At 43.7% G+C, this 112,057-nt stretch carries 142 protein-coding genes, 2 pseudogenes and 1 riboswitch (2 of these 145 cut by a window edge); of the genes and pseudogenes, 125 read left to right on the top strand and 19 right to left on the bottom strand.

Annotation, left to right across the window (positions count from 1 at the left end; translation table 11 throughout):
- The 3 genes from speD to MKY85_RS07610 all read right to left on the bottom strand — a co-directional run.
- Positions 1-729 carry the 5' portion of an adenosylmethionine decarboxylase gene (speD, locus tag MKY85_RS07600; RefSeq protein WP_253432081.1) on the bottom strand. The gene continues 87 nt to the left of window position 1, outside the view, so 729 of the gene's 816 nt are visible here — the first part of the coding sequence; its start codon is at positions 727-729; its stop codon lies off the left edge, out of view.
- A gap of 167 nt (positions 730-896) precedes the next feature.
- Entirely contained in the window at positions 897-1,475 is a 579-nt protein-coding gene (locus MKY85_RS07605) for a DUF1273 domain-containing protein (RefSeq protein ID WP_342573300.1), read from the bottom strand.
- Positions 1,476-1,554: 79 nt separating this feature from the next.
- Positions 1,555-2,703 carry an RluA family pseudouridine synthase gene (locus MKY85_RS07610; RefSeq protein ID WP_342572246.1) on the bottom strand — a complete coding sequence of 383 codons (1,149 nt, stop codon included), beginning with the start codon at positions 2,701-2,703 and terminating at the stop codon, positions 1,555-1,557.
- Between the two features lie 188 nt (positions 2,704-2,891).
- Here MKY85_RS07610 and MKY85_RS07615 point away from each other — a divergent pair, with 188 nt between their 5' ends.
- Positions 2,892-3,299 carry a hypothetical protein gene (locus MKY85_RS07615; protein ID WP_339240503.1) on the top strand — a complete coding sequence of 136 codons (408 nt, stop codon included), beginning with the start codon at positions 2,892-2,894 and terminating at the stop codon, positions 3,297-3,299.
- 225 nt (positions 3,300-3,524) lie between these two features.
- Here MKY85_RS07615 and MKY85_RS07620 read toward each other — a convergent pair whose 3' ends face one another.
- Entirely contained in the window at positions 3,525-4,235 is a 711-nt protein-coding gene (locus MKY85_RS07620) for a GT-D fold domain-containing glycosyltransferase (RefSeq protein ID WP_342572247.1), read from the bottom strand.
- A gap of 327 nt (positions 4,236-4,562) precedes the next feature.
- Here MKY85_RS07620 and MKY85_RS07625 point away from each other — a divergent pair, with 327 nt between their 5' ends.
- From MKY85_RS07625 to MKY85_RS07645, 5 genes are all read left to right on the top strand, one after another.
- Positions 4,563-5,252: a glycosyltransferase gene (locus MKY85_RS07625; protein WP_339240507.1), complete on the top strand. Its 690-nt coding sequence runs from the start codon at positions 4,563-4,565 to the stop codon at positions 5,250-5,252.
- Positions 5,253-5,269: 17 nt separating this feature from the next.
- Complete coding sequence (locus MKY85_RS07630; RefSeq protein WP_124113486.1) at positions 5,270-6,259, top strand: polysaccharide biosynthesis protein; 990 nt, start codon at positions 5,270-5,272, stop codon at positions 6,257-6,259.
- A gap of 63 nt (positions 6,260-6,322) precedes the next feature.
- Positions 6,323-7,849 carry a nucleotide sugar dehydrogenase gene (locus MKY85_RS07635; protein ID WP_342572248.1) on the top strand — a complete coding sequence of 509 codons (1,527 nt, stop codon included), beginning with the start codon at positions 6,323-6,325 and terminating at the stop codon, positions 7,847-7,849.
- Complete coding sequence (locus tag MKY85_RS07640) at positions 7,836-8,582, top strand: methyltransferase domain-containing protein (protein ID WP_342572249.1); 747 nt, start codon at positions 7,836-7,838, stop codon at positions 8,580-8,582. The genes MKY85_RS07635 and MKY85_RS07640 overlap by 14 nt, the downstream gene beginning before the upstream one ends.
- A gap of 468 nt (positions 8,583-9,050) precedes the next feature.
- The gene (locus tag MKY85_RS07645) at positions 9,051-10,181 is read left to right on the top strand and encodes a glycosyltransferase family 2 protein (RefSeq protein WP_342572250.1); all 1,131 of its coding nucleotides are present in this window, start codon (positions 9,051-9,053) and stop codon (positions 10,179-10,181) included.
- A gap of 319 nt (positions 10,182-10,500) precedes the next feature.
- Here MKY85_RS07645 and MKY85_RS07650 read toward each other — a convergent pair whose 3' ends face one another.
- Positions 10,501-11,025 (bottom strand): DUF5412 family protein, encoded by a 525-nt coding sequence (locus MKY85_RS07650; RefSeq protein ID WP_342572251.1) that lies wholly within the window; start codon positions 11,023-11,025, stop codon positions 10,501-10,503.
- Positions 11,026-11,360: 335 nt separating this feature from the next.
- On the opposite strand from MKY85_RS07650, the gene recQ reads away from it, so the two are divergent.
- The 18 genes and pseudogenes from recQ (at position 11,361) to MKY85_RS07740 (ending at position 27,509) form a co-directional block, all read left to right on the top strand.
- Positions 11,361-13,241 carry a DNA helicase RecQ gene (gene recQ / locus MKY85_RS07655; RefSeq protein WP_339259716.1) on the top strand — a complete coding sequence of 627 codons (1,881 nt, stop codon included), beginning with the start codon at positions 11,361-11,363 and terminating at the stop codon, positions 13,239-13,241.
- A gap of 522 nt (positions 13,242-13,763) precedes the next feature.
- Positions 13,764-15,806: a B12-binding domain-containing radical SAM protein gene (locus MKY85_RS07660; RefSeq protein ID WP_342572252.1), complete on the top strand. Its 2,043-nt coding sequence runs from the start codon at positions 13,764-13,766 to the stop codon at positions 15,804-15,806.
- Between the two features lie 482 nt (positions 15,807-16,288).
- Positions 16,289-16,372, top strand: a pseudogene (locus MKY85_RS07665) (hypothetical protein); the annotation flags it as partial.
- A gap of 120 nt (positions 16,373-16,492) precedes the next feature.
- On the top strand, positions 16,493-17,029 hold the full coding sequence (locus MKY85_RS07670) for a tyrosine-type recombinase/integrase (protein WP_342573303.1): 537 nt from the start codon (positions 16,493-16,495) through the stop codon (positions 17,027-17,029).
- Positions 17,030-17,211: 182 nt separating this feature from the next.
- Positions 17,212-17,613 carry a hypothetical protein gene (locus tag MKY85_RS07675; RefSeq protein WP_342572253.1) on the top strand — a complete coding sequence of 134 codons (402 nt, stop codon included), beginning with the start codon at positions 17,212-17,214 and terminating at the stop codon, positions 17,611-17,613.
- A gap of 281 nt (positions 17,614-17,894) precedes the next feature.
- Positions 17,895-18,491, top strand: a complete 597-nt coding sequence (locus MKY85_RS07680) for a GNAT family protein (protein WP_342572254.1) — start codon at positions 17,895-17,897, stop codon at positions 18,489-18,491.
- 216 nt (positions 18,492-18,707) lie between these two features.
- Positions 18,708-19,313 (top strand): hypothetical protein, encoded by a 606-nt coding sequence (locus MKY85_RS07685; protein ID WP_342572255.1) that lies wholly within the window; start codon positions 18,708-18,710, stop codon positions 19,311-19,313.
- A gap of 366 nt (positions 19,314-19,679) precedes the next feature.
- Positions 19,680-20,111, top strand: a complete 432-nt coding sequence (locus tag MKY85_RS07690; protein ID WP_342572256.1) for a hypothetical protein — start codon at positions 19,680-19,682, stop codon at positions 20,109-20,111.
- Positions 20,112-20,404: 293 nt separating this feature from the next.
- Positions 20,405-20,647 (top strand): hypothetical protein, encoded by a 243-nt coding sequence (locus MKY85_RS07695; RefSeq protein WP_342573305.1) that lies wholly within the window; start codon positions 20,405-20,407, stop codon positions 20,645-20,647.
- Positions 20,648-21,025, top strand: a complete 378-nt coding sequence (locus tag MKY85_RS07700) for a retropepsin-like aspartic protease (protein WP_342572257.1) — start codon at positions 20,648-20,650, stop codon at positions 21,023-21,025. It abuts the gene before it with no gap.
- Between the two features lie 265 nt (positions 21,026-21,290).
- Positions 21,291-22,415: a GntR family transcriptional regulator gene (locus MKY85_RS07705; RefSeq protein ID WP_342572258.1), complete on the top strand. Its 1,125-nt coding sequence runs from the start codon at positions 21,291-21,293 to the stop codon at positions 22,413-22,415.
- 530 nt (positions 22,416-22,945) lie between these two features.
- Positions 22,946-24,247 (top strand): ABC transporter substrate-binding protein, encoded by a 1,302-nt coding sequence (locus MKY85_RS07710; RefSeq protein WP_339259722.1) that lies wholly within the window; start codon positions 22,946-22,948, stop codon positions 24,245-24,247.
- Positions 24,248-24,321: 74 nt separating this feature from the next.
- Positions 24,322-25,257 carry a sugar ABC transporter permease gene (locus tag MKY85_RS07715; RefSeq protein WP_339259724.1) on the top strand — a complete coding sequence of 312 codons (936 nt, stop codon included), beginning with the start codon at positions 24,322-24,324 and terminating at the stop codon, positions 25,255-25,257.
- A 17-nt stretch (positions 25,258-25,274) separates the two neighbouring features.
- The gene (locus MKY85_RS07720) at positions 25,275-26,111 is read left to right on the top strand and encodes a carbohydrate ABC transporter permease (RefSeq protein WP_091015157.1); all 837 of its coding nucleotides are present in this window, start codon (positions 25,275-25,277) and stop codon (positions 26,109-26,111) included.
- Positions 26,108-26,254 (top strand): hypothetical protein, encoded by a 147-nt coding sequence (locus MKY85_RS07725; RefSeq protein WP_342572259.1) that lies wholly within the window; start codon positions 26,108-26,110, stop codon positions 26,252-26,254. Before MKY85_RS07720 ends, MKY85_RS07725 begins: the two co-directional genes overlap by 4 nt.
- Before the next feature lie 479 nt (positions 26,255-26,733).
- A pseudogene (locus MKY85_RS07730) lies at positions 26,734-26,829 on the top strand (DUF3024 domain-containing protein); the annotation flags it as partial.
- A gap of 48 nt (positions 26,830-26,877) precedes the next feature.
- Entirely contained in the window at positions 26,878-27,360 is a 483-nt protein-coding gene (locus MKY85_RS07735; RefSeq protein ID WP_342572260.1) for a hypothetical protein, read from the top strand.
- On the top strand, positions 27,342-27,509 hold the full coding sequence (locus MKY85_RS07740; RefSeq protein WP_342572261.1) for a DUF3885 domain-containing protein: 168 nt from the start codon (positions 27,342-27,344) through the stop codon (positions 27,507-27,509). The genes MKY85_RS07735 and MKY85_RS07740 overlap by 19 nt, the downstream gene beginning before the upstream one ends.
- Positions 27,510-27,777: 268 nt before the next feature.
- Here MKY85_RS07740 and MKY85_RS07745 read toward each other — a convergent pair whose 3' ends face one another.
- Complete coding sequence (locus MKY85_RS07745) at positions 27,778-28,308, bottom strand: hypothetical protein (RefSeq protein WP_342572262.1); 531 nt, start codon at positions 28,306-28,308, stop codon at positions 27,778-27,780.
- A gap of 234 nt (positions 28,309-28,542) precedes the next feature.
- Here MKY85_RS07745 and MKY85_RS07750 point away from each other — a divergent pair, with 234 nt between their 5' ends.
- Complete coding sequence (locus MKY85_RS07750; RefSeq protein ID WP_342572263.1) at positions 28,543-29,022, top strand: hypothetical protein; 480 nt, start codon at positions 28,543-28,545, stop codon at positions 29,020-29,022.
- 53 nt (positions 29,023-29,075) lie between these two features.
- Here MKY85_RS07750 and MKY85_RS07755 read toward each other — a convergent pair whose 3' ends face one another.
- Positions 29,076-29,678: a hypothetical protein gene (locus MKY85_RS07755; protein WP_342572264.1), complete on the bottom strand. Its 603-nt coding sequence runs from the start codon at positions 29,676-29,678 to the stop codon at positions 29,076-29,078.
- A gap of 287 nt (positions 29,679-29,965) precedes the next feature.
- Here MKY85_RS07755 and MKY85_RS07760 point away from each other — a divergent pair, with 287 nt between their 5' ends.
- Entirely contained in the window at positions 29,966-30,550 is a 585-nt protein-coding gene (locus tag MKY85_RS07760; protein ID WP_342572265.1) for an AAA family ATPase, read from the top strand.
- Positions 30,551-30,592: 42 nt separating this feature from the next.
- On the opposite strand, the gene MKY85_RS07765 is transcribed toward MKY85_RS07760, so the two are convergent.
- On the bottom strand, positions 30,593-30,964 hold the full coding sequence (locus MKY85_RS07765; protein ID WP_342572266.1) for a hypothetical protein: 372 nt from the start codon (positions 30,962-30,964) through the stop codon (positions 30,593-30,595).
- Between the two features lie 161 nt (positions 30,965-31,125).
- On the opposite strand from MKY85_RS07765, the gene MKY85_RS07770 reads away from it, so the two are divergent.
- The 13 genes from MKY85_RS07770 (at position 31,126) to MKY85_RS07830 (ending at position 41,432) form a co-directional block, all read left to right on the top strand.
- Complete coding sequence (locus MKY85_RS07770; RefSeq protein ID WP_342572267.1) at positions 31,126-31,419, top strand: hypothetical protein; 294 nt, start codon at positions 31,126-31,128, stop codon at positions 31,417-31,419.
- Between the two features lie 136 nt (positions 31,420-31,555).
- Positions 31,556-32,596, top strand: coding sequence for an iron-siderophore ABC transporter substrate-binding protein (locus tag MKY85_RS07775; RefSeq protein ID WP_342572268.1), 1,041 nt, complete (start codon positions 31,556-31,558; stop codon positions 32,594-32,596).
- A 1-nt stretch (position 32,597) separates the two neighbouring features.
- Entirely contained in the window at positions 32,598-33,374 is a 777-nt protein-coding gene (locus MKY85_RS07780) for an IucA/IucC family C-terminal-domain containing protein (protein ID WP_342572269.1), read from the top strand.
- Between the two features lie 44 nt (positions 33,375-33,418).
- On the top strand, positions 33,419-35,140 hold the full coding sequence (locus MKY85_RS07785) for a helix-turn-helix domain-containing protein (RefSeq protein ID WP_342572270.1): 1,722 nt from the start codon (positions 33,419-33,421) through the stop codon (positions 35,138-35,140).
- 231 nt (positions 35,141-35,371) lie between these two features.
- A complete protein-coding gene (locus MKY85_RS07790) occupies positions 35,372-35,623 on the top strand; it encodes a hypothetical protein (protein WP_342572271.1) in 252 nt (83 codons plus the stop codon).
- Between the two features lie 82 nt (positions 35,624-35,705).
- Positions 35,706-35,852 carry a hypothetical protein gene (locus tag MKY85_RS07795; protein WP_342573307.1) on the top strand — a complete coding sequence of 49 codons (147 nt, stop codon included), beginning with the start codon at positions 35,706-35,708 and terminating at the stop codon, positions 35,850-35,852.
- Positions 35,853-36,035: 183 nt separating this feature from the next.
- Positions 36,036-36,446, top strand: a complete 411-nt coding sequence (locus MKY85_RS07800; protein WP_342572272.1) for a hypothetical protein — start codon at positions 36,036-36,038, stop codon at positions 36,444-36,446.
- A gap of 84 nt (positions 36,447-36,530) precedes the next feature.
- Positions 36,531-36,839, top strand: a complete 309-nt coding sequence (locus MKY85_RS07805; protein ID WP_342572273.1) for a hypothetical protein — start codon at positions 36,531-36,533, stop codon at positions 36,837-36,839.
- Between the two features lie 514 nt (positions 36,840-37,353).
- Complete coding sequence (locus MKY85_RS07810; RefSeq protein WP_342572274.1) at positions 37,354-37,755, top strand: DUF4279 domain-containing protein; 402 nt, start codon at positions 37,354-37,356, stop codon at positions 37,753-37,755.
- A gap of 171 nt (positions 37,756-37,926) precedes the next feature.
- On the top strand, positions 37,927-38,157 hold the full coding sequence (locus MKY85_RS07815) for a hypothetical protein (RefSeq protein WP_342572275.1): 231 nt from the start codon (positions 37,927-37,929) through the stop codon (positions 38,155-38,157).
- Positions 38,158-38,245: 88 nt separating this feature from the next.
- Positions 38,246-38,881, top strand: coding sequence for an AAA family ATPase (locus MKY85_RS07820; RefSeq protein WP_342572276.1), 636 nt, complete (start codon positions 38,246-38,248; stop codon positions 38,879-38,881).
- Between the two features lie 569 nt (positions 38,882-39,450).
- Positions 39,451-39,936: a hypothetical protein gene (locus MKY85_RS07825; RefSeq protein ID WP_342572277.1), complete on the top strand. Its 486-nt coding sequence runs from the start codon at positions 39,451-39,453 to the stop codon at positions 39,934-39,936.
- A 701-nt stretch (positions 39,937-40,637) separates the two neighbouring features.
- Entirely contained in the window at positions 40,638-41,432 is a 795-nt protein-coding gene (locus MKY85_RS07830) for a hypothetical protein (RefSeq protein WP_342572278.1), read from the top strand.
- 389 nt (positions 41,433-41,821) lie between these two features.
- Here MKY85_RS07830 and MKY85_RS07835 read toward each other — a convergent pair whose 3' ends face one another.
- Complete coding sequence (locus tag MKY85_RS07835) at positions 41,822-42,073, bottom strand: helix-turn-helix transcriptional regulator (protein ID WP_342572279.1); 252 nt, start codon at positions 42,071-42,073, stop codon at positions 41,822-41,824.
- Between the two features lie 164 nt (positions 42,074-42,237).
- Between MKY85_RS07835 and MKY85_RS07840 the strand changes: the two genes are divergently transcribed.
- A complete protein-coding gene (locus tag MKY85_RS07840; protein ID WP_342572280.1) occupies positions 42,238-42,423 on the top strand; it encodes an aspartyl-phosphate phosphatase Spo0E family protein in 186 nt (61 codons plus the stop codon).
- 36 nt (positions 42,424-42,459) lie between these two features.
- Positions 42,460-42,762 carry a hypothetical protein gene (locus MKY85_RS07845; protein ID WP_342572281.1) on the top strand — a complete coding sequence of 101 codons (303 nt, stop codon included), beginning with the start codon at positions 42,460-42,462 and terminating at the stop codon, positions 42,760-42,762.
- 125 nt (positions 42,763-42,887) lie between these two features.
- Here MKY85_RS07845 and MKY85_RS07850 read toward each other — a convergent pair whose 3' ends face one another.
- The 3 genes from MKY85_RS07850 to MKY85_RS07860 all read right to left on the bottom strand — a co-directional run bounded on the left by MKY85_RS07850 (position 42,888) and on the right by MKY85_RS07860 (position 48,360).
- Entirely contained in the window at positions 42,888-44,567 is a 1,680-nt protein-coding gene (locus MKY85_RS07850) for an ABC transporter substrate-binding protein (protein ID WP_100529643.1), read from the bottom strand.
- Between the two features lie 145 nt (positions 44,568-44,712).
- Positions 44,713-46,323 carry a response regulator gene (locus tag MKY85_RS07855; protein ID WP_342572282.1) on the bottom strand — a complete coding sequence of 537 codons (1,611 nt, stop codon included), beginning with the start codon at positions 46,321-46,323 and terminating at the stop codon, positions 44,713-44,715.
- Between the two features lie 231 nt (positions 46,324-46,554).
- On the bottom strand, positions 46,555-48,360 hold the full coding sequence (locus MKY85_RS07860; protein WP_342572283.1) for a histidine kinase: 1,806 nt from the start codon (positions 48,358-48,360) through the stop codon (positions 46,555-46,557).
- 274 nt (positions 48,361-48,634) lie between these two features.
- On the opposite strand from MKY85_RS07860, the gene MKY85_RS07865 reads away from it, so the two are divergent.
- The 5 genes from MKY85_RS07865 (at position 48,635) to MKY85_RS07885 (ending at position 52,774) form a co-directional block, all read left to right on the top strand.
- Positions 48,635-49,492, top strand: a complete 858-nt coding sequence (locus MKY85_RS07865) for an ABC transporter permease subunit (RefSeq protein WP_179086446.1) — start codon at positions 48,635-48,637, stop codon at positions 49,490-49,492.
- 16 nt (positions 49,493-49,508) lie between these two features.
- The gene (locus MKY85_RS07870; protein ID WP_253432288.1) at positions 49,509-50,381 is read left to right on the top strand and encodes a carbohydrate ABC transporter permease; all 873 of its coding nucleotides are present in this window, start codon (positions 49,509-49,511) and stop codon (positions 50,379-50,381) included.
- Between the two features lie 198 nt (positions 50,382-50,579).
- Positions 50,580-51,131: a stalk domain-containing protein gene (locus MKY85_RS07875; RefSeq protein ID WP_342572284.1), complete on the top strand. Its 552-nt coding sequence runs from the start codon at positions 50,580-50,582 to the stop codon at positions 51,129-51,131.
- Positions 51,132-51,224: 93 nt separating this feature from the next.
- On the top strand, positions 51,225-51,845 hold the full coding sequence (locus tag MKY85_RS07880) for a zinc dependent phospholipase C family protein (protein ID WP_342572285.1): 621 nt from the start codon (positions 51,225-51,227) through the stop codon (positions 51,843-51,845).
- Positions 51,846-52,132: 287 nt separating this feature from the next.
- Positions 52,133-52,774, top strand: coding sequence for a FusB/FusC family EF-G-binding protein (locus MKY85_RS07885; RefSeq protein ID WP_342572286.1), 642 nt, complete (start codon positions 52,133-52,135; stop codon positions 52,772-52,774).
- Positions 52,775-52,962: 188 nt separating this feature from the next.
- On the opposite strand, the gene MKY85_RS07890 is transcribed toward MKY85_RS07885, so the two are convergent.
- Complete coding sequence (locus MKY85_RS07890) at positions 52,963-53,550, bottom strand: NAD(P)H oxidoreductase (protein ID WP_342573310.1); 588 nt, start codon at positions 53,548-53,550, stop codon at positions 52,963-52,965.
- A 247-nt stretch (positions 53,551-53,797) separates the two neighbouring features.
- Between MKY85_RS07890 and MKY85_RS07895 the strand changes: the two genes are divergently transcribed.
- The 9 genes from MKY85_RS07895 (at position 53,798) to MKY85_RS07935 (ending at position 59,661) form a co-directional block, all read left to right on the top strand.
- Positions 53,798-54,196 carry a helix-turn-helix domain-containing protein gene (locus tag MKY85_RS07895; RefSeq protein WP_091015098.1) on the top strand — a complete coding sequence of 133 codons (399 nt, stop codon included), beginning with the start codon at positions 53,798-53,800 and terminating at the stop codon, positions 54,194-54,196.
- Positions 54,193-54,687 carry an NUDIX domain-containing protein gene (locus MKY85_RS07900; RefSeq protein WP_342572287.1) on the top strand — a complete coding sequence of 165 codons (495 nt, stop codon included), beginning with the start codon at positions 54,193-54,195 and terminating at the stop codon, positions 54,685-54,687. Before MKY85_RS07895 ends, MKY85_RS07900 begins: the two co-directional genes overlap by 4 nt.
- Before the next feature lie 509 nt (positions 54,688-55,196).
- Complete coding sequence (locus tag MKY85_RS07905) at positions 55,197-55,712, top strand: hypothetical protein (protein WP_342572288.1); 516 nt, start codon at positions 55,197-55,199, stop codon at positions 55,710-55,712.
- A gap of 28 nt (positions 55,713-55,740) precedes the next feature.
- A complete protein-coding gene (locus tag MKY85_RS07910; RefSeq protein WP_342572289.1) occupies positions 55,741-56,604 on the top strand; it encodes a DUF4085 family protein in 864 nt (287 codons plus the stop codon).
- A 33-nt stretch (positions 56,605-56,637) separates the two neighbouring features.
- Positions 56,638-57,078 carry an oxidoreductase gene (locus MKY85_RS07915; protein WP_342573312.1) on the top strand — a complete coding sequence of 147 codons (441 nt, stop codon included), beginning with the start codon at positions 56,638-56,640 and terminating at the stop codon, positions 57,076-57,078.
- A gap of 26 nt (positions 57,079-57,104) precedes the next feature.
- A complete protein-coding gene (locus MKY85_RS07920) occupies positions 57,105-57,377 on the top strand; it encodes a hypothetical protein (RefSeq protein WP_342572290.1) in 273 nt (90 codons plus the stop codon).
- A gap of 298 nt (positions 57,378-57,675) precedes the next feature.
- Positions 57,676-58,224: an HAD-IIIA family hydrolase gene (locus tag MKY85_RS07925; protein ID WP_342572291.1), complete on the top strand. Its 549-nt coding sequence runs from the start codon at positions 57,676-57,678 to the stop codon at positions 58,222-58,224.
- Between the two features lie 21 nt (positions 58,225-58,245).
- A complete protein-coding gene (locus MKY85_RS07930) occupies positions 58,246-58,719 on the top strand; it encodes an NUDIX domain-containing protein (RefSeq protein WP_342572292.1) in 474 nt (157 codons plus the stop codon).
- 78 nt (positions 58,720-58,797) lie between these two features.
- A complete protein-coding gene (locus MKY85_RS07935; protein ID WP_342572293.1) occupies positions 58,798-59,661 on the top strand; it encodes a phosphotransferase in 864 nt (287 codons plus the stop codon).
- Between the two features lie 44 nt (positions 59,662-59,705).
- Here the strand turns inward: MKY85_RS07935 and MKY85_RS07940 are convergent, their stop codons facing one another.
- The gene (locus tag MKY85_RS07940; RefSeq protein WP_339240598.1) at positions 59,706-59,837 is read right to left on the bottom strand and encodes a hypothetical protein; all 132 of its coding nucleotides are present in this window, start codon (positions 59,835-59,837) and stop codon (positions 59,706-59,708) included.
- Between the two features lie 243 nt (positions 59,838-60,080).
- On the opposite strand from MKY85_RS07940, the gene MKY85_RS07945 reads away from it, so the two are divergent.
- Together MKY85_RS07945 and MKY85_RS07950 are read left to right on the top strand one after the other, a co-directional pair.
- Entirely contained in the window at positions 60,081-60,497 is a 417-nt protein-coding gene (locus MKY85_RS07945) for a MerR family transcriptional regulator (protein WP_342572294.1), read from the top strand.
- 30 nt (positions 60,498-60,527) lie between these two features.
- Complete coding sequence (locus MKY85_RS07950; RefSeq protein ID WP_342572295.1) at positions 60,528-61,499, top strand: aldo/keto reductase; 972 nt, start codon at positions 60,528-60,530, stop codon at positions 61,497-61,499.
- Positions 61,500-61,745: 246 nt separating this feature from the next.
- Here the strand turns inward: MKY85_RS07950 and MKY85_RS07955 are convergent, their stop codons facing one another.
- Positions 61,746-62,174, bottom strand: coding sequence for a hypothetical protein (locus MKY85_RS07955; RefSeq protein WP_253432325.1), 429 nt, complete (start codon positions 62,172-62,174; stop codon positions 61,746-61,748).
- A gap of 354 nt (positions 62,175-62,528) precedes the next feature.
- Entirely contained in the window at positions 62,529-63,512 is a 984-nt protein-coding gene (locus MKY85_RS07960) for a cation diffusion facilitator family transporter (RefSeq protein ID WP_342572296.1), read from the bottom strand.
- Between the two features lie 290 nt (positions 63,513-63,802).
- On the opposite strand from MKY85_RS07960, the gene MKY85_RS07965 reads away from it, so the two are divergent.
- The 9 genes from MKY85_RS07965 to MKY85_RS08005 all read left to right on the top strand — a co-directional run bounded on the left by MKY85_RS07965 (position 63,803) and on the right by MKY85_RS08005 (position 70,999).
- Positions 63,803-64,480, top strand: coding sequence for a response regulator transcription factor (locus tag MKY85_RS07965; RefSeq protein WP_339259797.1), 678 nt, complete (start codon positions 63,803-63,805; stop codon positions 64,478-64,480).
- The gene (locus MKY85_RS07970) at positions 64,477-65,853 is read left to right on the top strand and encodes a HAMP domain-containing sensor histidine kinase (protein ID WP_342572297.1); all 1,377 of its coding nucleotides are present in this window, start codon (positions 64,477-64,479) and stop codon (positions 65,851-65,853) included. Before MKY85_RS07965 ends, MKY85_RS07970 begins: the two co-directional genes overlap by 4 nt.
- Before the next feature lie 67 nt (positions 65,854-65,920).
- Positions 65,921-67,051, top strand: a complete 1,131-nt coding sequence (locus tag MKY85_RS07975; protein WP_342572298.1) for an ABC transporter permease — start codon at positions 65,921-65,923, stop codon at positions 67,049-67,051.
- Complete coding sequence (locus MKY85_RS07980; protein WP_342572299.1) at positions 67,048-67,725, top strand: ABC transporter ATP-binding protein; 678 nt, start codon at positions 67,048-67,050, stop codon at positions 67,723-67,725. The genes MKY85_RS07975 and MKY85_RS07980 overlap by 4 nt, the downstream gene beginning before the upstream one ends.
- A 163-nt stretch (positions 67,726-67,888) precedes the next feature.
- Positions 67,889-68,425, top strand: a complete 537-nt coding sequence (locus MKY85_RS07985) for an NUDIX domain-containing protein (protein ID WP_342572300.1) — start codon at positions 67,889-67,891, stop codon at positions 68,423-68,425.
- 46 nt (positions 68,426-68,471) lie between these two features.
- Positions 68,472-68,984, top strand: coding sequence for a DUF4275 family protein (locus tag MKY85_RS07990; RefSeq protein WP_342572301.1), 513 nt, complete (start codon positions 68,472-68,474; stop codon positions 68,982-68,984).
- Positions 68,985-69,045: 61 nt separating this feature from the next.
- The gene (locus tag MKY85_RS07995) at positions 69,046-69,639 is read left to right on the top strand and encodes a DUF4304 domain-containing protein (RefSeq protein WP_342572302.1); all 594 of its coding nucleotides are present in this window, start codon (positions 69,046-69,048) and stop codon (positions 69,637-69,639) included.
- Between the two features lie 40 nt (positions 69,640-69,679).
- Positions 69,680-70,687, top strand: coding sequence for a phosphotransferase (locus tag MKY85_RS08000; RefSeq protein ID WP_342572303.1), 1,008 nt, complete (start codon positions 69,680-69,682; stop codon positions 70,685-70,687).
- An 18-nt stretch (positions 70,688-70,705) separates the two neighbouring features.
- Positions 70,706-70,999: an RNA polymerase alpha subunit C-terminal domain-containing protein gene (locus MKY85_RS08005; protein WP_339259815.1), complete on the top strand. Its 294-nt coding sequence runs from the start codon at positions 70,706-70,708 to the stop codon at positions 70,997-70,999.
- Between the two features lie 18 nt (positions 71,000-71,017).
- Here the strand turns inward: MKY85_RS08005 and MKY85_RS08010 are convergent, their stop codons facing one another.
- Positions 71,018-71,962, bottom strand: a complete 945-nt coding sequence (locus tag MKY85_RS08010; RefSeq protein ID WP_339259817.1) for a hypothetical protein — start codon at positions 71,960-71,962, stop codon at positions 71,018-71,020.
- A gap of 333 nt (positions 71,963-72,295) precedes the next feature.
- Between MKY85_RS08010 and MKY85_RS08015 the strand changes: the two genes are divergently transcribed.
- From MKY85_RS08015 to MKY85_RS08245, 47 genes are all read left to right on the top strand, one after another.
- Positions 72,296-72,802, top strand: coding sequence for a DUF2569 domain-containing protein (locus MKY85_RS08015; RefSeq protein WP_179198456.1), 507 nt, complete (start codon positions 72,296-72,298; stop codon positions 72,800-72,802).
- A gap of 142 nt (positions 72,803-72,944) precedes the next feature.
- Entirely contained in the window at positions 72,945-73,559 is a 615-nt protein-coding gene (locus MKY85_RS08020; protein WP_339259818.1) for a histidine phosphatase family protein, read from the top strand.
- A 104-nt stretch (positions 73,560-73,663) separates the two neighbouring features.
- Positions 73,664-74,320 carry a pyridoxal 5'-phosphate synthase gene (locus MKY85_RS08025; protein ID WP_339259820.1) on the top strand — a complete coding sequence of 219 codons (657 nt, stop codon included), beginning with the start codon at positions 73,664-73,666 and terminating at the stop codon, positions 74,318-74,320.
- A gap of 78 nt (positions 74,321-74,398) precedes the next feature.
- Positions 74,399-74,977, top strand: a complete 579-nt coding sequence (locus tag MKY85_RS08030; RefSeq protein ID WP_339259821.1) for a GNAT family protein — start codon at positions 74,399-74,401, stop codon at positions 74,975-74,977.
- A 191-nt stretch (positions 74,978-75,168) separates the two neighbouring features.
- Entirely contained in the window at positions 75,169-76,125 is a 957-nt protein-coding gene (locus MKY85_RS08035) for a radical SAM protein (protein WP_342572304.1), read from the top strand.
- Between the two features lie 297 nt (positions 76,126-76,422).
- Positions 76,423-77,436, top strand: a complete 1,014-nt coding sequence (locus MKY85_RS08040; RefSeq protein ID WP_339259825.1) for a phosphodiester glycosidase family protein — start codon at positions 76,423-76,425, stop codon at positions 77,434-77,436.
- A complete protein-coding gene (locus MKY85_RS08045) occupies positions 77,433-78,446 on the top strand; it encodes a bifunctional glycosyltransferase family 2/GtrA family protein (protein WP_342572305.1) in 1,014 nt (337 codons plus the stop codon). Before MKY85_RS08040 ends, MKY85_RS08045 begins: the two co-directional genes overlap by 4 nt.
- A 148-nt stretch (positions 78,447-78,594) precedes the next feature.
- On the top strand, positions 78,595-79,305 hold the full coding sequence (locus MKY85_RS08050; protein WP_342572306.1) for an AAA family ATPase: 711 nt from the start codon (positions 78,595-78,597) through the stop codon (positions 79,303-79,305).
- Between the two features lie 73 nt (positions 79,306-79,378).
- Complete coding sequence (locus tag MKY85_RS08055) at positions 79,379-79,873, top strand: isochorismatase family cysteine hydrolase (protein WP_342572307.1); 495 nt, start codon at positions 79,379-79,381, stop codon at positions 79,871-79,873.
- A 441-nt stretch (positions 79,874-80,314) separates the two neighbouring features.
- The gene (locus MKY85_RS08060; protein ID WP_342572308.1) at positions 80,315-80,842 is read left to right on the top strand and encodes a GNAT family N-acetyltransferase; all 528 of its coding nucleotides are present in this window, start codon (positions 80,315-80,317) and stop codon (positions 80,840-80,842) included.
- A 162-nt stretch (positions 80,843-81,004) separates the two neighbouring features.
- Complete coding sequence (locus MKY85_RS08065) at positions 81,005-81,487, top strand: hypothetical protein (RefSeq protein ID WP_342572309.1); 483 nt, start codon at positions 81,005-81,007, stop codon at positions 81,485-81,487.
- A 71-nt stretch (positions 81,488-81,558) separates the two neighbouring features.
- Positions 81,559-81,960, top strand: a complete 402-nt coding sequence (locus tag MKY85_RS08070; RefSeq protein WP_342572310.1) for an NUDIX domain-containing protein — start codon at positions 81,559-81,561, stop codon at positions 81,958-81,960.
- 111 nt (positions 81,961-82,071) lie between these two features.
- Complete coding sequence (locus MKY85_RS08075; RefSeq protein WP_342572311.1) at positions 82,072-82,707, top strand: hypothetical protein; 636 nt, start codon at positions 82,072-82,074, stop codon at positions 82,705-82,707.
- A 17-nt stretch (positions 82,708-82,724) separates the two neighbouring features.
- Complete coding sequence (locus MKY85_RS08080; RefSeq protein WP_342572312.1) at positions 82,725-83,003, top strand: hypothetical protein; 279 nt, start codon at positions 82,725-82,727, stop codon at positions 83,001-83,003.
- A 488-nt stretch (positions 83,004-83,491) separates the two neighbouring features.
- Complete coding sequence (locus MKY85_RS08085) at positions 83,492-83,995, top strand: DUF4188 domain-containing protein (RefSeq protein WP_342572313.1); 504 nt, start codon at positions 83,492-83,494, stop codon at positions 83,993-83,995.
- 25 nt (positions 83,996-84,020) lie between these two features.
- Positions 84,021-84,521, top strand: coding sequence for a hypothetical protein (locus MKY85_RS08090; protein ID WP_339240642.1), 501 nt, complete (start codon positions 84,021-84,023; stop codon positions 84,519-84,521).
- Between the two features lie 209 nt (positions 84,522-84,730).
- Complete coding sequence (locus MKY85_RS08095) at positions 84,731-85,177, top strand: LytTR family DNA-binding domain-containing protein (protein WP_342572314.1); 447 nt, start codon at positions 84,731-84,733, stop codon at positions 85,175-85,177.
- Positions 85,174-85,584: a hypothetical protein gene (locus MKY85_RS08100; protein ID WP_339240644.1), complete on the top strand. Its 411-nt coding sequence runs from the start codon at positions 85,174-85,176 to the stop codon at positions 85,582-85,584. Before MKY85_RS08095 ends, MKY85_RS08100 begins: the two co-directional genes overlap by 4 nt.
- Before the next feature lie 15 nt (positions 85,585-85,599).
- Entirely contained in the window at positions 85,600-85,998 is a 399-nt protein-coding gene (locus MKY85_RS08105) for a hypothetical protein (RefSeq protein ID WP_342572315.1), read from the top strand.
- A 41-nt stretch (positions 85,999-86,039) separates the two neighbouring features.
- Entirely contained in the window at positions 86,040-86,447 is a 408-nt protein-coding gene (locus tag MKY85_RS08110) for a hypothetical protein (protein WP_342572316.1), read from the top strand.
- Complete coding sequence (locus MKY85_RS08115) at positions 86,437-86,784, top strand: hypothetical protein (protein ID WP_342572317.1); 348 nt, start codon at positions 86,437-86,439, stop codon at positions 86,782-86,784. The genes MKY85_RS08110 and MKY85_RS08115 overlap by 11 nt, the downstream gene beginning before the upstream one ends.
- A 239-nt stretch (positions 86,785-87,023) precedes the next feature.
- Complete coding sequence (locus MKY85_RS08120) at positions 87,024-87,533, top strand: hypothetical protein (protein WP_342572318.1); 510 nt, start codon at positions 87,024-87,026, stop codon at positions 87,531-87,533.
- Positions 87,534-87,598: 65 nt separating this feature from the next.
- A complete protein-coding gene (locus MKY85_RS08125) occupies positions 87,599-87,946 on the top strand; it encodes an adenylyl-sulfate kinase (RefSeq protein ID WP_342572319.1) in 348 nt (115 codons plus the stop codon).
- Positions 87,947-87,953: 7 nt separating this feature from the next.
- Positions 87,954-88,433, top strand: a complete 480-nt coding sequence (locus MKY85_RS08130; RefSeq protein ID WP_342572320.1) for a hypothetical protein — start codon at positions 87,954-87,956, stop codon at positions 88,431-88,433.
- Positions 88,434-88,475: 42 nt separating this feature from the next.
- Positions 88,476-88,727: a hypothetical protein gene (locus MKY85_RS08135; RefSeq protein ID WP_342572321.1), complete on the top strand. Its 252-nt coding sequence runs from the start codon at positions 88,476-88,478 to the stop codon at positions 88,725-88,727.
- Positions 88,728-89,099: 372 nt separating this feature from the next.
- Positions 89,100-89,285 carry a hypothetical protein gene (locus tag MKY85_RS08140; protein ID WP_342572322.1) on the top strand — a complete coding sequence of 62 codons (186 nt, stop codon included), beginning with the start codon at positions 89,100-89,102 and terminating at the stop codon, positions 89,283-89,285.
- A gap of 53 nt (positions 89,286-89,338) precedes the next feature.
- Positions 89,339-89,905: a phosphoglycerate mutase family protein gene (locus MKY85_RS08145; RefSeq protein ID WP_342572323.1), complete on the top strand. Its 567-nt coding sequence runs from the start codon at positions 89,339-89,341 to the stop codon at positions 89,903-89,905.
- A 21-nt stretch (positions 89,906-89,926) separates the two neighbouring features.
- Positions 89,927-90,451 (top strand): GNAT family N-acetyltransferase, encoded by a 525-nt coding sequence (locus MKY85_RS08150; RefSeq protein WP_342572324.1) that lies wholly within the window; start codon positions 89,927-89,929, stop codon positions 90,449-90,451.
- Positions 90,452-90,467: 16 nt separating this feature from the next.
- Positions 90,468-90,629 carry a hypothetical protein gene (locus tag MKY85_RS08155; RefSeq protein ID WP_342572325.1) on the top strand — a complete coding sequence of 54 codons (162 nt, stop codon included), beginning with the start codon at positions 90,468-90,470 and terminating at the stop codon, positions 90,627-90,629.
- A 36-nt stretch (positions 90,630-90,665) separates the two neighbouring features.
- Positions 90,666-90,842 (top strand): hypothetical protein, encoded by a 177-nt coding sequence (locus MKY85_RS08160; RefSeq protein WP_342572326.1) that lies wholly within the window; start codon positions 90,666-90,668, stop codon positions 90,840-90,842.
- A 41-nt stretch (positions 90,843-90,883) separates the two neighbouring features.
- Positions 90,884-91,426, top strand: coding sequence for a GNAT family N-acetyltransferase (locus tag MKY85_RS08165; protein WP_342572327.1), 543 nt, complete (start codon positions 90,884-90,886; stop codon positions 91,424-91,426).
- 20 nt (positions 91,427-91,446) lie between these two features.
- Positions 91,447-92,112 carry a Type 1 glutamine amidotransferase-like domain-containing protein gene (locus MKY85_RS08170; protein ID WP_342572328.1) on the top strand — a complete coding sequence of 222 codons (666 nt, stop codon included), beginning with the start codon at positions 91,447-91,449 and terminating at the stop codon, positions 92,110-92,112.
- The gene (locus MKY85_RS08175) at positions 92,105-92,998 is read left to right on the top strand and encodes a PhzF family phenazine biosynthesis protein (RefSeq protein ID WP_342572329.1); all 894 of its coding nucleotides are present in this window, start codon (positions 92,105-92,107) and stop codon (positions 92,996-92,998) included. Before MKY85_RS08170 ends, MKY85_RS08175 begins: the two co-directional genes overlap by 8 nt.
- Before the next feature lie 24 nt (positions 92,999-93,022).
- Entirely contained in the window at positions 93,023-93,613 is a 591-nt protein-coding gene (locus tag MKY85_RS08180) for an HD domain-containing protein (protein WP_342572330.1), read from the top strand.
- 39 nt (positions 93,614-93,652) lie between these two features.
- Positions 93,653-93,985 carry an HIT domain-containing protein gene (locus MKY85_RS08185; protein ID WP_342572331.1) on the top strand — a complete coding sequence of 111 codons (333 nt, stop codon included), beginning with the start codon at positions 93,653-93,655 and terminating at the stop codon, positions 93,983-93,985.
- Positions 93,986-94,163: 178 nt separating this feature from the next.
- Complete coding sequence (locus tag MKY85_RS08190; protein ID WP_342572332.1) at positions 94,164-94,307, top strand: hypothetical protein; 144 nt, start codon at positions 94,164-94,166, stop codon at positions 94,305-94,307.
- Positions 94,308-94,414: 107 nt separating this feature from the next.
- Positions 94,415-95,194: a hypothetical protein gene (locus MKY85_RS08195; RefSeq protein ID WP_342572333.1), complete on the top strand. Its 780-nt coding sequence runs from the start codon at positions 94,415-94,417 to the stop codon at positions 95,192-95,194.
- A gap of 130 nt (positions 95,195-95,324) precedes the next feature.
- The gene (locus MKY85_RS08200) at positions 95,325-95,999 is read left to right on the top strand and encodes a zinc dependent phospholipase C family protein (protein ID WP_342572334.1); all 675 of its coding nucleotides are present in this window, start codon (positions 95,325-95,327) and stop codon (positions 95,997-95,999) included.
- 93 nt (positions 96,000-96,092) lie between these two features.
- Entirely contained in the window at positions 96,093-96,515 is a 423-nt protein-coding gene (locus MKY85_RS08205) for a hypothetical protein (protein ID WP_342572335.1), read from the top strand.
- 27 nt (positions 96,516-96,542) lie between these two features.
- Positions 96,543-97,121, top strand: coding sequence for a GNAT family N-acetyltransferase (locus MKY85_RS08210; protein WP_342572336.1), 579 nt, complete (start codon positions 96,543-96,545; stop codon positions 97,119-97,121).
- Positions 97,122-97,263: 142 nt separating this feature from the next.
- Positions 97,264-97,761: a PH domain-containing protein gene (locus MKY85_RS08215; RefSeq protein WP_342572337.1), complete on the top strand. Its 498-nt coding sequence runs from the start codon at positions 97,264-97,266 to the stop codon at positions 97,759-97,761.
- Complete coding sequence (locus MKY85_RS08220) at positions 97,758-99,326, top strand: PH domain-containing protein (RefSeq protein ID WP_342572338.1); 1,569 nt, start codon at positions 97,758-97,760, stop codon at positions 99,324-99,326. Before MKY85_RS08215 ends, MKY85_RS08220 begins: the two co-directional genes overlap by 4 nt.
- 75 nt (positions 99,327-99,401) lie before the next feature.
- Positions 99,402-100,178, top strand: coding sequence for a Cof-type HAD-IIB family hydrolase (locus MKY85_RS08225; RefSeq protein WP_342572339.1), 777 nt, complete (start codon positions 99,402-99,404; stop codon positions 100,176-100,178).
- Positions 100,179-100,289: 111 nt separating this feature from the next.
- Positions 100,290-100,460 carry a YHYH domain-containing protein gene (locus MKY85_RS08230; protein ID WP_339240672.1) on the top strand — a complete coding sequence of 57 codons (171 nt, stop codon included), beginning with the start codon at positions 100,290-100,292 and terminating at the stop codon, positions 100,458-100,460.
- A gap of 35 nt (positions 100,461-100,495) precedes the next feature.
- Positions 100,496-101,158: an HAD family hydrolase gene (locus MKY85_RS08235; RefSeq protein ID WP_339240674.1), complete on the top strand. Its 663-nt coding sequence runs from the start codon at positions 100,496-100,498 to the stop codon at positions 101,156-101,158.
- Between the two features lie 68 nt (positions 101,159-101,226).
- On the top strand, positions 101,227-101,751 hold the full coding sequence (locus tag MKY85_RS08240) for an NUDIX domain-containing protein (protein WP_342572340.1): 525 nt from the start codon (positions 101,227-101,229) through the stop codon (positions 101,749-101,751).
- 169 nt (positions 101,752-101,920) lie between these two features.
- The gene (locus MKY85_RS08245) at positions 101,921-102,409 is read left to right on the top strand and encodes a DUF3298 domain-containing protein (RefSeq protein WP_342572341.1); all 489 of its coding nucleotides are present in this window, start codon (positions 101,921-101,923) and stop codon (positions 102,407-102,409) included.
- 111 nt (positions 102,410-102,520) lie between these two features.
- On the opposite strand, the gene MKY85_RS08250 is transcribed toward MKY85_RS08245, so the two are convergent.
- On the bottom strand, positions 102,521-103,681 hold the full coding sequence (locus MKY85_RS08250; RefSeq protein WP_342572342.1) for a glycosyltransferase family 1 protein: 1,161 nt from the start codon (positions 103,679-103,681) through the stop codon (positions 102,521-102,523).
- 428 nt (positions 103,682-104,109) lie between these two features.
- Here MKY85_RS08250 and MKY85_RS08255 point away from each other — a divergent pair, with 428 nt between their 5' ends.
- Positions 104,110-104,679 carry a hypothetical protein gene (locus tag MKY85_RS08255; RefSeq protein WP_342572343.1) on the top strand — a complete coding sequence of 190 codons (570 nt, stop codon included), beginning with the start codon at positions 104,110-104,112 and terminating at the stop codon, positions 104,677-104,679.
- 28 nt (positions 104,680-104,707) lie between these two features.
- Positions 104,708-104,992, top strand: a complete 285-nt coding sequence (locus MKY85_RS08260; protein WP_342572344.1) for a hypothetical protein — start codon at positions 104,708-104,710, stop codon at positions 104,990-104,992.
- A gap of 154 nt (positions 104,993-105,146) precedes the next feature.
- Here MKY85_RS08260 and MKY85_RS08265 read toward each other — a convergent pair whose 3' ends face one another.
- On the bottom strand, positions 105,147-105,920 hold the full coding sequence (locus MKY85_RS08265) for a sporulation protein (RefSeq protein WP_339240684.1): 774 nt from the start codon (positions 105,918-105,920) through the stop codon (positions 105,147-105,149).
- Positions 105,921-106,104: 184 nt separating this feature from the next.
- Here MKY85_RS08265 and MKY85_RS08270 point away from each other — a divergent pair, with 184 nt between their 5' ends.
- From MKY85_RS08270 to MKY85_RS08315, 10 genes are all read left to right on the top strand, one after another.
- Positions 106,105-106,545 carry a cupin domain-containing protein gene (locus MKY85_RS08270; RefSeq protein WP_339240685.1) on the top strand — a complete coding sequence of 147 codons (441 nt, stop codon included), beginning with the start codon at positions 106,105-106,107 and terminating at the stop codon, positions 106,543-106,545.
- Positions 106,546-106,564: 19 nt separating this feature from the next.
- Complete coding sequence (locus tag MKY85_RS08275) at positions 106,565-107,113, top strand: hypothetical protein (RefSeq protein WP_339240686.1); 549 nt, start codon at positions 106,565-106,567, stop codon at positions 107,111-107,113.
- Positions 107,113-107,652 (top strand): GNAT family N-acetyltransferase, encoded by a 540-nt coding sequence (locus tag MKY85_RS08280; protein WP_339259905.1) that lies wholly within the window; start codon positions 107,113-107,115, stop codon positions 107,650-107,652. The genes MKY85_RS08275 and MKY85_RS08280 overlap by 1 nt, the downstream gene beginning before the upstream one ends.
- Before the next feature lie 45 nt (positions 107,653-107,697).
- Positions 107,698-108,222: a YfiT family bacillithiol transferase gene (locus tag MKY85_RS08285; protein WP_339259907.1), complete on the top strand. Its 525-nt coding sequence runs from the start codon at positions 107,698-107,700 to the stop codon at positions 108,220-108,222.
- Between the two features lie 34 nt (positions 108,223-108,256).
- On the top strand, positions 108,257-108,772 hold the full coding sequence (locus MKY85_RS08290) for a GNAT family N-acetyltransferase (RefSeq protein WP_339240689.1): 516 nt from the start codon (positions 108,257-108,259) through the stop codon (positions 108,770-108,772).
- A 29-nt stretch (positions 108,773-108,801) separates the two neighbouring features.
- Positions 108,802-108,883: riboswitch (ZMP/ZTP riboswitch) on the top strand.
- Between the two features lie 153 nt (positions 108,884-109,036).
- Entirely contained in the window at positions 109,037-109,510 is a 474-nt protein-coding gene (locus tag MKY85_RS08295) for a GNAT family N-acetyltransferase (protein ID WP_342572345.1), read from the top strand.
- 133 nt (positions 109,511-109,643) lie between these two features.
- Positions 109,644-110,027 carry a VOC family protein gene (locus tag MKY85_RS08300; RefSeq protein WP_342572346.1) on the top strand — a complete coding sequence of 128 codons (384 nt, stop codon included), beginning with the start codon at positions 109,644-109,646 and terminating at the stop codon, positions 110,025-110,027.
- 219 nt (positions 110,028-110,246) lie between these two features.
- Positions 110,247-110,966, top strand: a complete 720-nt coding sequence (locus MKY85_RS08305) for a class I SAM-dependent methyltransferase (RefSeq protein WP_342572347.1) — start codon at positions 110,247-110,249, stop codon at positions 110,964-110,966.
- Positions 110,967-111,035: 69 nt separating this feature from the next.
- Positions 111,036-111,761, top strand: a complete 726-nt coding sequence (locus tag MKY85_RS08310) for an SDR family NAD(P)-dependent oxidoreductase (RefSeq protein WP_342572348.1) — start codon at positions 111,036-111,038, stop codon at positions 111,759-111,761.
- 25 nt (positions 111,762-111,786) lie between these two features.
- Positions 111,787-112,057 carry the 5' portion of a response regulator transcription factor gene (locus MKY85_RS08315; protein ID WP_342572349.1) on the top strand. The gene runs 419 nt beyond the window's last position, so 271 of the gene's 690 nt are visible here — the first part of the coding sequence; it begins with the start codon at positions 111,787-111,789; its stop codon lies beyond the right edge, outside the window.

Here is a 112,057-nt window from a genome sequence, read left to right on the forward strand (position 1 = left end):
GCTGAGCTTATCCTTGGTGTACCCAAACAGATAATTATCGAGGTCGAATTCCTTCAGCTTACATTTGGTGTGGAAAATATTCTCCTGATAGACGTTCACGTCAATCATGTCAAAGCTGTTCTTGATCTCGTCGGGAATATAATTCTGAATCGAGCCGATCTCATGGTCAATGAACAGCTTGCGTCCACTGGTGTCCCGCGTGAAGCCACGTACCCGGTAATCCATCGTCATAATGTCTGTATCAAACGAGTGGATCAGATAATTAAGCGCCTTGAGCGGTGAAATCTCACCGCAGGTGGAGACGTCGATGTCGGCACGAAAGGTACTGATGCCTTCACTAGGGTGAAACTCTGGGTAGGTGTGCACCGTGATATGACTTTTGTCCAGTTGCATAACGACGTTATCGGGCAGAGGGCCGGGAGATTCATCGAGTGATTCTTCGGGGATCTCCACAATAGGACCTTCCGAGACAAGGATCGTCACACTGGCACCTTGAGGCACATAATCCTGCTTAGCAACATTTAACACGTGGGCCCCGATGATGTCGGAGACGTTGTTCAGAATCTTGCTTAGCCGGTCGGCGTTATATTGTTCATCAATATATTCAATGTAAGCTTCGCGTTCGTCTTTGGTTTTCGTATAACAGATATCGTACATATTGAAGCTCAGCGACTTGGTCAGGTTGTTAAATCCATGCAGTTGAATGCGCTGCTCTGGCGTAATTGTCATGGTTGCAGTTCCCCTTATCCCATACGACATATCATCGCAGTTATAATACTACTTATACCCAACCTGACTCCAAAAAAAACATATGTACGTCATACGGAATGTTAATCTCCTCTGATGATGGATGTGAACGGATGGACCTTGAACGGTCTGCATTGATCGAGCATGATTCAGAAGGAAGAATCGTCGAGGTCTACAATATCGTTCATGCGCTCATCTTCAGCTACCGATTGGATATCCTCTGAAGTGACACTGATGATCGTATAGTCCTCATTCTGCTGTTTCTTCACGGCTTTTTCCTTCACAAAACGGGGACTGCCTTCCCCGGCATCTTCATCATAAACGAGTAGAAGACCGTCGCTTTTACGCAGCAACAGGTCATCCCGGGCAGTGAACTGCCACGGTCCAATATAAGGCTGATTGCTAATCGCACCGTAATAGTCCACACCCGAGAGGATGGAACGGTAATACTCCTGCTTGTCTTCTTTCCATTGTTCCTCGGGGTTCTGAAAGGCAGTAATGATCGATAGTTTCAGATGTGGATACGTCTTCTTCAGATCAATCACGACTTCGCATGCCCACAGATCCACACCGTATTGTCCCGGCGTCAGCACCCATTCCAGACCATCCTCGACAATAGGCGTTAAGCGGGATGAGATAGCCTTTTTGATAAAAGGAATACCTTCATGCTTCTGTCCAAAAATCTGCAATTCATGTGCCCGGTAACCGGTGATCAACAGGTTTTTCAGTGTCCGTTCCTCCTTTCAGGCATGATCAATGGATCAGTGAATTTTCTATATTTTCTATAGACACACACTAAAGATGCAGTTATTTCGCAGGTGGAGCATCTGCACGGAACGGATGCAGGAATGGTTTCGGAATATCCGTTTCAAATGACATCAGCTCATCCGTTGTCGGATGAATAAATGAGAGTATACGTGCATGAAGTCCGAGACGGCCGAGATCTCTTGTGCGTGCGCCATATTTTCGGTCACCGGCAATCGGATGTCCAAGATCTTCCATGTGCACACGAATTTGATTTTTGCGACCTGTTTCCAGACGTACTTCCAGCAGAGAGAAGTCGCGGTTCGACTTCAGACGTTTGTAATGCGTGATCGCATGTTGTCCATCATTCGGACGAGAGCTGGAGTACATTTTCAGTGTTTTGGTTTCCTTCAGCCAGGAAGAGATGGTGCCTTCTTCTTTGGCTACTGCACCTTCAACAAGGGCAACGTAGACACGGTCCTGCACATTTTCTTTCCAGTTGTTTTGCAGTTTCTGCTGTACCTCTTCACTTTTGGCAAACATCATTACACCCGATGTATCCCGATCCAGACGATGGACGACAAAGATCCGGTTCAGCGGATTGGTGCGGCGTACATGCTCTGTCAGTTGGCGATAAGCTGTCAGATCATCCGTCTTGTCAGCGGCAATGGACAACAGTCCGGCTTCCTTGCGGATCACGATGATATCATCGTCTTCATGCAAAATGTTAATACCCGTCAAGGATGGAGCAGCGACTGCACCTTCTTTTCGGATGTAGACAATCTGACCTGGCGTTAGCGCTTCATTAAACTTGGTTACGACTTTCTGATCCACGGACACCTGTCCACGACCCAGAATGGACTTCACCGCGTTCCGTCCCGATTTCAGATGCTGCAACAGGAAGTTCAGCAGTTCGTCCGGTTCGGTGACTTTGTACTGGCGTGGTGGTTCCTGCTTGCGATAATAGGCATTGCCCGGGCGCTTGGAAGCACTGCCATTTTTGGATTTGTTACCTCCGGCTTTCTTCGGTGCGGCTGATGATTTGGCAGCTAGTGGTTTTTTATTCTCCTCCGTATTGCGTGATGCGGAAGCACCTGATGATTTTGCAGATGAGAAGTTAGACTTGCCGGAACGTGCTGTAGATGAACCTGCGTATGATTTTCCCTTGGCCGAGGCCGATGTTTTGCCTGTTGGACGTTTGCGTTTATTCATGAATAGTAATCTCCTTCTGAACAGCCTGTACCGCTTGTGTGCATACGATCCGTTCATTTCGTTATGCAGTCCAATATACCATTAACAGTCGACAAATAAAAATAGGTTCATGAAACTGCTATACATCCAATCCGAAGAGTTGTGAGATTCATAGGATATGGTATCCCATAGCATTGGAGGTGTTACTCATGGGCGTGTTTCTCGATATGAGAACTTCGATGAACTCGGGAACTGTTGGACAGCCCGGTTTGTCGCTGTCAGAATCCCCGACAGCTTTTGGTGCGATTGGTCTGCAGACTCAAGGCGTGGTGAATCCCATTATTACGTTGAACGGAACAGTGGGGGTTACGGGAGAACTTGGAGATACCTTTGTGGTGGAGCTGGTACGGGGATTCGTATATGATCCATTCTATGTCATCTACCGTGCTGAAGGGACGATTGGACAGAACGGCGGTGCCGAATTTCATTCGTTCACAGCTCAGGACCTGTCTGCACCACCCGCACTGGAAAGTGTGTATACTTCGTTCATCTCGGGGGTGTCCACAGCAGTAAGAACCGGGCCGGAGATGTTATACGGTATTGCAGCCACTGGTTAGTTGTGAAGGCGTAATATCAATAAGCAGAGTGCTCGTCATCGCTTATGTTGACGGCAGAGTTCGTTTCATTTCCCAGAAACCAGAAGTAGAAGGTCGTGTCGCAATATATCTCGACTAGCGCTCAGTATGAAACCCCCGGCTTAAGGAGCCGGGGGTTTTTGTCATACAAATGTCTGTACAGTCAAGGCGGCGCACTCATCTGAAGGATGGAGGTGTCCAGGGGGATCAGTTGGCACGCCCTTTCAGAATGATGATGTTGGCTTTGCCGAAGTCGATGGCGACTTTGCCGGCCAGTGCAGCTGTACGCTCAGCAAGAACAACCGCGTTGACACCACAGGAGAAGAGAGCGACATCAAAGGTATCTTGATTCGTCTGAATCCACTCGAGTGTTTCCTGCATGTGATCATAGCTGTCGAAGGGTAGCGCAGTCACGATGTTTAAATGATACGGCTCACGTTCGAGCGTAGCACGCAAGGCTTCGGTCTCACGGGTAACGAGAAGCACACGCTTGCCTGCAAGCATCTGCCAGAAACGCGGATTTTGTGCCAGCTCCCGATTGACACAGGCATGACAAGTCCGTGAGGGAGAGATGCCAAAGTGGGCAAACACCATATCGGTCAGAGGTCGTTTGAGATAATCCGGCGCGTTAATGGTACTGTCACCGCGGGGAAGAACGCCAACGATATCTGCCCGTTGCAAGGAAGCGGCAACTTCATCCCGGAGCTGCGGGTTGGGAAGACGCAATCCCTTTTGTCCTAAATTGGCTTTCTTGGCCCAACGCTCCTGAAGGACCTGTTCCGTGGTCCACACCGTTTCTTGAGACATGACGATATTCTCGCCATCACCGACTCGTACAAGAGAGAGCGGACGCTGTTCAAGAAGCGCCGTTTCAAGCTGCTCAAGCACACCTTCCAGTTCAAGATAGATCGAATCCATTCAGCGATTGCCCCCTTTGAAAATAGAACTGCTCTATTCTATGTTGCGACTGGAGCAACGATATGTACGTTCGACCCGCAGGGCTTCATCTTCAGGCGTATATGAATCTATTTATATGAAAGTCAGTACATCTGTCGGTACCGCTTCTATTAACGTTTCATACGTTATAGAGTGCTGGATTCCAAAGGAGATGTTGCTTGGAAGAGATATGAATGTGATAGATGTGGCTCATTGAGAGACGGCATCCAGAGAGACGACATCAATACTATGAAAACGGTCTGTATGCTGTAAAAGGATCATGCAGTAGCGTTCATGAGGAGGAATGTTATGTCCAGGAAAGTTGTGATTGAGATTAACTTCAACAATTACGGGATGGACCCGCAGCGATTGACGCGGGAGTGGCTGGAACGTCGAATGAGCATCTTCCGCACGTTCACATTGCATTGCCTGAAGGCACAGACGAATCAGGATTTCCTGACCGTGGTGAAGCTGTCCAAGGAATCGGGGGAGTTGATGCAGGAGATTCTGGCAGGTCAAGAGCCGCTCCCTTCCAATATCCGTTTTGGAACAAATATTGAAAGTGTGCGTGCCATTCTGGCTTTTGCTGAAGGAGCAGAGGATATCTATATTGCCCGTCTGGATTCGGATGATCTGTATCATAGAACCTTTGTTCAGCAACTCTACGATATACAGCCACAGCCGCAGACGTTGGCACTGATTAACCAGAACGGCTATCTCTGGGATAGCGTGAACAACGAAATGGCACCAGCGTTTCATCGTTCTCCGCAATTCTATGTCTACCTGTATAAAACAGCGGAGTACGCATCCGGATACCGGGTCAAGCTTCCGGGCAGAGGTACACATGGCAATGTCATAGACTTGCCGCATGAACTGCTTGCTCCGCGCAATTATGTCAACATCGTACATTCAAACAATACTTCAGTGAAAAAAGTACCGCCAAAAGACCGATTAAGCCGGGATGAGATGGCCCAGGTATTACGCGAATTCATGATCTGATCAGGGGGGATTCATCGATGATTCAAGGACAAACGATTCTGATCACCGGAGGAACAGGCTCCTGGGGTCAAAAGCTGACCGAGGTGCTGCTGGAACAGGACCCGGCTGAGATTCGCCTTCTGTCACGCAATGAATACGCCCAGATTGCAATGCAGCGTGAGTTCAACCATGACCCGCGTCTGCGATTCATCATTGGAGATATCCGGGATTATCGGGCAGTGGAAGATGCATGCAGGGGCGTGGATGTGCTTTTCCATTTGGCTGCGCTGAAGCATGTGCCGGTCTGCGAGGACCAGCCGGATGAGGCGTTCAAGACCAATGTGATCGGCACACAGAACATTATTCGGGCTGCGATCCGTATGCAGATTCCCAAAGTTATTGATGTGTCCACGGATAAGGCGGTAGATCCGATTAACGTATATGGCATGACGAAGGCTTTGGGTGAAAAAATGATGATCCGTGCCAATTGGCTGAGTGAAGGGACCCGGTTTGTCTGCATCCGCGGCGGTAATGTGCTTGGAACCAGCGGAAGTGTCGTGCCCTTGTTCCGTCGCCAGATCGATGAAGGCAAGAGCCTGACCATTACAGACAAAGGCATGACCCGCTTTTTCCTTACGCGTACCGAGGCCATACATTTACTGCTTAAGGCCGCTGAGGCAGCCGTGGGCGGGGAGACGTTTGTAATGAAAATGAAAGCTTGCAAGATGACGGATCTGGCTTCCGTCATGTTGGAACAGGCAGGTCGTCCATCCTTCGATTACAAGGTGACCGGAATTCGTCCGGGCGAGAAATTGCATGAAGTGCTGATATCGCCCTTTGAAGCACCGCGCACTCGTCAATACGATGCACAGTATTATGTGATCCTGCCGGAGCACCAGGACAAGGGACTGACGGATCAGTACAGCAGCCTGTCTCATGTGAACTTCACCGAGTATCGTTCGGACAGTGCCATGATGAACAAACCAGCGATTGCCCGTTTTTTGCGTGCAGGCGGTTATATCGATTAGGGTGTGTCTCAAAACGGCTTCAATGGAGTTTTTAGACACGCCCAGCGAAGGGAGGCGGAGCATTTGGAGTTGGAAGGAATGGAAGAGAATCATCAGCATGAGCAGCACGAAGGAAAAGAAGAATTACAGCCACCGACCCCAATACAACCTATTCATGATCGCTCCTTGAAAGCTGTTGTCATCGGTCTCGGTTATGTAGGTTTGCCCATGGCCATCGAGATGGCCCAGGCAGGATATCAGGTTCACGGGATCGATATCGATACCTCCAAGGTAGCCAAGCTGCGTGCCGGACATTCGTATGTCATCGGTATAGATGATGCAGTCCTGCAGTCTCTCATGAAGGCAGGTTTGTTCACGGCCAGCACGGATTATACAGCAGTGGCACAGGCGAATGTCATTGTAATCTGTGTGCCCACTCCGCTGACTGCCGAGCATCAACCGGATATCTCGTATATTGCGTCTGCGGTGGATGGCATGACTCCATACTTGCAGGAGGGCAGTCTTGTTATATTGGAAAGCACGACTTATCCGGGCACGACGGAAGAAGTCGTGAAACAACCGATAGAAGTGGCAAACGGCTGGCAAGCAGGAGAACAATTCTACGTTTGCTATTCTCCCGAACGGGTAGATCCCGGCAGTGTGCATTATGGTGTGAAAAATACGCCAAAGATCATTGGCGGCTCTACGCCTGCCTGTCTGGAGTATGGTAAACAGTTCTACGGCTCGTTCCTCAACGAAGTTGTTCCAGTCAGTTCAACGACGGTAGCGGAGACGGCGAAGCTGTTCGAAAATACATTTCGCAGTGTCAACATTGCACTCGTCAATGAGCTGACTCCGGCCTGTGAACAGATGGGCGTGAACATCTGGGAGGTGCTGGGTGCGGCGGCCACCAAGCCGTTTGGTTACATGCCATTCTATCCCGGTCCAGGCATCGGCGGACACTGTATCCCAATTGATCCGATCTATCTGTCCTGGGCGGCAAGCCGGCAGGGATCGGAGTTGCAATTCATCCAGCTGGCAGATGCAACCAATCGACAGATGCCAGAGAACGTAGTGAAGCGTTCAGCAGAATTGCTGGAGCAAAAGGGGATATCTCTGCGGCGCGCGCGCGTTGTGCTGGCGGGTATGGCTTATAAAAAAGACATCGATGACTTGCGCGAATCACCTGCGCTGGACGTCTTTCGGCTGCTGAGCGCAGCGGGGGCAGAAGTCGTTTTCACCGATCCGATGGTGCCTGTCTTCCGCAAGGATGATGGCACAGTGCTGCACGCTAGTCCGGCGGTGCCGGAATTGTGGGCATGGGCTGACTTGGTGATCATCACAACGGATCATTCGGGATTCGATTATCAGGAGATGGCGGATCATGCGAAGCTGATCTTCGATACACGCAACGCAACGGCCGGATGCCACGGAGGAAATATTGTGTTGTTGGGCCAGCCTGTGCGGCCTGAGGTGAAGGGGGTACGCGAGCAACAGGAGAGTATAGCATCGGTAGGACAAAAAGAAACGGCAGTCGAGGATGGTGCAGCTCACCATGAAGTTGCCATCGGCCCCGACGAGGATCAGGGAGACGCCCATGGCAAATCATGATCGTGTGAGTGAACGTTACTATGGCGAGATTAACTCGGAAGATTCTCATGAAGCAACGAGAACGCGTATCCACTGGATGTGCCGTGAGGCGACAGGCAAACGCATCCTGGATGTCGGGTGCAGTCAGGGCATTACGTCCATTCTGCTGGCACGTGAAGGATTTCGTGTCACTGGCATTGATCTGGAGGAAGAGAGCATTCGGTATGCACAAGAAGAACTTGCCAAAGAATCCAGGCCGGTCAGGAATAATGTGGATTTTCGGATGCTGGATATTACGCAATGGAAGGTCAGAACGACTTTTGACACGGTACTGCTGGGAGAAGTGCTGGAGCATTTTGCTCATCCAGAGACGTTATTGATTCAGATTCATCGGCTGTTGCAAGAAGAGGGGACGCTGGTATTAACCGTGCCATATGGATATCATCCGTTCTATGATCACAAGCAGACCTTCTATGCAGGAAATCTGGCGATGTGTTTAATGCCCTATTTTGAAGTCTTGAAACTGGAAGTTCATCATAAATATCTATGTTGCGTGGCCCGCAGACGGCGGAGAACACAGCTTCATATGTCGCCAACGTTAGATCAACTGATGGAGTGGATGGAGCTAGATCATGCACATTTTGCCGAGGTGGAACAACAGCATCTTCGCGTAATGAAACAACGCAAGAAGGCACTGGACAGTGCGGTGGAGCAGGTGAAACGGTTTCGTCGTCAGGAGAGTGGGGATGGGTAGCAGTAAAGGTGGGAACAGGGCAGGAAAAAGAAAAGAGATACGGCCAGTGGCAAGGCAGGGGGAGAGACAGTGGCAAGGGCAGGGTTAGAGCCTAAGTCAAGGACAAGGACAGTCTATGTTCTAACGAATCTCACACGTCTTATATTGGTGATTTTCGAGAGGTGACAAATCTAACGAATCTAAGCGACGCTATTTCATTAGAAAGCTGTGATAAAAGAGGAATGCATGCCTAAAACGCAAGGATAGCGCGCCTCAGATTCGTTAGTTTTTCCAAGTGGCTGAAATACAACTAATAGCGTTACCTCGGTTCGTTAGCCATAGTGAAAATGATGTCGATGTATTCTTTATTGGACTTTGAGATTTGAGGGAATGAGAGTGCTAGTACTTTGTTTGAAGTAACTAGTCAATGAAAGAGCAAAGCCGTCATGACATTTCGCAATACGCGTCTGACAGGAAGGGGCTCAAAACGTGATCACCATCAGTCTATGCATGATTGTGAAGAACGAGGAACGCATGCTAGCGCGCTGTCTCGACTCGGTTGCTGGCATCGCTGACGAGATCGTCATTGTGGATACCGGTTCATCAGATCGCACGATGGACATTGCTGCGCAGTACACCAACCAGGTCTACACGTATGAATGGAAGGAAGACTTTGCAGCAGCGCGGAATGAGTCATTCGCCAAGGCCACGCAGGAGTATATCCTGTGGCTGGATGCGGACGATGTGCTGCTGCCCGCGGAACGGGCGAAGCTGGAGGTGTTGAAGCAGCAGCTTCCGTCTGAGGGGGAAGCGGCGGCTGTGATCTTGAACTACACGCTGGCCGAGGGGCCGGAGGGGAGTCCGCTTGTGACGGACCGACGCCTTCGCCTGGTCAAGCGGGATGCCGGGTGCCGCTGGCATGGCCGGCTGCACGAGCAGCTTAGCTTCCCGCGGGGCGAGGTCATTACGGCAGATATTGCCGTCACGCATCGCCGCGAAGCGGGACATCATTCGGCGCGAAACGTGCGCATTCTGCGCAAATGGATCGCCGAAGAGGGCGTAGCCCAAGGTCGCCTGCTGTTCTATTATGCAGGCGAATGTTATGACCGCCAGCAGTATGCGGCGGCGGCACGCGGGTACGCGAAGCTGCTGGAACAGCCAAGCGGTTACCGCGAGGATCGCCTGATTGCCTGCGCGAGGCTGGCGGAATGTTATGAACGACTGGGCGAGACGGGCCGCAAGCTTGGGGCATTGCTGCAATCGTTCCAGTATGATCTGCCGCATGCCGATTTCTGTTGCGCCATTGCTGCCTGTTTCCATGAACGGCATGAACCCGTCTCGGCGATCTACTGGTATATGCAGGCAGTCGATGTGAGCAGCCGCGATCCGGGTCTGCGCCCGGTACCTATCGCCTGTCGCACCTGGTTGCCGCATGCCCGGCTCTCCCTTTGTTATGCCCATCTGGGCAACTGGGAGCAGGCATTGATGCATAACACCAAAGCCCGTGAGTATTTGCCCAACGATCCAGGGCTGCTTGCCAATCGGCAGAAACTCGAAGTAGTGGTGCGCAAAGAGATGAAGGAACGGGAAGAACGTGGTGCAGAGTCACCTCGTAAGTAGGGAGATGAATTGGGACTTGATGAGGACAGAAGCGTTTGAAGCGGGGAGAAGGAAATAAGGAAAATAGATTGAAGCATAATTGAAAGAGCAGAAGCAGAATAGATGTGATAGATAAATTATAATGCTGCCATATGTTTTAAGTCCGATAGATACGAATTGTTAATGAACAAAAGAAGCCCCGCTTAACCGAAAGAGTCGGTGAGTGGGGCTTTTTACGCTTCTCGTTCATCGTGGAACTTCTGATGTGGGATGCAGTGAGTATTATGCGTCAAGATGAGAGCCGAGTATCAGGACGTCATTTTAGCTGCTAAGCTATTTTTTACTTTTCCGGTACCAGGCAGTGCACATATTGGTCCTTCATCCGTAAGCTTTTGCACGCCCAGCCCCATCCATCATATATTTCGTCATCGATATTGAGGGTAATGGTCTCATCCGTGTATTCATTCCAGTTTTCAATCCGGAGTGTGTTTTCACTTTCCCATTCAAGATGGTTATTCCCGTGGTGCTCGGCACGATAGATCGTTTTTACCGTGGAGTCCTCAGGGGCATTTGTCTTCTTCACATCGACCCAGATCGTAACGCCGCCTGCCGCACCACCGTAAGGTACACCATAAATCTCGGCAGTATATTCACCGTTCCGTGAAGGCATGGAATAACTCAGATCTCCCAGCTCGGAACGGTCAAATGTGGAGAAGTATGGACGGAGCCAGAAATACAGGAATACGGCAACGAACAGTACAAGAATTAATAATGATAATGTGCTGAATATCGGATGTCTACGTATCCACGACTTTGATGGTGATTTGTTTGAAGAATTAATCACATGAGGATGTTGTTGTTTCATAATAAATTACTCTCCTTTGTAGGGGGGGGTTAGGAACAATTAGTAAATGGAAATGGAAATGTAGATATGCCAAGGTTCTCTCTTTAAGCTATTTGTTAATTGATGGTAACACATTATGTTATTGATTAAAGCAGGTTCGAGCATTTTACAGTAAAACGCGGTTGCTCATTCGGGGCTAGGCCGTTAAACTAAAGGGAGCGGCGTTTGCTTGACGGACAAGTCATGAGAACGCCATTTTGTTGTCAAGGATGCGGTATATGAGCCGCTTTCGGATGTCAGAATCGGATCGGACCAAGCTGGTGGAAGAACACCGGTGATAAGTAAGGAGTCTTTACATGAGTGTGCAAACACCAACTATTGAAGAAGCGCAGGGTCTCCTGCAAAAATATTATGGCTACCCCGACTTCCGTGAGGGACAGAAAAAGATTGTAGCCAGCCTGCTCGAACGTGAAGATACGCTCGGCATTATGCCAACCGGGGGCGGTAAGTCGATCTGTTATCAGATCCCCGCTCTGTTATATTCGGGTCTGACGCTTGTTGTCTCCCCGTTGATCTCATTAATGAAGGACCAGGTCGATGCGTTGACGACCGCCGGAATTGCTGCCGCGTATATTAATAGTACACTTAGCGGCAAAGAAGTGAATGATCGCATCCGCGCGGCGCAGCGCGGTGAGCTGAAGTTGCTCTATGTCGCGCCTGAGCGACTGGAGCTGGATTGGTTCCGCGAGGAGATGGGCTATTTGCCTATCTCGTGCGTTGCTGTGGATGAGGCCCACTGTGTGTCTCAGTGGGGACATGATTTTCGGACAAGCTACCTGGCGGTAGCGCCGTTTGTGGACAGTTTGCCGGAGCGGCCGGTGGTTGCGGCCTTCACGGCAACAGCGACGCCCGAGGTCATGGGCGATATTCTGCGGCTGCTGCGTTTGCAGGACCCGCAGACGTATGTGACCGGACTTGGGCGGGATAATCTGGCGTTTAGCGTGCTTCGCGGCGAGAGCAAGAAGGACTTTGTCCTGAATTATGCGCGCGAGCATGCCAGCGAGCCTGGAATTGTATATGCCGCCACCCGTAAGGACGTGGATGATCTGCATCAGCGTTTGTTGCAGGCGGGATTGCCAGCTGGACGCTACCATGCCGGCATGACGGACGATGAACGGGCCCAGAGCCAGGAAGCTTTTTTGTACGATGATATCCGAGTGATGGTGGCAACGAATGCGTTCGGGATGGGGATTGATAAATCGAACGTGCGTTACGTAATTCATAACAGCATGCCGAAGAACATGGAGGCATATGTACAGGAAGCCGGACGTGCAGGCCGGGACGGAGAGCCCAGTCAGTGTATTCTGCTATTTGGGGCACAGGACATTATCACCCAGAAGTTCCTGATTGAGCAGAATCCGATGGAGGGCGACCGCAAACAGAACGATTACCGGAAGCTGCAACAGATGGTGGATTACTGTTACACGACGCGTTGTCTGCGCAGTGCGCAGCTGGATTATTTCGGTGAGGTGCATGACGATACACCTTGCGGCATTTGCAGTTCCTGTACGGACGACCGCGAGCTGGTAGATATGACGATTGATGCACAGAAAATATTCAGCTGCATTCACCGCATGCGTGAACGGTATGGTGTATCGCTGGTCGCTTCGGTGCTCAAAGGCTCCCGTGCCAAAAAGGTGCTCGATTACGGCTTCGATTCCCTGCCAACCTACGGTGTGATGGGAAATCGCACAGAGCGCGAGATATCGGAGATCATCAACGTGATGGTATCGGAAGGATATCTGATGCTGTCCGAGGGGCAGTATCCGGTCGTTCGTTTGCAACCACTTGCGGTGGAAGTGCTGAAGGGTCAACGTGAGGTGATGCAGCGTGTCGTGCGCAAGACAGCGGCGGCGGCTTCGGGTACAAACTATGGTGGACGTCGTGGACGCGATGCGATGCCATCTGCGGTTAACGAGACGGTATTTGAACAACTTCGTCTGATCCGTCGTGATCTGGCGGCGAAAGAGCATGTGCCGTCGTACATTATCTTCAATGACGCGACCCTGCGCGAGATGAGTGTGGTATGTCCACAGACGGAACGTGACATGCTGGATATCAAAGGGGTCGGTGAAGTCAAGTATCGCAAGTACGGACTGCCGTTCCTGGAGTTTTTCCAGAAGCAATCGGGCGAAGAAGTGGATACGGATGATGATGCATTTTACGAGTTTGAGTAGTATGCGAAGGTATAATCAGATATGAGCAAGTTGGGATGAAGTGTGAATTGTGGTTACATTCGCGCTTTCAGGTCTTTGAGGCTCATGTGCGTAAAGCTTAAAGAATTGTAGAGATGCTATATGTCTATTCAGAGGATATCTTCAAACCTGTCGAAAGCCGGAGCGCAATTAAGTTTGAAATGGAATTGGACTAGAGTGTGTCTCTGTATTGTGGACAAATTAAGGTGAATTGTCTTTCAAAGGGTGGACATTGGCGTTAGGGATGTCTGAAAGTAGCATGTACAATATGTGGTTTTATTTATTTGGTTGCGCACTGTATGTTGTGTTTTTGGTTTGGCGGGGTGTATATGTCTTTTTGAAAAGAGTGTCCACTCTTTGAAAGACAAAAGTAGAAAATGTCCATGAGACATGGAATGGCTAGTTCAAATAGGTTTGCATGAACAGCATCCGGGGCAGGATGGCTGTGCAGCTTTACTTTTACCAAAAAATATGGTCTGGGTGTCCAGGCAAAGGTTGTGAACCATGAAGGTTATTCTTTCTACATTAAATGCAAAGTACATCCATACCTCCTTGGCCTTGCGTTGTCTGAAGGCGTACAGTGAGAAGGATTTTGATATTGACCTGGCGGAGTATACGATCAAAGATCCAGTCATGAACATTGTGTCCGATCTGTACCAGCGCGGCGCGGACGTGATTGGGTTCTCGTGTTACATCTGGAATATCGAAGAGACGATCAAGGTCATTGATAATCTAAAAAAGGTTATGCCTGACGTGAAAATTTTGCTGGGCGGGCCGGAAGTGTCCTACGACACGGAATATTGGATGAACCGAATTCCCAATGTCGATTTCATCGTGATGGGTGAAGGGGAAGAGACGCTGCATCAGCTGTTGACGGAGCTGGAAGGAAGTAAGAAGTTCCACTTTGTGTATGGACTGGCGTATCGCAAAGGGGAAGAGGTCATTCTCATGCCAGGTCGGCCGAAAGCGGATCTGAACGATCTGCCGTCACCGCACCGATTTGAAGAGGATATTCCCGACCTCGGGAAACGTGTGGTTTATTTTGAGACCAGCCGGGGCTGTCCGTTCAGTTGTCAGTTCTGTCTGTCCAGTATTGAGGTCGGCGTGCGGTATTACGATATTGAGCGGACGAAGTCGGATATTCTGTACCTGATTGAGAAGGGTGCGAAGCTGATCAAGTTTGTGGATCGGACGTTTAACATCAAGCGGGATTATGCACTCGAAATGTTCAAATTCCTGATTGAGAATCATCAGGGGACGGTGTTCCAGTTTGAAATTACGGCGGACATTATGCGTCCCGAGGTACTGGATTATCTGGCAGAGAATGCGCCGCCGGGCACATTCCGCTTCGAAATCGGGGTTCAATCCACGAATGATCCGACGAATGAACTGGTGAAACGTCGCCAGAACTTTACCAAGCTGAGCCGGACCGTCAACAAAGTCAAAGCCAGTGGAAAAATCGACCAGCATCTGGATCTCATCGCCGGACTGCCGGAGGAAGATTACAATACGTTCCGCAAGACGTTTAACGATGTATTTGCCCTGGGGCCGGAAGAACTGCAACTTGGATTCTTAAAAATGCTGCGTGGTACGGGCCTGCGTCTGGATGCGGAGAAGTATAACTATACGTATATGGATCACGCGCCGTATGAGATTTTGGGTAGTGATGTGTTGCCGTTTAGCGACATCGTACGCCTGAAGCGGCTGGAGGATGTATTGGAGAAATACTGGAACGCACATCGGATGGACCATACGCTGAAGTATCTGATGGAGCAGGAGTTCAACTCGCCGTTTGATTTCTTCCAGGCGTTCGGGGATTACTGGGAAGGTCAGGGTTGGCAGAAGATTGGGCACCAACTGGAAGATCTGTTTACTCGTCTGCACAGCTTCCTGGAGTCGCGAAACACGCCGCATATGGAAGTCGTGCTTGGCCTGATGAAGCTGGACTATTTCCTTGGCCACAAATATAAACCACGCAAAATCTGGTGGGAAGATCCGCTCCAGAAAGACCAGTGGGCGGGTTATATGAAAACGTTGGCTGAACGTCCGGAAGACGTTCGTCTGCCACGTGTTGCTGGCGCCGCAGGCACGGCATGGCTGGAAAGCAGCGGCACGGGTGCGAGTGCCGCTGTGGGAAGTTCGGCCGCTGCCGGAGAAGACTTTGCCGCAGATGCGGCGGGTGTGATCGGCAGCGATGCCGGGGGTGCAGCGTCGCTCCCTGCGGGCGACGCAACAGGGTCCGCCGCGGATGGAGCGGCGGACGGGGAAGACGGCAACGCTTCGCGTGCGTTGCCGATGACCTCGGCCATGACCGCACAGACGGTCATGGGTGCCCGTGCTTTCGCCGACCTTGGTCTCGGCGAAAAGGAACTGCAGAAGCACACCGTACTGGATGTGCTTCCGTTCCGGCTTGAGCGTGTGCTAGCTGGCGCCAGCCCGCTTACCGCGAAAGGCCGGACGCTGCTGGTCGTTGTGTACCAGCAGCACGAAGGGCAGCAGGCGCAGTATTACACGCTGCCGCTGGGAGAAGAAGCCGCTGCCATGTAGGTTCAGCGACCATATTTCCGAAAGCATCGGAAGATCACTAGATTCCCTTACGGGATGAAGATGATCTTCCTTTTTTATTTTTTTAATTTTATAGAACTCATAAATCCAATTAAGCTGAAGGGAGAGTTTTTATGAAAGATAAAGCAGAAAACACCATCATTTTAACCAAAAGTTCTGATATACGTTGTATGTGCAAATTCCGTATAATACGGTGTATATCCAGCGCATTCGTCAGGTAACAGGAAGAAGGTGGGAGCCTGACACGAAACGTTGGGTCATCCCCTATTCAGACACATCTCTTCAGGAGTTTACAAAGCACTTTGATGCGCGAGATGTAGAGATTTCCCCGGAGCTGTGGGTGGAGAGTGATATATTGAGAAAATGGAAGTTACATGGAGAGAAAACACAATGGAGAAGAGATGAGTTGCAACAAGCTCTAAAATTGAGAGGGTAAAGCATACTGTAATCAGATTGAACGATTTGTGACCAGTCTTCCTCAGATCGATACAGAAATTCATGCATCTCATGTCCAGACATATTGTTTGAGATTGCTTGAGCGAGGAGTCTCCCATTCTAGTGTAAATCAGACGATTAGTGCGATCCGATTCTATTGTAAACATGTGTTACTTCATCCTGCCGAGTTTCAATATATACGTCCTAAAAAACAAAATAAGTTGCCCAATGTCATGTCCGAAAAAGAAGTCACCCAATTGCTGAAAACTGTGACTAATCTCAAACACAAAAAAATTCTTTATCTAACCTATTCGGCAGGGCTTCGTGTCGGCGAAATCGTTCGTCTACGCTGTAGTGATCTGGACATTGAGCGTCAGACCATTATCGTAAGGCAGGGAAAAGGTCAAAAGGATCGAAGAACTCTTCTCTCCCATCTTGCTTGGGAGATTGTACAGAAGTACATCGCCGAATATAAAATCGATCGTTGGTTGTTTCCGGGACAGTCTTCAGATCGACATCTTACGGAGCGCAGTGTACAAAAGGTTTTTGAAGAAGCTAGACAAAGAGCGGGTATTGTAAAAAAATGCAGCATTCATGCTTTGCGGCACTCTTTCGCTACACATTTGCTGGAAAATGGAACAGACCTGCGCTATATTCAGGAGCTTCTTGGTCATACGAGTGCACAAACAACACAACGATATACGCATGTGAGCACGAAAAATATTCAGCGTATTCAGAGTCCACTGGATCGTATGGACATGGGAGATTGAGTATCTCAAATCTCTCCCTTTTTCACCAAATTTTTCTTCGCATATATCGCCTCATAGGTTATCATATACGTAGTTCAGATATTACTTTGGAAGTGTGGTATTTACGAAGTACATAAATTAGATGTTATGGGAAATTCGGGAAAGCCATATAAATTCAATACTGAAGAAGGGAGAGAACCTCAATGCAACACCAATTAATGAATACTGAATTAGGTGTAATTTCAGGTCGTGATGCAATCTTCTTAGATAAGCTAAATTTTACATCTACTTCTGAGGCGGAATTGATCCGAGAAATTAATGCAAGACTTTGTTCACAAGTAAATCATGAAAATTACATTCCATATAAATTCATTGTAAAAGGAATTTACTACTTCAATATGGTGGATCTAGACATAAGTTATTCAAATATATTAAGAGACGTTAATGTCCATTCAAGTTTGATAGAAGTAGTTGATTCAAACCTATTGGCAACAATAAAAGAAGTTAGAGGACTTGATCTTAGACATATAATTATATGTACGTATGATGAGATTTTTGAGATTGCATGTAAAGAACTTGAAATGAAATTCTACAATAATGATTAGAAACTGTAAGTGTCTCAGGAAGTCCCGAACATCCCATAACACCATATTCACGCATCGGGCATACGCCCTCGGTCCGGCAGGAGTTAGGAGTGGATTCGGGGAAGTATCACAGTAGCATAGAAGTCAAGTCAGCCGGACACATCCGCACCGACTAACCGCATCGCGGCCGGACCCTGGCGGGTCCTTAAGTCGGTGGGACGTCGTGAATACAATAACGTTATCGGAAATCATTGCAAACAATATTTGTATTAGGGAAAACGAAAATTGAGGAGGGTCAAACGATGGAGGATAATTCAATGAAAATAGATTATAGTCAATACTTTTGGCAGGATGATAAAGTCAGATTACGTGCAATACATTCAGCAGATTGGAAAGGAGATTATATTAGTAATTTTGATACTCCTGCACGTCGTCTTCTAGAATGTTCGACAGAATTGCCGCCTACTATTGCGGGTTCAAAGAAATTTGCAGAGGAAAATGCTGATTTTTCCTCAACAAATAGAAGAATCATGTTTACCCTTGAGACCTTAGAAGGCGAAAGCATAGGAGGTATCAATCTTAATAGTATTGATGAAAGAAATGGTACGTTCAGTATCGGAATAGTAATCGATAAAGAATATCGTGGTATGAGTTATGGTACAAGAGCGATGAAGATTCTGTTAAGGTACGCATTTCTGGAACGAAGGCTTAATAAATTCAATGACTATGTTCTTGAGGGAAATGAAGCATCTGCAAAGATGATGGAGAATCTCGGATGTATTCAGGAAGGCGTACGGAGACAGGTTGTCTATATCAATGGCAAATTTATGGACTTCATTTTGTATGGATTAACGAAAGACGAATTTGTTGAAAAGCATAGAGAAGAGTTAAACCTCTAGAACTGACTTCCACCGGACAAATGTGAGTTAAAACGAGGAAGGCATTGACATCCGATAACAATATATTCACGCAGCGGCTCCTAACGGAGCCTTGGTCTGCTGGATGCATTTCGAGGAGGGATTCCAGCAGACAACCCCTTCGGGGTTCGTGAATACAGGAACGTTAGCTGAAATTCCTGGAATGAATATTAAGAGATTAAGTAGGAGGAGTTCAGGGTGTCTTATATAAAACCAGTAATCCGAGAACCTTATTACGATAAACCTATATGGATTGAGAATGAAGTGACTCGGAAGGAGTTCACATTTTTATCCTCGAATAGTAGTGAGGCTGAAGTTGAATTGTTTTTATTACATTTATTTGGCTACAACAGGATTGATGTATCGAAGCCTTTTAAAGAATCTTTTAAAGAGCTATTTGAGGAAGATGAAGTAGCGATACTAGGCGGGGTTGCTTTTATACAGGATGATGAGACATTTATCTTGCCTAGCTGCTGTTGTGGGCTAGAAGAAATTCAATCAATAGAACATTCAATTCAAGCTAAACAAAGTCCATGGCTTGGGCATGACCCATCGCCTGGAATTCAGTATTTTGATGATTACGCCTTAGTATGGTCAGATGATCCGGAAATTCTTAAGGAAGAACTATTAAGCATTAAAATTACCAACAATGAACTGGTAGAATGCCTTAAGAAATGCAAAAAGGACTTATTAGGATTTATAGAAGAACCATTATATAAATGGATTAAGGAAAGAGATGTAGAAATAGCGAATCGAATGAAGACAAAGATGCTTCAATGGTTTTTAAAAGACGAGTATTTATGATTGCATTTCAGGAAGACAGGAACTTCAGCTAACATTATATCCACGCTTCGGAGCCTGGCGGCTCCTCGGTCCGCGAGATGTGAATGGCAACGGGAAGATTCAGCGGACACATCCGCGCCGACTAACCGCATTGAGTCCGCCCCTTGCGGGGCTTAAGTCGGTGGGACGTCGTGGATACAGTAACGTTAGCTGAAATTAATGAAGAAACATTATAACCTTTACTAAATTCCAGAAAGGATAAACATGTATAAGTTAATAACTTTATTGATTTTAGTAGTTCTGTTGGGCTGTTCGGATAATACGCGAAGGAGCTCCGAACAAAATGATGTAATAAATGATCGTACTTTGAATGAGGAGCTTAATGAAATGTATTCCTATAAAGCTATTACTGAAGAAGATGAAACATTAGGATCCTCAAAATTTCTGGATATAGGCATTATTGCGGGTGAAGAAAGTGCGAAGTTTAGAGGATCGCTTCTTACTTTGTTTGGTGAACCGTTATATAAGTCAGATAATGCTGAAGATGCTTACTATTATTTAATAGAAGTAAGCGATGATACGAGTAAGTGGTACTTTACTGTTTATGAAGGTCCTTCAGGACCTGCAATTGGTTATGATGAAAAGGAAAATCAAACAAACGCAAGGGAAGCCTGCAAAGCTTTGCTAGAGAAAATTAAAGGAACCACACCTGCTGATTTTAATGAAGTCATATATTACGAAGACTTTGACTCGAAAATTACATATGGATGTAAGAATGGAGAATGTTTTTATAAGGAGGAAAACGAAGAAGGTCGTTAGAACTCGAAGGCATATTTCATGGGAGTCATTAACTCCAGCTAACATAATATTCACGCTTCGGGCCATTCGGCCCTCGTTCCGGCAGAAGATAAATGAGGAATCGAAGAAGAAATTGGCAGCAGCAGAAAAGCGAAATCAGTCGGACACATCCACACCAGCTAACCGCATCGCGGCCGCCTTTCGGGCTTAAGGTAGTGAGACGTCATGAATACAGGAATGTTAGGTGAAATTCCAGTGAGAGTTATAGGCATGAGATGGTATAATATAACCATCAAATTAGAGGAGGGACAATGATGAAATGGCAAGAAGTTCAACAAATCTTTCCGAATCAATTCGTCAAATTCGAAGTTCTTCATTCTGAAGAAACCGACAATCAAGAGATCATTGATGATGTGGCTGTGATTGGCCCGATCAGTGATGAAGAAGCGACTCGTGAATTATTGAACAGTAGAGACAAGACTTTGGTTTATCATACTTCCAAAGATCAAATCGTTCTGAAAGTAAGGAAAAATATAGGATTAAGGAGAAATCTTTAAATGAATATTGAATATAGAGATGGACTGTTATTTACGGAAATAACAGTCCATTTTAATAAGCAAAAGAAAGTGATATCGAACATTGTGATCGATACAGGAGCCAGTCACAGCTTGATTTCACAGGATGAAGTAGATGAGATTGGGATACAAGTGAGTATGGACGATGAAATCATAACCAGCTACGGGATTGGAGGTAAAGAGCATTCCTTCAGTAAGCGAATCGAGGAAATACAGGTAGGGGATTTTATTTTAAAGGATGTATACATAGATTTTACTTCATTTAAATATCACAACATTAACGGACTTTTGGGACTCGATATACTGACGGAAGTAGAATTTGCTATTGATCTAAAGGAATTTAAATTACTTCGTTCATAAGAGATAAAAGACGTATTGAATCTGAATCTATGAGAACTTTTACACTAGAAAGGAAGCCTGTACAATCATCAAGCCTCTAGGAGGCATTCGACCTTCTTCAAGGAAATTCACCACCATCATATCCACAAGATAAACCGGAATGAGCTGTAGACTAAGGGCCTGTTATTCCGTGCTACAGAAGTTCGTCGGTATTCTCAGTAACTTTGCGAATTACTTCTTGTGTAATATACTTAGTATATTAATATTATGATGTCAGGGTGGTTTTGTGGAATTGCATTTATACGAGCAGATATATAGCTATATTGTACAAGAGATTAAAGAAGGTCGTTTAAAAGAAGGTGACCGGGTCTCTTCTGAAAAAGAGTTGGCTGAAAAATTTGGCGTCAGTCGTATTACATCTAAAAAGGCTCTGGAGAAATTGTCAGATTCTGGGGTTATTAAACGAATACAAGGAAAAGGTTCATATGTGGCCGATGGTATCATTGGAGGACAAGAACCGAAGCATTATTCAGAGGTAAGAACAACTTTGGTTCCTGAGGACGATAAGCGGGTGATCGGGTTTATTATACCGAATTTTTCTGACGAGTTTGGCCTGGAACTTCTTAGATCGATGGAAAAGCGGAGTGCTGAGCATAATTATCAACTCGTTATCAAGCGAACTTGCGGAGATCGGGATGAGGAAAAACGTGCGATCGACTTATTTATTGGTTTAGGCATCAAAGGATTAATCGTGACCCCCATTCATGGTCAACACTATAATTCTGAACTGCTCCGACTTGTATTAGATCGGTTTCCAATTGTTTTGGCCGATAGATATCTAAAAGGAATTCCGGTTTGTTCGGTATATACAGACAATAAGAAAGCAGCCATGGATCTTACGCGTCATCTGATTAGCAAAGGTCATAAAAAAATTGCCTTTTTATCTCCGCCGGAAGAGAACACTTCAACATTGGAGGAAAGGCTGCTCGGATATACGTTTGCCTTCACCCAGGAAGGAATGAATTTGAACAAAGATTATGTATTGACGAACTTGAAGGGCACCCTTCCCAAGAACATAAATGGAACAGCGATTGAAAATGATAAAGAAACAGTAAAGCATTTTTTGAAAAAACACCCTGATGTAAAGGCATTTGTCGCATCGGAATTTCTAATAGCTACCATGCTGGCTCAAGTCATCCACTCGATGGGGAAATCTCTGGAGGAATTCGAGATCGTTTGTTTCGACTCCCTGAACGATCACTTGGGTCAACCCATCTTCACTCATATTAAGCAGGATGAGAAGCAGATGGGTGAATTGGCAGTGGACATGTTAATCTCTCAACTGCATGGAACAGCAGTTCCCGAGCTGAACATTATTAACCATCGTATGGTTGTGAAAAATAACGGATAGGGTTTATTCAAGTGCATTTAAACCAAAGCAAGGATATTGTTCAAAGTGTCGAGAAGTCCCGATGGGCTTTTCGGCACTTTTTTTGATATCAGACATATCAAACTTCCAAGCAGGGACCTTCCTGACCTGATATCGCAAGAAAAACCTCGTTTTGACGCAGTCTGTCTTCTATGAAGTATGTGGATAGGCGTTTTTCTTATGGTTAAGCATGTCTCACATTAGGGAATTGGTTAGGGGACCGGAGGTTAACCAACCTTGAAACGTCGCTCTCTACATCTAAATTATAGCCATACATCATGAATAGTGATGTCGTAATATTGCAATTGACATGTTTTATAATGTCATATTAATATACTTAGTATAACTAGTGGGCTCCTATAACAAATTCACGGTGTTCATCATTTTCTGATTTTATAGTTCATATCACCAGAGTTGTTAGCGCTTACATAAGTTGTGGATGATCAGAAAATGAAGTGGATTCTATAGGAATTCAAGTTAAACGAATTCATTTAACTTAAGGGGGACTTTGAATGAGGAGATCCAAAAGATTCGCATTTCCAATTCTTGTTTGCTTTCTGGTTATGTTACTGCTTGTAACGGCTTGTTCAACGAAGGGAGGCTCTGGTGATCAGGCCGGAGAGGGGATTACAACGGTTACGATGTGGCATGGTCTTACCTCCATTGATTTAGATAATATGAATAAAGTCGTGAAGGCATTTGAAGAGAAAAACCCTACGATCAAAATGAATTTGGTTTATACAGAATCTAACGAGGGATCCGACCAGAAGCTGCTGACTGCAGTCGCAGGCGGCAATCCTCCTGACGTTGCACTTTTCGATCGATTTAAGGTCGGTACTTGGGCTGCGCAAGGTTCTCTGACTGACTTATCCTCGATGGCAGCAGAATCCGGAATACGTAAGGAAATGTATTATCCATTTGCATGGGAGGAGTCCAGTTATCAAGGAAAGCTTTATGCAATGCCGATGGATACGGACTCTCGCCTGCTATTTTACAATAAGGATCATTTCACAGAAGTAGGGTTGGATCCCAACAAACCACCACAAACGATCGCCGAGCTTGAAGCGGCCGCCGATAAGTTAACCATCAAGGAAGGTAAACGTTTCAAACGGATCGGGTTCATCCCATGGTATTCGCAAGGCTGGCTGTATACTTGGGGATGGGCATTTGGAGGAGAATTCCAGGACGCTGCCACCGGCAAAATTACCGCAAATGATCCTAAAGTCGTGGAAGCATTACAATGGATGACCGACTTCGGTAAAAAATACAATGTCGAGGATATTGCCGGATTCACAAGTGCAGCGGGTACGGAGGAAATGGATCCGTTCATTTCCGGTCAAGTCAGCATGAAGATAAGTGGAAACTTTACGGTGAAGGGTATCGAAAAATTTAAGCCGGATTTAAACTACGGTGTTGCACCCATACCGACCCCAACAGGTACTAATTTTACGACATGGTCGGGAGGCGGGTCCGCTATTATCCCTAAAGGCGCCAAGAACGTTGCTGCTGCTTGGGAATTCCTCGAATTCTTAGGGAAAGAAGAGGGGCAAACGTTATTAAACGCTGACTCTCAAATTTCCGTTATTGATTCGGTTAACGACAAATACGGTTACAAAGACGATCCGATTATGAAGGAATTTATTAATATTTTGCCCAATTCACACAACCGCCCAGTTATTCCTGAAGGACAACTGCTGTGGAATGAGTTAGCTTCCGCTACGGAAAAGGCTACCCGCGGTAACGGTACTCCGAAAGAGAACCTGGATAGAGTAACAGAGACGGTTAATAAGGCTTTAGAAAAATACGACAAATAGAGTGCTCGGTAGGCAAGGGGAGCGAACTCTCTCTCCTTGCCTATTCATGAATGACAATTGGAAGGAGAATGTACATGGCGAAACTGGCCGATCCAGTTCAAGTAAAAGCAATTCCATCGGCAAGGAAACGAGCACTCCACAGAACTAACGCGATTGGGTGGCTATTTGCTTCACCTTGGGCTATAGGGCTGCTATGCTTTTATGCAATTCCCATGCTAATGTCCATCTACTTCAGCTTCACTACTTACAGCATTCTGCAGCCTGGTGAATTTGTCGGAATGAATAATTATAGAGATCTTTTTCATGATCCTCTGTTTTGGAAATCCATATACAACACGATTTATTTTACGGTATTTTTTGTTCCATTAAGTATATTTTTCGGTGTGGCACTCGCTATGATGTTGAATATGAAGGTTAAGGGTATGGCTGTATTCAGAACGATCTTTTTCTTACCTACTCTCGTGCCACAAGTAGCTCTGGCTGTTCTGTGGATGTGGCTGTTACATCCAAACTTCGGATTGGTGAACGGGATATTAGCGAATATAGGTATCGATGGACCCGCTTGGCTTGGTGGTGAGTCATGGTCCAAGCCCTCTCTCATTCTGATGTCGCTTTGGGGTATTGGGCAAGCGGTCGTTATCTACCTTGCTGGATTAGGAGACATTCCTGAGGAGTACTATGAAGCGGCGCAAATCGATGGAGCTAACTGGTTTCAGAAAACGAGAAAGGTAACCCTGCCTTTGCTCACTCCCGTTATTTTCTACAACCTTGTCATGGGAATGATTGGTGCATTCCAACAGTTTACTCTTCCCTATACGTTGACCAAAGGGCAAGGAACTCCTGCAAATTCCATGACTTTTTACGTCATGTATTTATATGAGAACGGATTCAGGTATTTCAAAATGGGTTATGCCTCCGCAATGGCCTGGATCTTATTTATTATCGTTATGGCATTAACCGGAATTATTTTTATTACTTCTAAACGCTGGGTTCATTATCAGGGGAAATAAGGAGGAGGAAGTAAGGGATGAATCCTACCGCTATCAAAAGAATCAATCGTGCGTTAGCCTATGTATGTCTAATTGTTGCTTCTGCATTTTTCATGATTCCGTTCATTTGGCTGCTTTCGACTTCTCTTAAACCACTCACACAAATCTTTACATTCCCACCAGAGTGGATTCCGCGTCCAATTCTGTGGAGTAATTATTCCCGTGCTGTTGAGTATATCCCTTTCTGGACATATCTGAAAAACACGGCGATTATAACTATCGTTAGTACGCTTGGTGTGATCATATCCTGTCCCTTGGTTGCCTATAGTTTTGCCAAGTTAGAGTACCGTGGGAGAGGTTTACTTTTCTTTGTTACCCTTGCTGTTATGATGATCCCCGGACAGGTGACCATGATTCCTCTATTCCTGTTGTTTACTAAATTAGGTTGGGTAGGGACACCTCTTCCACTGATTGTACCCCAATTTTTTGGAGTACCCATTTACATTTTTCTGTTGCGGCAATTTTTCATGGGACTGCCTGATGCCCTGCGCGAAGCAGCCCGCTTAGACGGTGCTAGTGAGTTCCGCATATATTTACAGATCATGTTTCCACTAGCCAAATCCGCCGTATTAGCCGTGGCATTGTTTCAATTTATGGGGAGCTGGACTGATTTCATGGGCCCCTTGCTCTATTTAACCAATGAACCATCTTACACGGTTTCGCTCGGATTGCAGCAATTTCAGAGTCAAAAGGGGTCCGAATGGGGTCTTTTAATGGCGGTATCCACCTTGATGACATTACCTATTATTGTTTTGTTCTTTTTTCTTCAAAAGACGTTTATTAGCGGCATTACATTTAGCGGTATAAAAGGTTGAACATCATTGGTATGAATGAAGCTCCAGCGATGCGGAACCCCGGGGATGTTAGGACGGACCATTCCGCGACATGGATCGGCTGTTATGGACCCACAGGCATCAATGGCATTATCGATCAGATTACTCAGGCTCTGTTGGCTTGAGAGGCAGCTTTTAGATGAGGAGAAACATCCAGCTCGTGATCTGTTCCCTAAGTCGTAAATGATTAGCATAGCCCCATTGTTAAAATTGTAAAAATCGAAAGAAAACGTTATGCTGAACCTATGGGACGCAGTAGCGTAACAAAAGCTGCATGGCCGATTGGCATTATGCAGCAGGAGGAAGCGCCACGACGATGAGGTCGCGGCGCTTTTTTGCGTGCATCACGGCGCAGCTATCGTGATGCACCAAGTGTTGCCATCATGGAAGTGTGCTCGTGATGGCAGCATGAGCACCGCACTAATGCACGCGGTGCAACCCCATGAAGTACTGCTCCATTAGGAGCAGCAACTCATCCTGACGCGGCTTGCCATTGCATAAGCCGCGCTCCGTTTCACCTTTTATAACATTAAAAGCATCATTTAAATCGGAGAAAACAACATGATAATCAAAGCAAAACGGATCAAGGCAGGACAGTAAAGGCAAATGGCATTTCATCGATGATATTGAAGCCAATGAAGATTTTGAAACACAGCTCAAGATCGTGGACGAAGGTCATAACGGAATGTTCTGGGGTTAATTTTTCATATGTCAAATCGGCAACTATTGAAGAGACGGAGGCCACAGAATGGAACTAAAAACGTACCTGGCAGAGCATTTTCCAAACCTGACCCTAGAGCCGCCTCTTTTTTATAATTGGGATGTTGCAATACGATTCGAGCTTGGCAATCCTGTGATGTTTGGAATGTATAAGGAGCATTACATGGAACAAGTTTATCATCGATCAATTGAATTATTTAAGACTCTCCATGATCAAGAAGATGAAGTCCTATTTATAACTCAAGCTTATTTTGCAGATAAGCCTAAACACAAAATGAAGAAATTGAACCTTTACAGAAAATATATCAAGAAGAAAGGGCCGATTAGAGCCGTGAGCCTTGAGATAATTCCAGGTTTGGATTGTGAATCGGATGACATCCTAGACCCAAGGAACAACATGTATAGGTACTGGACTAAATGTAGAGTTGAGGACTTGAAATATAATCAGTTAATCAAAGCCATATGTAATCATGATGTTGGAATTAAGCCAAAGTGTATTTCATTAATATAAGTAAGAAAACGATATTTCATATCTATGATGATAGAGGCTGCGATGTTATTTCAGCATCAAGGGAAGAGCTAGTGGATATCTATTCAGAATATAACGATTGGATTTTAGATTATGATCGGGACAAAATTAACAATATATTTCTAGGATAATGTGGTAAAACCTAAAATTTAATAAATCATAAGCTCTAATAATTGTGGAAGAATCAATAAAATATTCTAGGTAGCGTGAGAGAAGCTAGATACAAGTTATACTGTAATATTCATGCATAGGCCATTCGTACTTGTTGGGTTAGAGAAAAGCAAAGAAGCCGGGGACTTAACCACCCGGCTTCTTGTAGATGATTTTTTCAAAAAAATTGTAATGTTGCAATAAGAATATTCTCTCCACACTAAAGGGTGTTGTAAATTGTTAGGCTTATCACTGTTTTATTTTATCTAACGGTACGTTAATGGTTGCTGACTCAATTGGAGTTACTGTCGTTCCGTCTTGTTCAATCAAGGAAATGGTTATTTCTATAGAGTCTTGATTATCCAAATCTATAGAGATTGATCTACGTTGAAACTCATCAAACAGGCCTTCTGTTTTAACAACGGTATCTTCTTCAAACAATTCACCATTTTGATCATGGATCGTGACTTGGAAAATTCGATCTGGAATTTTTTTCGATTGATCCGGTTGATAGTCTCTTTTACTGTACCATAACCCAAATTGTAGTTTTTTTGAAGTTGGTAGGTAGTAGAGCTCTGTAAGATGTATATTTGGATTCTTTAAATCTTGATTCTGTTCTGTAAGCTGAATTGGTTGTTCATCGTTATTATATGGAGTATCCCATTGTAATGGCAATGTCGAACCCGTTTTGAGAAGGATTAGTTCCCTGTCAGCATACCAATAAATCCCTACCAGAATTATAATGACTGAAAAAAGTGAGATAATTAGTTTTCTTTTCACATAACATCCCTACCATCTTTAGTTAATAACCTAACTGCCCTACTCCGTGTATCCAAGATTTAAATTGATTTAAAACCCCATTATGGTTATTAATTCCATTACTTGCGACTACAGTATTGGATTGGACATATCTAAAGAGAAGTTTTCAGATGTGATCGCACAGGGGTAATGTATTATTTGAAACACAGCTTTGGAAAGAATTTTAAGAGTACTCAGATATAAGGAGTAAGAATTATGAATAAAAAAGAAAAGAAGTTTATCATTGTTTTGATTGTACTTGCTGTAGTTGTATTAGGAGTTATATGGTACCTAAAAGTAGGCTATCTATTAGAGAAACCAGAGATGCCCGAAGCAAATATTGCAATTCAGACCCAAATGGTCAATGGTGGTGCGATCAGTTTACGAAATGCTGATTACACGGAAAATCAAATCAAGATTGGATATGAAGTGAAAGGATTCAGTTTGGAGGAATATAATATTACTTGTGAGATTTATCATGACGGACATTTGATTTCAACTTCTGGCTCAACAGGTGGCGGATTGATAGAACTGGACGAAAAGCATTATTACTTCATTGGTTATGAGAATATAACTGAAATGAATCTGCCTGAATCTATACATCTAGACGTAAAGATTAACGTGATACCCAATGATTTTAGACAAAAATCGATAACTTCATCATTTGCCGTAAGTCTTGATAAAGAAGTGCAATAGATTGAAGGGAGCAGATATTTCCGCAAAGGGATGATCGTTGCATCATGAAAACCTTAATCCGGATTATACTTCTCCATGATAGAGTTACGAAATGTTTCGTATTCTGATAACGCTTGTGGAGTGGAGGACTGAGGTACACTATATTGAGTTATCCCTTCCAAGCTGAATTTTCCGAGATTATCATTAATTAATCCATAATCACCAAAAGTATTTCTCATCAAGAAAAGCACACTTCTATCACCCTTCTGTAGTTCCATATAGTCATTAACGGTGTACTTGACGTCTCCTTCCAGACTGACGGGTTCGATGATCGTTAATTCGTTTTGATCTGAAGGGAAATCATCGGGCTTCTTCAATATCTTATCAATCTTGATGTTCGTGTTAGTGTGAAAGGATTGCATGGTTCCGTCATCAAATGCAGTAATAACATGCTCTCGATCTCTGAAATCTTCTGTTGCATGACCAATGACGATCAGTTCAGCGAATGCATCCAGCTTATCTATTTCATGAAATGTTAGGGAGTTAGCTGAAAGGTTGACGACATTATGAATGGGAACGTCCAGTTTCGATTGACCACTTGCGTAAGCGATTGCAACAGCAAAAATAGCCAATACGAATAAAGAGACTAGTACAACCTTCCTTTTGAAAAAAGACATGATCTCATCCTCTCTGTTAGATTGGTATATTGAAAGCATTTAGCCTCATTTCTACTATACACATATCTGAAAATTATTGTAAATTAATTATACATACCTGGTTTAATGAAATGAATGAGGCCAATGGTTACTTTATTGATATAAAGGAACGTGAAGACATTACGGAAGAATGGAGAGAGTGGTAATTTGACCGAATAGCATAACACCCATTTTAGATAAAGCCTCCCTAAAAAAATATGGCTATTACTCGTCCATTCGTTCAATTTTAATAGACAAGGGTGATTAATGTGGATAAAGGACTCATTATATTTCTAAACGGAACATCAAGTTCGGGGAAAACCAGCATCGCGATGGAAATGAAGAATCAGGGAGACATTCCGTTTCATCATCTATCTGTAGATCAATTTCTTCATAATTATGACCAATTCATAGATACTACATATCCAGATATCGAACCAACAAGAGAAGTGGAACACCATGTGATGACAGATATCCTGTTCGACCCCATCAATTCGTTGTACTGTGCAACCATTAAACTGTTTTCGGAGATGGGTTTGAATGTCATCGTGGATACGGTTATCAGCAATGACAAGTGGTTTAACGATTTTTATGAGTTAATATCGGATTATCCGATATTGTTTGTAGGTGTACAGTGCTCAAAAGAAGAACTCACCAGAAGAGAGCAGAGCAGGGGAGATCGCGAGATTGGACTGGCCCATTCCCAGTTCGACTACATTTACTCTTATGATGAATATGATCTGGAAGTGAATACGGAAGAGCTTAGCTCAGCTGCATGTGCGGATAAGATATTAAGTTATATGAAGTCTGATCAGGAATACTCGGCATTTAAGAAATTAAGCAGAAGAGACTGAAGCTGTTTGCGTCAGATCATATGATATCCATTCCAATGAAAGTTAGGGGTTCGGCAAAATCTTTTTCTTAGCGTTGCCTCGACCTAATAAGTAGATTTCATCAACATTCCCATAAGTATTAGAAAATGAAATTGTGAAGTCTTTACTACCACCGATAGGAAGTTTACTGCCTTTAATCTGAATGAAAAGTGAATTGTTACGATGTGAAAGGTAGTAGCCATGATATCTGCTGATACTGTCTGCAAATCCACCTTGTAAAGTAATAAGATCAGGAGAAAATTCAGTTCTCGTAACCATAATCTCGTCAGGATCAACAACGTTGTTTAACATATAAAATCCAATGATAATAGGAACAACGACAATAATAACTACGCTAAAAATAATGCCATACTTCATGTTTGGTCGCATACTCATTATTCACCTCCATAATCAGATGATAGGAATCGATGTCTCAATACTCATTGGGCATCGATTTATTGTATTTAATCAGAACAGAATTCTACGTTTAGCAATGGGAGACTCATTTAAATCATATACTAATTCATTTTTGTGTATAGAGATAGGGGGAGTCATTGATGGAAATTAACGCTATGAATCCAGAAGACCATATCCAATATAGGTTGCAGGTGATCATCGAAAAAACACAATCCATCATTAAGGATAGTCATAAACAATCCTTTGGCTCATTGGAATATTTCCTGGGACATATTTTAGAGTATCGGGTTAAAAAGCAATACCTGACAGATGAGTGGCATATCAGCACACCGCGCTGGCTGGGGGAGTATGGGAATACGCCGGAGGAAGAAGAGCTTCTTTCAGAAATCTACCGATTGCAAGCGTACATTGCAGAAACATTAAAGGGTGGATAAGTGCTCGTGATGTCGCATTAGTCCGGCTCAAATGTCGCAAAAGTACATGGTAACCCGATACGGAGATCGTATATACTCTCTTTATGTTTCGATAATGAAAATCATTATCACCAGTATACATAAGGGGGATTTACAAATGAAACAAGGAACAAAGGGGCAAGCGGCTGGTAACAAAGCCTATGCTGCTCACAAATCACGATTATTCATGGGCTTGATGTTGGCCCTTATTCTTGTATTGACGGCTTGCGGTGCTGCAACAGGTACAGATAGCGGTATGCAATCTGCAACAACACCAGGGGAGACACCTGCGAATGCGGAAACGCAGACGGACGGAGCTTTTCCCGTAACGATCAAGGGTATGAAGGGTGACATCACTCTAAACGAAAAACCACAGAAAATTGCAGTGCTTGATGTTAAATTTCTGGATCAAATGTTAGCGGTTGGCGAGAAGCCAGCAGGTAGTGTTATCGCTGGAGGTAATACGGATTTTCCAGAATATTTAGGAGACCAACCAAATGGCGTAGAAGTTCTGGGTACACGGGACGAGCCTAACCTGGAAGCCATTGTTGCACTCGACCCGGATCTGATCATCATGACCGACTTTCAAGAGAAACAGTATGAGAGTGTAAGTAAAATTGCTCCTACCTTAGTACTTGATTTCTATGAAGACTGGCGTGATACGTTAGCTACGGTTGCCCAAGTTACAGACAAGCAGGACGAGGCAGAGAAAGTGCGCACAGCGTATGAAGACAAAATTGCCGGGCTGAAGACAAAATTGTCAGAGAAGCTGGGCGATGAAACGGTGGCAATCATTCGTCCACGAAAAGAAGGCATTCGTGTTCACGGTATTGAGCACCGCATTGGCGGTATTATGTACAATGACTTGGGGCTGAAGATGCCTGCTTTGGTACAGGAGATTAATGAAGATGGTTCCGTTGAAATCTCGATGGAAAAGGTGCCTGACATTGGGGCAGATCGTTATTTTGTACTGTCGGATGAGCTGTTTGCGGCAGAAGCAGAGGCTATGTTGAGTAATCCAGTGTGGAAGTCCCTCGATGCTGTGAAAAATAACCGCACGTATGATGTAAACTCAACACTGTGGATTGCATACTACGGACCGCTTGCAATTAATCTGATTGTTGATCAGGCATCGGAAGCCCTGCTAGGATCGAACTAATATGAACCCATATCTCTCGACAGACTTATGGAAAGAGACGGTAGAGGATTATTCGATTTTGCTTGGTGAGCCGCCTGAACATAGTGTCCGTACCATTGCTTTGAGTGAGTTGCATGACGAAGAGGTGTGTCGAGAGTATATCCGCTGGTTTCAGAACTATATCGATGCGCCTGACATGAAAGTCGCAGCCTCCATGTTAGCCAAGCGGCTTGGCTATCTATGGACGACTCCGCTTGTGACCGCGATGACGTTTCATCATCAGCATGTAACCTTTCAGCTGGAGAACAGCTTTCTCTATCATCCAAAGCTCGAAGAACATGAGGAGGGTACACGGTTTCCTTTTCTAGCGGTGAACGGGCTTCAGGCTGAAGAACTGACTGGAGACAGGAACGTTTGGCGGGAAAAAGTGGTCCAGGAGATGTTTGCGGTCCAGCTGACACCGCTGTTAAAGACACTTGCTGCGATTGCACCCCTTTCGATGAGCATTCTCTGGGAGAATATTATGGTACGGATTGGCCGACTATTCGCTCCTGATGAAGGCGAGACAGAGCAGGAACGTAAGATCATTCGAGAGGACTTTTCCTATCTAACACAGGTGGCATCCGGGGAGGTGTTTGGTGAGAGGAAGAATCCGTTAACCCGCTTCACAGATTGTAAGGACAATGTGCATGTTGCCAAAAGCGAGCGGATCACCTGCTGTTTCTATTACCAGATGTCAGGGGAGTATTGTCTCAAATGTCCGAAAATTGACAATGAGAAAGAATCTCAATTAAAATGACAACAGCAACAATTTACCTATGCGATTGTCAGGAGATGAGAGAAATGCCGCTGCAAGAACAGACAAGTCTATGGAGTGATACGACGATCAAGATGATCGACGGATATAGTGGTACTTTGCAGACTGGCAGTGTTCTTCACGAAACCGAATTAACTTCAAATGTGTTGCTGCTGGCGGTAGGCGGGGAAGGGGAGCTTGCAATGAATGGCGAAGTTTGCCACATTGGAGCTTCTTTTGCTTGTCATGTAGCGAAGGGAACTACCTTTACACTGACGGCCAGATCAGACGAACTTTATTATATCGTGATTAGGTATAAGGCTTCTTCCCTGGAAGGAGCCTCTCATGCGTTGCCCTCGTATCGCAAACACCCGCTGCAAACGTCGTTTATTCAGAACCCTGTGACGCAAGCAGAATGGATTCAGAGTGCGGAAAAAATCGTTGCAAAATGGCGTCGCGGTGAAGGGCTGGAACGTTTTCATGCCAATGCTTTGCTCCAGGGGATGATCTACGAACTGATCATGGAGTATGAACGTGGTCAAGGTGGAGCAGAGTCCGATATGGTGGATGTTGTCGTGTCCTATATATCATCGCATTATCGCCAGAATCTGGAGCTAAAAGAGTTGGCAGCCCTCGCTGGATGCAGCGTGAGGCAGTTGCAGCGACGATTCAAACAAGAGAAGCAGCTCGGACCAATGGAGTACGTCATCCAGCTGCGGATGGAGAATGCGTCTCGGATGTTACTTCATACGGATGCTTCCATTGGGGAAATTGCTGACAAAATGGGCTACCGCGACATGTATTATTTCAGCAGGGCGTTTAAGAAATATTATGGCGTTCCTCCGCTGCGTTACAGACTAGCTGCCGTTTCAGAACTAGATAAAAACTATGCTCAAGCCTTACTGCGGAATCGCACAGCTTCCTCGCACGAGTCGGCCCAAGGTCCGGTGATCTGCCATATGCGAGGTGAATATCAAGTTACTGAATCACCACAGCGTATCGCCGTACTGGATGTTCAATATGCCGATCATTTGCTAGCGCTTGGGTTGTCTCCAGTAGGAAGTGTAGGATCGGGAAGTGCCGTGGTCAATTTCCCTCAATATATCCGAGCAGGACTTCAGGGTACCGAATTACTCGGAACGTATGAGTACCCTGATCTGCTTGCGGTAGAACGATTGTCACCGGATCTGATTATCTGCACCGAGGTGCATGATCAGCATCATGAACGGTTAAGCCGGATTGCTCCAGTGATTATGTTCAAGCGTAATGAGAGCTGGCAGACCATCCTGAGTCTGTTCGGTGAACTGACAGGCAAGCGAGCAGAGGCTAAACGAATACTTGCCGATTATCATCGACGTACTGCTTTGCTGTCCGAAGAACTGGCTCCGGTACTGGCAGGTAAAAGTGTGGCATTGATTCGTCCGCTGGACTCTCTGGTTCGTGTACACTCTGCCGCACATCGTACAGGCGCTGTGCTGTACCGTGATCTGGGTCTGCCTGTGCCGTTATTTGTATCCGATACCGCTGACACAGCCTATCATATCTCGGTTGATAGACTACCGGCTGTACAAGCCAGCCATTACTTTTTGCTCAGTAATGAGCTTATGCAGGATGGGATATCCGCGACAGAACAGCGTGTGTGGGGAATGCTGGATTCGGGTGAGCGACAGCAAATACATTCCGTAGATGCTGCGACATGGATTGGGTGCTATGGGCCGATGGGGATCAATGGCATTGTGGATCAGATTGAGCAGGCGTTGTTGGGGTGAGCAGGCAGTTTTTTCATGAGGGAAAAACAAAAGAAACCGTTCCGTAGTAGTAAATGGAAGTGAGAGCAACCATATACCAAAGGAGACGGTTTCTTTGTACATTTTACATACTTGAATGAGGATACATTGGATTAGGCCGAGTGTTAATAATGCAGGAACGATATACGAGTCAGGGGGATATGTTAAAATGATAGAAAGTTGAACCAATACGAATAACAGGAGGTATAACACATGAAATGGCAAGAGGTTAGAGAACTGTTCCCTGACCAATTTGTTCTGGTTTCTATCATTCAATATCATGAGGAAGATAATAAAAAAATCGTAGATGAAGTTGCACCAATTCGTACCGTATCAGAACAAGATGCGAATAAAGAGTTTTTTCGAGTAGAGCCTGGTAACGTTGTATATCATACTTCGAATCAGGACCTTGTGATTCATCTCCGTAAAGATCCATTAATGAGAGTGAGACGTAATACGAATTAAAATTAACTATGATGGACAGCTAATTACAACGTCACTTACCGTTACATTTAGAGGAAGAACACTGAAAATAGATGATGTCATTATAGACACTGGATCTTCACATACGATCATTAATCCTGATGTTTTAGAGGAAATCGGCGTTACTTATGAAACAGGGGATTCAATTTTGAAGCATACGGGATTGGAGGGAGTATTCCTTTTTACACCAAAATCATGGATAGGATTGTAATTGACACAAACAGCATTGAGAATATAGAGATTGATGTAGGCATATTGCCTAAAGATCATAAAGGTCTTCTCGGGTTGGATATTCTGAAACAACAAAACTTTATTATTGACTTGAAGTTACTAGAGTTACGTAAGTGAATTCTGAAATAACGGCTATGGTGAAATTGACTTAGAAGGAGGAACTATGAACGAAAGAGCTAAAGGGAAATTAAAAAAGCAATTCCTACTCATCATTTTATTTATTTTTATAATTGGGATTCAACTAACTACCAGATACTTAGTATATCATCCTCCTGTATGGACAACTGTAGGATATATGTTTGGCTGCATAATGCTTTGTATACTTGGACTTTTAACATATCTTGATCTCAAGAAACAAGAGCAGTTCATAACGATCGGACAAATTGTAGATGTAAAGAAGAATAAAAATATCATTATAGTCAGAGGATTGGGACGAGGTACTAGCAAGATTTTAATAAAAGATAGTCATATTTTGAATATGATGCAGCCAAATGATCTGATTGAAATCACGAGATTAAAATATACAAAAACAATAACGAAAAAAGTGTATAAAGACCAGGAGATAGAACTTTGATCAAGTGGTGGGAGAGATAAGTATTTTACATAATAATAAAGAGCATTTTTGGAAGTACATCTACGGTGGAAGGAGAGAATGGGTATGGACAATATAATTTCTCATCATTGCAACCTAAACATAAGGTATGACCTGCCTGATGAGTTATGGGCTAAAGTTGCTAAACTATATGAGCGTATGCCGGGGTGGATGGGTTATAAGAGTGGAATTCCACATTGGTTTGGTACTGAAGAGGATGAGGTCTTCATTGAAGCATCCGTTGAGCCTAGTGGGTTATCCTTTTATGCGCAGATGAATAGCGAGGATTGGGCTTCTTGGATAGAAGCATTTAAGTTGGAAGCGTCAAAAGTGTTGGGCTTTGATGTTGGTGAACCTGAGGATGGATATGTATGATATTATGTGAAATTGTATTAGAAGAGTTGGAGTAGGTGAGTTCAGTAGTGGAAAGGAAATTCAAAAGTCATTTTTTTTATATTGTTCTACTGTCAGTTCCATTTGTAGTATTAGAGATTTTACTTTTATTAAAATATCCTAACACCGGATTAGGAAGAATTATAAGCTTGCCATTAACCTTTATAGTGAATGGCGTGATTATTCTGATCTCATCTAGTTTAGTTTATTATTTGCTTACACACACCAGATTTAGAGTCGTTGGGCGAGTTATTCTAGGATTAATGATATGTTTAACTCTTATCGTAACAATATGGTTATATCCGCAGGATTCATCCAAACATATTTCAGAAATCATAGTAGAAGATATTAAGAATTTCTGGATTAAATGAGGATTTCAATCATCCTAAGATAAGAGCTATCTAAGGATGAAGCCAGTCGTGAATCTTTGATTGTTAGGTAAGATCCATACATCCATTTTAAAGAGGTGAGACTCCTGAAAGACAAAACCAAAGTAATGGCTTATTTTAGTTTGTTTGGAGATGAATTCGATCCGAATTATGTAACTTCAATACTTAAAATTGAACCTACAAATACGGCTTATAAAGGCGATATAATTAACAAAAAACATCGAATAAAAGAAACATCTTGGACATTAGGTACGGATTATGAAGAATCATTAGATGTAAATCACCAATTAATAAAAGTAGTCGATATGTTAAGAAACAAAACAAAAGAGATCAATTCGATTCGGATTGAACATCAATTAAGAACAAAATTTTTCATTGTAATAAGAATAGAAGAGGGGAAAACGCCTGCTCTTTATTTCGATTCTGATTTTATCGAATTTGTTAATATGATTCATGCTGAAATTGATGTTGATTTGTATGCAAATCCATATAATGAAGAATTAGAATAAGAAATAAAGTTTTTAGAACACGCTTTGAAGGAATGGACATCAGATAACATTATATAGGAATAAACGAACCTTAAGGCTCATCAATATCGTATAACAAAGTGTTAATGATGTGGGACAGCCTTCCTTTTTGTTGTAAATAGTGGTGTTTTTCTTAAAGGAGGATCTTGAATAATGAGAAAGCGACATTCTATTGAAAAAGCGGAGTGGTCAGAAACTAGAGAGAACCACTATCACAAAGACTGCAAGGATATTGTATTTGCATTTGGCGATAGACTCATTGAAGTGGATGGCACGGTTTATTTGAAACGAAAAGAGGTCCAAGTTAAAGTAATAAAACCATGTAATCAAAAAACATTCTGGTATGAAACATGGCTGAATATTAAAGAAATCTACAATACATAGTCTAATATGAAATTCAACATGATCACTTAAGAGCCAGTGAAGGTTGATTAATTATTTTGTGAGTCATATCAGGAGGTAATATATTTCAATGACGATAATTTGTCTCGAAGGTGCCAGTTCTGTAGGTAAAAGTTCGACTTGTCAGCAGTTCGCTACACAATATGATGCATTTATTGTTCCAGAAACAGGGATTCTTTTTGAAACTCCTCAGCTTGAAGGTAAGGAACTTATGATGTGGTTACTGGAGAGACAAATCGAAAGATGGCATATAGCAGCTGAGAAGAATCAACAACATGAGTATGTGATTTTGGATGGTGATGTATTTAAGATTTGGTACAGTTGGATATATGGTTATAAGCACCTATCTTTAGATGAAACAGCGAACTTTTTTAGAGAGAAGTTATCAGAGAATGAAATATCATTACCGGATGCATATGTTCTATTCTGGGCGGAAGAAGATGAGCTGCGCAAGCGAAAGGAGATGGATCAGACAAGATCCAGAAGGAATTTCGATAAACATCTGCGCATGATTGAACCTCAAATGAGATACTTCCATTATCTTAATGAACTGGTACCAGGTTATGTAGGGATTCATAAAGCAGAGACTGTAGCAGATAATGTACGTCATATTGTAAAGCATTGCGAAACATTGCCAGACATAAAAAAACGAGAGATTGAGATCTTTGATAGAGTCATTGATTTCTACAAGAGTACTACTCCTTAAACTCCGTATGGTGTTTGATATCAGTTTCCAAAACTACTGTAGCTGTGTCTTAAATAACTGACCAAATACTGCGATCAAAAGAATAGAAAAATGCGAGGTGAGTTATGGGCGTAAGAAAAAAAATATAAACGTAAGAATTGGAAATATTGATTAAACGGTTGAGTCCTCAGACCATAAGTGAGAAGAACGAGGACAAGAATATAGAATTCAGAAGTAACTGGTTAACGTTTACAGCTTAAAGAAGTAGTTTAATCATCTAACAATAAATTTCCGATACGGTATTTTTCTTGGGTTCGACATTCGCCGCACACCGAGCTTGCGCTGGGTAGTGAATACAGGAACCTTATCTTAAACCTTAGGAAGACAAAACAATAAAAGGGTGATTGAATTGACAGAAGAATTGCTAGAATTCTATAATCAAAAACTAACTAATTGGAAATTAGTTTTTAAGAAGGTTAGCTTTAAATATTACATATTATTTCTAATTGTTATTTTGGCTGTTATTCCGTTATTTACCTTTTTGTATTTCGAAATGGAATCCACTTTATTTTCTAGTTCCATTTATTGTATTGGAAATCATTGCGGTATATTTATTAAATAAGGGATGCAAGCTTGTTTTAATTAATTTGTATGAACAGAGAGAAAAGAAATTTCATTGGGATGGCAATGCACTAAAAAAAGTACGAAAGAAAAAGATTAAAGAGTTCATTGAATACAAATTGAGGTTGAAAGAAAAGGATAAAATTAAAGAATTATATCAATTATTAAAAGACGAATCTGATAGAAATAAGATTAATGGATACTTTAATATTGGACTATTTTTAACAATTGCTATTCCAATTTGGAATCAAGCTTCAAAAAATATAATTCCTGAAGACATTAATTTAAAACAATTTGTCTATTTAATTATTTTTATTGCGATTGGTGTATATGTTCTCGCATATTTGGTTTGGCAATTAAAACAGTTGTTTGATGAATTGATTATCTTTAAAGGAGTTAAACTAAAAAAACTTTCAGAATTCGTAAAAGAGATTTATATCGAACATAATGATTAATAAAAAGGAAGGTGCAGTAAACTCAAAAAGTTAATAATCAGATAACAACCCATCGACGCATTGGAGTATTCCCCTCGAACCGCGGGAGACATTTCAAGAAAGTAGATTCAGCGGGCAACTGCACTAGCAAAGTATGTCGAACCTACTCGCTTCGCATACGCTCGCTTGAGGGGACGTGAATACATTAACCTTATCAGTAATTGATTTAGAAAGGATTGTTATGAGAAATAGACGAGGAAGGTTCATTGGAAAACTGATTTAAAGAATACCTAGAAGAATTGAAATTGAAACTTAACCGAGTATTCTCGAGAGTAGTTGCTCAAACTGAGTGGTTATCAATGATTAATGAAATCGGTCAGTTTATTTAATCACCACGGATTGATGTGATAGACGGATCATTTTCTACAGAAAACACATATGCATATGAATATGTTGAATTTTTTAATAATGCTGGTATTCGAGGTTTTTAAGAGATTTATATGAGTAAATCTAGGAATGATTAATTTGTCCAAATATCTAGTTTTGAAGATATGATTTATATGAAACATAATGCAAGATATTTTATGGCTATAGTGATCGTGAAATCTCGTGGTTCATGGCATCTGCACTGGGTTCGCTATTCGCCAGATACCAATTATTCTTAGGTGGTGAATACAGGAACGTTAGATGATAGCTATACAAAAACAGAAGGGAGTATCAAGATGGATTCGGTGTGTTTTTCAATCTTCATTGTGATGTATTTTGCACTAATCATATTTAATTTTTATTGGTATTTTAAATTAAAAAGGGTTACTATTAAATACTTTATCTTTACCCCTATCATTTGGATGGTTCAATCAATTTTTTTATTATTCGGACTAAACTTTAAAACAGAATATATTGAAGCTAATGAAAGGTTGTTTCTTGTCATTTTCACTTTCATTGTCATCATGCTTACGATTCAAATACTATTTTTTGTTATTGCAGTTCTAATCGAACTCATGAAATTTATAAAATATGATAAAGATTTTAATAAACTTTCATCTAAAACTCAAAGTACGGCACTTATCATTCTTTTACTTATAATTCTTATTGTTCCAAGTTTTACTTTTGGAATGTTTTATAATATGGGTTTGGTTTATGCTCAGGTAACAGGAAAAATAAGTATTAACTTAGATATATATGATTACTTTTATTTTGCATTTGGTATTAACTTTTCTCTTCCAATGACAGGAACACTTGAAGACTTGCAAAAATTAATAAATGTAAACTTTTATCTCCGAACTTTACAAATAGTTCATGTAGTCTCAGGGAAAATTCTAGAGATGGTGATAATTGGTTTTATAATTACAAAGATTTCTAAATTGCTCGATAAAGATAAAGATAGAGAAGACTATTATATATCTGAAGAAATCAAACGACTATATAAATTGAGAAATCAGAAAATTATTAGTAATGAACAATATGAAAAACTTAAATTAGCTATTCTTAATAAGAATATATCTGATATGGATTAGCTCAAAGAAGACCATAATAATACACTTACTAAAAGCGTTAACAACGAAGTGAAATTAAAAGTCATTTCTCCATAAAAAGCTGACTTCTTAGGTGGAAAAGAAGTAAGAACAGTGAAAATTGAAACTGATAAGGCAACCTACGATTTATTGATCTATGATACTAATAAAGACTAGCCACTGGTATCGATAAAAACAAAAATATTATAACTATACCGAGGATAAGATTAACTCAATGGAGTTAAAGAATTAAAGAGGTTCTAGAGTACCTTTTTATTGCCACTAAGAAGAATAGCTGAAGATAGAAAAAATTTCTGCTTCAGTATTTAACCAAATAGGAGTCTTTGTTTGGAAGGAGTAATGAAAATTCTCGATATTTGAATATTAATGATTTAATCTCCATCTTCCCCTAGCAAATACCCCACTGAAACCTCCAAAGCCCTCGCAATCATCACTACTTCATAATCTTGAACAAGACGATATTGCCCCTCCAAACGTGAGAGACTGGTCTGACTGATATCCAAGCCTAACGTTTGCAATTTCGCGAGGAATTCTCGTTGTTTAATGCCTTTACTTTTACGAATAGCCACCACTCGGGAACCGATAATATTTTTGTCGCCAGGTGGTTCTTGTCTATGCTTCATTATGTACACCCCTCATTTCAACCAAATTGTATGAGAAATAATGGTTGTTTTAATGCGGATATCGAATTAAAATAAAATAAACCGATAATCGCATTAAAAGTGACTGCTCATGTCTAGCATTAACAAGACATGGCGCAGTTTAGACCCATCAGAGAGGTGGATGTATGAGCCAGTTGCTTGACTTATTGGAAGAGGAACGGCGCAAACTTAATCAGCTAGGTGAGGCATCCTTGAAGCAAGCGATTCCGTTATGGGACAACCCCGAAGTTCAGGAGCAGAGCCGAAGGGTGGACGAACTGGTGGCTCGAGTGGGTGAAATGAAGGCGAGACATAACCGAGTTGTAAGATGATGAATGAGGTACATAACGCGTAGGGGAGGAGAAGCTATGGATTTTCCACCATGGTTGCAACAAGCGATTCAGGCAAGGCTAGATGAAGTATCTGCCCAAATCGAGCATGACCCTGAATTGAGTCGTGTACGTGAGGAAAAGGACGAAGCGTTCGAAGGATTGTTTTTTGGCAAGGATATCGAGCAGAAACCCGAATATGCTAAGTGGGAGAGCCGCTACATTGTCAGTAAAGGAATAGAGAATGAGCGGTTATACATGCAAGGGCTAAGAGATGGCATTCAGCTCACTGTATCCTTGCTGGGTAAGTCAATGCCGGAGGAGATTGATACGAAGGCTTGATCCACTAAAGCGAACCCAAAAGTAAGGGGGAGCGACCCCTATCTTAACTTAAAAAACAAGTCGAAGCGGTAAATTACACGCTTCGGCTTGTTTTTTTAACGCTCTACTTTTCCAAAATCCAAATATTACTTCGCGCTTACCGACTTAAACCAATCATTCACTTCTTGCGTGATCTGATCTCCGCCATTGGATTTCCAGTTGGCGACGAATTGGTCAAAGGCATCAATTGGCAGATTGCCGTAGATGATTTTGTTGAAGGTTTCCATCTCGGACTGGCGGAGCAGGTTCCATTTGGATACCATGGTTGGCGTTGCAGCGCCAGTAAAGTAGTTTTGTTTACGGACGTCGATCTGGGACATAACGACTTTACCTGCATACCAGTTTTCCGGTTTGCGGAATTCAGCCATTTGTTTCTCGTAAGGTGTTTCAGGCTTCTCGCCGTTGGCCAGCTTCACGAGTGTTTTCATGTACAGATCCGGGATACGTGCTGGGCCGGTCAGGAACGGGAATTCGTTGGAGAAGTCTTTGATCTTCTCTTTGTCACTGGTCGGTTGTCCGTCAATGATATCCCAGTCGTAACCTTTGGCGAAGCCGTATTCATACTCACTGCCCGCTTTCGGGTTAGCAAGGTTATCCAGCAGGTAGTTGTAGTACAGGAAGATGGCTTCTGGATGCTTCGCATCCTTGTTGATCATGATACTTGCGTTGACACCAGAGTTCTGCCACTTCGTACCGATCTTGCCGTCTGGGCCAGCAGGAACAGGGTAAGCTTTATACTTAGAGCCAGGTACGTTCTTCAGCAGGTCAGGTGCAGGCCAGTCCGGTACCCAGTTGGCGCCAGGCAGAATGCCCGCTTTGCCAGCTGTCCAGCTTTCAGCGGATTTGCCTTCGTCCCACAGAGCGGAGTCAGCATGGATATAACCTTTGTCCATCCATTCAGCCAGCTTGGCAAGGGCTTGTTTGGCACCCGGGTTAACGGAGCCGTACTCGAGATTGCCGTTTGCATCTTTGTTCCATTGCTCTTCGATTGTGCCGTAAGCACCGAACAACCAGTCGAGCTGACCCATCCAGGTGTTGGTGTTATTTTTCAGCGAGATCGCCAGCGGGAATACTTTGTCTGGAGACAGACCGTCCGGGTTCTCGTTTTTGAATTTGTCCATGATGTTCTCAAGGTCTGCGATGGTTTTCGGAGCTTCCAGGTTCAGCTTCTCCATCCAGTCCTCACGGAGCCAGAGCAGTGTATCGTCGTTATCGGTGTACTCCATGATCGGCATGTTGTATTTCTTGCCGTCCTTGGTGAACGGATACCACAGTTCAGGATGTGCTGCTGCGTGATCTTTCAGGGTCTGACTCGCATACTTGTCGAACAGCTCATCGATGGCGATGAATTGACCGGAGTCGATCAGTTGATTGGTCAGTACCGCATTGGTGGGTACGGTGACGAAATCAGGGAGCTTCTCGCCAGAGGCGATAGCCAGTTGCAGCTTTTGTCTGTATTGATCGTCATTGGCCGGATACCAAGTATCTTTATGCTTCATACCCAGCGTTTCGAGCATCCAGCGATCGTGCACGTTATTTTCTTTGGTATCTCCTTGCACGTATTTCTTCGGCATTAATACCGAACTGAACTCGATGGGTGGGTCATATTTTCCTTTGGCAAAAGCAGCTTCTGCTTCAGCTGAGCCGACAGTTCCCGGCGTATTATCGGTACCATTGTCACTGGCTGTCTCGCCACTGCCGCACGCAGTGATCGTGATGAGCGCGATAACCATGAGCAGTGACCACCATGTTTTGAATTTGATCATTGTTCAATCCCCCTACGGTGTATGATCTTTACAATGTAACTGTACCAATTTGGGCGGGAGGGCATCTATATGAGTTTGTTAGTTTCCATAGGACTCTATTAGTGAATGTGCAAATGAAGTTCAAAAAATTAGGTTTTCAGTCATGTTATTTGTGCTGGTCTCTGTATTCTTGCGGCGTAACGCCGAATTGACGCTTGAACACTTTGATAAAATAAGCCGGGTCCATATAACCAATCTCCATGCTGATTTCATATACTTTTTTGGTGGTCGTCACCAGCTTGTGGCAGGCCCGATCCATGCGCAGGCGCGAGATATAATCACTGATGCCTTCGCCCGTTTCGATCTTATAGATCTTGGACAGGTGGGTCGGGTGCAGATTGACATGGTCAGCCAATACACGCAAAGAGACATCCAGATGCAGGTTCTTATCTGTAAAATCCTGAATCTTCTTCACATAATCCGAACGAATATCCTTGATCTCATTGGATGTGCCTTCCTTGAGTTTACCGAGCACGCTGAGCGACCATTTCCGCAGTTTGCTGATGGTAGCGAAGACTTCGCCACTTTGTAAATCCTCGACATCATTTCCCATTAAAGTGGTCAGGGTCAGCTTGTTTCGGTGAGCAATATTAGTGAATGAAGCTGTAATAAGAAAACCTGCCTCCATGCAATGTTCCCAGGATTCCGACCATTTCTCATCCAACTCGGCGCAGACTGCGAGGATTTTCTCTTCGGCGGCATCCCACTGTCCACTTTCCAACAGGCTAATGAAGGTGGGCGGGGTGTACAACACGTCGAGTGGACCTTGCGCTGCAGGCGTCTCGACATCGCTCACACGCATGACAAATTCGCGTTCGTCGCCAACGATCTGCCGGAAATAGGCCGAAGCCTGACGGAAGCGATCGTAAATCTGTTCCGGGAAGGTGAACCACTCGGTGATAACGATGGAGAGGGAGCCTTTCAGAAACTGTTTTACTTTGGATTGAAGCTGAATCGATAGCTTCTCCAGCATGGTTTCTTTGCCAATATCGCCTTTCCGTTCTTTCAACTGAAGCAAAAACACCAGATATCCGTGTTCCTCCTTCACGCCCCACACTTCCATAAACTCACCCATAATCTCTTCCGCCATGTTGATGATCGCATATTCGATCAGGGTCTGATCATTGCTGTCATAGTGTCCGAATTCTTCTTCCAACCGTACCAACATTAATGCGGCATCCCCGGTGTGAAAAGGGAGATCATAATTGGCGAGCTTCCGCTCCCATTCGGCAGCGGCGATTCGTTGTCCCTGCAACGCCCCAAGGAGCAGTCGTCCTCGTAAATGGGGGAGATTCTCTCGCAACGTAAACTGCGTTCGTGTCAGTGAACTGACCAGTTCCCATTCATTGTTCAATTGATCAATGGCCTTCTGAACAGCACCCATTAGTTCATCGTCAGTGGGCGGCTTCAACAAATAGTCTACGGCTTCGAACTGGATCGCTTTTTTGGCGTAATCGAATTCGGAATACCCGGATAACAGGATGCATTTAATTTTTTTGTCCCGTATGCGGATACGTTCGATTAGTTCTATACCTGTCATTTCGGGCATCTGTATATCCGAGATCACGATATCAATAGGGTGGGTGTCAATCATTTGTAGTGCTTCGTGGGCCGAGTAGGCTTTATGCACATGTTCAATCCCCAGCGTATGCCAGGGTTTGGTCATGGACAGGTTATCGACCCAGTGTGCTTCATCGTCTACGATCATCATGTGCATGTTTGTATTGTCTCCTTGGTGGTTGAACGCAGACATATGTACACTTGCCACTCCGATGACAGAATAACCTTCCGATCGCTGTTACCCCCAGATTTATTGATTGATTTTTTAAACGTGTAAATCTGGGGATAAAGGCGAGCACTCCGTTTCTTCAGGTTTTTTCTGTCCTCTGCGTTATCGTGTACATGATCTTGTTCAAAATTAAATCTCAATTTATTGGTTGTATTAACTTTAACTCTTAGAAGAATCTCCTCGCTCCGTATCCTCTTTTGATATCTCCCAGATAATTTCGGTTCGGAATCCGCCAAGTGGGGAGGGGCCGAATAGGAGGTAGGAATGGCTTCCGAATGTGTGCATGATTCGTTGATTCGTATTCCAGAGGCCGCAGCCCATTTCTTCTTGTAAAGGTTCCTGCATCTTCAAGTTCAGCGCTTCGTACTGTTCGGGGCTTAGGCCGGGTCCGTCGTCGTCGATGTATATTCTGCCAAAACCATTCTTGCGCTCCCCGGTAATTCGGATTTCCCCGGATGAATAGGACTTCGCCACACCGTGTATGACGGAATTCTCGACCATCGGTTGAAGCATTAATCGCGGCACCGATTGGGCAAGCATGTCCTCAGGAATATCAATGTGATATTCAATTCGGCCATTGCGCAGCTTCTGGATATCCAGATAGTTGATCAGCAGCTTGATCTCTTCCTGAAGCGACGATGTCTCCTTTTCCATACGGGTGGTGTAGCGATAATACGCACTTAGATTATGCGCCATGGAGACCACGGCTTGTTCGTCCTTCATCTGGGCCATGTTGATGATATAGCCAAGACAATTATATAGGAAATGCGGATTAATCTGTGCTTGTAATTGCTTCAGCGTAGCTTCCCTGGCTCTAATCTTCTCATGGAACACATTCTCGATCAGATCCTGAATCTGATGGGACATATCGTTGAATCGGCGGAACAGGAATGAGAATTCATTCTGGTTTTTGCTATGCAGTCGAACAGAATAATCGCCCTGCTCTACGCGGCGTAAGCCTTTGATGAGCTGTTTGATCGGATACTGGACATTTCGGTACAGCAGGATGGAAGCCGAGATGCCCACAACGAGTAGCAAAATCATACTGGTGTAGAACAGATTCTGACTGAGCGAGATGGGTTTCAAAATCTGATACAACGGGATGACGTCAACCAGATGCCAATCCAGATAGGTGGACTTCACGGAGCTAACCAGATATTTCTTTCCGTTCAGTTCGACCACGTCCTGTGTGGTATCCTCTGGTGAGTGCGTATCCAGATACTGAGTAAGTGCTGCGGATAACTGCTTGTCCGCACTGCGATTCAGAATGGGTGCATTTCCTTTGTGATATAAGAAAGGATCGCCTTGTCCGCCAGCTTTATACGTATCCAGCATATTCTGAATGTTCTCATAGCTGAAGCTGGCTTCAATCACCAGATTGCTTCCCGTGAGCATTCCTGGTTGGGCAAGGGAGTCCGTAAAGAACCAGTAGAAGGATTTCATCTCATCTTGTGATTCGGTACTTTGGTCCCCATAGGTCCATTGTCCGCTCATATTTTTTTTCAGATAGGCTTCATCATATCCGGTAGTTCGGTTGTAGTTCGCGATGACATCCTCATTCTGCTGTGAATACACTGCATATCGGGTAGGCCATATATCGGTAACGCTCGTCTGAAGCGTCATCTTCTCCTGAATTACATAACGGGTCTGCATCCGGTCATATCGATCATCCCACATGTTCAGGCCGTTGAAGGCTCTGACATTCGGATCACGGGAGAGAATCAGGCTGAAATCCATCATCTGATTGATACGGGAGTCGATCTGACTGGACAAGAACGTGAGCTGTTTCGTGTTGGAGATTTGCAGTTCTTTGCTGACGACATCATAAGTGACGTTGTTGGAGTAGGTGTACATGATCAGAATGGGGATGAATAAGACCACAATTAACAGATTTATTTTGGCGAATAGACTGAATCGGGATCTGGTTTTATTTTGAAAAGGTATGAAGCGCTTCCATATATACATAAAAAGTCTCCTTCTAATTCGTGTGTAAACAACTTCTTCTAGGATGGCCCTAACAAAACACTATCAAGCCTAACAATGTTATATAGCAGACCTCAGAATGGCTTGATACTATTTATATCAGAGAACCCCATCACACACAAAAACTTTTTTTGGGAACAGGAGCAGTGCTATGGAGGCTAAATTGGAGGGTAAGCGGGTCCCGCAGGCAAACGTTGGGAACAAGCTGGAACAAAAGAGAAAAAAACGCTACAAACAGCCATGGATTCTGCACTTCATGGTGTTGCCGGCGGCCATTATGGTCTTTATATTTTCATACATTCCGATGTCCGGGATTTTGATGGCATTTCAAGATTATAAACCTGCACTGGGATTTTTCAATTCCGAATGGGTAGGCCTGAAGCACTTCAGGTACATGTGGGAAAATGATTACTTCCTGCAAATTACGTGGAACACGCTATTTTTTGCCTGTACGAAGATTGTCATGAATCTAATCATTCCGTTTGTCTTCGCCTTATTGCTCAACGAGGTACGGAAGATGGCGCTGAAAAGAACGATTCAGACGCTCGTGTATCTACCACACTTTCTGTCTTGGGTAACGTTATCCGGTATCCTGATCGACATTCTGGCCCAGACGGGTATTGTCAATCAGTTCCTGGTTTCGGTATTCGGCATCAAGCCGATCTTCTTCCTGGGGGATGGCAGCTGGTTCCGGTTCACGATTATTGCGAGTGATGTCTGGAAAGAGTTTGGATTCAACACGATCATCTTTCTTGCGGCATTGTCCGGCATTAACCCGGCACTATATGAAGCGGCTGAAGTGGACGGCGCAGGACGCTGGAAGCAAACGATGTATATTACCATCCCGGCACTTATTCCGATTGGGATCGTCATCGCAACCTTGGCACTGGGGAATGTGCTTAACGCCAACTTTGACCAGATCTTTAACTTATATAGTCCGTTGATTTACCAACAAGGCGATATTATCGATACGTTTGTGTATAGAGAAGGTCTGCTTAGTGGACAGTTCAGTTTCGCTACCGCTGTGAATCTGTTCAAATCGGTCATCAGCCTGATCCTGATTGTGATCTCGTACCGACTGGCTTACCGATTCGCCGGATACCGAATTTTCTAGAGAGGAGGACGAACGAATGTATCATAAAACGATGCCTTACCGCATATTCAGCATATTCAACAATGTGTTACTGACCCTGCTTTCACTGCTCTGCTTGCTGCCTTTGTATCACTTGCTCATGGTATCTCTTAGCGCATCTGCACCTGCGAATGCTGGTCTCGTCACGTTCTGGCCGATTGGATTTACATTGGAGGCATATGCCAAGACATTTGCCAATACGAACTTCCTCTCCTCCTTGTGGGTATCCGTGGAGCGGACCGTACTCGGTACAGGGCTTGCGTTAATCGTCAATACGCTTGCAGCCTACGCACTTTCCAAGGAGACGCGGGTGTTCCGCGCACGTAACATCTATCTGTGGTATTTTGTCATCACGATGCTGTTCAGCGGTGGCCTCATTCCGGGGTATATCCTGATTCTGAAGCTGGGTCTGATGAACACATTGCTGGCCTTGATCCTGCCGGGATTGGTTGCGGTGTTCAACATCATTCTGTTGCTGAATTTCTTCCGTACCGTTCCAAAGGATCTGGAGGAAGCTGCATTTATCGATGGGGCAGGTCACTTGCAGACGTTTATCAAAATCTATCTGCCGGTCTCCGTACCTGTTATTGCTACGGTTTCACTGTTCATGATGGTTGGGCATTGGAACGCATACTTTGATGGGATCATCTACATCCGTGATGCGGAAAAGCTGCCACTCGCGACATTCATGCAGACGATCATCGTGCAGGCCGACATGTCGAAGCTTGATCCGGAAGCGGTGAAGAACCTGTCCCAACGGACCATTCGGGCTTCGCAGATCTTTATCAGCGCACTGCCGATCCTGCTCGTGTATCCGTTCCTGCAACGGTACTTTGTTACTGGGATTGTGGTTGGTGCTGTTAAGGAGTAGGGAACGTAAATGTAAACATGTGTTGCTCAACTGAAAGGAAATGTATTATGAAAAGGGAGTCACTGAACTGGGGAAGGCCAGGGAGGTGGCTTCTTTTGTGTTGGGGAATAGAAGTATATTACCTTTAATTGAATAAAATGGTACTATGAGAGTTGATTAAGAGCATGAGTCATTTACCAATAGGAGGATGTGGACAAAGTGAAGAAGATTATGGCTGTTACCCTTGCTTTGACGTTATTGAGCGTATCCATGACTTTTACAGCCACAAGCGCACCGAAAAAGATCAATATCTTACTTAATGAAAAAGAACTAAAGACTCAAGCAGGCGCTGAAGCTCCCAAGAAATCAATTGAAGTTATGGTTAACTTGGAAACATTTCAATTAGTAGAGGCCAATGATTATATCATCTCTGACGGCCACATACTCGTTTCGCCAGCCTATATTACGAAGGTACTAGATTTCGATGTGCCTGGTAAAGGAATATGGTGGGATAACGAAGCCAAAAGTGTAATATTTGCATATGTCGACAAAGATGATTATCCAAAACCAAGGTTAACCTTTAAGGTGGGGGAAAGCTCTTTTACCGAGTTCGACAATCAAATTGAACTAAAGAGTAAAGTATTAATGGTAGATGGAAGAGTTTATTTGCCGTTAAGAGCAATTAGTGAAGCATATGGTAAGGAGGTTCATTGGGAATCCAATACCAGCAAGAACATGGTTCGAATAACTGCGAAGAAGTACTTGCCATGATTTTTATGCAGAACAACAGGTTTTGAAACGATTTCGTTAAACTGGAAACATCCAGGCTCGATCTCAAATATTCGTTGAAGGGTAGGAGGGTATATGGGTTCAAGAATAATGCATCTGTTAATTGCAAATAGAATTGCTGATAGCCTATCAATCAAAGATAAGACGCCTTTTTTACTTGGAAGTATCGCTCCGGATGCTGTTTCATCAAAAGATTCGTCACATTTCTTTGCTGGTGAAGTACAAGACTTTTCAAGGAACGTTGACTACAAAGGCTTTATACATAAATATAGATCGCAAGCAGAAGACTTATATGTACTTGGTTATTTTACACATTTGATTGCTGATGATATTTGGTTGAAAGGTTTCAATCTGCCTTGGTTAAAAAACAGAATGGATGCAGACGCTGGATTATATAAACTGTATCATAATGATTTCAGAATATTGAATGGGAAGTTATTAAAGCATTATGGATACACAGATGAATTAAGAAGGTCGCTGAATTACATTTCTACATTGCCTGAATTAGATGAGGTTAAATCAAAAGATGTTGAAAAATTCGTTCCATATGTATTGGGTGATATAGAATATGATAACGCAATATTGAATGAAAATCTTAATGTTTTTACGTTTAACCAGATCGTTGGATACTTAGAGACATCAGTCGATATGGGAATATTGAATATGAGGTATGTAAAGATAAAGTATAATTTGTAGGCAATATTTCTGAAAAGTGGAGATCGGAACGAAGCCCGTTGCCTACACTATGCTGCCCTGTTATAATTTCGATATATCTATCGTATTGGGGGTTATGACGTGGCAATATGGATGATGCCGGATTGCTCGTTCGCTAGAAAGCCTTACGCAAAGCCTGAATAGGGGCGGACTTTGTGTAGGGCGCGACCAGATGAGATCGTTTGCCCTGGAATCAACATCAACATGGTTCAACCCGCAGGCTTTGCACCTTACTTTATTTTCATAATAAATATAAGGGGCTGAAAGCCATGCAAGCACCATTTATTCACAATCATCAATTCAATTATATTCATAAACAAGCTGATTTCCTGCTGAAAACGCTGCGCTCGGTCGTGGACTCCAAGGTATTGGATACGGTCCGTTATACGGTCAGCACGAATGCCGTTGGCATCTTCAATGATCTGACGCCAGAACAAAAGCAACTGCTAGAGCAGTTATCCACGTATGAGAAGACACATGAGTTGCAGACCTATCTGAACCAGCTGGAAGCATATCTGATTCCATTTCCGCAAGTATCCGCGAAGCAGATTCAGAAGCTGTTTCCCAAGGTAAAGAAGCTCAAAGTACCGGATCTGGAATCCATCGATTACGCACGTACAACTTATCTGAGATGGACCGACATTGCTACCGATCGCTTGTTCATCGTGTACCCGCATGAGGGCAAATTCCTCGGTATTGAGGGACGGCTTACAGCCACGAACAAGAAAGGGTACTGCATGTTCTGTCATCGTCATCAGGAGCTCGGATTCTTTAACGTGAAGACCAAGAGCTATACGCCGGATAACATATCTTCTGTTGCCCAGTATGTATGCAGGGATAACACAGCTTGCAACCATAGCATAACCGATACTAGTATGTTGGAGAAGTTTCTTCTCTCGACCGTAAAATAATGCAAGACACACAGACAGGGTCGCTCTTCGGAGCGACCTGTTTGCCGTGTTCAAGCGTAGTTGTTCTCTTACCGTAAACGCAAGAGGTCATCGTGATGATTAACGTGATTTTTATGTTCACAAAGAAGGCTTCAGGCCACAGAAATTAAAACAGATCTTCAGACTTCATATCGGGGTTGTAATGCCCTTTAAAGCGTCGAAGGATCGTTGGCATAATTCAGTCCCAGGTTATGTGCATGGTTCAGTAATGCCTCATAATGATCAGGCTTGGATTCCAACGTTTCATATAAAAACTCAACCCTAGATCGGGACACGCCGCAGTAATCGGCAATACCCACATTGAGCAGATTGGCAATTGATTCACCATAGTTACGCTTATGCATCTGTTCTTCCGTCACACCCGAAAGAGCGATCCACAATATCTGCTGATGAAGAAGTTTGTTCGTGCCGTAGGCAAACCCATTGTTCATGACACGATCCACATAACCTTTCAACATGGCTGGCAGATGCCACCACCAGAGAGGAAACACAAAAGCCACAGCATCGTGCTTCTTCAATCGTTTCATTTCCGTTTCAACCTCTGGTGAGAACACCTGATTTTCTTGAGTATAGTCGGGTTCATCCTTTTCACGAAGAATCGGGTCGAATCCAATTCCATGCAAATCCAATATTTCATAACCGTGACCAGCCTCGGAAAGCCCTTTTGCAAAACGTTCAGCTACCTGGAAGGTCAACGAATCTTTACGCGGGTGGGATACTACAACGAGTACGTTCATCTTGTCTTTCACTACCTTTCTGGATTGCGGTCTTGTAGCCATAATTCAATGGCTGATGCTATTATAAACAGGTATGAAAACATCTGGAAGTACGCACTTTGATGTTCTATAAGAAGAATAAAGTTCCATAGGAACATTGAAGTACCCTAAATGGCGGCCCCGAAATGGGCTTGAATAAATGGAAAAAGAGAAGCAAGAAGGTTATGTTTTCACCTAGGATACAGCCTGATTATGGAGGGGTTCAAAAATGACGGAACATGGAGAAACAAGTGCTCCAAAGAAATATAAAGTAGGCGTGGAAGCGGCTTTGGAAGTGATGGGTGGGAAGTGGAAGCCTTTGATTATCTATCACTTGATGACTGGACGGAAACGCACGTCAGAGCTTCGACGATTGATACCGGACATTACGCAGAAGATGCTGACAACACAGCTCAGAGGTCTGGAAAAGGACGAGATTGTGCAGCGCAAGGTATATTCGGAGGTTCCTCCCAAAGTGGAGTATGAGTTAACGGATTACGGCTGGGGACTTAAGCCTGCCCTGGACCATTTGTGTTATTGGGGAGAAGATCATCTGGACAAAATCCACGGGGATAAGTTTAAGGTTCTGGAAGACTTTGATTCCGAAGAGAAGGGGGCGGGAAGATGAATGGTGCGGAGCACGCGAAACAGGCAGTGTCCTTTCGTTGTGAAGGCGTGGCTGTAGTTCTGTTGAAGAAAAGCCACGATCAATACCGTGTACTGATGTTAAAGCGGGCGGGTCGTATGTTGCATAATGAATGGTGTTATGTTGGCGGCGGGATAGAGAAGGGCGAGAAGGCATGGGAAGCTGCACTGAGAGAAGTTCACGAGGAAACAGGCATTACGAAAGTCCGGTTGTATTCTGCCAATCAATTTGAACAATTTTACTCACCCAAGGAGGATTATATCTATACCGCGCCCGTATTCGTAGGATATGTGGATGAAAGCCAGCCTGTCCGATTAAATCATGAACATACCGAGTACCAATGGATGACGTTTGACGAAGCTAAAGACAATGCGGCATTGCCCGGAATTGATGATATTTTGCATTTTGTTGAAAAGCATTTTGCCAGGAAAGCCCCTTCGAAGTGGCTTCGGATTCATGTAGATAATGTTTAGGAGGTGGAACTCATCATATACAAGACGATTTATCCAAGAGCATGGTTGAGTCTACTATGTATGTTGGTCATTGAAGCAATACTTCTCAGGGATGGCATTTACGATAAAAATGGGATTCTGAAGTACTTCCTGATCGCTATATTGACCTATATTCTGGTTTATATCGTTTTTCTGATCTGGCGGTTATTTTTCACTAAACCCAGTATTACGTTGGAAAGCGATCATGTGATTTCTATGAAACATCAGAGATATGATGCATCTCAGATTGAGTGTATTTATATGAATTACAGACGGATTGGCATTAAACTCTATGGTAAACGGTTAGTGTCGATGGATCTATGTTTTTATTTTCGACGAGGCCAGGAGTCCGCAGGGGTAGAAGCTGTGCATGAATGGGCAGAGCGGAATAACAAAGAGATAAAACACAGATTTTTTCAAACCTTGGCGTAGACCCGTGCGTCTGTTGAGTATAAGGAATAGTTAAGGCTGAAAATAGGGGAGGCGTAGCAATGCAAACCATAGAGCAGTTTCTAACGAGTGATTGGTATAAACAGGTAACAGCTGAAATCATTCAGCTTAGTCCTCAGGTCCAATTTGTCGAGCATGCCAGTTTTGAAGCATCGTTGCTGATGGATTCATTTAAAGAACGGAAATATGTGCTGGAAGGGTTTGGCGTCTCGGCTCCAACCGAAGAAGAGTGTATACAGTGGATCATGGAGCAGATGGACAGAGACAAGAACCATATCATGTCCTATGTTCTAGCTCGATTAACATTCAGTGAACAGTTGGAAGATGATCCAGATGGAGAATTTTCAGAAGGCGAGGAGCTTGAGGCAGGAGATCGATCTGAAGTGGTCGAGGTATTAGGTTTTACGAGATCTGTTATCGCTAACACCATCATTGAATATGATATGGTCAAAAATCATCCGAAACAATTAACAGCTTATTTTAAACGCACACATATTCCAGGTGCAGCTAATTTCTCGTCACAAATAAAAAAACTTTACGCTTCAATCGCAAAGTAGATTCTAAAAATCAGCAGGAGAGGTGCATATGAGATTTTTAACGAAAGAATGGTATGAGCTGTGTCAGCAGACACATCTTCATTTTGGTATAAGAGTACATAGCGGAGCGTATGAGTTCGATGAGAATCTATTTTTAAGGCTATATAAACGAAAGGAAAAAGCGCATGTGGAGCAGGAGCGAGAGCTATATAACTTGGACCCGCGTTTCATGCTGGAGCATGATGGTCAGGTCATGACTCGTGTAGAGAAGGCTTTTAGCGGGGAAGAGATAACGGAAGAGGATCAGATGGTATTTCGCATGCCGCTGGAACAAAGAGCGCATATCGAGAAACTTATTGCAGAATATGATGTACGCCCTCCGTTTGATGAGAAGAAATGCAAGGAAGAGTACAAAGAATCAATGGAATGGAATTTTCGATATAAGGCAGAGAAATTGCCACAGAAAATCGTTGAACAAATTGCGGATATCCGTGTGTTTACGTTGGGCTACTGTACGAGAGAAGTTATGCTACAGCTAAAGAAACAGAGCGCAGAAAATAGGAGAGAGATGGAGCGTGTATCGGATGAATACCGGGAAGTCATTATAGCACAGGATATTCCGGATGAAATTCGTAACCGGTTTCAATTTCATGATTGTACAGTGACGGAACTGTTGACAGGGGATGAAGTGCTCATTCGTTTTGACACCCGCGGGGGCTTCACCAATATAAATAAACTTACGCTGGTTGCACCTGAAATCATCAAGCAAGACGGTGGAATCCTAGGCACTTACTGGTTGTATCAAGAACTGTATCGGATCGATAACGGATATGAGCTTCATGTTCTATTTGATGGAGAGAATATGCCTGAATTAATTGTTCGCTGTACCGATATTCTCGCAGAGGAAGAATGAGAGAGAACACCAGAGGCTGAATATGGAGGGAATATAGTGAAAATAAGCACCATAGAAACCAAATTAGCTTCAAGATACGACGAGTTTGATCCTGAACAGGATGGGAATAAAAATACGAGATTTGCTGACATCATAATTGATGGTACATCGCTCTATCAAAGGCTGAAAAAACATGATCTGATCCCTTGTCTGAGATGGGGAAGCAATGAATATCAGAGAATTCTTATTGATTATTTTTTACTTAAAAAGCCACATGAATCCCTGCATGATAGATATCCGATTTTAGTATGTCCCTGGTGTGGGGATGAAGAATGTGGGTTTATTTCTGTGAAGATTGATAGAGAAGATGATGTGGTGATCTGGAGAGATTTCATATTGAATGACAAGAAACTGCAGGTGGGCCCATTCTTTTTTGATTGGGAAAGTTATAAATATGCCATTGAAAATACGTTTGGTACGGCGGGAATTCAGTAAGGAAAAGGAGGATGGAGGGAATAGAGATGGAATGGACCACCAGCACCTTTGGTTATTTATCTACTCCCGTATTTATCGTGGGCGTTGCGTGTTACTTTTTTCCTGACCTTTTATACAAAGTATTTGTTCTGATGAGATATCGAGAAATTAAACCGAATTGGGAGTTCGAAGATAACCCACCTCATGGTGATACCCCTAAGCATATTGAAATAATATTAAAAGTACTAGGCACCATTATGGTGATCCTGGGGTTGATATGGTTTTGGTTCTCAGAAGAGTTTTACAATTTAGTTTTTTGACAGCAAGGAGTTGAGCACCATTTTCGAATTTATCTGGGCTATAGTGATCTCAATTATAAGTATTATTGTAGTTCTTATCTTTGCGGCAATCATACGGTATGCCGTAGATTCATCCAAAACATCGAAAAAGTTGGACGCATTAATTAAAGAAGTACACTATCTTAAAACTGAAATCAAAAAACAGCAACACCATAAGCAGCAAGATAATAGCAGGCATATAATCGATGAAAAAGTATAGGGAAATAATTTTAGATCGAGGCGAGAGATACAATAATATGTTCTCGGAAAGGAACAGACCATGATGAAAGCAAATGGGAATATACAAGCTGTTTTTATAGATAGAGATGGAACCATCGGTGGGACAGGTCATTTTATTCATCCGAGAGATTTCAGCCTATACCCCAATGCTCAAGAAGCCATTATGTGTTTGAAACGAGAAGGAATTATGGTACTGGCGTTTACGAATCAATATCGAATCTCACGTGGAGAAGCAAGTGTTCAGGATTTTGAAGCGCAGTTTCGCGAGTACGGATTCGATCACTCCTATATATGTCCGCATGAGCAAGAATGCAGTTGCCGAAAGCCGAAACCCGGGATGCTACTGCAAGCTTCCGAGGAGCATGGTCTGGATTTATCCAAATGCATAGTCATTGGTGATGTGGGAGATACAGACATGCTTGCTGCCCATGCCGTAGGAGCAACCAAGATCATGGTGAGAACAGGCTGGGGGGAATCTTCACTAACCCAATTTAGAGACAAATGGTTGGAGACCGAACCTGATTATATCGCAGCAGATATTTGGGATGCCGTACAATGGATCATTCATGGAAGGGAATCCAGAGAATAAAAAAACAGGAGGTAACTGTGTATGGGCATGTCAGACTATTACAAAAACCTCAGGGACAAGATCGGCAACGAGCTTATTTTTATGCCGGGTGTCGCTGGAATTATCCGAAATGAACAAGGGGAGATCCTGTTCGGTCGTAAACATAACGAATCAACCTGGGGCTTGATTGCCGGAGCCATTGAGCTTGGTGAGACACCGGCGCAAGCGATGGTGAGAGAGGCACTGGAAGAGACAGGTCTAGTTGTTGAACCTGAGAAGGTTATCGGGGTATATGGTGGTGAAGAGCAACGTTTTACTTACAGTAATGGTCATCAGGTCGAATATTTGACTATCGTATTTGAATGTAGGATCCAATCTGGGCAACTCATGCCCGATAATGAAGAGATGAAGGAGTTGCAGTTTTTCCCCGAGGATCAGCTTCCACCCATGGCAAACCAGTATTCGGATTATATTTTTAGCTCCAAGCAAGAAGAACGAGCCCATTTTGAAAGATAACCCACTGTACAATTCGAAGCTAACCTCGCCGCATGTTTACCAAATGAATCAAGATCCTAGTTGTATGAGGAGAACTATATGTTAATCAATCCAACGGTAAATGAGATCAATAACTTATTCAAGATACATCATATCAACGAAGTGATCACTGAAATTCAACGTTTGTCAGGTACCACCGCTGGACGTGTTTATCGGTTGAGTACAAGTCTGAATAAGCACTATATATTAAAATCGGATGAACCTGAACAGATACATATTGCCCAGCAGTTTTTGGAGACGTATAAGAGTTCTTCGTTATTGCCTGAAGTTTTGTTGACTGCTCAGGACAACACTTATCTGATTTACTCCTATATCGAAGGCACAACTCATTTCAACAGAGGACAGAAGAGAGACTGGTTAACTCGTCTGGTGAAAGAGCTCTTCAATTCATATGTGCGTTCTACAGATACGAAATCATGGGGCAGAATGGAGTTCCCGCAGAGGACATGGAAAGAATTCAATCAGATTAGCATTCATGAAGCGAAGATGAATATCGGAAGTATGTTAACGACAGATGATTATCATGTGGTTCAATCTAAAGTGGATCGTCTGTTTCTTGAGGAAGAAGAGAAGTTTCTTTTGCATGGCGATACGGGAGTTCATAATTTTGTATACGATCAAAATGAACTCATCGGCGCTATTGATCCCTCTCCAATGGTTGGGCCTATCCTCTATGATTTCTTGTATGCCTTTAGCTCTTCGCCAGATGATATCAACACCGAAACCTTATTTGCTGCGTTCGATCTATTAGAGCAAGTGAATATGGAAAAATCCAGATTGATTGAGGAAGCTCTGGTTCATCTATATTGCCGAATTGGGCTGAGTAACAAGCATCATCCGGATGATCTGCCTGAATATTTGAAGGCATGGCAGGAATGGAAACGACTATGTCAGGAAATTTGATCTAGCAAAGTTTCTAAAGCTATCACGGAATGCCTTAGTTCAGACTAAACGATATCGTATCGGATTAAGGCAAAGGTGGCAAGCGCCATACGTGTATATCCGCCGACAAGGAACAATTGAATTAAGATCAAGCTCGGGCACTCTATGGCACCCAACGCTTGAAGTAAGTGAAACAACCCCAGCATCTCCAGGTTCTTTTTCTCCGTATTTCTGCTTTCACCGATCTTCTCGGCAAATCTCCTCTAATCGTTACTTCCCAGTACTGAAGCGTGTGTTATGTCCTCCATTTGTTAAAAAAAGTGATCAGTTAAATTGTTTTTTTGAAATTAGTGCTTGCCTTAATGTGAACATGAAGCCTTAGGATGTAAAAGAAAAGGCCAAATGCATCCCAAAATGAACATAAAGGAGGAGTCAGCATTATGGCTTTTTCGATAAAAGAAGCTTCCGAGCGGCTGGGTTGTCCTGCACATAAAATTCGTTATTACGAGAAGGAGGGACTGCTCCCTTTCATTAGGCGGGATCAACATGGCAATCGGATGTTCGAGGAAGAACATTTGGATTGGATGAGACTGATGTCCTGTTTCCGGGCAACGGGTATGAAGGTATCTACATTGAAACATATGGTTAGTCTGGCGCTGGAGGGGGATTCAACGATTCCACAACGGAAAGCGATACTTCACGAATATAAAGAGGAATTACATCGCCGCCAACTTGAAATTGCCGAGGCACTTGCAGCGGTGGATAACAAATTGACGATCTATGAAGACATAGAGACAGGAAAGCTTCCTTCAGAAAGCAAGCTGCTAGACCAAATGGAAAGCATCGGCAAAGACTAGACTAATACTAACGGACGGAGAGATGGAGAAATGAAGCAAAGAGTGCTGGGAAATAGCGATATCGTCGTATCTTCGATGGGATTGGGAATAATGGGCATGTCTCCAGGGATGTACGGAGAAACCAATGATGAGAAGTCAATAAAGACCATCCATCATGCGCTGGAGATTGGCGTTACACTGCTAGATACAGCTGACGTGTATGGTAATGGTCATAATGAAGAACTACTGGGGAAAGCGCTGAAGGGTCGTCGCGATCAGGCGATTATTGCTACCAAATTTGCGTACACCCCGAACTATGAGACGTTGAATGGTCATCCAGATTACGTGAAAAAGGCTGTAGAAGCAAGTCTTCGCCGGCTGGATACCGACTATATTGATCTGTACTACCAACACAGGGTAGATCCTCAGATTCCGATTGAGGAAACCGTTGGTGCGATGGCCGACTTGGTTAAAGAGGGAAAAGTCCGCTGCCTTGGCTTGTCGGAAGCATCGGCTTCCACTTTACGCCGGGCACACGCCGTTCATCCGATTTCTGCGTTGCAGAGCGAATATTCCCTGTGGAGCCGGGATATTGAAGACGAGATTCTACCGACCGCGAGAGAACTGAATATTACACATATTGCATACAGTCCATTAAGCAGAGGGTTTATCTCAGGTGAGCTACGGGGATTCGAAGATTTGCATGTTAATGATCTGCGCAGATATATGCCGAGGTTTCAAGGAGACAATTTTGCCAAAAATATAGAAGTTGTGGATAAAATCGAAGAGATCGCGATGGAGAAGGAGTGTACTCCTGCACAATTGGCTTTAGCCTGGACAATAGCTAATAACGCACTGCCGATTCCGGGAACGAAACGAATCAACTATTTGGAGGAAAATACGAACGCTGTAACAATTGAACTGACACCCGATGACTTAGCTCGCATTGAAAAGGTAAGTCCTCAAAATGAGGTTCATGGAACACGTTATATGAAAGAAATGATGACACAGCTTAACGGGTAAATCATGTGGGTGTAACTTGTTATCCGCAGCGAAATAGTTGCTCAGTAAAATACAAATATGGAATACAAAAGAGACTCTCCTTTAGTGAAAGTCTCTATTTGTATTCATCTCCAATCGTTCTTCATTTATTTCAGAGATAACTTATATACAAAAATAATGGAGTCCCACTTAAGATAATAGTTATTGGGGTAGGGCGGTTCCTTTATCAAAAAAATATTTTCGTTAATTAAATGATTTAAATCGATCTTACTCGTTCGTAATATTTATTGTCTTATCTGTAATAGTCTTACCGTCACTCCCTAATGCTTGAACAGTCATGTGGTGATGCACAGACTTACCTGCAATATTCCAAGTTATTTTCCAACCATCGTTCTCATTGGTATCGTATCCGATCAGTTCTCTTTCTCCCCAAGTCTCTGTTCCTGTTGGAACGGCCCAGAAAAGAAGTGTTTCCGCGTTGGTCGCCTCTACTGTGATATTTATCTCTGTGCTATCAGTAGGAAGTATAATCCAACCTTCTTTTTCGGGAAAGTTAGTCTCAACATTCGTAATAATGGGCAAAGCTTCATTTGTTAGGATAACTTCAGTATCATGATTTTCAGCAGGAGCTTCTGAAGCGCAGGCTGTGAGAAGAAGGAAGAGCAGAAGAGACGGGAAAAATGGTCTATTTGTCATGATTATTACCCCTTTCTATTCCTTCAAAGTAATGCTGTCGCAGTCGGTTTGACAATTATATATACCATTGATGATGATGTTTTGTAGTCTATTGTTTTCTCTTAGCTCCTGGTAGTTAAGAAATAGAAGAAGCGTTACCAGTACAAGGATCACTGAAATGAACTTACGGAAGTTTCCCATGAGTAGATATAACCTCCTCGTTATATTAAGAAAATGACGGTGTAAAACCGGTTAATTCGATAATGCTATGTGTATTACATAACACCTGAAAGGCATTAAAGTTACGTGGAAAATGAAAAACAGGACTATTCCACTACCGGGAATAAGTCCTGTTTTTATTTACAGCTATTCATATCAATGGTGATGATGGGCGTGAGCATCTGGTGCGTCGCCTTTGACGGTACATAGTACCGAGGTGTCATGCAGATGTTTCTCGGACTCCACTTGAAGCGTCACATGTTTGATCTCTTTATGTTCCAGCATATGTTCAATCTTCTGAACCAGGATCTCGGATGCATACACATCCATCGTTCCATCTACGACGATATGAGCAGTCAGCGCATTCAGGTTACTGGTGATGGACCAGACATGCACATCGTGTACGCCTTTGACGCCATCCACTTGTTTGATGGTCTGCACCAGTTCATTCACATCGACATTGGCGGGAGTACCTTCCATTAAGATATGCAAGGATGACTTGGTGACATAGAACCCGCTTCGCAATACCAGTGCCGCGACAATCACACTTGCCAGTGGATCGGCCCAGCCCCAGCCAAAGAACATCATGAGCAGTGCCGCCGCAATGGCCCCAACCGACCCCAGCATGTCGCTGATGACATGAAGATAGGCGCCGCGCATATTCAGGTTGTTCTCCGTATCGCTACCACGCATCATGATCCAGGCCACCAGAATATTGACGAGTAAACCAATGACGCTGATGATTAACATGCCTACGGTTGCAACTTCTGGCGGGTTAATGAATCGACCAATGGCTTCGTAGAAAATGTAGAGCGCAATGGCGATTAACGTAATTCCGTTCAACGTGGCAGCCAGAATTTCAAATCTTCTGTATCCGTACGTTTTGCCGGTATTCACGGCTTTTTCACCAAACGTAAACGCCAGCAAAGCGATCCCGAGCGCAATGGAATCGGACAACATATGACCTGCATCCGAGATGAGAGCAAGACTGTTGGTAATGAATCCGCCAAAGGCTTCAACGATCATATAGACGGTAATAATAATGAAGGAAAACAACAATACTTTTTTGTTATTGGTGGTGTGAGCGTGGTTGTGTCCATGATCGTGCCCCTGGTTATGACTGTGTTGATGTCCAGACATATAAATCCTCTCCTTTGGAGCGAGGCTCCGTTATGTAATATGATTTCTTGTATGGCTATAAATAAAGCTTTAGCAATGGTTACTCACTAACAAATGAATATATGAGCGTTCGTTCATATGTTGTGGTTTTATTATAGTTGCGCCTCATAGTAGTGTCAACCAGATTTAAGGAAATGTAAACATACCAAGGGATCTCCATACACGTGCTGGCGAATGAGATTGCTTTTGTGCTACCATCTGTGCAGGATCATAGTGAGATGTTCTCGCTACATAGAAGGGCGGACAACGATATGAAACATCTGCTGCTGGCAGACGATGATGCGAATATTAGAGCACTCCTCAGGCATGTCATGACCAAGGAAGGCTATCGGGTACATGAAGCACAGGATGGACTGGAAGCGGTCAAACTGATGCAAGAAACGCCGATCGATCTGGCGATTCTCGATGTCATGATGCCAGGCATGGACGGACTGGAATTATGTGACTACATTCGGCAGCATTACGACATTCCGATTATGTTGCTGACGGCACGAGATCAGCTATCTGACAAGAGAGAAGGTTATTTGAAAGGAACGGATGAGTATGTGACCAAGCCGTTTGAACCCGAAGAACTGGTTTACCGGGTAAAGGCGTTATTTCGTCGATACCATCGCACATCCAGCGATATCATCCGCATGAACCGGATCGTGATCGATCGGAACAATGTGGAGGTTACGGACGGGCAATCCATTCTCTTTTTACCAATGAAGGAATTTGAATTACTCTCACAGCTTGCCCAGTTTCCGGGACGTTTGTTCTCTCGGGATGAACTCATTCGACTTGTCTGGGGAGCAGATTACGAAGGGGATGACCGTACTGTTGATGTACATATTAAGCGATTGCGTGATCGGTTTGCTGATTATACGGATGATTTCGTCATCCAAACGGTCCGGGGCATTGGTTACAAAATGGAGGTGAAAGCACCTTGAGGACCTTGTACGTCCGGGTATTCCTTATTACGGTTGCGGTAATTGTGGTCAGCGGCATACTGGGTTTTCTGTTGTCCAACATCTACTATCATGCGAAGCTCAAGGACTTCAATGATGAGAAGCTGGTGGGCATCGCGACGCAAATGAAGCAATTTGTGGAGCAGCAACCGGACACAATGGAGCAGTATTTGAACAATGCCGCAGATCTTGGATACGAAATCTATGTAACGGATGGAAAAGGCAACGACCAATTCTACGGCCGCGAATTCCGTGAGAAGGACCTGGACAAGCGAGCTGTAGATCTGGTGCTGAATGGTGATGTGTACCATGGCGTCGCCCAGTTTCCAAGCAAACCGTTCATTACCGGTTTCTTCGATAATCAATTAAGCAACACCGTGGGTGTTCATCTACAGCTAGGCAATGCGAATTACGCTCTCTTTATGCGTCCGGATGTAATTCTGCAGTTCGGTGAGCTGCGAATCTTTTTTGCACTGATTGGCGCATTTACCATAGGCATTAGTATTTTGATCTTTCTGATCAGTACCCGTTATCTGGTCAATCCGATTGAACGTCTGTCCGAGGCGACCAAGCGGATTGCACAAGGAAAGTATAATCTGAAATTGCCTACTGCACGGCGTGATGAGATTGGTCAACTGGCTCAGCATTTCATGACCATGAGTCGTGAATTGGAGAGAGTGGATCAGGCGCGGCAGCAGTTTGTATCCAACGTATCCCATGAAATTCAATCGCCGCTGACCTCGATACAGGGGTTTGCCCAATTGGTGGCAGATCGGGATCTGCCTGAACAGGAACGGGAGCACTATGCGTCGATCATTGAGGAGGAGAGCCGTCATCTCTCCTTGCTGAGCAAGCAGCTACTTCTCCTGTCCTCTCTTGAACAAGGCAACGAAGATCTGACCAAAGTGGAGTTCTCTCTGCGGGATCAATTCCGGCAAGCGGTTCAGGTGCTGCAATGGCAACTGGAAGAAAAAGAACTGTTGCTTCGGATTTCGGTGCCCGAATCCATCCAGCTGATTGGCAATGAAGTGCTGCTCATGCAAGTTTGGATGAATCTTCTCGGTAATGCAGTGAATCATCTGCCACAGGGAAGAAGCATTGAGATTCATGCTGAGCAGACAGATAACCAGTGTGTGATTCAGATTCGGGATACAGGAGACGGAATTGCTGCGGAGCATCTGCCTTTCCTGTTCGATCGATTCTATCGGGTGGACCGTGCGCGGGAACGTTCTTCCGGACGAACCGGGCTTGGACTTGCCATTGTGCAGAAAATTATCCGAACTCATGACGGTACAATTGAGGTTTCCAGTTCTCCAGCAGGTACAGTCTTTACCGTGACCCTTCCGCAGATGTAATCTGTTATTCATTTTCCGTTCATTTTCGCCTCCTATACTTGGGTTATCAAGAGGGAGGTCACACAACATGTACTTGGCTATTCGGGAAATGAGGTATGCCAAAGGGCGGTATGCCTTAATTGCTACAATCATGGTGCTGGTTTCATTTCTGGTACTGTTTGTTACAGGTCTTGCACAGGGGCTGGCGTATGATAACGCAGCTTCGGTCAAAAATATGGCAGCAACCCACTTTGTGCTGGAACAGGATTCGAATCATCGGTTTACCCGTTCACAAGTAGATCAGGATCAGCTCGATCAAGCTCGCTCCGTGGTGGGGCAAGAGAACGCTGAGCCGCTCGGTGTGAAAATGACAACCGTCAGTCCAATGGACGACACGAAGAAGATCGATGTCACGCTGTTCATGGTGAACCCGGAAGGCTGGCTTGCTCCAACGGTTACCGAAGGAACTCCGATTACGGATCAGACAAAAGGGCAGGTTGTGGTAGATCATAAGTTGTCTGAATCTGGCGTAACGATTGGCACAGTTCTCGTCGATCAGGCTTCGGGAATGGAGTGGACCGTCGGCGGATTTGTACAAAATGAGTCTTTCAGTCACTCGCCGGTCGTGTTCCTGAATGAAGAAGAATGGCTTACACTTCAAGGAGGTTCACGAACTACACAAGGTTCGGCCGACACCAATGCCATTTCGCCGATATACAATGCCATTGCGGTAAAGGACGCGGGTGAGCAGGTAGACGGACTGAGTGCTGCAATGCCTAATACGGAAGTCATCACAAAGTCGGATGCCGTATCGGCCATTCCTGGATATAAGGAAGAGCAGGGATCGTTGCTCATGATGATTGCTTTTCTATATGTCATCTCAGCGTTTGTGCTTGCGGTATTCTTCTATGTCATCACCATTCAGAAAACGAGTCAGTTCGGCATATTGAAAGCGATTGGAACGCGGAATGGATATCTGGCGGGTAGTGTTTCGTTACAAGTATTCATTCTATCGGTTGGTAGTCTGGTCATTAGCGTACTGTTGGTTCGACTGTTTGAGTCCATCTTGCCAGCATCAATGCCGTTTCAATTAGGTTTATCCACCCTCGCACTGACCTGTGTGTTGTTCATTTTAATGTCTATGGCGGGTTCATTATTTTCAGTGTGGAAGGTTACCAAAATTGATGCGCTTGATGCGATTGGGAGGACAGCAGCATGAGAAACCGATTGGTGTTACAGGGAATTACCCAGACCTTTGAAGATGGTGGCAGCAAACGCACGATTCTGGATAAGCTCGACCTTGAGGTGGCCGAAGGGGAACTAGTGGCTGTGATGGGGCCTTCCGGCTCTGGCAAAAGTACATTCCTGTCCATTGCTGGCGCACTTCTTGAACCAACGGAAGGACAGGTTCTGCTGGACGGGTCTTCTATTATGGGCAAAAGTAAACAAGACATATCTGATGTACGGCTTCAACAGCTTGGTTTTATTTTCCAAAGTGCCAATCTCATTCCTTATCTGAAAGTAGAAGAACAACTCATGGTCGTCGCGAAGCTCGCCGGAATGGATAAAAACAAAGCGGAGAAACGAGTGGATGCGCTGCTGGATACGGTAGGCTTGACTCATCGGCGGAAGGCATATACGGAGAAGCTGTCTGGCGGGGAACGTCAGCGGGTCGCTATTGCACGGGCGTTGATGAACGATCCGGCTGTCCTGCTTGCGGACGAACCGACAGCTAGCCTGGATGCGGAGCGTGGGCTGGATATCGTAGGCATGATTGCACGGCTTGTAAAGGAGCAGGGCAAGAGTGCAGTGATGGTTACGCATGATGAGCGGATTTTGCCGCTCTGTAGCCGGGTTCTTTTTTTGGAAAAGGGAAAGCTGGTACAGCATTAGACATTAGGTAAGTTTGTCAGAAACGGAACGATCTGATGTGGTAAGGACGAGAAGGTCATGTATTCCCTCAAGGGGAAGGTGGCCTTCTTTCTTCATTTTCATCTATAATTGGGAGAAGTATATAAATGAGAGATTTTATTTTACATAGAGAGGAACGGTGCGGATGAGCAGCTTGAATGCAGAACAATTCCCGGCACTGACGACGTCGATTCATTGGGGCATTATTGAGGCAAAGTTCAGATTGGATGAGATCGTGGATGAAACGCTGGTGAGCAATATAAGCATCATTCCATTTGTCGGGGATCAATGTGTTGTTTTCCAACTGGATAATGGAGACTGGGAGCTGCCTGGGGGGACGCTTGAAGCAGGTGAGCCGTATATGGACGGACTGAAGCGTGAACTGATGGAGGAACTTGGGGCAGAAATGCGATCCTATCAGATTTTTGGTCAATTCTATTGCACATCCAGTGCGTTGGAACCGTATCGACCGCATATCCCGCACCCCCATTTTGTAAGAATCATCGGTTATGGAGACGTTGAACTTGTAGCTGATCCGCTGAATCCAGAGGATGGAGAGCAGGTCGTTGCGGTGGAGGTTGTTGAGATCGACGAAGCAATTCGAAGATTCCAGAAGCAGAACAGATATGATATTGCAGAGATGTACCAACTGGCTCATATGCTGCGAGAAGAAGCTGAATAGTCAGGCGAGGGCCAGGTATTTTAATTTCAGATAGCATACGGAGGTAATGATGATTCGAGATAAAATTAACGAGCTGCTGGATACTTTACCCGAATTGGAACTGAACCGCGCATATTGGGGAATTGAGCGTATCCATCAGGAATATATGTTTAAGAAGAATTTGCAGGATAAAGGGGTTGTTGTCTCCGAACTGTACGAGGAATCCGAAAGGATTGTACAGCAATGGGACAGGGCATTCGCCCATAATATCGATGATGTGGTCAAAGAGTCTATCCATTATAGCGAGTACAAGTGGCATATGTTCAGTTATGAACAACAGAAATGTCTGACACATGATGAAGCACGAGATGCTTTTAATGCCGAGCTGAAAGATGAAGTATATGTGATGTATGAAAGTGGTGGTTGGGTACTTTTATACGAACATGCGAATCGGATCATTGCTGCAGATTTTGATTCGGAGCAGGATATTTATATCTTCAATCGAGCGTTTACATGGACGTACGTGTATACGCACGAATCCATGTGTGGCCCTTATTTTTATAAAATAGAACAAGTATGAATTTTGAACAAAAAAGGGATAGCATCGTAATCAATAAACTCTGACTTGGGAGTGATATCTTATGCAGGAACTGTTTAAGAAGATCATCAATACAGACGTCAAACCCTTATTTGCCAAACATGGCTATTCCAAGAAAGATCTGAATTTCTACAAAGAGGATGACAACCTCATATACAAGTTCAACGTCCAGAAATCAAAGTATAACAGCAGCAGGCATGTGCAGTTTTATATTAACTGTAGTGTCCATTCCACCGAGCTTGCGGAGTTGCAGTCCGTTGCTTTGAGTGGGGCCATATTGGAGAACAAATCGCATTTTACTTGCCGGATCGAGGAAATAGTCCCATCCGCCCCAGACCACTATTCCCTAACGCCTGATGTTGATCAGGACGCTTTATCGAAAGAACTAGTTTCACATTTGGAAGAGGGTATTTCATTCCTACACTCGCTAACAGGGGCCAGAGATATAGTCCATTATTATATGGCGAAGACAGCGCTACATTTAAGTGAAGAAACTTTCCGCTTCCTGCTACAAGCCGGCGATACGGAAGAAGCCAAGTATTATTTACAGCAACTACATGCCAAATACGGAGCCGAAAAGCTCTGGACGATATTTGAAAAGAAATATGCAGCCATTTTTGCTGAGTACGGTTTGTAAGCTTTGCTTCAGACAAATAGTCAAAATGAGGGGATGACATATGAACGATACTCAATATAATTTGAATTTCAATAAACTGTGTAGCGAATTACAGCTTGGTGAATTGATCAGTTCGCCCAAACCAATCTCAGGTGGACTTCTTCATCGAATGTACAGCATTGAAACGACGCAAGCTAATTATGCAGTTAAGGCATTGAATCCCCAGATCATGATAAGACCTTCTGCTGTGCAGAATTATATTGATTCAGAAAAAATAGCAAACGTGGTAGCTGAACATATCCATGCTCTACCTGCAAAAAGGATAAAGGGTGCTGCTTTGCATAGCATTGATAATCAATTCTATCTAATATTTGATTGGATTGAGGGTCAACGTTTGGAACAAGATGAAGTTACGATCAATAACAGTTCTCTGATGGGTACGATCCTTGCAGATATCCACAAAACGGATTTTAGAAAACTAGAATTGGATAGTTCACAGATAACTAATCCTAAAACAATAGATTGGATGTTTTATCTGAACAAAGGAAAGAAAGAGAATATGGAATGGATTGATATTCTGGATTCCAATATCGATAAGCTGTATGAGTGGAGCACAAAGGCTAAGAAGTCATCTTCAATGCTAGCATCCAATAAGGTAATTAGTCACAGAGATCTGGAGCCGAAGAATGTGATGTGGAGACAAGGCATACCTATTGTTATCGATTGGGAATCGGCAGGTTATATCAATCCGATGCATGATCTGGTAGAAACAGCTGTGTATTGGTCAGTAGATAGCTCGGGAAATATCAATAAGGGGAAATTCTTGGCTTTTATAGGTGGATATAAGAAGCGAGTGGGCAGTATAACAGCCAATTGGGAAGTGGTTCTGGATCATGGTTTTGCTGGAAAGTTGGACTGGCTCGAATATAGTCTTAAACGGTCACTGTGGATAGAATGTACGGACATAGAGGAACAGTCAGTAGGAACATCACAAGTCATTTGCACGTTGGAGGCTTTAGAACAATACGAAAGCATGATTTCAGATATGAAGAACTGGTTGAATACTTAATCCAGGAGAGATGTCCACATGGCAAACGATAAAGGAACACTCAGAACATGCGAACAAGGACATTCGTATTATAAAAAAAGTGATTGTCCAACCTGTCCAACGTGCGAAGCTGAACGTAAACCGACAGAGGGATTTCTAGCCTTGCTGTCCGCTCCCGCCAGACGTGCCTTGGAGAATGAAGGCATAATCACGCTACTGCAACTTGCGGAGTATACGGAGAAAGAGATCCTGAAGCTGCATGGAATCGGGCCATCTGCCATACCTAAACTGCGAAACGCATTGGAAGAAGAGGGATTATCTTTTAAGAAGTAACCCCTTCACTCCGTTCCTTTAATCCGAACCAGAAGCATAAGTAATCTCCTCTATCGTTACCCGATACAACAAGTTACCTTCACTGAGTAGCAGACGATGTTGGCGAAAATCCTGCCTTGCCTGCTTGAAGGACTTACCATCTCCATTTAGCAAATCAATCTTCTGACCTTTGCCCAATCTTCCGGGCTTCTCTAGTTTCTTAAGTACAAACGTCCCATGTTTACCGTACCCGGCATCGAACAAGAAATGATAACCATCCGTACTGAAGCCGGAGGAACCGGAGATGTTTGGATTCATGAATGTAACGTTGGGTTCACGGGTGCCCCCTGAGATACAACCGAGTTCAAAATCGGTATAGAAGTAGAACCAGACCTGCTTCTCATTCACCACATTGAGTGCGTAACAATCCGCAATGTCAGCTTCACGATTTTCATATCGTTTATTCCCGTGCTCATCCCAGGCCAGCAGACCATATGATCCAATCGGATCGCTCCAACCGTAGTTACCAAATACCCCTTCATCAAAGTAACTGGTCCAGATCGTTCCCTTTTCTGTGACCTGCACACTTTGGATTCCGTCTCCCAACAAAAACTCGCGAATGGTATTTCCGTCTAAATCACACACTTTGGCGTTCAGATCAACCTGTTCATTTCCGTAATTCGTACAGCGTGCTCCAACGAGCAGCAGATGATCATGTAATGGTTGTACGTAATGATAATTAAACGTCTGTCCCCAAATGACAATTTCCTCGATGGTCTGATCTGTCACAATAAGCACTTTGTACGTATAGCTTTGGTTCAATTTACTTTGGACGAACATACCTCGTTTTCTTTTAGGGATCTGATTTATCAGCAGCACATAGACAAGGCCATCACCGCCCCACTGGGTGGAAACGATATCGAAGCCTTCGACATAACTTGAAATATCGGCAAAAGGCAAAAGGTTTACTTTGGAATTGGACATATCCATATCCTCCTTTTTGGACGTCAAATGCAGAGTCACCATCTGCATCTGTATAAGAGCATTATGACGTACACGTACTAAACTGAACATGGCGGAAGTATAGCGAAGGTCTTCTTTGGCTTTCTTGACACACGTAGTACAATAAGGAAGTTGTGTAAAATTCTATATAAGAGGAGGATGGGGAGATAGCTATAAGAAGTGTGACAATACATACAACGCACGTGTAGTAAGGGGAAAGAAGTACCCATAGATTTGATTTGTATGAGTACGATTACGAGGAAGACTCATCTCAGAAAAACTAAAAAACTAAAATGTATAAGGAAGTGTTACGAAGTGGAACCACATATTCAAGAGCAAAAGACAGACTACCGTCCATTAGGCGTATCGGGTTTAGGTGGTTGGCTGATTCTCGTCCAGATCGGATTATTTCTTACGTTGATTTTCCTGGCGCTCCAATTGGTTCTGTATTGTTTGCCCATGCTTACCACAGAGACTTGGGAGTTGCTAACTTCGGAGCAATCTGCATATTATCACCCGCTATGGGGACCGGTCGTTATTTTTGAAACGGTATATAACGCACTGTTTTTAGTGTTTAGCATATATACCATCATTGCTTTGTATAGTAAAAAATCGATCTTTCCTCGTCTTATGATCATGTTTTATAGTGTCAGTCTAGCCGTTAGTGTCATTGATTATTTATTGTTGCTTCAGATTCCGATGGCGAGAGAACTTGAGGATGGAAACTCGTTAAGAGATATTGGCAAGTCGGTACTTACTTGTGCGATCTGGATTCCTTACTTTATCAAATCAGAGCGAGTTCATAATACATTTGTAAGATAAATGGGTTGCAGGAAATGCCCGATTTTGGATAGAAGCTATCTGAGGTCGGGTTTATTTGATTCTATTGAAAAGTTCTGTAAACGTAAAGTAGGTATGTATGTTAAGGAATCTGTTTAGTGGAATCTGAAAAGGAGGAGAGAGCTTGAAAATTTATCTGGTAAGGCATGGGATGGATGAGGAAGGCTATCGAGGCGGATGGAGTGAGCGTGGACTCACGGAACAGGGGATCAATCAATCCAAGAGGCTGGGAGAGTATTTGCATCTTCATGCTGAGGAGTACAACATACATACCATCATGAGCAGTGATCTTCCTCGTGCAGCACAGACAACACGAGAAATTGAGAAGAGATTAAACATGCAGGCTAGCTTAAAGAAAGATTGGCGGGAGATGAATAACGGAGAGTTGGCAGGTATGCTTCATAAAGATGCGGAAGTGCGTTATCCAGGAGTGTATTTCAACACCCTTGAGATGCATTCCCCTTTTCCGGGAGGAGAAAGTCCAAGAGACTTTTATAGCCGGATAAGCACCGCCTTCGAGAATCTTTTCAGAGGTCTAGAGGAGAATACACTCAAGTCCAATGTTCTGTTAGTTACTCACGGCGGAGTGATTAACATCCTGTACTATCTGCTTGAGAATCGGGAATGGAGCAATCAGTCCAGCTTTTATCCCATGGGCAACACCAGTGTACATACCGTTGAAAAGGGAAGGCATGGTTGGAAACTAAGTAGTGCAAATGCATTAAGTCATCTAGAGTAGTTGTTTATTAGATCCAGAGCTGATCAGTCGACATAATCAGGATGTACAGACTCATAGGTCCCAATGTATTACAATGGTATAAAATAGCAAACGGAGGCGATGACATGAGTAATCAACCCATTGAACTGCTACAACATTTGAAGTCGTTATCTGGACCATTTCCAACGTGGGATATGGGGCAGTTGCCGGAGCGGCCAGGGAAGCTATTTTTGGAGTGGTTGAGATTGGCGGTTGAGAACGAAGTGAAAGAACCTCATGCCATGACGATCTCCACCGTGGATCACGACGGTTATCCTGATGCGCGGGTGTTGATTTTGAAAAACGTAATCGACGAAACGTTCTATTTTGCCTCCAGTTCGGAGAGCCGAAAAGGGCAGCAGTTGAAGGAGAACCCTCATGTGGCTCTCACCTTCTACTGGCCTTCCCTGGGAAGACAGATTCGGATAAAGGGAATTGCTGAGGATCAAGGAGATCAAGCGGGCGCTGATGATTTCCGCAAGCGTTCAGCTGGAGCGCGAGCAGTTGCCATGACAGGGCATCAGAGTGAGGTTTTGAATAGTGAGGAAGTGCTGGATAATGCCATTGAAGCTCAGAAAGAACGTATCCAACGTGACCCCGATGTCGTTACATCTCATTGGCGTCTATATGCTGTGAATGCACAAGAGGTGGAGTTCTGGCAGGGAGATTCAGAGCGCAAGCATGTGCGAGTCCAATATGTGATGCAAGATGGGCAGTGGAAGACACGCAGATTGTGGCCTTGATTGTATAACAGATGAGTAGGCAGCGCGGATCGAACGGTTATGGATTTCTTTTCTTAACAATCTCAGGGAGGCGAATCTATGAAAATGATTGAAAGTTTCTTCGAACCATTTCCGGTGTTGGAGACCGAAAGGACGATACTCCGGCGGCTTACCTATGATGATCTGGATGATATGTATAGTTATTGTGTTGTACCCGCTGTCTCGGAGTTCACCACGTGGGACGCGCATCAGAGCAAAGAAGATACCAAAGCTTTTTTGGATTTTGTCATGAGCCGGTATGATGTGAATTTAATAGGCCCATGGGGCATTGAAGATAAACAAACCAAGAGACTGATTGGGAGTTGTAACTATCTAGGGTGTGATAGCGATAACAGGAGAGTCGAGTTGGGATATGTGTTATCTGATCAATATTGGAATCAAGGCTACATGACCGAAGTAGTGAAACGAATCATCCAATTTGGATTTGACGAAGTGGGATTGGAACGAATCCAGGCTCAATGTTTAGTGAAGAACACGGGCTCCGCGAAAGTCATGGAGAAGGCAGGCATGCAATTTGAAGGTGTGCTGAGGAAATACATGAAGGTAAAAAATGAACTTCAGGATCTGAAGATGTATGCCATTGTAAAAGAAGACTTTTATACTAACATTGACATATAATAAAGATGCTATATTGTTTAATCCAATAATCATATGACAAGTGTTGGCCCGTTCCTGTCGTTAAGGAAATGGGTTTTTATTTTTTTAACAACCAACGTACATAATGTCATATCGTGAACCTGATGCCATCCGCTATACTCTTCAAGTTATCCAAATGTGGATTGAATGAAGGAACCAGGAGGTACAACGAATTGACAGCCAAAAACAAATATAAATCACTCGAACTCGAAACACCCGGCGTATATGAGCTGGAAGGGCTTGAATTTGGAGTGACATCGAACTGTAATTATAAATGTGACTATTGCTGCGCCTACAATCGGGACGATGGAGCGTGCATCGGTAGTCAGGAAGTCATCCGTATTATTAGTGAGCTTCCTCGTCTTAAGCGCGTGCGATTGTCCGGGGGCGAAGTTACCCTAAAATACCAGGATTGCCTGGAGATCGTGACGTACTGTGCGGCACATGGCATCGATACACAATTGAACAGTAATGCCAGTCTGCTGACAGAAGAACGGATTCTCGCGTTGCGTGATGCAGGCTTGTCCAACATTCATATCTCGTTCAATTATACGGATGCGGAGTCGTATGCTGCGTACTACCGTGTGCATCCTCGCATGTATGAGAGACTGAAGCAGAATATCCGTTTGTGCACGGAAGCCGGTCTGGAGACGGTACTGGAAACGCTACTGTTTGAAGGGAATCAAGCGAACATGCAGGCCATTAGCGATAAGGTATATGATCTGGGTGTGCGCATCCATGAGATCCAGAACAGCATTAAGATGCCACATACCGATTGGAGTCAGATTGTATCCAGAGCGTCTCTTGTTCGATCTGTAACGGAGCTGATTGAGCATAAAAAGCCAGATACAACGCTCTATTTCACCTGTATGGACCGGTTTGCTGAACAGTTGAATTTGCGGGAGCAACCGGGCGTGTATTTCTCTAATTGTGTGGATGGCACGAAACAACTTCACTTGCACGGCAACGGGGATATTCTCATCTGTGAGTTATGCCATCCTGTCGTCATTGGCAACATCTATAAAGGAACGTCGTTGAAGGATATCTATGCCCAGCAGCCACCAGCGTTAACGGAATTCCTGGAAAAGCGGCCTTGTCCCGCATATGATGCTCTATTTCCATACGTATAACAGGAAGCTCTGACGAAGATGTTTTGATCTGTAAGCTGAACGAAACATCTATACAATAACAGCGACATTTAAGGTTATATAGATTAAAAATCAAGGTGATCTGCTTTCCTCATTGGGAAAACGGATCACCTTATTTTATTGAACTATTCATTTACACAATAACAGCGATTGGAAGGTTGTTCTGTCATCGTAGTGTCAGTGTGAATATTCTTTAGTTCAAGTTATTTAGTTTCAGATTCATTTAAGCTCCCCGGCCTAATATGGCCTTAAGAACTTAGATGAAGAGGTGAGCTTGACATGATGAAGATCTATCAGAAACCAACCCGGAAAGACCCCCATAAAAGACCGATCTCCCCTAGAAAGCGAAGATGGCTCATCATCACACTTGTCCTTGTGCTCGCAGTAGGTGGAATCCTGTACAGCTTGGCTGACCGTTACCTGATCCGGCATGTGCAGGTGGTTGTAGCGGATGAGAACACAGCAACGGCAGCAACGGGCAACACGAATGATTCCACCAGTACTCCGACCACCGCAACTAAAGTGAATGCAACGTCAGATGATTGGAATTATTCGAGCGATGATATGGAGGTCCATATTGATAAGGTACAGTCAGGATCTGGCTCGGATCAAATTACGTATTATGTCGCTGATGTTCAGCTAACGGATGCAAGCAGCCTGAGAACAGCACTGGCGGATAACAGTTTTGGAACGAACATTACCGAGAATACGTCAGAGATTGCCGCAGCCAACAATGCGATCTTTGCCATTAATGGTGATTATTATGGATTCCGTGATGATGGTGTCATTATTCGAAATGGAACATTGTACCGGGACAGCCCAACACGGGATGCACTGGCCCTGTTCAACGACGGAACGATGAAAACATATAACGAGAACGAGATTTCTTCCTCGGAACTGCTGAGCGAAGGTGCCACCAATACATTATCCTTTGGACCCATTCTGATTCAGGATGGCGAGATTGTCAGTGATTTTAGCAGTGTAAAAATTGACAACAACTTCGGCAACCGCTCCATCCAGGATGCGAATCCAAGAACAGCAATCGGCATGATTGCTCCGAATCATTACGTCTTCGTGGTAGTGGACGGGCGGCAGGACGACAGTCGTGGCATGACCTTGGCAGAACTGGCCGATGTCATGAAAGGCCTTGGAGCAACCGAAGCCTACAATCTGGACGGCGGCGGTTCATCCACGATGTATTTTATGGGCAGAGTCGTCAATAATCCACTGGGGCGCAACCAGGAACGTGGCGTAAGTGACATTCTATATCTGACGGAGGGACAAGGATCATGACGATATTAATTCCATCCTATGAACCCGATGTGCGTTTGCTGAATCTCGTTCTGCAGTTACAGACATTTAAGCTTGGACCTATTGTGATTGTGGATGATGGCAGTGGCCCGGGTTACCGTGGGATTTTCGAGACGGCAGAAGCCTATGGCTGTACGATCCTGACACATCCCGTCAATCTGGGGAAGGGTAGGGCGTTGAAGACAGGCTTTCAGTATATTAAGGAGTATGGGCCTCAGGGTGGTGTAGTGTGCGCGGACAGTGACGGACAGCATCTACCACATGATATTAAGCGTATCTTCGAAGTGCTGCTGGCACAAACGACACCCGGAATTGTACTCGGCAGCCGTCGCTTCAGTGGTAAGATTCCAGCACGGAGCCGTTTTGGCAACACCGTTACACGAGCGGTCTTTTCCCTCACGACAGGTACCAAAGTATATGACACACAGACGGGTCTGCGCGGTTTTCCCTACGCCATGCTGGACTGGCTGAACCAGATCCCCGGGGAACGGTTTGAATACGAGATGAACATGCTGTTAAGTGCACACAAGGAAGGGTACGAGATTACGGAGGAGTTTATTGATACGGTGTATCTGGATCACAATGAATCCTCTCATTTCCGCCCGCTGGTCGATTCGTTCCGAATCTATAGGCCCATCCTGATGTTCAGCACATCTTCGTTGCTGTCTGCTCTAATTGATTTTGCATTACTATTCGTTATTCAGTATTTCACGCATAATCTGTTTCTGTCGGTTGTTGCAGCAAGACTGTGCAGCTCCATCTTCAACTATACGATTAATCGGAAGTACGTATTTTCAGCTGGACGAACCTCGAAGGTTCGGCAGTCTTTGCCCAAATACTTCTCACTTGTCCTACTGGTGCTGTTATTAAACTACGGTTTACTGTATTTTTATAATGAAAAGCTGATTATTCCGCTGCTCGCAGCCAAGCTGTTAACTGAGGTGTCCATCTTTGTATTCAGCTATTGGGCACAGCGCAGATTTGTCTATTAACACTGAATTAACCCTGAAGAAAGAGTATGCCTAAGGCTTGCTCTTTTTTTGGTTGATACGGTTTCATATGCACCCCGTTATAGGGTACGATGGAAAGGGAATGAATCTGAGCGTTAGATTGAAATAGAACACAGAGGGGAGGACAATTATGTATCTTCGAAGTGTAGAACTCATGTCGGCCAAGATTGAGAATCGGAACCAATATCCTTTTGACATCCCCGCGATACGTTCGTTGGAACGTTTGGAGCTCACGAATAACATTACTTTTTTTGTAGGTGAAAATGGTTCAGGGAAATCTACGCTGCTAGAGGGCATCGCTCATCAATGTGGATTCAATACCGCAGGGGGCGGCAGGAATAATACCTATGAGACACATGCTTCGGAATCCTCGCTCGGGAATTATCTCAGGCTGGCATGGTTGCCCAAAATAACGAATGGTTTCTTCATGCGCTCTGAATCGTTCTATCAATTCGCATCACATGTCGATGAGATGCCGGCATCGCTTCAATATTATGGCGGGCGTTCATTGCATGAACAATCGCACGGGGAGTCTTTTCTCAGTCTGTTCGTCAATCGCTTCAGTTCCAAAGGCATCTATCTGCTTGATGAGCCCGAAGCCGCTTTATCTCCTGCTAGGCAGCTCTCTTTATTGCGTATCCTTCATGATCTGTCAGGCACTTCGCAATTCATTATTGCGACGCACTCTCCCATTTTGCTGGGGTATCCGGGGGCAGAGATTTTAAGCTTTGACGATAGCCATATTCAAGAGGTAGCCTATGAGGATACCGACCACTATCAGATTACCCGCAGTTTTCTGGAGAACCGCGACCGGATGCTGAATGAACTATTCAAGGATTAAGTTAAGTTATCCGTGTAAACAAGGGAAGATATTGAATCATGCGACATTAAATTTATTGTTGAGGAGAGATTAGATGAAAGTAGGTTTGCTGATTATTGATATGCAGGAGAGTATTGTGCGGAAAAAGATGGACCAGACTTCGATAGACCATGCATGCGAGTACATTAATCATGTTGCAGGTGTGCTGCGCACGAATAATCATGTGGTCATTCACGTACAGGATGTGGAAGGTATGGAAGAGGCGGCGCCAGATGAGTATCGCATTATTCCCGAGGTGGATGTGAATGAGAAGGATATCACGATTACGAAGGAAGCATCCAATGCCTTCTGGCAGACTGATCTGGAGCGTGTGTTGAAGAGTCATGGCATTGAACTAGTGATCATCGCCGGCTTTGCCGCAGAGGAATGTGTACTATTCACCTACAACGGAGCGATGGAGCGAGGTTTCCGGCCGGTAATGTTGCAAAATGGAATTCTAAGCACACATCACGAAGCGGTGATCTCAACGTACAGGGACCGCAATGTGATCTCATATCCTGTGGTTGATTATCTATATATATTCAACTAAAGAGGTTTACACTGCACTCCAATGACAGAACAACCTTCCGATCACTGTTATCCCCAGATTTTTTTGATTCCTTTTTTAAAGGGGAAATCCGGTGATAAAGGCGAACGCTCCGCTTCTTCAGGTTATTTCTGTCCTCTCCGTTTTTGTGTAAAAAGTTTAGTTGAACCTATATAATTCAATAATTATTGGCTACATGCCAGAGGATAATTGGTGGAAAATAAAGATAAGATTGATAATGGGACTCTGTAGGGAGTCTTTTTTTTACATATGTGCATGTCGACCGTGAATGTATGGTTACTCTATGGTTTAAACCAAACTTTGCCTATATCTGCTAGGGTTGAAACGATATATTGAGAACAGGACGCAGCAAGCTCTTTGTGGATATCGGGAAAGTGTCCTGTATGGGTCACGAACCAACTGATTAACTAAGGGAGATGTGGAATGAAGATGAATGTGCAAATTACGCGTATTTTGGCAGAACAAAAGGAATTGTTTCTCAACCTGTTCAACTTGTACTTATATGATCTGTCAGAATATTCTGGCGAAGATCTACTAGAAGAGGGGAAATATGATCCAACGAACACCTATTTATATCTGGAACGCGATGAATTATATCCGTTTTTCATTCAGTATGAGGGGAAGGTTATTGGATTCGTACTGGTATGCTCACCTCCATATGTGCCGGAAGATGTGGATTATACCGTGCAGGAGTTGTTCTTGGTCCAAAAATATCGCGGGCAAGGGCTGGCAGCACAAGCGGTTGACTTGGTTTTTGCTCAATTTCAGGGTAGATTCAAAGTAGAACAACTCGCTAACAATGCGGCAGCAGTTTCATTCTGGAAAAAGTATTATGAGCAACATCAGATCGAATATACCGAGTCTGAATATAACATTGAGATTGACAACATCGCTGGTAGCCACCGAATTTTGTCCCAGACTTTTGTGCGAAGAGGCAGAGATTCTGAGTGAATGAAAGGTTTTTTGAATGTAATTGATTTTTTTAGGTCCGATTTGCTTCTCCTATGTTGAGAGGTGGATAGGATCTTTTTCAATTTCCATTTACCAATACATGGGTTATGATGAAGAAAGAGGAGTCTATAGGAATGACCGTGTAAGGGGGAGAAAGCAGGTATGCCCAAGCATCATTTTGTGATTGAAAACAAATCGCGAGTAAACGAGTATATGTATACCTCCTACTCCTGGGATTCTCATGGCAACATACATAAAAGTGGGCTGAAGTCAGAGTTTTATGCGGCCCTGGAAGACGAATTCATTGCATATATTTATGATTCCCTTCGCTGGTTGGATACATGGAATCCATCCACCTGTATGAGATGTAGTGGACTGAACAACTGTGGAATAACCGTTATTGAAGAGCAGGATGCATTGTTGAAGTTTCATAAATTGATTCAAGCCTGGATAGATCTATTTAGTCATGCGACAGATCCGATTGTTCTAACAGGGAGTTACTGTGTCGATGGAGAAGTACAAAAGGGCTACTACGAGAAACTTGCATACAATAAGGTCGAATTAATCTACGAATTACATAAACTTGCGAACATGGCAAAGCATGCTGAGATAAATGGGAAATGCATTGTGCATTTTGGGATATGAAGAATGAATCGTAGATTTTCCTGATTGAAATTGTGAGCTGTTGAAGTAACTCAACAGAGAGGGGCAGAGGCATGACTAGTCGTATTGTTGTTACCGGTGGAGCTATTATTCGAGATCGTATGGGAAGGGTTCTGCTGCAAAAGAGATCTGATTATGGAGATTGGGGATTACCTGGTGGTGGTATGGAGCCAGGTGAACGAATCGAAGAAACCATGATTAGAGAAGTGAAAGAGGAAACAGGGCTTGACGTTAGTTCTTATAAATTGGCCTCCATCTACACGGGCGAGAGAATGCACTATACGTATCCGGATGGAAATGAAGTAGTGTTTGTAATGTTTTTATTTGACGTTATTGCGGAGTTGGAAGGAAAACTCTGTGATGACCAGATGACTCTTTTATTTGAAGATGAACAAAAGGAATCATTACAGCTTGTTTTCAGATATCTTGATGAGATTGATATATGCCACAATTAACAATGTGCAGAAGCCTATATTTGTAGACTTGAAGCAAGGAGAGACTAAATTGCTTCGCGAGTGATCGCGATAATAGAATAGTTCAGATAGAGAAAGAAAGGAGCTTTTACATTGCCTTGGCCTATGGTCCATTTTGCAATTGCATCGGGATTGATATCCAAGCCATCCTCTGAATTGTTATTGGGGAGCCTAGCTCCTGATTCCATCCATGTAAGAACTAATCTTCGTACCGAAAAGGCAAAAACCCACCTCATGCCAGAGGCGGGAAGGTTTGCAACAGATGAAGAACTTAAAGCCTTTTTTCAGTCCAACAAGAAGTTAGCTTATAGTGATCCCAAATTCATGCAATATCTGTGCGGTTACATCGCCCATATCTATACGGACCGCGTATGGACATTCGATATATATCCTGCATATGAAGTTCACCCCAATGGAAGAAACGTGTATACGAAGGATGTCACGAAGCTTGAATTTCTGATTTTACGGAATTGGGACAAGGCCAGCGATTGGTTAAGTGAGCTGAACGTGGGAAAAGCATATGATTTAGGCGGATTGCTGGAAGCTGAGGTGTATCAGTATAGGGGAAAGAAACTGGAGTTTTTAGCTAACCCTGACAACGAACACTTGGGTGACTTAAATATTTTATCCATGGAAGCTATGCAAGAGTTCATATATACAACAGGATTAGCGTTAAAACAATTGTATACGAAATGGGATGTTTATAAGGATTTACGCAGCAGTGTGTAAGTAAGGGAGGGATTTACTTGAAGGTATACAGGAAACAACTCCGTAAAATTGTAGTAAATAATACACTGTTCCTGTACGTTGTGGATGAACAAGCATACGATATCGTCATTCGGGTTTATTCGAATTCGCTTAAATCCACATTCGTAGAGTTCGATGTTGCTTGGAAAGATACAGGGGATATATTTGTCCATGAATCCAGACTGATATCCAACCTTATTCAATATGCAATAAGACAAGGGTGGGACTACCAACAGAAGAATAACAAAATGAGATTCAACAACGCGAACAGCATGTAAGAATTTTAATAGCAGAGAATCTGGACCAATAAACGTTCTCAGACGATATGAGGATCAACTAGATTTAGAGAGTCGGGGTCAGATCAGATGTATGCGGTAATTACCAATGTTATTAAGGACAATCAACTCCGAACGGGTGCGAGGTGTACATTTTATATTGTCATGGTATGGCTGAAAGTCCATTGGTATATGGTATGGCCAGGGGAGGAAAGAGAATCGAGAAGTATATTTCCTACAAAAAATTAAAGAAATTCAGATCACAGTGGGTCCCTCAACATATTAGACATCGGGTGAAATGGTCATATGAAGATCGAAAAGAAGCGGATAAGTGTGCTAAGTCATTAGAATTAATGTGGCTAACGTCAGATTATTTGATAGTGCGGGTCATATTATTAAAGAGGGTGTGACGACAAGCCAAGCTTTTAATATTGCTAGTAAGATCAAGTTTATTGAACGCAGGTACATGTTGGACGAGAAGGAGAAGTGACGTGCCGAACATATATAAGGGAAGATATTCAGCTCAAATTGATGGAGAATTTGTTGTATTTATCATCGGAATGAGGATTAATCGTCTGTGGGCTATACATAAATGGCTGCCTGTTCTACAGTCTATGGGCCCGATGATTAAAGAACTCTATATGAATCCGGAGACCGGATTTCTGAGTACAGAGTATTTTATAAGCTGGCGTGGGGTGACGTTACTTCAATACTGGCGATCTTACGATGAATTGGAGAAATACGCACGGGGCGGACTGCACTTGGAAGCCTGGAAAAGATTCAACCGCTCCATTGGTTCCGATGGAACAGTAGGGATCTATCATGAAACATATAAAGCTCAGTCGGGTTCCTTCGAGACCATATATGTCAATATGCCCCAATTTGGATTAGCTAAAGCGTCTGAACACGTGCCTTCGACAGGCAAGATGGAGACATCCAGACGCAGAATGGGTGGAGAGAATGAACCGGCCGTGGATACACCAGAGAATCCTTAAATTAGTGAATAGAGAGGAGCATGTTATGAAGGCTAGACTTCGGCCAGAAGATATATATTCCAAGCAATTAAGCTGGCTGTGTATTGAACCGATGCTTGTTTCCGTGCGGGGCAGAGATATGGCTGCCAAAACAGAGATATACCGACAGTTACATGAGGGGCAACAAGCTTTATTTTTGTTCTATTCCTATCACAATCACACGAAGAGTCTGGCAGAATTTTATTGGTTTTCGGCGTATAACATCACCCAGATCAAGAGTTGGAATGGGATTAAAAATGGGATGCGGTTTTTTCATTTAGATGAGATGGTGAATGTACTGGATCAGATAGAAAGCCTGATTACGGAACACAATTGGGTGGATGAAGTGTGGCGTGAGGTGCTGCCAACCGATCTGGAGAAGGACCCGATCCTACTTCAGAGAACAGAAGCATTATATGCTAATTATCAAGCCGTGGCACAAGAAGCTATTACACACATGAACGAGATGATCCTGCAAAATCAGGAGATGTATCTGGAGATCGATTAACATTAACCTAGCACCATTATATGAAAAGAATAACTCATGCCTTGAATGCTCCGGATGAGTATATAGAAGAACTGCTCCCATGGAGTGGTTCTTTTTGGTATCTGTGCAGTGCCGATGCAACAAACTTGCAAAATCCTGCAACAAAACGCAATACAGTGGGATTGTTGTAACTATGCTTGTAATATGAGTTGTGAGAGGAGGGCCAACACATGAAAGTCATTTTTGAAGAGGATACGGCGGTTGAAAAAAGGGTAGCCAAGGTCATTACACATCCGGAGGAAAAGTCGAAGTGGGATCGTATTCAGCAGGCGATCTGCGAATCAGAAACTCAATTAACGGTCATCCATGCCAAGAATAATCGCAATATGCAGATCCAATTGAGCTCGGTGGTTGCCTTTGAATCAGAGGATCGGATGTGCTGTGTCCGGGTGATCTCAGGGGAGAGGTATTTGCTTAATAAACGTCTGAAATTTGTAGAAGAGGATCTGGGTGACGTTCATTTTGTGAAAATTAATAATCAAACGATCATTAATACACGATACATCACCGCATTCTCTGCAACAGACCATGCCCGAATTAAGGTAGACCTGAGCGATCGCTCCAGCTACTTTGTCAGTCGATTTTATATTAAAAACTTTAGGGGGAAATTATCATGATGACTCAACTTAGACATTCTTTTTTTCAAGTATTCACGATGATGACGCTATGGATCACGCTCTTGGCAACCATATTCTTTGGTGATCTGCCCATTCAGATGTCCTATTTATGGAACATAGCGGGTATTGCTCTCATTGCAGCTGTGTTGTTTGGAGTGATGTATAACATACTGTGGAACCATTTTACGTTAAAACCGGTATGGAATATCGTTATTTCTTCCACATTCAATATTGCTGGAGGTATGGCGATGGTATGGTTATTCTCGGTAGATATGTTCCAGTTCATCGCTCCCTGGTTCCCCGGTATGTGGTTATTATCGATCGTGCTGCACATCATCGCTTTTTATTTTTATGCTAGAATAGATAGCAGGAAAAAAGCGGAAGAGTTAAATAACATTCTCAAGTAGGCAGGGAGTGCACGTATGAACGAGGAAGAACTGTTGCAGCTGTACGGATTGGAACCAGATGAGCTTAACCGGAAGGACATCCGACAGCTGCTACACCAAGAGATAGAGAATCGAAACTTAGAGGATAACGAAGTTCTAAAACTATTGTGCATTATGTTGTTCTGTATCGGAACTGTAGAGGACACCACGCTGATCTGGCAGGCTAAACAAAAGAATCAGGATACGAGCAGTTATCTTGATGTGCAGTTATTATGTGGTGCAGGGTATGAAGAGACATTGTTTTACCTGGAAAAGATGGAGGGGGAACAGGCGCACAAGGAATTGCTGTACCTTAGACAGTGCGAGCCGTATGATTTTGTTGATTTCTCCAAAGTGGAATGGGTCTCGAACTATAAACGATATTACGGTGTTTGAAGATAAACGAGTTAACGGACATATCGGAAGGAGGGGGGAGTATGCCAAGTTTGCATGACAACATCATATTAAGCTACGAAGTAGATTTAGAGAACGAAAGAATCAGGATGCGTACTCGTTCAAGTCATGCTGTGCCGAAAAATATGGATGTCTTATTCTCTGGTGTAATGGCCCATGCGTTCGATACGCCGCTGCATGGCAGCATTATTTTGGATCTGGATGAGTGGGATCTGGAGCATTTTATCCCATCTAATCGCGAATTGTTAGAGTCGGGAAAGGGCTACTGCTGGCCTGTCAGTTATGATTCGTATGACGAATTGCATAACCGGCTGATCGATGAGAAATACAAGTACATGGTGATCTCATCCTCATATGGATTGAGTGGTTGGGTTTTGGCGAAGAGCGTAGAGATTTCTGTTCAAGAAATGGGTGATCAAGATGAAGCCTGAATACACGCAACATGGTAGCAAGAGAAAGACAGGACTAAGAACAGGCATTGTTGTATTTGTTGTTCTGCTCGTTATTCTAGTCATGACCAATCCAAACGAAGAGGATTTTGTTGCCTGGCTCTCAAGTGAACATGGCATCCATGCTTCGTATAATGTGAATGAAGGCAGTACGTTTACGCAAACAATCGACGGTGACGAAAAGAGACTTCATTACAAAGGTGGACATATACGCCATATGGGAATCTTTTCAACGTATAGTTATCTTTTCTCGGATCATGAAGAAAAAGAAATCCTGATTGAAGCGGTCGGCATAATGAACATGCTATGGAATCGATAGTTAGATTCACTATGGACAGTTAAAAAAGTTAGGAAAAAGTTCTGCTGATATCCACGCTCTATGCATGATGTAACTTGTGCAGAGAAGCGTGTTTTTGGCGTGAGATGCCTTATACGTTGGAATGGCTAATTTCGTTCGTTCGCAAATCCCACATTATGGGTTATGATGTACCTTGAGAGAAAATTTTACATAGATAGGAAGTCTTCTTATGTAGACGATTGGTGATTGGAGGACGGAATATGAAAAAGTTAACCGTAGTTCCATTTTTATTTCTGCTTCTGGTGGCTTGTCAGAACCAGGCAAACACTGAAGATGCGCAGCAAACAATAGATTCCTCAACCTTAAATGTCACAGAAAAAGAGACACAACAGAATGAAGAAATATCGACATCCCAAGAGAAGGAAGACACTCCACCAGAGTATCTCGATGAAACAAACTATAACGGAGACCAATTGGAAATTGTCAAACTGATGAATGCCCGTATGCGTTATTTATACGAAAAGGATGAAGCAGCATATATGAGTCTGATTGATCCTGAATCTCCTATATTAGGTATGGGAAGATACAAAATTCGCAAGGTTACTTCCATGAGCGACATAACGATACAGGAGCAAAGTAATCTCTATCAGGCAGTGGTGATGGTTAACGAATTAAATGAGAACGACGAAGAGTATAGCAATACGATGGTGTTTTGGAAAAAGAAAGAAGATGGCGATTCTGCAAAATGGGTTATTGCAGATATTGATTAATAACATAATGTCTGACATATGGAAGTTCTATATCTTCACATTCACATAACATAAAGGGTGATGCAATGATGACAAGGCGATTAATACTGATTGAAGGTGTACCGGGTTCAGGCAAGTCAACAGTTGCCCAAATGGTATCCGAAATTTTAAAGGGACAAGGCAAAAAGGTACAACTATTTCAGGAAGGCAACCTGGATCACCCTGCTGATTACGAAGGTGTTGCTTTTTATGATGCTGGAGATTTTGAGGTTTTATTGAAAAAACATGAAGAATACAGAGAGGTTCTGGAAAGCAATGCGACTGCCTATGGCGATGGTTTTCTGATTCCTTATCGTAAGATGAGAGAACAATGGGGAATAGAGCTCCCTGATCACATTGTACAGGATATTAGATATTTACGAAATTTCTTTTGAGCAAAATGTGAAGCTGATCACCGAGAAGTGGCAAGATTTTGCCCAAAACGTGCTAAGCACGAATGATGATTACATCACGATATTTGAGTGCTGTTTTATCCAGAATCCACTTACCATGGGTCTCGTAAAATGCAATCAAACCAAAGAGCAGAATATGCAGTATGTATTGGATTTGGGTCGTATCATTCATGCTCTGAATCCGCTTCTCATTTATATCGACCAGAAAGATATATCCTTTACCTTTGATAAGGCAGTTCGTGAAAGACCGAAGGAATGGTCAGAAGGTTTTATTAACTATTATACGAATCAGGGTTTGGGGGAAGCGCAAGGTTATCAGGGTGTTCAGGGTACGGTACAAGTTTTACAGGAAAGAAAGAAGCTGGAGTCCGAAATCTATGACTTACTTCAGATGGATAAGGTATGGCTGGATAACTCGGATTACGACCTGGAGGTTTGTAGGCGCAAACTGGAAAAAATTCTGGAGTAACCTTACGAAGCTAAGAAATCGAGAGCAGGTGAACAAAACAACATGAAAAAAACGTTATTTGAGCTTGTAAATGAAGTCGAAGATGAAGTGACCTTTATGGTTTTCCTACAACAATTAAGTAAGGATCGGGAAGGTCATGCAGATGAATGGCAGAATGATTCAATAGCGTCATTTTTGGAAGCGGCAGCGGAGTGGGGACAAGCGTCGATAGCTGGATTAAGCCATTACGAGAAGCCGGATAACCCATGGAAGAGATGCGCTCAGATCCTGTATATGGGCAAGATTTATGAGTAATATCAGACTAGATTGCAACGAGTGGAGGAAGTTAGTAACATGATGCATATTCATCTGAGAGAAGAAGATTACTGGCAAATGAACAAATTTACGATGTTTAAACTGTAAGAGAAAGGTGTGCTGATCGCTGTATGTGTGCTGCCTGTGGCTATTGCCATCCTATTTAGACAACTTGATTTTTCATAGAAGTGGAAAGGTTTGGAAATCTTCAATGAGACAAAACAATATTTCTTTATTCTCATTAATAAGGCAAGTGCACATGTGATTCCGAAACGATCTTTTGAAACGGAGGCGGAAGCAGTTCGGTTTGCAGAACAGGTCAGAACATATATGAAAACTGCTCAGCATAATACATAACGGAGGTTTATTTTCATGCTCTTGTTGGAAGTAGCATTAATTGTTGTAACAGCTTTATTGTTAGGGGTTGGTGCTAAAAGCAAAAGGAAAATTTTGCTTAAATGGGGTATAGCCAGTTTGATTTTATTGCTCGGACTCGTTATTTTTTCATTCATCATGGGATTTATAAATGGAGTGTCCGATGGATGGTCAGCAAGATGAGTATCTAAGAAAACAAAAATAATTAGTTGAGAAGCTTGAGGAATAGAGGGCTTATGGACATTACATTTATTCGTCATGGTCATGGTGAACACTTGTTAGATTATCCTAATCAATTAAATTACCTGCATCCTGGTCTCACTGAATTGGGAAAACGTCAAGTTATAGCGTTACGTAAACAAGTGAATTTATCGCCTGAAGACACCATCTTGGTTAGTCCAACGAAACGTACTATTGAAACAGCGCGCCTGCTAGAACCAAAAGGCAATCTTATGTTCAGCCCGTTGGTTGGCCCAAGAATGTTTCCTCAGAATCCGGAGTTTGTTCCTCTTGTCTGCGATCAGACCTATTCCAAGGAAGAACTCAGCCATCAATACACTTACATAAGAATGCTTGATTTGGGGCTGGATTGTTGGAAGGAAAGTATTAATCAGATGGATGCACATCGATTCGAGCTATTAGCTGAACAGCTTCTGGAGTGGTGCAGGAAACAGAGGGGCTACACGTTTGTCATTTCACATGACGGTACAATATCGAACTACAGGATGTTGCTCGGAGAAAAAGGATTAACCAAAAGTGATTTTCTTGGTGAGGCCGGGCAGTACACAATCCGAAACGTTTAACGATTTAAAGGAGATCATGTCATGATACATTTTCCTAATGTAGAGACTGAACGTCTGTACCTCAGAGAATTAACCTTAGCAGACCGGCAGGATGTGTATGAACATTTTGCTAAACCGGATGTAACTCGATTTATGGATATTCAGCCTTGCCGCGATGTAAAGGAAGCAAAAGAAATCATACAATTTCACATTGAAGATTCAGGTTGCAGATATGGTCTATTCCATAAATTAGATGGCGAATTCATAGGTACAGCGGGGTTTCACTGTTGGAATACGGATTCACCGTCGAAGGCAGAGATTGGCTTTGACTTATCCCCAGACTATTGGGGACAAAGGTTGATGCAAGAAGCTTTAACCGCAATGTTCGAAATTGGCTGGAACGAGATGAATCTTGATTTTATTGAAGCGACTGTGGAGCAGGCAAATATTCAATCGCAGAGCTTGTTAGAAAAGTTAAACTTTCTGAAGTCCACTGAGTTAGTAGACAATCTCTTCTATTACACTTTACAGAAAAAATATGTTGGGTCTGACATAGACCCCTTTTGAGCAAGGGAGGATTTAAATGAAATCTGTTCCGTTCTCTATACTTTTAGCTAGTGCCATTTTGGGTATCTGCTTTATCATTGGCTGTATAATTTTAACCACTCATGAGAGAAATAGTGAACTCACTCAGGCAGTAGAGCAAGTAGTACCAAACGATAAAGTATTGTTGACGATGCAATAAACTGCCGAGTATCTGAGTATGACTGAAGAACAGGTGATGAGTATTATTAAGGCGGAACAAGGAAGCTTTACCGTATCAGGTTTCTTTGATGGGAAAATGTTCCCGTTCATTAAGGTTCAGGATCAATTTTTTGCGAGTAGAGTTGAGTTGGACTTGTGGGTTCAAGAAGCATCTGCAAGCCACAGAAGATATATTAACGGGCTGATGCAGTAGTCTATGGGAATGGTGGCATAATCCTAAGGAGATGAATTCACATGGAATTCGTGGGACAGGAAATTAAAATAACTACAGTTACAGAACAAGACCTCAACTTCATAGGTCAACTTGAATGTGACACAAGCGTATGGAGCTTCGAGGAAACTGTTGAAACAGATGAGGAAAAGGTCCGTGAGAAATATCGCAGCCATTTTGCTGTCGCAGATGAGAAACCGTATGCTTATGATTTTGTTATACGGCGCGTGAATGATCCAGAGGATACATCCATTGGTATTGTTCAGATGTGGAGTTACGTGGATCACCGAAAAAGCTGGGAACTTGGATTCGCTGTACTTTCGGAATACGCAGGTAGAGGATACGGGAGAGAAGCTACCCGACTTTTGCTACATTTTGCATTTCAAGAGTTACAAGCTCATAAGGTTGTCGGCATGTGTAATTCACAAAACATCCGCTCAGCAGCACTGATGCAGCATGTGGGTATGACACGGGAGGCCGTCTTCCAGGAAGAACTATGGTGGAACAAACAGTGGACAGACCAGTATTTTTTCTCGATTTTGGATAGAGAGTTTAAGCCAGTCTAATAGATACGGGAGGAAATCAGATGACTACGTTGGTTCTGCTAAGTGATTTGGTGTTCGAATCTAACGATAAATTGAATCAGAAAATACGAAGCTTATTCCACAGTGAACAGCCTTCCATCGGCTATATACCATCATGTTCCGACGCGGAGCGAAGGTATTTTGAGCACACTAGACGTTACTATAACCAAATAGGAATAGACAACATTCAATATTATGATCTTGATCTGCAGTACGAGGAGAACACATTTGGCTCTATTTTCGAGTGTGATGCGATACATCTATCTGGCGGAAATACGTTTTATTTTCTAAGTCTATTACAGAAGAGAAATGTGCTTGGTTTGCTACGTTCCTATGTCAAGAGTGGCGGCATGCTGATTGGGGTCAGCGCAGGCAGTATTCTGACGACACCTACGATAGAGATCGCTGGGTATGGGGAAGATGCAGATGAGAACAATGTAGATTTGAAAGACATGAAAGCACTGGGTCTTGTTGATTTTGAGTTTGCACCCCACTGGGATGGTTCGGAAGATGCCTTGGATTCATTAAGAGAGTATACCCGTGTTAAACGTACAGTTGTATATGCATGCCAAGATGGTGGCGGGCTTGTAGTTGATGGTGAAAGAGTAGAGTTATATGGAAATGTGTGTCTCGTAGATTACAGAGAAAGTGGGTCAAGTGATGAGTAATATTAAGGTCTATCATTATGATGCTTTCTCCACAGTTCCTGGTCAAGGTAACCCGGCAGGAGTGGTCTTTGATGCTGATCATTTCAGTGAGGCGGAGATGCAGCAGATCGCTTATCAAGTTGGTTTTAATGAGACGGTATTTGTGTTGAAATCTGAAGTAGCTGACGTCCGATTACGTTATTTTACGCCTGGTCATGAAATTAATCTGTGTGGACATGCCACAATGGCATCCCTGTATGGATTAAAGACACGTGGTATGCTGGGTGACCGAGAGTTAATCACGATTGAAACTAATGTAGGCATACTACCTATTCGATTTGAGCGAAATGACAACATCATTTACATGGAGATGAAACAGGATCATCCGCAGTTTATACCGTTCCAGGGGGATATCCAGAAGCTGGTAAGCGCCATAAACCTCACTCTGGATGAAGTGGATCATTCTATGCCAATCGTTTATGGAAGTACAGGAGCCTGGACATTACTAATCCCCATTCGTGATTTGAACTCTTTTATGAAAATGAAACCGGATTCTTTCCTTTTCCCAGGAATATTAATTGAGAATCCCAAAGCTTCCTTACATCCTTTTTGTTTCGAAACTCGTGATTCCGATGCGATGATGCATGCCAGACATTTCTCTTCACCTTACTCAGGTACGACGGAAGATCCAGTGACTGGAACAGCCTCCGGGGTGATGGGTGCTTATTATTTAACCTATGTGAAACCGGAGATCGATGAGGTACAGTTTGTGGTAGAGCAAGGGCATGAGATTGAGAGAGACGGAAAGGTTCAAGTGAGCGTAATTCGGGATGGAGAGGATATGGATGTCAGAATGAAGGGGACAGCTGTTTTTGTGCGTGAACTGAACGTTGAATTGGATACCTGATCTATACATAAAGGAGGATGTGCTATGAGCGAATCATTACAGGATCAGATTCAATTTCTCATTGAGATTGATAAACTCAAAACGATTGAACGAAAGACGAGAATTATGCATGGTGAGAGACTTGAAAATGATGCAGAGCATTCTTGGCATCTGGCAATGATGGCGCTGGTTTTACAGAGTCATGCCAACACGGATGTGGATATGCTCAAAGTCATTAAGATGCTTCTCGTTCATGATCTGGTTGAGATCGATGCCGGCGATACTTTTGCCTACGATACGGTGGGGTATACGGATAAATATGATCGTGAACTCAAAGCGGCTCATCGACTGTTTGGTATGTTGCCTAAGGAACAGGCTGAAGAACTACTCCACTTATGGTTAGAGTTTGAAGCAAAACAGACGTCTGAAGCACAATTTGCCTCATCTCTCGATCGATTGCAGCCTATTATCCACAACCATCAGAATGAGGGAGATACATGGCAGAAATATAACATTACAAGTGAACAGGTGTTAAACAGAAACCGTGAGATTGCGAACGGTTCCGAGACATTGTGGGAGTATGCGCAGCAGCTTATTCAGAAATCCGTGGATCAGGGAATCTTGACCAAATCATAAGTTTACGCTCTAACGTACGCACTTTGAAGAAGGGGGAGTATGATGACGCAGGACTTTTATTGTGATGAGGTGCTGAGTGGTAAAACGCAAGTTAAAGTTGTCATGGAAACAAAGAACGTTATGGCTTATCATCACACTCTGCCCTACTACAAGCATCACATTGTTGTAATTCCCAAGATGCATATTCAGTCCTTCATTTCAGAAGAGGAAGAGAATAATGATGAGCTACTCTTAGAAATGATGCAAGTCATTAAAAAGGTAGCTGCTGACATGTTAGCTCAGACAGGCTCATCGAAGATTGTAACTAACTTGGGCAGTTATCAAGACTCGAAGCATCAGCATTGGCATATAGTCAGTGGTGAACGAACTTAGGAAACGGTAGACCGGTTTATAAATCTTCCACCTTTCATAAAGGGAGGTGGAGGATTTTTTTGTTTTGAATCAATAAGCACACCGAATAACCTTTACATCCACCATAAAAGTTAACTGAGGAAAAATATGCTAGAATAGGAAGTGATAATTTAATAGGTTCATAGGAGGAATAACAATTATGATTACAATGTTTCTAATGTTGATTAATGTGTCGTTATATGGACTCGGTGTGTATGCGCTGATCCTGTTTATTAAGCTGGCCCGGCGTGGGATTCAGGCACTGGATATCTACCTGTATGAGAAACGCGGCGAACGTTTCTAACGTTCACTATCTCACACTCGAACAGAATTATCATTTTTCTCTCAGTGTTTTATCTCTCCTAATCTAGTATGATTAACGCATCATTTCAGTAAAGAGAGGTTCACAACATGGAAGCTTTTTTAGAGCAAATTAACGAGTTAAACGAGCTTCAGAAAGACTTGGTTAGCCTACATCCTTTGTTTGCAGAACATTATCCAGTAGTTGTCGCCTATGAAGCTTTATTGTATATCTATGATTATTCGTCCAAGACGCAACAATATGAGTGGGTAAAGACGGTACCGGACGATTTATATATTCCAGATGAATGCCTTGCAGCCATGCCAGTGCCTCATATGGACGGACGAATGTGTGCGATTGTTACGGACGCAGCATTCAAAGACCTGGAGCAGAAAGTCTATTTGTTCCACGAATATGTTCATTGCTATGTATATGAGAGTTATGATGAGCGAATCGTCAACCGTCTTCAGATTAAACATAAAATGACGCAATTGAAGCGTGTGACATGGGAACTGGATTATGAGTTTCCGTATGAAGATGCAGTCGTTGTGGAGCGGATTAACGCATTGTTGTCTGCTTTGAAGAGTAGAGACCTAACACAAGTACACACAGCTAGAAAGGCGTTGTTTACTTCATTAACTGAAGAACAAGCTGAGTACTGGAGTTGGTTGGAATGGAACGAGGGTTACGCACGTTATATTGAGAATCTGATTCGGGCAAAATTCGGACAGGAAAGCAATCATATGGGAGACACAGCCCCGTTTAACCGCTTGATGTTCTATGAATGTGGGTCGGAATATATTAGTCTGCTTGTGAAGGAGCATCCGGAGTACCATACGGATCTGGAGCAATTGTTTGATCAAATGCAAGCGGAGAGAATACAGGATTAATCATGTATCTACGGTGAAAAGGTGAAACATAGCGGAGTCACACTATTCCAGTGATCTGTACGTTCCACCAGTAGGTATATCGTTTTTTTAATTAATGTAGAATACTTCCCGATAAAAGGAGATCAACTCTATGCCGCTACCCATGGTTCATCTCAATATTGCTAATCGGATTGCTGACTCGCTGCAAATGCAGGCTGATCGAGGTTCATTCTATCTGGGGAACATCGCCCCGGATTCCATACATATGCGTGAAGGCACAACCAGAGAGGATAAGGAATACACCCATTTTAACCCGAAAGATGATGGAGATTACGTTGGAGGGCTCCACGAACGCTACTCATCCTATATGCAACCACTCATCGATGAAGGATGGAAGTGGTTTGTGCGGGGGTACTTTATGCATGTGCTAACGGATTATTACTGGTTCCGCAGCGTGCATCCTGAATTTGTAGAACGGGTCAACAAGGCAGACTTATCCATAGGTACGAGTAGATCCAAGGAAGAACTGGCGCGTTTATACTATCAGGAGACGGACCAGATCGATTTCAATCTCTATCAAGGTTCGAGTTGGAGCGAAGAGGTGTGGCAGCTGATCAACAGTTCACCAGGTTATGACATGATGGATCGCTTAACTGCTGATGAGATTGTACGCTGGAGGGACCACACGTTTTCTTTTCTGAATGTGGAAGAACCTGGAATTACTCCTGAGTTCATTACGGGGGAGAAGATCCAAGTATTTGTGGAAGAGACCGTAGAGCGACTGAGCACTTTGTTGTCTTCATGGGACCCGGAGTTACGTAACTGAATATGACTACGGATATTTAGATATTTCAGTTGAGTCACTAGATGCTGTAATCGTTACTTCTCTATTCATTACGAAGTCAGGGAGGCAGGTGATATGGTGAAATATGTAGGTTTCTTGATGGTGCTCTTCATTGCTACGTTCATTACAGGATGCAGTCAACCGAATGAATCGAACACGGAAGAAGGGCTTCCTGTACTAATCACTTTAACGTGTAATCCCAACCTCGCCTCGGAACCATGCCAAGATGTTGAGTTTGATCGACCTGACGAGATTCAAATCATGATGGAGGCCATACATAAGGCAGAGCGTATACCGGGTATTATTGATTATGGTACGCAGTACAAGATGAGTATTAATAATGCAGATGGTTCGGTTACCCGGTATGATTTTTCACTAGGAATGGATCCCAAGATGCAAGGACTGTTAGTAAACGAGGAAGACACGCATATTGGATATAGCATTGCTCTTGAGGATGCGAATCAACTAAGAAGACTGATTCAGCGACGTACAGATTAAGAAGGTATATGGAACGGAGAAGAACCTGTGGATGACAAAATTACTATTGAACCATTGACACGATCGGACGCAGATGGAGCGTATCAGGTATTCGAGACAACGATCCCGGCAGCATTTGAACAGGAGGGCATAGGCTCGCTACTGGATGATATCCAGGATGAAATAGCACATAAGAGAGCATTAATTCACACTGCATTGCAGCCAGATCATAACAAGGAAGCGAATATATTTTTCCTCGTGGCCAAAATGGGTAAGTCCATTGTAGGCACAATCTCGTATGGACCTTGTGGTGAAGAGATTCGAGAATGTACAGAGGGCAGACTGAATGATATTGGAGAGCTGGGTAGCCTTTACGTGATGCCCGAGGTTCAAGGTCAAGGGATTGGTTCGGCGCTCATAGTCGCATTGGTTACTGAGCTTCAGCGGCGTGGAATTAAACAATTCTGCCTGGATAGTGGCTATCGAATTGCACAGAAGAAGTGGCAACGCAAATTCGGTGAACCCTATGTCGTAGCGAAGAACTATTGGGGTGAAGGTACAGATCATATGGTTTGGCTATGTAACGTACAGGGTTTTATAGAGGTTGTTCAAAAAGCCCGCTTTTGATTACAAATAAAGAGATGACGACCTGTACTTTACAGGGGTCATCTCTTTTACTAAGTGAATCTTTCTGCATCGATCGTAGACGATTATTCGTACAGTGTATTATGTGTGTTTTTATGTAGCCGAAGGAAAAAGGAGTGAACATATGTCAATCCAGTGGAAGATACCCGAGCAACGGCTCTCCCCTCATGCGGTAAATCTATGGAGAATTAGCGCCATCCTATGGAATGCCATAGGTTTCCTGATCCTTGCCGTACTGTTAATACTCGACTCCATCTATGGATGGAAGACGTGGATCAGTTGGATCCTGTGGGGGGTTACGGCCATATCCGTGCTCTATGCGGCGTGGGATATTTTCATCCAGCCTGCATGGTTATATAAGCATTGGTACTATGATGTGAATGAGGAGTTTCTGCAATTGAAGCGTGGGGCGCTAACCAAGGTACATCAGATCATCCCCATGGCTAAGATACAATCGGTTACAACAAATCAGGGACCTTTGATGCGAAAATATGGACTCTATTCCGTATCGGTTGGCACGATGGGGTCATCGCATGAAATCCCGGCATTGCCTGAGGAAGTCGCGCTTGCGCTCCGTCATCAGATTGCGTCCTATGCACGGATTAATGAGGTGGATGAATGATCGATAGGAAGCGACATCATCCATTAACCATACTGTGGAGTCTGTGGAAACTGGTGAAGAATTCGTTTGCCATCATCCTTTTTTTGTTTGTTTTCCGTCAGGGCTCAGAGTCCCCATGGCTTTTCTATGGAAGGATCGCCTTTTATGCAGGTATCTCCATCGGCATCGTGTCAATCATCTGGAAGTGGTTTACCTCTCGTTATACTGCAGACGATAAGGCCTTTCACATCTATAGTGGTGTGTTTAACCGCACCCGAAGAACGATACCATATACCAAAGTGCAAAATGTGAATCGCCACACGACTCTGTTTCACCGTCTGTTCAACGTGACATCAATCCGATTTGAGACCGGGATTAAGGGAGAAGATGCTACCTTTCAGTTACATGTTGTTTCACTTTCCGAAGCAGAACAGCTGGAGAAGATTGTGGCGGGTTATATGACAGAAGATGCAGAAGCAGAAACGGTAGAAGCAACAGAGGAACATGAACCGTTGGATGCAGTTAAAGATATGGAAGAGGGAGAGGCGAAATCCCACTCTGTTATAATCGATCAAGCCATGTCTCTGCCTGCAAAAGAGAAACAAGAACGGGTTGTTCATTATCATTCGACCCGCAAGGACATAATCAAAGCGTCGTTTACCTCGCTCAGCTTTCTCGTATTGATTCCAGTCCTGGGTACACTTTATTCCTGGGTGAAAGATTTCTTCCCCGATGAAGAAGTAACGGAAAGTTTATTCTTAACCTGGCTTGATTCCTGGTGGATTGCCGGTTTGATGATTTTGGTTTTATTGGTCATATCCATCGCTCTGGGGATTGTCAGAACCTTTGTGAAGTATGGAAACTTTCAGATCACCTCGGATACCAAGCGGATCTATATCTCGAAGGGCATGATGGAACAAACGTCATTTTCAATCTTGAAAGAACGAGTTCAGGCTGTGAAAATTACACAGTCTCCGATGAAAAGGTTGCTTGGACTAGCGGAAGTAGAACTGACCACTGCAGGTAGTCTGGGGGAATCCGAGCAGGAAGTGAATTCGCTCTATCCCTTCTTGCCGGTGAAGCAAGCCTATACCATGATTGAAGAGATACTACCATCCTATCAGGTGACGCAGGAGATGGAAAAACTTCCGAGAATATCACTATGGCTGCGTCTGCTCAAACCAAGCTGGGGATGGATCATGATTACAGGTGTATTGTGGTATTTCAAACCATTTGTTCTTGGGCAGAAGCATGCCTGGTGGATGATTTCGGCGATTCTGCTCGTGTGGATTGCAACAAGCAGAGTGATGGAATTTTTCCATACCAGATACACTTTACATCAAAATTTCATTCAACTTCGGACTGGGGCGCTCACTTCAACACTCTTTATCTCCAAACGCGAGAAAGTCATCGAAGTACAGATCACCCGTAACGTGTTACAGCGCTGGTTCGGTGTTGCTTCCATTCATACGGTAAACCGTGCCAAACCTGTACTGCATCATCGTGCACACGACATTCCCCTGGATACGGCGGAATCATTTCAATTATGGTACATGGGACGTACCCAAGATGTTCAGACCCGGTAAATCGCAAGAGCAAGTGCAGGAAGACCGCATCAGGTTATTCTGTACTTGCTCTTTTAATAGAGGAGGAAGGATATTTTGATGAAAGCTGTGTTCTTTGATGTGGATGGTACATTGCTGAGCGAAATAGATCGGAGTTTGTCACCGCGTACAGCAGAGTCGATCCGGGAATTGATTCGTAAAGGCGTTCAAGTCGTACTTGTAACAGGTAGACCCTATAATCTATGCGAAGAATTCAGAAATCTCGGAATCGAGACGATCATTTCGGCTAATGGGGCATTGATCAAAGCAGGTAATGAAGTGATACATAAGTCTGTACTTTCTGCACAGATGGTAAGAGCATTCAGTGAGTTTGCCGAGTTGCAGGGGCACAGTATTTCATATTTTACAGAATCATTTGAGACGAACGGGTTGTGTACAGCAGATGGTCGTGTTACTGATGCCTTAAGAGATACGCTTGGACTCATGGTTTCCCCGGAGAAAATCAGCACGTTGGAACAGGACGTATATTGTATCTGCTTATATGCGGATGAAACGGAGACGGAGAAATTCCAATCCAGATTTCCTTCTTTACGATTCGTGAGATTCCATCCGTATGTAGTGAATGTGCTGGAAGCAAGCGAAGTCAGCAAATCGATAGCCGCAGAGAAAGTCCTCAATTACCTGAATATATCCAAAGAGGATACAATGGCCTTTGGCGATGGGGAGAATGATGTGGATCTGCTAACCTATGCGGGAATCGGAATTGCGATGGGAAATGGCGGAGAACGGATTAAACAAAGCGCCGATTATGTCACCCTGCGGGCAAGTGAAGATGGCGTCACCCATGCGCTGGAGCAATTTAAGGTTATATGAGGATTCTCACATAAAATAAAGATGAAGGATATCCCAATTGTGGATTTTCATGTAGAATGATATAGCACGTAATAAGCCCTAAAGCATAGGGTGTAGATCGAAGGGTGACTTATGAAAAAGGTTGTTATTGTAATTCTGTCTCTTGTCGTTCTTGTTGGTGTATCTTCTTCCGCTTATGCTCATCCAGGCAGACTGGATAAGAACGGTGGACATAACTGTTCAGCCAAATCCAAGCAAAAGGGTCTGTGCAAGGGTTATCACTATCATAAAAAGAAAAAATAAGCACTGCTTTACATTCTTGAACAGGGGGAAGAGGAATGAATCATATTAAAGCCGTTATTTTTGATTTGGACAATACAATTCTAAACAGAACGATGACTTTTGACGGATTCACGCAACGTTTAATGAACACTTATTTTGGTCACCTTGAGTCAACTGAAGAGATAAGCAAGCGAATTATTGAACTAGACCAGGATGGTTATAAGGACAAACCCCTCCTGTTCAACGAATTGTTGCATGAATTGCCATGGGCAGAGCATCCGCCACATGCAGAACTGATGGAGTTCTACGGCAGAGAGTATGTACGAAGTTCAGTTCTAATGGAACAGGCGCGAGAAGTCGTTCAGCATCTGCGGGGGAAATATCAAACCGGGTTAATTACCAATGGGCAGACTGATATTCAGTATGGGAAAATCGATCAACTCGGTATCCGGGATGACTACGACCATATTATTGTTTCAGAAGAGGCAGGAGTCAAAAAGCCTGATCCACGCATCTTTCAACTTGCACTTGATCATTTCGGTCTAACTCCGGAGCAGTGCATCTACATTGGCGATCATCCGGTGAACGATATTCAAGGTGCAGCAAGCGTAGGCATGAGCACCATCTGGATGAAGGTCAACCAACCTTGGCAGGACAGCATCACGATTAGTCCTTTACATACGATTGAACATCTAAGTGAGCTAAAGGAATTGCTTTAGAGGACAGTTAGATAAGTAAAATCTAATATCACAGTTTCGAAAGCGAGGTACATATGGAGATTAGACAGATGGCTACAGCGTTTTTGAGCAATGGCTCAGACATGTTGATGATGAAGAAGGCAGGCAGCAGATTGTTTGATTTTGAATTTTGGGGCGGTATAGGCGGGCATCTGGAGCAAGGGGAACTGAACGCACCCATGACTGCCAGCTATCGGGAGATTGAAGAAGAGACCGGATTCAAGCCAGGGGATATCGAACACTTTCGACTTCGAACTATTCTGTTAGAGGTTAGCGGTGGTGGGATTTGGCAGCAATTTGTCTATTTTGGAGAGACGAAGCATCGACAATTTGTACCTTCCGATGAAGGAGAGTTATTCTGGATACCGCAAGATGAGGTACTGGATTTACATGCGTCTATTCTGGTCAAAGCGACGCTTAGGCACTATTTACAACAGCCGGGAGCAGAAGACATCTGGATTGGCAACGTTCAGAGCGGAACAGACTTAAAGGGCACTCCACAGGTCATATGGAACAGAATGCAGGAAGCGAAATCATTTGAGCCCAAGGGGGTTGCCAATAATATTGAAAGATAGAACTGGAAGAAAAAAATGGAGATGGATTAATTACCTGTTGATCACTGTACTAATTGCTGTCATTCTTCCGAGTAGTCATGTAGAGGCAGGCAACACGATTACAGTGAAAACGAAGGTCCAATATTACAAAGGACAGCCATACATACATCTAACAGGTGGAAAGAAATCTGTGACGGATAAGTTGAACAAGACGTTTAAACTCCACGCAGTGAAAGCAGCTCGCCTGGACAAAGAAGAAAAGCAATCAAACAAAGCTTATTTCTACACTACCATGGCCAGTGTAAAATACAATGCAAAAGAAAAGTTGTCTGTAGTATATGAAGATCATGTATACACTGGCGGAGCACATGGAATGGATGCGACAACATCATATAACTATGATTTAAGAACAGGGGAAGAACTGAAGCTAAGCGAGTATGTTAAAGATGATATTCAGATGGAGAAGGTAGAGAGATCCATCTCCAACAGTTTATTAGCCATGTATAATGCTGGAGTTTCTATTTTTGAAGAGAATATTTATGATTTTCAGCTTGATCAAACATCTGAATTCTTTTTGTATGACAAAGGGATCGTCATCCGATTCTATCCTTATGAGGTTGCACCCTACGCTAAAGGATTTGTAGATATCAAAGTCCCATACACTAAATTCAACCAATAGATATATGCAATAAAAGACATGATCCCGTTCAATAAGATCATGTCTCTTTATATTAATATCGTAATATCAATACATAATATGTCTTTAACGAATGAAGTCTTTACGACCAGATCAGGCTGTAATAATCCGATCTTTCGTTTGTCTATTCCGATGTTCGATAGCTTCCTCATAATCCACGATCAATGTATCAAAAATATGCTCCCACGACCGCTGTTCAGCCAGCTTTCTGCCTTCCAGTCCCATCATCCTCAATTGGTCCACGTGATTTCCCCAGAGACATATCTCCCGAATCAGTGCATCAGCCTGACCTGGCTCGAACAATACTCCATTACGGTGGTGGGATACCAGATCCTTTACACCTCCGGCATTGGCCGCCACCACAGGAAGCCCTGAAGCCATCGCTTCCAGCACCACATTGCCAAATGTCTCCGTAGCGGAAGGAAACACAAACAGATCTGCCGAAGCATACATAACAGCAAGGTCTTCCCCGTGCATATAACCTGTAAAGGTGACATTTGGTGGGGAGTGCAGACGCATTTTGGGAAGAGATGGGCCGTCACCAACGATAATCCAGTGTACACGGGACTGCATTTCCTGGGGCAACTGTTGCATCGTAGTCGTGAGCGTAGCGATATCTTTTTCCGGGGCAATGCGTCCAACGTAGAGTAAAATAAGGGGAGCAGTGATGTGGTATCGTTCACGGATATCCGAGCTGCGTTTATCAGGGGAGTACAGGTTGCAATCAATTCCGCGAGACCAGAGCTTCAGACGCTGAATGCCTTGGACTTGAAGGGTGTTTATCGTTTCCCGAGATGGGGCAAGGGTTGCATCACAGGTGCGGTGGAACCATTGGATATATTTCCAATAGAGAGGGATCATGCTTTTCAACCGGTAATATTCGAGGTAACGATCAAAGTGGGTATGGTAGGAGACAACATGTGGAAGGTGATGTTTGAGCGCATACCTCAGGCCAAGCAGCCCCATATTAAAAGGCGTGGCGATATGCAGCAGATCGGGTTGAAAGGTTTGCAGCTGCTTATGAGTGTTAGCTCTGTTGGGTAGAGCAATGCGGCATTCAGGATACAGAAAAAAAGGGATGTTGGCAACCGATCGGACTTGAGTCTCATGGCTTCCTTCAATGATGGAGTTCGGAGTAAACAGCAGATGTTCAATTCTTCTGCGGTTCAGATGGTTACTCAAGCGGTGGAGCGTGCCAGCAACACCATTGGTTTCCGGAAGATAGGTGTCTGTGAACAAGGCCAGGCGCATCATTACCCCTCCCAAGACTCGTGATGCCAAGATCATAACAGCAGAACATTTTCCCGAGGTCAAGTGCATGTTAACTTGACGATATTCCCTGTAAATTTGATAACAGGATAGACTATACTAACTACTATAAGTTCAACTTATATAATGTATTCTGCTATGATGTAATAACGTGTCGGCGTAGTTGAGCTTGACATTTACACGATAACGGAGAGGACAGAAAAAAACTGAAGAAGCGGAGCTAAAAGCTTTCTGCAAGAAAGCTGCTTCGGAAGCATACACTTCGCCTTTATCACTGGAGTTTCCCCGTTAATAAAGGGAATGAGAAAAATCTGGGGATAACAGCGAGCGGAAGTTTATTCTGGCCGCGTAGTGGTCCAGTGTAAAAAAATCGTTTAACTATTCAGATAGAGAGATACAGGAGGCAGAGAAAGATGAACAAGTTACAAGAAGAACTGCAGGAGTTGTTACCACTCGATCAGTTTGAAGAGATGTCAGGTGAAGAAGTGGTGGGGAGTGTTGCCATGGACCTTTATCGGGCTGAATTCGCAACGATTCGAGAGAGTGGGCCGGAACTTCCGCAAGTATTGCGAGATATCATTCTAATCATCGATCTGGATACCGAGCTCTCCATGAACGGTATGACCGGTTTCCTTGAGAATGCCAGCGGGCAGTATCTGAGTGAGACGATAACAGCTATGGAACGAATCGGCAATGATGCAGATGCCGTGATCCTGAAGAAGATAGAGCAGATGTTGTCCGAAACCGGCGTAACGAACGGGCAATTGCGAGATAATGTGAATGGCCTGTCTGAAGATGACATTACGACAAGCCTGCAAACGCATGGGGAACAGATTCATGAGGTATTGCAGGAGATTGAATTGGAAGCCGCGAATTTAAGCATGCAAGCAGATAACGAGGAAAGCTTCGACTTGCTGTATCAGTATGTGGATGCCAACAAAGGTCTGCTGAAAAAGGAGATGCAGCATTTCTTGTCTAATTGAATTGGGAATAGGGGGCGAAATGACAAACATGAACAAAAGATTAGCAACGGAATCCGTTCTGGTTACCCTGTTATTCATCATCGGTTTTGCAGCTTGGAATGTTGTGCAAGGCATGATCATGACCATGAATTACGCACCTGATCTGACAAGCACCGCTTCTTCCGTTACCCCATTGCAATCCAAGGTTGCCTTTGGAACTATGGTTCGATGGGATACAACATCCATGATTATGGCTGTTGCCGGGTTCATTTTGCTCGCCGCTGCATATTACGGTCTTCGATCAGGAATGCAACGCTGGACACAGCGTTCCTGAAGGTGTGTCCTCGTAAGCTACATGTCTGTCCCATGTTCCTTACGCTGTCTTTGCACGGGGAGAACTTCGAAGTCTTATTACCCGGAAAACCAAAAACCGTCCTTCATCAGATTTATCTGATAGAGGACGGTTTTATTTTTTCACAGACTACAGACTAGATATGTTTGGAAATAACCTCTTCCAGTCCTTGAGCGACAGAATGTGCACCCCGTGCCAGATGCCTTTCATACAGATGCAAGCGGACAAAACTTTCATCCGTCCCCATGGCTTCGGAGAATATTCCACTGAGCCCACGAGCACGGCGGTCGATCTGTAATAACAGTTCGAGCGAATCGCCCATTGGATAGAACAGGACTTCCAACTCATCCAGATGTCCACGGAACTTGTTTGTTGGTACATATTCGAATTCCTGCACAAATGGCAGATTTCCGCCAAGCTTCGGCGCATAGTCGTTGGTGACTTCACGCAGCTTGAAGCCAAGAATATCGATCGCATCGAGCACAGTATTCATGTCTTTGCTAGGAACAACATGCAGTCTGTCACGGTCTGATGGGTCCACCGCGCTTGAGATATCGAGCCCCGTTTCTACCCAAACTTCTGCACGATGCAGTGTAATTGGCAGATTTTCTGGCAGGTCAAATGAAAATTCTTTCTCCAATTTGGCTCCAGGCTGTAAAGTAAAACCTTCGGTGAGCAGGTATTTGGCGATAATGGCTGTTTCTTTTACTTTGCGATCATCGTGCTCCCGTATGTAATGGGTTTTGATTGAAAGATAGATTCGATCTACGTTCTGTTCCACATCTCCACCTTCAATGTACACAACCCCCGAGATGATTCCTCCAGGTGTGACCTCTGGTGTATGCAATTCCGTATTTACTTTGGCTGCTCCAACACCTACACTGGCTAACATTTTCTTGAAAAATGACATGCGCTCAACCTCCAGATCAGATGGTTTTATTATAGGGCATACATACGACTTCGACCTTAATACGGAAGCTGGGAGAGAAGCGTTTCAAATTTTGGCAAAGATATTCGCATATTCAAACAGGAGATTCGCTTAGTCGATGTCGAATGTTAGATTAAAGGGATTTTTTGTCAGGAGATGAAGACAATTGAACACAGAATTTTCAGAACAGAAATATGGTGAGACCGGTGTCAAAACCAGCTTTGAGCAGATGGCAAATGGGGAACAGAAATATAAAATGATATCCGAAGATGGCAGTTATTATTGCAGAACCGTTGCTTCTTCCCAGGGAGCATGGCAAAACAGTCATGTACATATCAGTCTAACGGAGTTTTATGTGGTGCAATCCGGATGGATTGCTTATGCCAGTTATGGAGACGATCAGGTGTTTTCCATTCGAGTGATGCGTGAAGGAGAGCATATTATTGTCCAACCTGGAGTCCACCACAATATATACATGTCTGCACATAGCGCGATCCATACAATCAAACATGGATTGAATACATCCAGTGATTGGATGGCATCACCTGAGTTGGATAGGTTAACTCAATCTGTAACAGAGAAGGAGCTGCTCCAGAAGTATGATTAACCAGACGGGAGGCAGACAGATGCGTAAAAGAACAATATTGTGGATTACGGGAATAACGATCATATTCTTGGTGACTCTGCTCATCTATAGCTATGTTATTCCAAGTGTGAATGCCAAAGATGTTGTGATGGCAGGTACCATCAGGCAGATTGATACGGATGCAGTTGAGGTAGAGTTAGAGATAACGCGAAAAAGAGAAGACAAAGATCAACATATGGTGTATCCCGTTGTCCCGGGGTGGGGAGGAGCCACATTCACTGAAGAACAAGATAATGCGTGGTACGTGCCTTCGTCTGTTGGCAGCTCCTATCTTGATCAAGTCATTCTGGAAGAGTATCTGAAGGTGCAGGGGAAAACGAGGAAATCAGCTGAGAATCTGATAGGGTTTGCAATCCCTGATGAGATGGGGAGTTACAAGTTGAGGTTTACGCTCAGATCCTTGGATGGAACGACTCAACCGCTTGAAAATCCCATTGTGTATTATGTTCACAACGAGCAGTTGTTGGGGAAGGATCTAAGTTGGGTTACGGGTGAAAATCTGGAGATCATTAAGGAGTATGCAGAGTGATGAGCGTATATGAATCAAACGGAATCACCGTACGTTTCTTGGAAACAGAAGATGAACACCAGCTGGTGAAGTGGCTGACTGACCCGGAAGTCCTTCAATACTATGAAGGCCGTGATCGGCCGCATGATCTGGAGCAGGTAAGAGAGCATTTCTACAATCAGGATGATGATGCTACCCGTTGTATCGTTGAGTATGCAGGAAGTCCCATAGGATACATTCAGTTCTATAAGCTTGAGGAAGAAGAACGAACGGAGTATGGTTATGGAGACACGGATGAGATCATCTATGGAACGGATCAGTTCATTGGTGAGATAGATTATTGGAACAAAGGTATCGGAACATTGCTGGTGCAATCCATGCTGGCCTATCTCATTCATGAAAAACAAGCCCGTAAAGTGGTTATGGACCCTCAATCCTGGAACTTGCGAGCGATATCCTGTTATGAGAAATGTGGTTTTCAAAGGATTAAGCTGTTGGAGAAACATGAGCTGCATGAAGGGCAGATGAGAGACTGCTGGCTCATGGAATATGCACGTTAGAATATTAAGAGCTATTTTCATCATACAAACAAGGAGGAATAATGGATGGACGAACGATTTCCGATAGGCCCATTTGTACACACGGGTGAAGTTACTTTGGCGCAGCGGGAGAAGTGGATTCAGGACATTGCTGAGCTACCTGAACGCGCGCGAGAAGCGGTAAAGGGGCTGAGTGAAGAGCAATTAAGTCTGCCGTATCGAGAAGGTGGATGGATGCTCAAACAGGTCATTCACCACATGGCAGACAGCCATATGAACAGTATGATTCGTTTCAAGTTGGCACTGACCGAGGATACACCTACAATTCGACCGTATTATGAAGAGCGTTGGGCTGAACTGAGTGATTCAAGGGACCTGGATGTTGAGTTCTCACTTCAAATTCTGGATGCGCTCCATCGTCGGTGGGTGGTTCTGTTAAATGCACTGACAGATGCGGATTATGCCAAACAATTCTATCATCCCTCATCGCAAGAAACGACGAGACTGGATTATAATCTGGGCATGTACGCTTGGCATGGCAAACACCATGTTGCTCATATTACATCGCTTCGAGATCGACTGGAAATTTAGTTAGGATAAATATCTTATTAAGGAGAATTTATTAATGACTGTACATATCAGATTATTAAATGAGAGTGATCCTGTAATCATATCCAAGGCGTTTCAGGAGCAGGGATGGGGGAGATACGCTGAGCAGTATCTTCATTACTTGGCTGAACAACAGAATGGGGACCGTGTAACCTTGGTAGCGGAGTTGAATGGAGAATTTGCCGGATACGTGAATGTATTGTGGCATTCCAAATACCCTTCTTTCAGGGAACAAGGCATTCCCGAAATTAACGATTTCAATGTGCTGATCAAGTTCCAGCGCCAAGGTATTGGTTCACGGTTGATGGACCGCGCAGAGGAAGTTATTTCGGAACGAACGGATGTAGCAGGTATTGGTGTAGGTGTATTTTCCGATTATGGCAAAGCGCAAGTTTTATATGCCCATCGCGGATACATACCGGACGGTCATGGTGTTCACAGACACGATCATTACATTCAGCCAGGTGAAGAAACGATTATGGACGACGATGTTGTACTTTATCTTACGAAGAAATTAAGAGGCATACAATAGTGTGAGTGATGGATACTGGTTGTTAAATATCGATTGTGTGTGACTGGCGTAAACGTGGAGTGAACCACGAGGAAGCACATATATTATATGCCGTACGCCTGGGCAAAGTGTTTGATCTTTTGATCAAACACTTTATTTATTATTCGGGTACGAGAGGACGGGTGGCGGCAATGAAAATGGCGTTTGTTTTACTTGATGGAATGACAAGCATGGATTTGGCTGGATTCTGTGAAGCTGTGATCTTTAAGGGGAGGGGGTGGCAAGATGACTATTCGTCTTTTTCAAACGATTGATCAGCCAGCAGTGCTGAAAATGATGACGGATCATAATTTTCAATTCCCTTCGTTTATACGCGAACAGTATCCTGCGCGCTGGAATTTATTTTTAAATATGATGGATGAACGGATCAGTGCTTATTATGTCATGGTTGACGAAGCAGATGTTGTCATAGGTCATGCTGGTTATATCTTTCAGCCTACGGTTAACCGATATGAAATCGTTGGCGTTGTTACGTGTAAATCACACCTTCGACAAGGTGTAGCACGTACACTAATTACTGAAATATGCATGAAAATAGCTGGATTTGGATGTAGTGATATCATGCTTTACACACTTGATCATGCAGAAAATGAAGCAGCGCTCGTTTTTTATGAACGAATGAATTTTCAAAAGGAAGGTATTGATATGAATTATTATACCTCGGGGTTCCATAGGCTGGCTCTTGTCAAAACATTATAAGTAACTTCAAGAAATCCACTTCACTCCAAAGAAAGATAATGAAAAAGCTGTCCTGCATGTTATACTCTATTGGAAGTTGAGGAATGATAAGCAGGATGTTGAGAGATTAGATGATCAGAGGAGTGAATGATGCATGTTTAGCAAAGTCGGCCAAATTATGTTGTATGTCAACAATCAAGATGAATCACTGGCATTTTGGACGGAAGTTGCAGGATTCCACATTGTGGATGAAGTAAACCTTGATGAAGGCATGAGATGGATTGAGATTGCGCCTACCCCAGATTCGCAGACGAGCATTATTCTCCATGACAAAGAGTTTGTCGAGCGGATGTCGGCGGGTGTAAATCTGGGCACACCATCATTAATGTTCTTTACCGAAAATCTGGATCAACTATATACTGACTTGTCTGGAAAACATGTAACGGTCGGAGAGATTGTCGAGATGCCAACGGGGCGTGTCTTCAACTTTGCTGATAACGAAAAAAATTACTTTGCAGTCATGGAACGGGCGAAGTAAACTGTAACTCATAACTGCTACAATTGTTAGCGATCGACATCCAAGTCGGTCGTTTTTTTGTTGGAAAAATCTTATATTTCAAAGTAGAAAAATACAAGAAAAATAGAGGATTAATGGTTAAAAATGTTATAATAAAGTGTAGCTGATTTAATGAAAATGACGAGGAATGAATGGTCTGAACTGAAGGTTCGGATGGAGGATTTAAGGAGGAATGTGGTAGTGGAAAAAACGATTAAAAGTGTACAGGATCTATATGATATGCTCGATGCAGACTTCAGATCTGCCAAGCAATTTTGGGAGCCTTTCTATGAGGATCGGAACAGACCCATACCCTTTTTCCCAAACAAACCGGATGAGAATCTGGTAGCGCATGTGAACGCAGGTTTGCTGGCAGGTGGCAAGGCACTGGCACTGGGTTGTGGTCCAGGCAGAAATGCATTGTATTTGACCCGCCAAGGATATCAGGTAGATGCTTATGATCTTTCCAAGACAGCTATTGCCTGGGCTAAGGAGAGGGCGGCAGAAGAGCAACTGGACGTACATTTTGAATGTCGCTCCGTGTTCGAACTGGCCCCGCAGCAAGAATATGATCTTGTCTACGACTCGGGTTGTCTGCATCATCTGCTACCTCATCAGCGGATTCCTTACATAGAGATGATTCACCAAGCGCTCAAGCCCGGAGGATACTTTGGGATGAGCTGTTTTGCTCCTGGTTTTGGCGGTCAAGGTGGGCCGGAGAGCGTCATGGATGATTGGCAGGTATATCAAGAGAAGTCGATGAAAGGCGGACTGGCCTTTACGGAGGAAAAGCTCCGTTATTTACTACAAGATCCATTTGAATGTGTGGAATTACGTCCGATGAAGGCGATGGGCCAGGATGAGAATTGTTTTGGATTACCCATTTTGTGGGTGACCATGTGGAGAAAACCGGGCGTGTAGTTATAGAGTTATAAAGTCATAGGGTGGAGTCTAACTAATACTGCATTGAGCGAGAGAAGGCGGGGGAATATGAGACAGAGGTATTTTATCATTACAGGTACATCCAAAGGAATTGGGAAACAGCTCGCGGAGTTGTTGCTAGCCAGGGGAGACTGGGTCTATGGCATTTCACGCGGGCATTCGCACGAGTTGGAATCAAGCGAGGAGTGGAGCGGGCGTTACCATCATGTTCAGTACGATCTAGCCGACCTGACGGGGATTGATGATATGGTTACACGTGTATTGGACAAAATCCCTTCTCAGGAAGCTGATTGCATTGGACTCATTAATAATGCAGCGATGCTGGAGCCTCTAGGACCCATAGAACAATGCAGTGCCGCAGAGATAAGTCAGAGTCTTAACATCAGTCTTGCAGCGCCAATGATACTGAGCTCATCTTTTATTCAACAAACCAATCACCTGTCCGCCAGACGTAAAATTGTTAATCTCTCATCGGGTTCGGGAAGTTATCCCGCGCCTTCAATGGCAGTGTACTGTACATCCAAAGCAGGATTGAACATGTTCACCCAATGCGTATCTTTGGAGCAAACGGGTCAACAGAATCCTGTTGAGATCATTGCTTTTGATCCGGGGATGGTCGATACGGAGTTACAGGCTGCTGCACGAGGCAAAAGTACAGAGGAGTTTGCGCTTGCAGGCATGTTCAATCAAGTGTATGAAGCAGGCCAATTAAGATCGCCACGAGACGTCGCGATACAGTTGATCGAGCGGATGGATGGACACAATCAACCTTAGAAGAACAGAAACGTGGTGAACTCTCTTGTTTAAAATTATGCTCATTGAAGACGACGAATCGTTATTTAATGAAATCAAGGAACGGTTATCCCAATGGTCGTATGACGTGTATGGTGTGCAGGACTTTGGCAAGGTATTGCAGGAGTACAGCGTAATTCAGCCGCAATTGGTCATTATTGATATTCAGTTGCCCCAATATGACGGGTTCCATTGGTGTCGAATCATTCGTTCGCATTCCAATGTGCCGATTATCTTTTTGTCCTCACGGGATCATCCTGCGGATATGGTCATGTCCA

The sequence above is a fragment of the Paenibacillus sp. FSL R5-0749 genome (assembly GCF_038595085.1).
In the GTDB taxonomy this organism is placed as follows: domain Bacteria; phylum Bacillota; class Bacilli; order Paenibacillales; family Paenibacillaceae; genus Paenibacillus.

Excerpts from the sequence above, each read along its gene's own strand:
- MKY85_RS07610 (WP_342572246.1), bottom strand. The coding sequence starts at position 2,703 with ATGAATAAACGCAAACGTCCAACAGGCAAAACATCGGCCTCGGCCAAG.
- MKY85_RS07615 (WP_339240503.1), top strand. The coding sequence starts at position 2,892 with ATGGGCGTGTTTCTCGATATGAGAACTTCGATGAACTCGGGAACTGTT.
- MKY85_RS07620 (WP_342572247.1), bottom strand. The coding sequence starts at position 4,235 with ATGGATTCGATCTATCTTGAACTGGAAGGTGTGCTTGAGCAGCTTGAA.
- MKY85_RS07625 (WP_339240507.1), top strand. The coding sequence starts at position 4,563 with ATGTCCAGGAAAGTTGTGATTGAGATTAACTTCAACAATTACGGGATG.
- MKY85_RS07630 (WP_124113486.1), top strand. The coding sequence starts at position 5,270 with ATGATTCAAGGACAAACGATTCTGATCACCGGAGGAACAGGCTCCTGG.
- MKY85_RS07640 (WP_342572249.1), top strand. The coding sequence starts at position 7,836 with ATGGCAAATCATGATCGTGTGAGTGAACGTTACTATGGCGAGATTAAC.
- MKY85_RS07650 (WP_342572251.1), bottom strand. The coding sequence starts at position 11,025 with ATGAAACAACAACATCCTCATGTGATTAATTCTTCAAACAAATCACCA.
- recQ (WP_339259716.1), top strand. The coding sequence starts at position 11,361 with ATGAGTGTGCAAACACCAACTATTGAAGAAGCGCAGGGTCTCCTGCAA.
- MKY85_RS07660 (WP_342572252.1), top strand. The coding sequence starts at position 13,764 with ATGAAGGTTATTCTTTCTACATTAAATGCAAAGTACATCCATACCTCC.
- MKY85_RS07670 (WP_342573303.1), top strand. The coding sequence starts at position 16,493 with ATGTCCGAAAAAGAAGTCACCCAATTGCTGAAAACTGTGACTAATCTC.
- MKY85_RS07675 (WP_342572253.1), top strand. The coding sequence starts at position 17,212 with ATGCAACACCAATTAATGAATACTGAATTAGGTGTAATTTCAGGTCGT.
- MKY85_RS07680 (WP_342572254.1), top strand. The coding sequence starts at position 17,895 with ATGGAGGATAATTCAATGAAAATAGATTATAGTCAATACTTTTGGCAG.
- MKY85_RS07690 (WP_342572256.1), top strand. The coding sequence starts at position 19,680 with ATGTATTCCTATAAAGCTATTACTGAAGAAGATGAAACATTAGGATCC.
- MKY85_RS07695 (WP_342573305.1), top strand. The coding sequence starts at position 20,405 with ATGAAATGGCAAGAAGTTCAACAAATCTTTCCGAATCAATTCGTCAAA.
- MKY85_RS07700 (WP_342572257.1), top strand. The coding sequence starts at position 20,648 with ATGAATATTGAATATAGAGATGGACTGTTATTTACGGAAATAACAGTC.
- MKY85_RS07710 (WP_339259722.1), top strand. The coding sequence starts at position 22,946 with ATGAGGAGATCCAAAAGATTCGCATTTCCAATTCTTGTTTGCTTTCTG.
- MKY85_RS07715 (WP_339259724.1), top strand. The coding sequence starts at position 24,322 with ATGGCGAAACTGGCCGATCCAGTTCAAGTAAAAGCAATTCCATCGGCA.
- MKY85_RS07720 (WP_091015157.1), top strand. The coding sequence starts at position 25,275 with ATGAATCCTACCGCTATCAAAAGAATCAATCGTGCGTTAGCCTATGTA.
- MKY85_RS07735 (WP_342572260.1), top strand. The coding sequence starts at position 26,878 with ATGGAACTAAAAACGTACCTGGCAGAGCATTTTCCAAACCTGACCCTA.
- MKY85_RS07750 (WP_342572263.1), top strand. The coding sequence starts at position 28,543 with ATGAATAAAAAAGAAAAGAAGTTTATCATTGTTTTGATTGTACTTGCT.
- MKY85_RS07755 (WP_342572264.1), bottom strand. The coding sequence starts at position 29,678 with ATGTCTTTTTTCAAAAGGAAGGTTGTACTAGTCTCTTTATTCGTATTG.
- MKY85_RS07765 (WP_342572266.1), bottom strand. The coding sequence starts at position 30,964 with ATGAGTATGCGACCAAACATGAAGTATGGCATTATTTTTAGCGTAGTT.
- MKY85_RS07770 (WP_342572267.1), top strand. The coding sequence starts at position 31,126 with ATGGAAATTAACGCTATGAATCCAGAAGACCATATCCAATATAGGTTG.
- MKY85_RS07775 (WP_342572268.1), top strand. The coding sequence starts at position 31,556 with ATGAAACAAGGAACAAAGGGGCAAGCGGCTGGTAACAAAGCCTATGCT.
- MKY85_RS07780 (WP_342572269.1), top strand. The coding sequence starts at position 32,598 with ATGAACCCATATCTCTCGACAGACTTATGGAAAGAGACGGTAGAGGAT.
- MKY85_RS07785 (WP_342572270.1), top strand. The coding sequence starts at position 33,419 with ATGCCGCTGCAAGAACAGACAAGTCTATGGAGTGATACGACGATCAAG.
- MKY85_RS07790 (WP_342572271.1), top strand. The coding sequence starts at position 35,372 with ATGAAATGGCAAGAGGTTAGAGAACTGTTCCCTGACCAATTTGTTCTG.
- MKY85_RS07800 (WP_342572272.1), top strand. The coding sequence starts at position 36,036 with ATGAACGAAAGAGCTAAAGGGAAATTAAAAAAGCAATTCCTACTCATC.
- MKY85_RS07805 (WP_342572273.1), top strand. The coding sequence starts at position 36,531 with ATGGACAATATAATTTCTCATCATTGCAACCTAAACATAAGGTATGAC.
- MKY85_RS07810 (WP_342572274.1), top strand. The coding sequence starts at position 37,354 with ATGGCTTATTTTAGTTTGTTTGGAGATGAATTCGATCCGAATTATGTA.
- MKY85_RS07815 (WP_342572275.1), top strand. The coding sequence starts at position 37,927 with ATGAGAAAGCGACATTCTATTGAAAAAGCGGAGTGGTCAGAAACTAGA.
- MKY85_RS07820 (WP_342572276.1), top strand. The coding sequence starts at position 38,246 with ATGACGATAATTTGTCTCGAAGGTGCCAGTTCTGTAGGTAAAAGTTCG.
- MKY85_RS07830 (WP_342572278.1), top strand. The coding sequence starts at position 40,638 with ATGGATTCGGTGTGTTTTTCAATCTTCATTGTGATGTATTTTGCACTA.
- MKY85_RS07835 (WP_342572279.1), bottom strand. The coding sequence starts at position 42,073 with ATGAAGCATAGACAAGAACCACCTGGCGACAAAAATATTATCGGTTCC.
- MKY85_RS07840 (WP_342572280.1), top strand. The coding sequence starts at position 42,238 with ATGAGCCAGTTGCTTGACTTATTGGAAGAGGAACGGCGCAAACTTAAT.
- MKY85_RS07845 (WP_342572281.1), top strand. The coding sequence starts at position 42,460 with ATGGATTTTCCACCATGGTTGCAACAAGCGATTCAGGCAAGGCTAGAT.
- MKY85_RS07850 (WP_100529643.1), bottom strand. The coding sequence starts at position 44,567 with ATGATCAAATTCAAAACATGGTGGTCACTGCTCATGGTTATCGCGCTC.
- MKY85_RS07855 (WP_342572282.1), bottom strand. The coding sequence starts at position 46,323 with ATGCACATGATGATCGTAGACGATGAAGCACACTGGGTCGATAACCTG.
- MKY85_RS07860 (WP_342572283.1), bottom strand. The coding sequence starts at position 48,360 with ATGTATATATGGAAGCGCTTCATACCTTTTCAAAATAAAACCAGATCC.
- MKY85_RS07865 (WP_179086446.1), top strand. The coding sequence starts at position 48,635 with ATGGTGTTGCCGGCGGCCATTATGGTCTTTATATTTTCATACATTCCG.
- MKY85_RS07870 (WP_253432288.1), top strand. The coding sequence starts at position 49,509 with ATGTATCATAAAACGATGCCTTACCGCATATTCAGCATATTCAACAAT.
- MKY85_RS07880 (WP_342572285.1), top strand. The coding sequence starts at position 51,225 with ATGGGTTCAAGAATAATGCATCTGTTAATTGCAAATAGAATTGCTGAT.
- MKY85_RS07885 (WP_342572286.1), top strand. The coding sequence starts at position 52,133 with ATGCAAGCACCATTTATTCACAATCATCAATTCAATTATATTCATAAA.
- MKY85_RS07890 (WP_342573310.1), bottom strand. The coding sequence starts at position 53,550 with ATGAACGTACTCGTTGTAGTATCCCACCCGCGTAAAGATTCGTTGACC.
- MKY85_RS07895 (WP_091015098.1), top strand. The coding sequence starts at position 53,798 with ATGACGGAACATGGAGAAACAAGTGCTCCAAAGAAATATAAAGTAGGC.
- MKY85_RS07900 (WP_342572287.1), top strand. The coding sequence starts at position 54,193 with ATGAATGGTGCGGAGCACGCGAAACAGGCAGTGTCCTTTCGTTGTGAA.
- MKY85_RS07905 (WP_342572288.1), top strand. The coding sequence starts at position 55,197 with ATGCAAACCATAGAGCAGTTTCTAACGAGTGATTGGTATAAACAGGTA.
- MKY85_RS07910 (WP_342572289.1), top strand. The coding sequence starts at position 55,741 with ATGAGATTTTTAACGAAAGAATGGTATGAGCTGTGTCAGCAGACACAT.
- MKY85_RS07920 (WP_342572290.1), top strand. The coding sequence starts at position 57,105 with ATGGAATGGACCACCAGCACCTTTGGTTATTTATCTACTCCCGTATTT.
- MKY85_RS07925 (WP_342572291.1), top strand. The coding sequence starts at position 57,676 with ATGATGAAAGCAAATGGGAATATACAAGCTGTTTTTATAGATAGAGAT.
- MKY85_RS07930 (WP_342572292.1), top strand. The coding sequence starts at position 58,246 with ATGGGCATGTCAGACTATTACAAAAACCTCAGGGACAAGATCGGCAAC.
- MKY85_RS07935 (WP_342572293.1), top strand. The coding sequence starts at position 58,798 with ATGTTAATCAATCCAACGGTAAATGAGATCAATAACTTATTCAAGATA.
- MKY85_RS07945 (WP_342572294.1), top strand. The coding sequence starts at position 60,081 with ATGGCTTTTTCGATAAAAGAAGCTTCCGAGCGGCTGGGTTGTCCTGCA.
- MKY85_RS07950 (WP_342572295.1), top strand. The coding sequence starts at position 60,528 with ATGAAGCAAAGAGTGCTGGGAAATAGCGATATCGTCGTATCTTCGATG.
- MKY85_RS07955 (WP_253432325.1), bottom strand. The coding sequence starts at position 62,174 with ATGACAAATAGACCATTTTTCCCGTCTCTTCTGCTCTTCCTTCTTCTC.
- MKY85_RS07960 (WP_342572296.1), bottom strand. The coding sequence starts at position 63,512 with ATGTCTGGACATCAACACAGTCATAACCAGGGGCACGATCATGGACAC.
- MKY85_RS07965 (WP_339259797.1), top strand. The coding sequence starts at position 63,803 with ATGAAACATCTGCTGCTGGCAGACGATGATGCGAATATTAGAGCACTC.
- MKY85_RS07975 (WP_342572298.1), top strand. The coding sequence starts at position 65,921 with ATGTACTTGGCTATTCGGGAAATGAGGTATGCCAAAGGGCGGTATGCC.
- MKY85_RS07980 (WP_342572299.1), top strand. The coding sequence starts at position 67,048 with ATGAGAAACCGATTGGTGTTACAGGGAATTACCCAGACCTTTGAAGAT.
- MKY85_RS07985 (WP_342572300.1), top strand. The coding sequence starts at position 67,889 with ATGAGCAGCTTGAATGCAGAACAATTCCCGGCACTGACGACGTCGATT.
- MKY85_RS07990 (WP_342572301.1), top strand. The coding sequence starts at position 68,472 with ATGATGATTCGAGATAAAATTAACGAGCTGCTGGATACTTTACCCGAA.
- MKY85_RS07995 (WP_342572302.1), top strand. The coding sequence starts at position 69,046 with ATGCAGGAACTGTTTAAGAAGATCATCAATACAGACGTCAAACCCTTA.
- MKY85_RS08000 (WP_342572303.1), top strand. The coding sequence starts at position 69,680 with ATGAACGATACTCAATATAATTTGAATTTCAATAAACTGTGTAGCGAA.
- MKY85_RS08005 (WP_339259815.1), top strand. The coding sequence starts at position 70,706 with ATGGCAAACGATAAAGGAACACTCAGAACATGCGAACAAGGACATTCG.
- MKY85_RS08010 (WP_339259817.1), bottom strand. The coding sequence starts at position 71,962 with ATGTCCAATTCCAAAGTAAACCTTTTGCCTTTTGCCGATATTTCAAGT.
- MKY85_RS08025 (WP_339259820.1), top strand. The coding sequence starts at position 73,664 with ATGAGTAATCAACCCATTGAACTGCTACAACATTTGAAGTCGTTATCT.
- MKY85_RS08030 (WP_339259821.1), top strand. The coding sequence starts at position 74,399 with ATGAAAATGATTGAAAGTTTCTTCGAACCATTTCCGGTGTTGGAGACC.
- MKY85_RS08040 (WP_339259825.1), top strand. The coding sequence starts at position 76,423 with ATGATGAAGATCTATCAGAAACCAACCCGGAAAGACCCCCATAAAAGA.
- MKY85_RS08045 (WP_342572305.1), top strand. The coding sequence starts at position 77,433 with ATGACGATATTAATTCCATCCTATGAACCCGATGTGCGTTTGCTGAAT.
- MKY85_RS08050 (WP_342572306.1), top strand. The coding sequence starts at position 78,595 with ATGTATCTTCGAAGTGTAGAACTCATGTCGGCCAAGATTGAGAATCGG.
- MKY85_RS08055 (WP_342572307.1), top strand. The coding sequence starts at position 79,379 with ATGAAAGTAGGTTTGCTGATTATTGATATGCAGGAGAGTATTGTGCGG.
- MKY85_RS08060 (WP_342572308.1), top strand. The coding sequence starts at position 80,315 with ATGAAGATGAATGTGCAAATTACGCGTATTTTGGCAGAACAAAAGGAA.
- MKY85_RS08065 (WP_342572309.1), top strand. The coding sequence starts at position 81,005 with ATGCCCAAGCATCATTTTGTGATTGAAAACAAATCGCGAGTAAACGAG.
- MKY85_RS08070 (WP_342572310.1), top strand. The coding sequence starts at position 81,559 with ATGACTAGTCGTATTGTTGTTACCGGTGGAGCTATTATTCGAGATCGT.
- MKY85_RS08090 (WP_339240642.1), top strand. The coding sequence starts at position 84,021 with ATGAAGGCTAGACTTCGGCCAGAAGATATATATTCCAAGCAATTAAGC.
- MKY85_RS08095 (WP_342572314.1), top strand. The coding sequence starts at position 84,731 with ATGAAAGTCATTTTTGAAGAGGATACGGCGGTTGAAAAAAGGGTAGCC.
- MKY85_RS08100 (WP_339240644.1), top strand. The coding sequence starts at position 85,174 with ATGATGACTCAACTTAGACATTCTTTTTTTCAAGTATTCACGATGATG.
- MKY85_RS08105 (WP_342572315.1), top strand. The coding sequence starts at position 85,600 with ATGAACGAGGAAGAACTGTTGCAGCTGTACGGATTGGAACCAGATGAG.
- MKY85_RS08110 (WP_342572316.1), top strand. The coding sequence starts at position 86,040 with ATGCCAAGTTTGCATGACAACATCATATTAAGCTACGAAGTAGATTTA.
- MKY85_RS08115 (WP_342572317.1), top strand. The coding sequence starts at position 86,437 with ATGAAGCCTGAATACACGCAACATGGTAGCAAGAGAAAGACAGGACTA.
- MKY85_RS08120 (WP_342572318.1), top strand. The coding sequence starts at position 87,024 with ATGAAAAAGTTAACCGTAGTTCCATTTTTATTTCTGCTTCTGGTGGCT.
- MKY85_RS08125 (WP_342572319.1), top strand. The coding sequence starts at position 87,599 with ATGATGACAAGGCGATTAATACTGATTGAAGGTGTACCGGGTTCAGGC.
- MKY85_RS08135 (WP_342572321.1), top strand. The coding sequence starts at position 88,476 with ATGAAAAAAACGTTATTTGAGCTTGTAAATGAAGTCGAAGATGAAGTG.
- MKY85_RS08140 (WP_342572322.1), top strand. The coding sequence starts at position 89,100 with ATGCTCTTGTTGGAAGTAGCATTAATTGTTGTAACAGCTTTATTGTTA.
- MKY85_RS08145 (WP_342572323.1), top strand. The coding sequence starts at position 89,339 with ATGGACATTACATTTATTCGTCATGGTCATGGTGAACACTTGTTAGAT.
- MKY85_RS08150 (WP_342572324.1), top strand. The coding sequence starts at position 89,927 with ATGATACATTTTCCTAATGTAGAGACTGAACGTCTGTACCTCAGAGAA.
- MKY85_RS08155 (WP_342572325.1), top strand. The coding sequence starts at position 90,468 with ATGAAATCTGTTCCGTTCTCTATACTTTTAGCTAGTGCCATTTTGGGT.
- MKY85_RS08160 (WP_342572326.1), top strand. The coding sequence starts at position 90,666 with ATGAGTATTATTAAGGCGGAACAAGGAAGCTTTACCGTATCAGGTTTC.
- MKY85_RS08165 (WP_342572327.1), top strand. The coding sequence starts at position 90,884 with ATGGAATTCGTGGGACAGGAAATTAAAATAACTACAGTTACAGAACAA.
- MKY85_RS08170 (WP_342572328.1), top strand. The coding sequence starts at position 91,447 with ATGACTACGTTGGTTCTGCTAAGTGATTTGGTGTTCGAATCTAACGAT.
- MKY85_RS08175 (WP_342572329.1), top strand. The coding sequence starts at position 92,105 with ATGAGTAATATTAAGGTCTATCATTATGATGCTTTCTCCACAGTTCCT.
- MKY85_RS08180 (WP_342572330.1), top strand. The coding sequence starts at position 93,023 with ATGAGCGAATCATTACAGGATCAGATTCAATTTCTCATTGAGATTGAT.
- MKY85_RS08185 (WP_342572331.1), top strand. The coding sequence starts at position 93,653 with ATGATGACGCAGGACTTTTATTGTGATGAGGTGCTGAGTGGTAAAACG.
- MKY85_RS08190 (WP_342572332.1), top strand. The coding sequence starts at position 94,164 with ATGATTACAATGTTTCTAATGTTGATTAATGTGTCGTTATATGGACTC.
- MKY85_RS08195 (WP_342572333.1), top strand. The coding sequence starts at position 94,415 with ATGGAAGCTTTTTTAGAGCAAATTAACGAGTTAAACGAGCTTCAGAAA.
- MKY85_RS08200 (WP_342572334.1), top strand. The coding sequence starts at position 95,325 with ATGCCGCTACCCATGGTTCATCTCAATATTGCTAATCGGATTGCTGAC.
- MKY85_RS08205 (WP_342572335.1), top strand. The coding sequence starts at position 96,093 with ATGGTGAAATATGTAGGTTTCTTGATGGTGCTCTTCATTGCTACGTTC.
- MKY85_RS08215 (WP_342572337.1), top strand. The coding sequence starts at position 97,264 with ATGTCAATCCAGTGGAAGATACCCGAGCAACGGCTCTCCCCTCATGCG.
- MKY85_RS08220 (WP_342572338.1), top strand. The coding sequence starts at position 97,758 with ATGATCGATAGGAAGCGACATCATCCATTAACCATACTGTGGAGTCTG.
- MKY85_RS08230 (WP_339240672.1), top strand. The coding sequence starts at position 100,290 with ATGAAAAAGGTTGTTATTGTAATTCTGTCTCTTGTCGTTCTTGTTGGT.
- MKY85_RS08235 (WP_339240674.1), top strand. The coding sequence starts at position 100,496 with ATGAATCATATTAAAGCCGTTATTTTTGATTTGGACAATACAATTCTA.
- MKY85_RS08240 (WP_342572340.1), top strand. The coding sequence starts at position 101,227 with ATGGCTACAGCGTTTTTGAGCAATGGCTCAGACATGTTGATGATGAAG.
- MKY85_RS08250 (WP_342572342.1), bottom strand. The coding sequence starts at position 103,681 with ATGATGCGCCTGGCCTTGTTCACAGACACCTATCTTCCGGAAACCAAT.
- MKY85_RS08255 (WP_342572343.1), top strand. The coding sequence starts at position 104,110 with ATGAACAAGTTACAAGAAGAACTGCAGGAGTTGTTACCACTCGATCAG.
- MKY85_RS08260 (WP_342572344.1), top strand. The coding sequence starts at position 104,708 with ATGAACAAAAGATTAGCAACGGAATCCGTTCTGGTTACCCTGTTATTC.
- MKY85_RS08265 (WP_339240684.1), bottom strand. The coding sequence starts at position 105,920 with ATGTCATTTTTCAAGAAAATGTTAGCCAGTGTAGGTGTTGGAGCAGCC.
- MKY85_RS08275 (WP_339240686.1), top strand. The coding sequence starts at position 106,565 with ATGCGTAAAAGAACAATATTGTGGATTACGGGAATAACGATCATATTC.
- MKY85_RS08280 (WP_339259905.1), top strand. The coding sequence starts at position 107,113 with ATGAGCGTATATGAATCAAACGGAATCACCGTACGTTTCTTGGAAACA.
- MKY85_RS08285 (WP_339259907.1), top strand. The coding sequence starts at position 107,698 with ATGGACGAACGATTTCCGATAGGCCCATTTGTACACACGGGTGAAGTT.
- MKY85_RS08290 (WP_339240689.1), top strand. The coding sequence starts at position 108,257 with ATGACTGTACATATCAGATTATTAAATGAGAGTGATCCTGTAATCATA.
- MKY85_RS08295 (WP_342572345.1), top strand. The coding sequence starts at position 109,037 with ATGACTATTCGTCTTTTTCAAACGATTGATCAGCCAGCAGTGCTGAAA.
- MKY85_RS08300 (WP_342572346.1), top strand. The coding sequence starts at position 109,644 with ATGTTTAGCAAAGTCGGCCAAATTATGTTGTATGTCAACAATCAAGAT.
- MKY85_RS08310 (WP_342572348.1), top strand. The coding sequence starts at position 111,036 with ATGAGACAGAGGTATTTTATCATTACAGGTACATCCAAAGGAATTGGG.